Annotated in this window: 120 protein-coding genes, 3 pseudogenes and 4 riboswitches (2 of these 127 running past the window's edge); of the genes and pseudogenes, 87 read left to right on the top strand and 36 right to left on the bottom strand. The window is 42.2% G+C overall.

Translation table 11 applies throughout. The features are described from left to right. The 4 genes from AC0VX1_RS20035 to AC0VX1_RS20020 form a co-directional block, all read left to right on the top strand. Positions 1-94, top strand: partial view of an ABC transporter ATP-binding protein gene (locus AC0VX1_RS20035; protein WP_475468536.1) — the 3' portion only. 671 nt of this gene lie to the left of the window's left edge; only the last 94 of its 765 coding nucleotides appear in the window; its start codon lies beyond the left edge, outside the window; the stop codon is at positions 92-94. Positions 95-373: 279 nt separating this feature from the next. Then, positions 374-778: a DoxX family protein gene (locus AC0VX1_RS20030; RefSeq protein ID WP_063575390.1), complete on the top strand. Its 405-nt coding sequence runs from the start codon at positions 374-376 to the stop codon at positions 776-778. 4 nt (positions 779-782) lie between these two features. Then, positions 783-1,631: a VOC family protein gene (locus tag AC0VX1_RS20025; protein ID WP_475468534.1), complete on the top strand. Its 849-nt coding sequence runs from the start codon at positions 783-785 to the stop codon at positions 1,629-1,631. A gap of 38 nt (positions 1,632-1,669) precedes the next feature. Further along, on the top strand, positions 1,670-2,356 hold the full coding sequence (locus AC0VX1_RS20020) for an FMN-dependent NADH-azoreductase (RefSeq protein ID WP_475468532.1): 687 nt from the start codon (positions 1,670-1,672) through the stop codon (positions 2,354-2,356). Between the two features lie 544 nt (positions 2,357-2,900). Here AC0VX1_RS20020 and AC0VX1_RS20015 read toward each other — a convergent pair. Then, a complete protein-coding gene (locus AC0VX1_RS20015) occupies positions 2,901-4,313 on the bottom strand; it encodes a sigma-54 interaction domain-containing protein (protein WP_475468530.1) in 1,413 nt (470 codons plus the stop codon). 382 nt (positions 4,314-4,695) lie between these two features. Between AC0VX1_RS20015 and pruA the strand changes: the two genes are divergently transcribed. From pruA to AC0VX1_RS19930, 17 genes are all read left to right on the top strand, one after another. Beyond that, positions 4,696-6,243, top strand: a complete 1,548-nt coding sequence (pruA, locus tag AC0VX1_RS20010) for an L-glutamate gamma-semialdehyde dehydrogenase (protein ID WP_413023171.1) — start codon at positions 4,696-4,698, stop codon at positions 6,241-6,243. 18 nt (positions 6,244-6,261) lie between these two features. Beyond that, positions 6,262-7,455, top strand: coding sequence for an ornithine--oxo-acid transaminase (locus AC0VX1_RS20005; RefSeq protein WP_098866168.1), 1,194 nt, complete (start codon positions 6,262-6,264; stop codon positions 7,453-7,455). A 22-nt stretch (positions 7,456-7,477) separates the two neighbouring features. Continuing rightward, positions 7,478-8,743, top strand: coding sequence for a Glu/Leu/Phe/Val family dehydrogenase (locus AC0VX1_RS20000; RefSeq protein ID WP_413023169.1), 1,266 nt, complete (start codon positions 7,478-7,480; stop codon positions 8,741-8,743). Positions 8,744-8,780: 37 nt separating this feature from the next. After that, entirely contained in the window at positions 8,781-9,035 is a 255-nt protein-coding gene (locus tag AC0VX1_RS19995; protein WP_048686804.1) for a biotin/lipoyl attachment domain-containing protein, read from the top strand. Positions 9,036-9,677: 642 nt separating this feature from the next. After that, positions 9,678-10,358 (top strand): DUF975 family protein, encoded by a 681-nt coding sequence (locus tag AC0VX1_RS19990; RefSeq protein ID WP_048686802.1) that lies wholly within the window; start codon positions 9,678-9,680, stop codon positions 10,356-10,358. A gap of 439 nt (positions 10,359-10,797) precedes the next feature. After that, entirely contained in the window at positions 10,798-10,977 is a 180-nt protein-coding gene (locus AC0VX1_RS19985; protein ID WP_413010596.1) for a hypothetical protein, read from the top strand. A gap of 757 nt (positions 10,978-11,734) precedes the next feature. Then, positions 11,735-12,970 carry a cytochrome P450 gene (locus AC0VX1_RS19980; protein ID WP_475471835.1) on the top strand — a complete coding sequence of 412 codons (1,236 nt, stop codon included), beginning with the start codon at positions 11,735-11,737 and terminating at the stop codon, positions 12,968-12,970. Between the two features lie 304 nt (positions 12,971-13,274). Continuing rightward, on the top strand, positions 13,275-13,925 hold the full coding sequence (locus AC0VX1_RS19975) for a phosphatase PAP2 family protein (RefSeq protein ID WP_475468526.1): 651 nt from the start codon (positions 13,275-13,277) through the stop codon (positions 13,923-13,925). Positions 13,926-14,008: 83 nt separating this feature from the next. Further along, positions 14,009-14,620 carry a DedA family protein gene (locus tag AC0VX1_RS19970; RefSeq protein WP_063590355.1) on the top strand — a complete coding sequence of 204 codons (612 nt, stop codon included), beginning with the start codon at positions 14,009-14,011 and terminating at the stop codon, positions 14,618-14,620. A 177-nt stretch (positions 14,621-14,797) separates the two neighbouring features. Further along, positions 14,798-16,435, top strand: a complete 1,638-nt coding sequence (locus AC0VX1_RS19965; RefSeq protein ID WP_475468523.1) for a spore germination protein — start codon at positions 14,798-14,800, stop codon at positions 16,433-16,435. Further along, positions 16,425-17,651 carry a Ger(x)C family spore germination protein gene (locus AC0VX1_RS19960; RefSeq protein WP_475468521.1) on the top strand — a complete coding sequence of 409 codons (1,227 nt, stop codon included), beginning with the start codon at positions 16,425-16,427 and terminating at the stop codon, positions 17,649-17,651. The genes AC0VX1_RS19965 and AC0VX1_RS19960 overlap by 11 nt, the downstream gene beginning before the upstream one ends. A gap of 21 nt (positions 17,652-17,672) precedes the next feature. Beyond that, positions 17,673-18,791 (top strand): GerAB/ArcD/ProY family transporter, encoded by a 1,119-nt coding sequence (locus tag AC0VX1_RS19955; protein WP_475468519.1) that lies wholly within the window; start codon positions 17,673-17,675, stop codon positions 18,789-18,791. Between the two features lie 19 nt (positions 18,792-18,810). Continuing rightward, a complete protein-coding gene (locus AC0VX1_RS19950) occupies positions 18,811-19,044 on the top strand; it encodes a YczF family membrane protein (RefSeq protein WP_475468518.1) in 234 nt (77 codons plus the stop codon). A 169-nt stretch (positions 19,045-19,213) separates the two neighbouring features. Further along, positions 19,214-22,423, top strand: a complete 3,210-nt coding sequence (locus AC0VX1_RS19945) for a DEAD/DEAH box helicase (RefSeq protein ID WP_475468516.1) — start codon at positions 19,214-19,216, stop codon at positions 22,421-22,423. Positions 22,424-22,845: 422 nt separating this feature from the next. After that, positions 22,846-23,328 carry a DUF2975 domain-containing protein gene (locus tag AC0VX1_RS19940; protein WP_413010601.1) on the top strand — a complete coding sequence of 161 codons (483 nt, stop codon included), beginning with the start codon at positions 22,846-22,848 and terminating at the stop codon, positions 23,326-23,328. A 10-nt stretch (positions 23,329-23,338) separates the two neighbouring features. After that, positions 23,339-23,560 (top strand): helix-turn-helix domain-containing protein, encoded by a 222-nt coding sequence (locus tag AC0VX1_RS19935; RefSeq protein ID WP_034309451.1) that lies wholly within the window; start codon positions 23,339-23,341, stop codon positions 23,558-23,560. Between the two features lie 55 nt (positions 23,561-23,615). After that, a complete protein-coding gene (locus AC0VX1_RS19930; RefSeq protein WP_054400641.1) occupies positions 23,616-24,407 on the top strand; it encodes a DUF817 domain-containing protein in 792 nt (263 codons plus the stop codon). An 83-nt stretch (positions 24,408-24,490) separates the two neighbouring features. Here AC0VX1_RS19930 and AC0VX1_RS19925 read toward each other — a convergent pair whose 3' ends face one another. The 3 genes from AC0VX1_RS19925 to AC0VX1_RS19915 all read right to left on the bottom strand — a co-directional run bounded on the left by AC0VX1_RS19925 (position 24,491) and on the right by AC0VX1_RS19915 (position 27,037). Continuing rightward, positions 24,491-24,805, bottom strand: coding sequence for a DMT family transporter (locus tag AC0VX1_RS19925; RefSeq protein ID WP_034309447.1), 315 nt, complete (start codon positions 24,803-24,805; stop codon positions 24,491-24,493). Continuing rightward, on the bottom strand, positions 24,805-25,146 hold the full coding sequence (locus AC0VX1_RS19920) for a DMT family transporter (protein ID WP_063594494.1): 342 nt from the start codon (positions 25,144-25,146) through the stop codon (positions 24,805-24,807). Before AC0VX1_RS19920 ends, AC0VX1_RS19925 begins: the two co-directional genes overlap by 1 nt. 73 nt (positions 25,147-25,219) lie before the next feature. After that, positions 25,220-25,320, bottom strand: a riboswitch (guanidine-I (ykkC/yxkD leader). Positions 25,321-26,065: 745 nt separating this feature from the next. Then, positions 26,066-27,037, bottom strand: a complete 972-nt coding sequence (locus AC0VX1_RS19915) for a DMT family transporter (protein WP_057276807.1) — start codon at positions 27,035-27,037, stop codon at positions 26,066-26,068. A gap of 501 nt (positions 27,038-27,538) precedes the next feature. On the opposite strand from AC0VX1_RS19915, the gene AC0VX1_RS19910 reads away from it, so the two are divergent. Beyond that, on the top strand, positions 27,539-27,823 hold the full coding sequence (locus tag AC0VX1_RS19910; RefSeq protein ID WP_053536026.1) for an AbrB/MazE/SpoVT family DNA-binding domain-containing protein: 285 nt from the start codon (positions 27,539-27,541) through the stop codon (positions 27,821-27,823). A 59-nt stretch (positions 27,824-27,882) separates the two neighbouring features. Here the strand turns inward: AC0VX1_RS19910 and AC0VX1_RS19905 are convergent, their stop codons facing one another. Then, positions 27,883-28,320 carry a GNAT family N-acetyltransferase gene (locus AC0VX1_RS19905; protein WP_475468512.1) on the bottom strand — a complete coding sequence of 146 codons (438 nt, stop codon included), beginning with the start codon at positions 28,318-28,320 and terminating at the stop codon, positions 27,883-27,885. 256 nt (positions 28,321-28,576) lie between these two features. Beyond that, positions 28,577-29,020 (bottom strand): GerAB/ArcD/ProY family transporter, encoded by a 444-nt coding sequence (locus AC0VX1_RS19900; protein ID WP_475468510.1) that lies wholly within the window; start codon positions 29,018-29,020, stop codon positions 28,577-28,579. Between the two features lie 234 nt (positions 29,021-29,254). Between AC0VX1_RS19900 and AC0VX1_RS19895 the strand changes: the two genes are divergently transcribed. The 6 genes and pseudogenes from AC0VX1_RS19895 to AC0VX1_RS19870 all read left to right on the top strand — a co-directional run bounded on the left by AC0VX1_RS19895 (position 29,255) and on the right by AC0VX1_RS19870 (position 35,094). After that, a complete protein-coding gene (locus tag AC0VX1_RS19895; protein WP_475468508.1) occupies positions 29,255-29,773 on the top strand; it encodes a YfiT family bacillithiol transferase in 519 nt (172 codons plus the stop codon). Between the two features lie 25 nt (positions 29,774-29,798). After that, complete coding sequence (locus tag AC0VX1_RS19890) at positions 29,799-30,311, top strand: GNAT family N-acetyltransferase (protein ID WP_475471833.1); 513 nt, start codon at positions 29,799-29,801, stop codon at positions 30,309-30,311. Positions 30,312-30,334: 23 nt separating this feature from the next. Further along, positions 30,335-30,820 (top strand): SRPBCC family protein, encoded by a 486-nt coding sequence (locus AC0VX1_RS19885; RefSeq protein WP_475468506.1) that lies wholly within the window; start codon positions 30,335-30,337, stop codon positions 30,818-30,820. Positions 30,821-31,448: 628 nt separating this feature from the next. Beyond that, a pseudogene (locus AC0VX1_RS19880) lies at positions 31,449-31,706 on the top strand (MFS transporter); the annotation flags it as partial. A 673-nt stretch (positions 31,707-32,379) separates the two neighbouring features. Next, complete coding sequence (locus AC0VX1_RS19875) at positions 32,380-32,865, top strand: methyl-accepting chemotaxis protein (RefSeq protein WP_475468505.1); 486 nt, start codon at positions 32,380-32,382, stop codon at positions 32,863-32,865. A gap of 1,026 nt (positions 32,866-33,891) precedes the next feature. Then, complete coding sequence (locus AC0VX1_RS19870; protein ID WP_475468503.1) at positions 33,892-35,094, top strand: C40 family peptidase; 1,203 nt, start codon at positions 33,892-33,894, stop codon at positions 35,092-35,094. Positions 35,095-35,099: 5 nt separating this feature from the next. On the opposite strand, the gene AC0VX1_RS19865 is transcribed toward AC0VX1_RS19870, so the two are convergent. The 7 genes from AC0VX1_RS19865 to AC0VX1_RS19835 all read right to left on the bottom strand — a co-directional run bounded on the left by AC0VX1_RS19865 (position 35,100) and on the right by AC0VX1_RS19835 (position 41,640). Beyond that, positions 35,100-35,729: a poly-gamma-glutamate hydrolase family protein gene (locus AC0VX1_RS19865; RefSeq protein ID WP_475468501.1), complete on the bottom strand. Its 630-nt coding sequence runs from the start codon at positions 35,727-35,729 to the stop codon at positions 35,100-35,102. A gap of 84 nt (positions 35,730-35,813) precedes the next feature. Continuing rightward, positions 35,814-35,963, bottom strand: coding sequence for a CapE family protein (locus AC0VX1_RS19860; RefSeq protein WP_156319646.1), 150 nt, complete (start codon positions 35,961-35,963; stop codon positions 35,814-35,816). Positions 35,964-36,032: 69 nt separating this feature from the next. Next, positions 36,033-37,616 carry a gamma-glutamyltransferase family protein gene (locus tag AC0VX1_RS19855; RefSeq protein WP_475468499.1) on the bottom strand — a complete coding sequence of 528 codons (1,584 nt, stop codon included), beginning with the start codon at positions 37,614-37,616 and terminating at the stop codon, positions 36,033-36,035. A gap of 74 nt (positions 37,617-37,690) precedes the next feature. Further along, a complete protein-coding gene (locus tag AC0VX1_RS19850; RefSeq protein WP_475468497.1) occupies positions 37,691-38,974 on the bottom strand; it encodes a CapA family protein in 1,284 nt (427 codons plus the stop codon). Between the two features lie 10 nt (positions 38,975-38,984). Next, on the bottom strand, positions 38,985-39,434 hold the full coding sequence (pgsC, locus tag AC0VX1_RS19845; RefSeq protein WP_034309410.1) for a poly-gamma-glutamate biosynthesis protein PgsC: 450 nt from the start codon (positions 39,432-39,434) through the stop codon (positions 38,985-38,987). Positions 39,435-39,449: 15 nt separating this feature from the next. Continuing rightward, positions 39,450-40,631, bottom strand: a complete 1,182-nt coding sequence (gene pgsB, locus AC0VX1_RS19840; RefSeq protein ID WP_034309408.1) for a poly-gamma-glutamate synthase PgsB — start codon at positions 40,629-40,631, stop codon at positions 39,450-39,452. Positions 40,632-41,424: 793 nt separating this feature from the next. Then, complete coding sequence (locus AC0VX1_RS19835) at positions 41,425-41,640, bottom strand: hypothetical protein (protein ID WP_053536010.1); 216 nt, start codon at positions 41,638-41,640, stop codon at positions 41,425-41,427. A 629-nt stretch (positions 41,641-42,269) separates the two neighbouring features. Continuing rightward, positions 42,270-42,312: riboswitch (PreQ1 riboswitch) on the top strand. Positions 42,313-42,367: 55 nt separating this feature from the next. Between AC0VX1_RS19835 and queC the strand changes: the two genes are divergently transcribed. Genes queC through queE form a run of 3 tightly spaced genes read left to right on the top strand, consistent with a single transcriptional unit; the run spans position 42,368 to position 44,224 of the window. Next, positions 42,368-43,033 carry a 7-cyano-7-deazaguanine synthase QueC gene (gene queC, locus AC0VX1_RS19830; RefSeq protein WP_034309401.1) on the top strand — a complete coding sequence of 222 codons (666 nt, stop codon included), beginning with the start codon at positions 42,368-42,370 and terminating at the stop codon, positions 43,031-43,033. Then, positions 43,033-43,503 carry a 6-carboxytetrahydropterin synthase QueD gene (queD, locus tag AC0VX1_RS19825; protein WP_475468493.1) on the top strand — a complete coding sequence of 157 codons (471 nt, stop codon included), beginning with the start codon at positions 43,033-43,035 and terminating at the stop codon, positions 43,501-43,503. The genes queC and queD overlap by 1 nt, the downstream gene beginning before the upstream one ends. Continuing rightward, positions 43,496-44,224 (top strand): 7-carboxy-7-deazaguanine synthase QueE, encoded by a 729-nt coding sequence (gene queE / locus AC0VX1_RS19820; protein ID WP_063575422.1) that lies wholly within the window; start codon positions 43,496-43,498, stop codon positions 44,222-44,224. The genes queD and queE overlap by 8 nt, the downstream gene beginning before the upstream one ends. A 44-nt stretch (positions 44,225-44,268) precedes the next feature. On the opposite strand, the gene AC0VX1_RS19815 is transcribed toward queE, so the two are convergent. The 4 genes from AC0VX1_RS19815 to AC0VX1_RS19800 form a co-directional block, all read right to left on the bottom strand. Beyond that, positions 44,269-44,616 carry a DUF4260 domain-containing protein gene (locus AC0VX1_RS19815; RefSeq protein WP_475468491.1) on the bottom strand — a complete coding sequence of 116 codons (348 nt, stop codon included), beginning with the start codon at positions 44,614-44,616 and terminating at the stop codon, positions 44,269-44,271. Between the two features lie 51 nt (positions 44,617-44,667). Further along, positions 44,668-45,237: a TetR/AcrR family transcriptional regulator gene (locus AC0VX1_RS19810; protein ID WP_187049893.1), complete on the bottom strand. Its 570-nt coding sequence runs from the start codon at positions 45,235-45,237 to the stop codon at positions 44,668-44,670. 175 nt (positions 45,238-45,412) lie between these two features. Next, positions 45,413-45,853, bottom strand: a complete 441-nt coding sequence (locus AC0VX1_RS19805; protein WP_063575424.1) for an SRPBCC family protein — start codon at positions 45,851-45,853, stop codon at positions 45,413-45,415. A 42-nt stretch (positions 45,854-45,895) separates the two neighbouring features. Then, positions 45,896-46,372 carry an SRPBCC family protein gene (locus tag AC0VX1_RS19800; protein ID WP_475468489.1) on the bottom strand — a complete coding sequence of 159 codons (477 nt, stop codon included), beginning with the start codon at positions 46,370-46,372 and terminating at the stop codon, positions 45,896-45,898. A 237-nt stretch (positions 46,373-46,609) separates the two neighbouring features. Then, a riboswitch (PreQ1 riboswitch) is annotated at positions 46,610-46,652 on the top strand. Between the two features lie 50 nt (positions 46,653-46,702). Between AC0VX1_RS19800 and AC0VX1_RS19795 the strand changes: the two genes are divergently transcribed. Beyond that, positions 46,703-47,245, top strand: a complete 543-nt coding sequence (locus AC0VX1_RS19795; RefSeq protein WP_063575425.1) for a VUT family protein — start codon at positions 46,703-46,705, stop codon at positions 47,243-47,245. Positions 47,246-47,266: 21 nt separating this feature from the next. Next, positions 47,267-47,413, top strand: coding sequence for a hypothetical protein (locus AC0VX1_RS19790; protein ID WP_153246159.1), 147 nt, complete (start codon positions 47,267-47,269; stop codon positions 47,411-47,413). 283 nt (positions 47,414-47,696) lie between these two features. Here the strand turns inward: AC0VX1_RS19790 and AC0VX1_RS19785 are convergent, their stop codons facing one another. Further along, complete coding sequence (locus AC0VX1_RS19785; protein WP_268564450.1) at positions 47,697-48,017, bottom strand: PadR family transcriptional regulator; 321 nt, start codon at positions 48,015-48,017, stop codon at positions 47,697-47,699. Positions 48,018-48,327: 310 nt separating this feature from the next. Between AC0VX1_RS19785 and AC0VX1_RS19780 the strand changes: the two genes are divergently transcribed. Further along, on the top strand, positions 48,328-49,074 hold the full coding sequence (locus tag AC0VX1_RS19780) for an alpha/beta hydrolase (RefSeq protein WP_034309382.1): 747 nt from the start codon (positions 48,328-48,330) through the stop codon (positions 49,072-49,074). A gap of 102 nt (positions 49,075-49,176) precedes the next feature. Here AC0VX1_RS19780 and AC0VX1_RS19775 read toward each other — a convergent pair whose 3' ends face one another. Beyond that, complete coding sequence (locus AC0VX1_RS19775; RefSeq protein WP_475468487.1) at positions 49,177-49,881, bottom strand: DUF421 domain-containing protein; 705 nt, start codon at positions 49,879-49,881, stop codon at positions 49,177-49,179. Between the two features lie 213 nt (positions 49,882-50,094). After that, positions 50,095-50,195: riboswitch (purine riboswitch) on the top strand. A gap of 176 nt (positions 50,196-50,371) precedes the next feature. Between AC0VX1_RS19775 and AC0VX1_RS19770 the strand changes: the two genes are divergently transcribed. Next, on the top strand, positions 50,372-51,565 hold the full coding sequence (locus tag AC0VX1_RS19770) for a nucleoside transporter C-terminal domain-containing protein (protein ID WP_095679180.1): 1,194 nt from the start codon (positions 50,372-50,374) through the stop codon (positions 51,563-51,565). Between the two features lie 55 nt (positions 51,566-51,620). Here AC0VX1_RS19770 and AC0VX1_RS19765 read toward each other — a convergent pair whose 3' ends face one another. From AC0VX1_RS19765 to AC0VX1_RS19755, 3 genes are all read right to left on the bottom strand, one after another. Continuing rightward, entirely contained in the window at positions 51,621-52,772 is a 1,152-nt protein-coding gene (locus AC0VX1_RS19765; RefSeq protein WP_321196121.1) for a CAP domain-containing protein, read from the bottom strand. A 30-nt stretch (positions 52,773-52,802) separates the two neighbouring features. Then, positions 52,803-53,114 (bottom strand): hypothetical protein, encoded by a 312-nt coding sequence (locus AC0VX1_RS19760; RefSeq protein ID WP_475468485.1) that lies wholly within the window; start codon positions 53,112-53,114, stop codon positions 52,803-52,805. Positions 53,115-53,530: 416 nt separating this feature from the next. Beyond that, positions 53,531-53,902 (bottom strand): winged helix-turn-helix transcriptional regulator, encoded by a 372-nt coding sequence (locus tag AC0VX1_RS19755; protein WP_034309370.1) that lies wholly within the window; start codon positions 53,900-53,902, stop codon positions 53,531-53,533. A 188-nt stretch (positions 53,903-54,090) separates the two neighbouring features. Between AC0VX1_RS19755 and AC0VX1_RS19750 the strand changes: the two genes are divergently transcribed. The 4 genes from AC0VX1_RS19750 to AC0VX1_RS19735 all read left to right on the top strand — a co-directional run bounded on the left by AC0VX1_RS19750 (position 54,091) and on the right by AC0VX1_RS19735 (position 58,234). Further along, the gene (locus tag AC0VX1_RS19750) at positions 54,091-55,296 is read left to right on the top strand and encodes an MFS transporter (protein WP_475468482.1); all 1,206 of its coding nucleotides are present in this window, start codon (positions 54,091-54,093) and stop codon (positions 55,294-55,296) included. 185 nt (positions 55,297-55,481) lie between these two features. Further along, complete coding sequence (locus AC0VX1_RS19745) at positions 55,482-56,324, top strand: aldo/keto reductase (protein ID WP_048681988.1); 843 nt, start codon at positions 55,482-55,484, stop codon at positions 56,322-56,324. Between the two features lie 412 nt (positions 56,325-56,736). Next, positions 56,737-57,765: an NADH:flavin oxidoreductase/NADH oxidase gene (locus tag AC0VX1_RS19740; protein ID WP_048682014.1), complete on the top strand. Its 1,029-nt coding sequence runs from the start codon at positions 56,737-56,739 to the stop codon at positions 57,763-57,765. 157 nt (positions 57,766-57,922) lie between these two features. Then, on the top strand, positions 57,923-58,234 hold the full coding sequence (locus AC0VX1_RS19735) for a rhodanese-like domain-containing protein (protein WP_034309364.1): 312 nt from the start codon (positions 57,923-57,925) through the stop codon (positions 58,232-58,234). A gap of 200 nt (positions 58,235-58,434) precedes the next feature. Here AC0VX1_RS19735 and AC0VX1_RS19730 read toward each other — a convergent pair. After that, positions 58,435-59,768, bottom strand: a protein-coding gene (locus tag AC0VX1_RS19730; protein ID WP_475468480.1) for an IS3 family transposase whose coding sequence is annotated in 2 segments (ribosomal slippage) — positions 58,435-59,372 and positions 59,372-59,768 — 1,335 coding nt in all. Because the reading frame shifts where the segments join, the coding sequence is not laid out codon by codon here. A 212-nt stretch (positions 59,769-59,980) separates the two neighbouring features. Here AC0VX1_RS19730 and AC0VX1_RS19725 point away from each other — a divergent pair. Together AC0VX1_RS19725 and AC0VX1_RS19720 are read left to right on the top strand one after the other, a co-directional pair. Beyond that, positions 59,981-61,063 carry a tartrate dehydrogenase gene (locus AC0VX1_RS19725; RefSeq protein ID WP_057276781.1) on the top strand — a complete coding sequence of 361 codons (1,083 nt, stop codon included), beginning with the start codon at positions 59,981-59,983 and terminating at the stop codon, positions 61,061-61,063. A gap of 64 nt (positions 61,064-61,127) precedes the next feature. Continuing rightward, on the top strand, positions 61,128-61,313 hold the full coding sequence (locus AC0VX1_RS19720) for a sporulation protein Cse60 (RefSeq protein ID WP_048682016.1): 186 nt from the start codon (positions 61,128-61,130) through the stop codon (positions 61,311-61,313). A gap of 114 nt (positions 61,314-61,427) precedes the next feature. On the opposite strand, the gene AC0VX1_RS19715 is transcribed toward AC0VX1_RS19720, so the two are convergent. Then, the gene (locus tag AC0VX1_RS19715; RefSeq protein WP_063575433.1) at positions 61,428-62,357 is read right to left on the bottom strand and encodes an SDR family oxidoreductase; all 930 of its coding nucleotides are present in this window, start codon (positions 62,355-62,357) and stop codon (positions 61,428-61,430) included. 147 nt (positions 62,358-62,504) lie between these two features. Here AC0VX1_RS19715 and AC0VX1_RS19710 point away from each other — a divergent pair, with 147 nt between their 5' ends. The 3 genes from AC0VX1_RS19710 to AC0VX1_RS19700 all read left to right on the top strand — a co-directional run bounded on the left by AC0VX1_RS19710 (position 62,505) and on the right by AC0VX1_RS19700 (position 63,798). Then, complete coding sequence (locus AC0VX1_RS19710; protein ID WP_164855101.1) at positions 62,505-62,675, top strand: hypothetical protein; 171 nt, start codon at positions 62,505-62,507, stop codon at positions 62,673-62,675. Positions 62,676-62,904: 229 nt separating this feature from the next. Continuing rightward, positions 62,905-63,465 carry an MEDS domain-containing protein gene (locus AC0VX1_RS19705; protein WP_475468477.1) on the top strand — a complete coding sequence of 187 codons (561 nt, stop codon included), beginning with the start codon at positions 62,905-62,907 and terminating at the stop codon, positions 63,463-63,465. 78 nt (positions 63,466-63,543) lie between these two features. Beyond that, entirely contained in the window at positions 63,544-63,798 is a 255-nt protein-coding gene (locus AC0VX1_RS19700; RefSeq protein ID WP_475471830.1) for an MGMT family protein, read from the top strand. Positions 63,799-63,963: 165 nt separating this feature from the next. Here the strand turns inward: AC0VX1_RS19700 and AC0VX1_RS19695 are convergent, their stop codons facing one another. Then, entirely contained in the window at positions 63,964-65,229 is a 1,266-nt protein-coding gene (locus tag AC0VX1_RS19695; RefSeq protein ID WP_475468475.1) for a BaiN/RdsA family NAD(P)/FAD-dependent oxidoreductase, read from the bottom strand. A gap of 205 nt (positions 65,230-65,434) precedes the next feature. Between AC0VX1_RS19695 and AC0VX1_RS19690 the strand changes: the two genes are divergently transcribed. Both AC0VX1_RS19690 and AC0VX1_RS19685 read left to right on the top strand, forming a co-directional pair. Further along, positions 65,435-67,036, top strand: a complete 1,602-nt coding sequence (locus tag AC0VX1_RS19690; protein WP_336059134.1) for a putative polysaccharide biosynthesis protein — start codon at positions 65,435-65,437, stop codon at positions 67,034-67,036. 123 nt (positions 67,037-67,159) lie between these two features. Then, a complete protein-coding gene (locus AC0VX1_RS19685) occupies positions 67,160-67,882 on the top strand; it encodes a pseudouridine synthase (protein WP_034309348.1) in 723 nt (240 codons plus the stop codon). 85 nt (positions 67,883-67,967) lie between these two features. Here AC0VX1_RS19685 and AC0VX1_RS19680 read toward each other — a convergent pair whose 3' ends face one another. Then, positions 67,968-68,189, bottom strand: a complete 222-nt coding sequence (locus AC0VX1_RS19680; protein WP_034309346.1) for a DeoR family transcriptional regulator — start codon at positions 68,187-68,189, stop codon at positions 67,968-67,970. Between the two features lie 594 nt (positions 68,190-68,783). On the opposite strand from AC0VX1_RS19680, the gene AC0VX1_RS19675 reads away from it, so the two are divergent. From AC0VX1_RS19675 to AC0VX1_RS19645, 7 genes and pseudogenes are all read left to right on the top strand, one after another. Beyond that, positions 68,784-69,065 carry a hypothetical protein gene (locus tag AC0VX1_RS19675; protein ID WP_475468473.1) on the top strand — a complete coding sequence of 94 codons (282 nt, stop codon included), beginning with the start codon at positions 68,784-68,786 and terminating at the stop codon, positions 69,063-69,065. A 167-nt stretch (positions 69,066-69,232) separates the two neighbouring features. Then, a pseudogene (locus AC0VX1_RS19670) lies at positions 69,233-70,056 on the top strand (isocitrate lyase/PEP mutase family protein). After that, positions 70,028-70,599: pseudogene (locus AC0VX1_RS19665) on the top strand (bifunctional transcriptional activator/DNA repair enzyme AdaA). The pseudogenes AC0VX1_RS19670 and AC0VX1_RS19665 overlap by 29 nt, the downstream one beginning before the upstream one ends. A 29-nt stretch (positions 70,600-70,628) precedes the next feature. Further along, positions 70,629-71,105, top strand: coding sequence for a methylated-DNA--[protein]-cysteine S-methyltransferase (locus AC0VX1_RS19660; protein ID WP_057276772.1), 477 nt, complete (start codon positions 70,629-70,631; stop codon positions 71,103-71,105). Positions 71,106-71,545: 440 nt separating this feature from the next. Beyond that, the gene (locus AC0VX1_RS19655; protein ID WP_475468471.1) at positions 71,546-72,043 is read left to right on the top strand and encodes an HAD family hydrolase; all 498 of its coding nucleotides are present in this window, start codon (positions 71,546-71,548) and stop codon (positions 72,041-72,043) included. After that, positions 72,044-72,280, top strand: coding sequence for a hypothetical protein (locus AC0VX1_RS19650; RefSeq protein ID WP_413010375.1), 237 nt, complete (start codon positions 72,044-72,046; stop codon positions 72,278-72,280). 173 nt (positions 72,281-72,453) lie between these two features. After that, a complete protein-coding gene (locus AC0VX1_RS19645; RefSeq protein ID WP_098866446.1) occupies positions 72,454-73,518 on the top strand; it encodes an NAD(P)/FAD-dependent oxidoreductase in 1,065 nt (354 codons plus the stop codon). Between the two features lie 289 nt (positions 73,519-73,807). Here AC0VX1_RS19645 and AC0VX1_RS19640 read toward each other — a convergent pair whose 3' ends face one another. The 4 genes from AC0VX1_RS19640 to AC0VX1_RS19625 all read right to left on the bottom strand — a co-directional run bounded on the left by AC0VX1_RS19640 (position 73,808) and on the right by AC0VX1_RS19625 (position 78,296). After that, complete coding sequence (locus AC0VX1_RS19640; RefSeq protein ID WP_475468468.1) at positions 73,808-75,754, bottom strand: FtsX-like permease family protein; 1,947 nt, start codon at positions 75,752-75,754, stop codon at positions 73,808-73,810. Further along, positions 75,744-76,505: an ABC transporter ATP-binding protein gene (locus AC0VX1_RS19635; RefSeq protein ID WP_057277077.1), complete on the bottom strand. Its 762-nt coding sequence runs from the start codon at positions 76,503-76,505 to the stop codon at positions 75,744-75,746. Before AC0VX1_RS19635 ends, AC0VX1_RS19640 begins: the two co-directional genes overlap by 11 nt. A 100-nt stretch (positions 76,506-76,605) precedes the next feature. After that, complete coding sequence (locus AC0VX1_RS19630; protein WP_413024554.1) at positions 76,606-77,610, bottom strand: sensor histidine kinase; 1,005 nt, start codon at positions 77,608-77,610, stop codon at positions 76,606-76,608. After that, positions 77,607-78,296, bottom strand: coding sequence for a response regulator transcription factor (locus tag AC0VX1_RS19625; protein WP_098866443.1), 690 nt, complete (start codon positions 78,294-78,296; stop codon positions 77,607-77,609). The genes AC0VX1_RS19630 and AC0VX1_RS19625 overlap by 4 nt, the downstream gene beginning before the upstream one ends. A gap of 156 nt (positions 78,297-78,452) precedes the next feature. Between AC0VX1_RS19625 and AC0VX1_RS19620 the strand changes: the two genes are divergently transcribed. Next, positions 78,453-78,794, top strand: a complete 342-nt coding sequence (locus AC0VX1_RS19620) for a zinc ribbon domain-containing protein YjdM (protein WP_057276762.1) — start codon at positions 78,453-78,455, stop codon at positions 78,792-78,794. Positions 78,795-78,846: 52 nt separating this feature from the next. On the opposite strand, the gene guaC is transcribed toward AC0VX1_RS19620, so the two are convergent. Then, positions 78,847-79,830 (bottom strand): GMP reductase, encoded by a 984-nt coding sequence (gene guaC, locus AC0VX1_RS19615; protein WP_095679189.1) that lies wholly within the window; start codon positions 79,828-79,830, stop codon positions 78,847-78,849. A 1,037-nt stretch (positions 79,831-80,867) separates the two neighbouring features. Here guaC and AC0VX1_RS19610 point away from each other — a divergent pair. Together AC0VX1_RS19610 and AC0VX1_RS19605 are read left to right on the top strand one after the other, a co-directional pair. Beyond that, entirely contained in the window at positions 80,868-81,749 is an 882-nt protein-coding gene (locus AC0VX1_RS19610; RefSeq protein WP_475468464.1) for a PHP domain-containing protein, read from the top strand. A 221-nt stretch (positions 81,750-81,970) separates the two neighbouring features. Continuing rightward, positions 81,971-82,324 carry a UTRA domain-containing protein gene (locus AC0VX1_RS19605; RefSeq protein ID WP_413003435.1) on the top strand — a complete coding sequence of 118 codons (354 nt, stop codon included), beginning with the start codon at positions 81,971-81,973 and terminating at the stop codon, positions 82,322-82,324. A 511-nt stretch (positions 82,325-82,835) separates the two neighbouring features. Here the strand turns inward: AC0VX1_RS19605 and AC0VX1_RS19600 are convergent. Beyond that, positions 82,836-83,339 carry a DinB family protein gene (locus AC0VX1_RS19600; protein ID WP_057276759.1) on the bottom strand — a complete coding sequence of 168 codons (504 nt, stop codon included), beginning with the start codon at positions 83,337-83,339 and terminating at the stop codon, positions 82,836-82,838. A 632-nt stretch (positions 83,340-83,971) separates the two neighbouring features. Between AC0VX1_RS19600 and AC0VX1_RS19595 the strand changes: the two genes are divergently transcribed. The 14 genes from AC0VX1_RS19595 to AC0VX1_RS19530 all read left to right on the top strand — a co-directional run bounded on the left by AC0VX1_RS19595 (position 83,972) and on the right by AC0VX1_RS19530 (position 95,912). After that, positions 83,972-84,640, top strand: a complete 669-nt coding sequence (locus AC0VX1_RS19595; RefSeq protein ID WP_475468461.1) for a YdeI/OmpD-associated family protein — start codon at positions 83,972-83,974, stop codon at positions 84,638-84,640. A gap of 115 nt (positions 84,641-84,755) precedes the next feature. Next, positions 84,756-85,766 (top strand): permease, encoded by a 1,011-nt coding sequence (locus AC0VX1_RS19590; RefSeq protein ID WP_098864049.1) that lies wholly within the window; start codon positions 84,756-84,758, stop codon positions 85,764-85,766. Next, positions 85,766-86,524 (top strand): TIGR03943 family putative permease subunit, encoded by a 759-nt coding sequence (locus AC0VX1_RS19585; protein ID WP_475468459.1) that lies wholly within the window; start codon positions 85,766-85,768, stop codon positions 86,522-86,524. Before AC0VX1_RS19590 ends, AC0VX1_RS19585 begins: the two co-directional genes overlap by 1 nt. Before the next feature lie 192 nt (positions 86,525-86,716). Next, positions 86,717-87,172, top strand: a complete 456-nt coding sequence (locus tag AC0VX1_RS19580) for an RrF2 family transcriptional regulator (protein WP_095679584.1) — start codon at positions 86,717-86,719, stop codon at positions 87,170-87,172. 74 nt (positions 87,173-87,246) lie between these two features. Further along, on the top strand, positions 87,247-87,957 hold the full coding sequence (locus AC0VX1_RS19575; protein ID WP_063575454.1) for a DsbA family oxidoreductase: 711 nt from the start codon (positions 87,247-87,249) through the stop codon (positions 87,955-87,957). A gap of 130 nt (positions 87,958-88,087) precedes the next feature. Further along, positions 88,088-88,369, top strand: coding sequence for a hypothetical protein (locus tag AC0VX1_RS19570; protein WP_095679582.1), 282 nt, complete (start codon positions 88,088-88,090; stop codon positions 88,367-88,369). Between the two features lie 336 nt (positions 88,370-88,705). Further along, positions 88,706-89,521: a uroporphyrinogen-III synthase gene (locus AC0VX1_RS19565; RefSeq protein ID WP_106026035.1), complete on the top strand. Its 816-nt coding sequence runs from the start codon at positions 88,706-88,708 to the stop codon at positions 89,519-89,521. A gap of 13 nt (positions 89,522-89,534) precedes the next feature. Next, the gene (gene cobA / locus AC0VX1_RS19560) at positions 89,535-90,980 is read left to right on the top strand and encodes a uroporphyrinogen-III C-methyltransferase (RefSeq protein WP_475468455.1); all 1,446 of its coding nucleotides are present in this window, start codon (positions 89,535-89,537) and stop codon (positions 90,978-90,980) included. Between the two features lie 185 nt (positions 90,981-91,165). Next, the gene (locus AC0VX1_RS19555) at positions 91,166-91,339 is read left to right on the top strand and encodes a hypothetical protein (RefSeq protein WP_475468453.1); all 174 of its coding nucleotides are present in this window, start codon (positions 91,166-91,168) and stop codon (positions 91,337-91,339) included. Positions 91,340-91,475: 136 nt separating this feature from the next. Beyond that, a complete protein-coding gene (locus tag AC0VX1_RS19550) occupies positions 91,476-91,886 on the top strand; it encodes a DUF4064 domain-containing protein (protein ID WP_106026033.1) in 411 nt (136 codons plus the stop codon). A 179-nt stretch (positions 91,887-92,065) separates the two neighbouring features. Continuing rightward, positions 92,066-93,712 (top strand): immunoglobulin-like domain-containing protein, encoded by a 1,647-nt coding sequence (locus AC0VX1_RS19545; RefSeq protein ID WP_475468451.1) that lies wholly within the window; start codon positions 92,066-92,068, stop codon positions 93,710-93,712. 437 nt (positions 93,713-94,149) lie between these two features. Next, positions 94,150-94,533: a DnaJ family domain-containing protein gene (locus tag AC0VX1_RS19540; RefSeq protein ID WP_475468449.1), complete on the top strand. Its 384-nt coding sequence runs from the start codon at positions 94,150-94,152 to the stop codon at positions 94,531-94,533. A 94-nt stretch (positions 94,534-94,627) separates the two neighbouring features. Continuing rightward, positions 94,628-95,179 carry a signal peptidase I gene (gene lepB, locus AC0VX1_RS19535; protein ID WP_223255759.1) on the top strand — a complete coding sequence of 184 codons (552 nt, stop codon included), beginning with the start codon at positions 94,628-94,630 and terminating at the stop codon, positions 95,177-95,179. 247 nt (positions 95,180-95,426) lie between these two features. After that, positions 95,427-95,912 carry a DedA family protein gene (locus AC0VX1_RS19530; RefSeq protein WP_413021371.1) on the top strand — a complete coding sequence of 162 codons (486 nt, stop codon included), beginning with the start codon at positions 95,427-95,429 and terminating at the stop codon, positions 95,910-95,912. Between the two features lie 86 nt (positions 95,913-95,998). Here AC0VX1_RS19530 and AC0VX1_RS19525 read toward each other — a convergent pair whose 3' ends face one another. Further along, entirely contained in the window at positions 95,999-96,733 is a 735-nt protein-coding gene (locus tag AC0VX1_RS19525; RefSeq protein ID WP_057276749.1) for an SDR family NAD(P)-dependent oxidoreductase, read from the bottom strand. 444 nt (positions 96,734-97,177) lie between these two features. Between AC0VX1_RS19525 and AC0VX1_RS19520 the strand changes: the two genes are divergently transcribed. The 8 genes from AC0VX1_RS19520 to AC0VX1_RS19485 all read left to right on the top strand — a co-directional run bounded on the left by AC0VX1_RS19520 (position 97,178) and on the right by AC0VX1_RS19485 (position 106,252). Next, on the top strand, positions 97,178-98,515 hold the full coding sequence (locus tag AC0VX1_RS19520; RefSeq protein ID WP_063575464.1) for an MATE family efflux transporter: 1,338 nt from the start codon (positions 97,178-97,180) through the stop codon (positions 98,513-98,515). 153 nt (positions 98,516-98,668) lie between these two features. Further along, positions 98,669-100,081, top strand: a complete 1,413-nt coding sequence (pepV, locus tag AC0VX1_RS19515; protein ID WP_063575465.1) for a dipeptidase PepV — start codon at positions 98,669-98,671, stop codon at positions 100,079-100,081. Positions 100,082-100,102: 21 nt separating this feature from the next. Then, positions 100,103-100,957: a D-amino-acid transaminase gene (gene dat / locus AC0VX1_RS19510; RefSeq protein WP_098185867.1), complete on the top strand. Its 855-nt coding sequence runs from the start codon at positions 100,103-100,105 to the stop codon at positions 100,955-100,957. 214 nt (positions 100,958-101,171) lie between these two features. Further along, positions 101,172-102,410 carry an Nramp family divalent metal transporter gene (locus AC0VX1_RS19505; protein WP_413010392.1) on the top strand — a complete coding sequence of 413 codons (1,239 nt, stop codon included), beginning with the start codon at positions 101,172-101,174 and terminating at the stop codon, positions 102,408-102,410. 233 nt (positions 102,411-102,643) lie between these two features. Beyond that, positions 102,644-103,207, top strand: coding sequence for an RNA 2',3'-cyclic phosphodiesterase (gene thpR / locus AC0VX1_RS19500; protein ID WP_095679590.1), 564 nt, complete (start codon positions 102,644-102,646; stop codon positions 103,205-103,207). Between the two features lie 19 nt (positions 103,208-103,226). Continuing rightward, a complete protein-coding gene (locus AC0VX1_RS19495; RefSeq protein ID WP_475468444.1) occupies positions 103,227-104,234 on the top strand; it encodes an NERD domain-containing protein in 1,008 nt (335 codons plus the stop codon). Further along, on the top strand, positions 104,146-105,177 hold the full coding sequence (locus tag AC0VX1_RS19490; RefSeq protein WP_475468442.1) for a diacylglycerol/lipid kinase family protein: 1,032 nt from the start codon (positions 104,146-104,148) through the stop codon (positions 105,175-105,177). The genes AC0VX1_RS19495 and AC0VX1_RS19490 overlap by 89 nt, the downstream gene beginning before the upstream one ends. 292 nt (positions 105,178-105,469) lie before the next feature. Beyond that, positions 105,470-106,252, top strand: coding sequence for a phosphotransferase family protein (locus AC0VX1_RS19485; protein WP_034311469.1), 783 nt, complete (start codon positions 105,470-105,472; stop codon positions 106,250-106,252). Here the strand turns inward: AC0VX1_RS19485 and AC0VX1_RS19480 are convergent, their stop codons facing one another. Further along, the gene (locus AC0VX1_RS19480) at positions 106,253-106,528 is read right to left on the bottom strand and encodes a YtzH-like family protein (RefSeq protein ID WP_475468440.1); all 276 of its coding nucleotides are present in this window, start codon (positions 106,526-106,528) and stop codon (positions 106,253-106,255) included. Positions 106,529-106,770: 242 nt separating this feature from the next. Here AC0VX1_RS19480 and trmB point away from each other — a divergent pair, with 242 nt between their 5' ends. The 3 genes from trmB (at position 106,771) to AC0VX1_RS19465 (ending at position 110,150) form a co-directional block, all read left to right on the top strand. Continuing rightward, on the top strand, positions 106,771-107,409 hold the full coding sequence (gene trmB, locus AC0VX1_RS19475; protein ID WP_034309290.1) for a tRNA (guanosine(46)-N7)-methyltransferase TrmB: 639 nt from the start codon (positions 106,771-106,773) through the stop codon (positions 107,407-107,409). A gap of 309 nt (positions 107,410-107,718) precedes the next feature. Beyond that, positions 107,719-109,077, top strand: a complete 1,359-nt coding sequence (locus tag AC0VX1_RS19470) for an IS1182 family transposase (protein WP_475468438.1) — start codon at positions 107,719-107,721, stop codon at positions 109,075-109,077. 227 nt (positions 109,078-109,304) lie between these two features. Next, complete coding sequence (locus tag AC0VX1_RS19465; protein WP_475468437.1) at positions 109,305-110,150, top strand: YtnP family quorum-quenching lactonase; 846 nt, start codon at positions 109,305-109,307, stop codon at positions 110,148-110,150. Positions 110,151-110,198: 48 nt separating this feature from the next. On the opposite strand, the gene AC0VX1_RS19460 is transcribed toward AC0VX1_RS19465, so the two are convergent. After that, on the bottom strand, positions 110,199-110,516 hold the full coding sequence (locus tag AC0VX1_RS19460) for a PepSY domain-containing protein (RefSeq protein ID WP_034309283.1): 318 nt from the start codon (positions 110,514-110,516) through the stop codon (positions 110,199-110,201). 176 nt (positions 110,517-110,692) lie between these two features. Here AC0VX1_RS19460 and AC0VX1_RS19455 point away from each other — a divergent pair, with 176 nt between their 5' ends. The 3 genes from AC0VX1_RS19455 to AC0VX1_RS19445 all read left to right on the top strand — a co-directional run bounded on the left by AC0VX1_RS19455 (position 110,693) and on the right by AC0VX1_RS19445 (position 113,353). Next, the gene (locus tag AC0VX1_RS19455; protein ID WP_475468434.1) at positions 110,693-111,766 is read left to right on the top strand and encodes a M42 family metallopeptidase; all 1,074 of its coding nucleotides are present in this window, start codon (positions 110,693-110,695) and stop codon (positions 111,764-111,766) included. A gap of 80 nt (positions 111,767-111,846) precedes the next feature. Beyond that, positions 111,847-112,368 (top strand): DUF84 family protein, encoded by a 522-nt coding sequence (locus AC0VX1_RS19450; protein WP_413021359.1) that lies wholly within the window; start codon positions 111,847-111,849, stop codon positions 112,366-112,368. Positions 112,369-112,483: 115 nt separating this feature from the next. Beyond that, positions 112,484-113,353, top strand: coding sequence for an AraC family transcriptional regulator (locus AC0VX1_RS19445; RefSeq protein ID WP_057276740.1), 870 nt, complete (start codon positions 112,484-112,486; stop codon positions 113,351-113,353). Positions 113,354-113,485: 132 nt separating this feature from the next. On the opposite strand, the gene AC0VX1_RS19440 is transcribed toward AC0VX1_RS19445, so the two are convergent. Then, complete coding sequence (locus tag AC0VX1_RS19440) at positions 113,486-113,935, bottom strand: YtoQ family protein (RefSeq protein WP_057276739.1); 450 nt, start codon at positions 113,933-113,935, stop codon at positions 113,486-113,488. A gap of 123 nt (positions 113,936-114,058) precedes the next feature. Between AC0VX1_RS19440 and AC0VX1_RS19435 the strand changes: the two genes are divergently transcribed. From AC0VX1_RS19435 to AC0VX1_RS19425, 3 genes are all read left to right on the top strand, one after another. Further along, a complete protein-coding gene (locus AC0VX1_RS19435) occupies positions 114,059-114,565 on the top strand; it encodes a hypothetical protein (protein WP_475468432.1) in 507 nt (168 codons plus the stop codon). A 109-nt stretch (positions 114,566-114,674) separates the two neighbouring features. Then, on the top strand, positions 114,675-114,986 hold the full coding sequence (locus AC0VX1_RS19430; RefSeq protein ID WP_034309264.1) for a thioredoxin family protein: 312 nt from the start codon (positions 114,675-114,677) through the stop codon (positions 114,984-114,986). Between the two features lie 50 nt (positions 114,987-115,036). Continuing rightward, a protein-coding gene (locus AC0VX1_RS19425) for a DUF1444 domain-containing protein (protein ID WP_057276737.1) crosses the window boundary here: on the top strand, positions 115,037-115,343 show its beginning. It continues 500 nt past the right edge of the window; the window shows 307 of its 807 coding nt (coding positions 1-307); its start codon is at positions 115,037-115,039; its stop codon lies off the right edge, out of view.

The following is a 115,343-nucleotide window of genomic DNA, read 5'->3' as shown; positions in this document are numbered from 1 at the left end:
AGGGGGGGTTATTGTGGATTCTTTCGAGAAAGAACGGCTTTTTTGCAGCGATCGCCATTCATACACAAAAGAACTGATTTCGATGTTTGAATAATGAAGTTTGAGTTTTAAATCGCAATGATTTCGACTAAGTTTAATGCTTAAGGAGGAAGTAAGGTGGCATGTTAGGAAGTCGGGAGAACGATTGCGGATTCTTTCATCATCAATTCAACCATTTATTACACATTTAAATAGTGGCACCATATAACGAGTTGCTTTCGGCAATTCGTTTTTTTAGGTAAAAAAATGAATTCCAATAAACTTACTTGACATTATAAGCTTATGAAAATATAATTACTTACATAAAGTAACTGACAAAAAGGAGAATTCATACATGAATAAAAATGATGCAGGTCAAGTTTTTTTAAGGGTGATTTTAGGTCTTACTTTTTTCATTCACGGCGTTTCAAAGTTTCAAGGGGGCATAGGAAATACGGCGGGATTTTTCGATAGCCTTGGCATTCCTGGCTTCATGGCATACATCGTTGCAGGAATCGAATTGATTGGAGGACTTGCGGTTATACTGGGTTTGGGAACACGAATCGTATCCGTCCTATTTGCGGTCATTATGGCGGGGGCGATTTTCACGGCTAAATTACCTGCCGGTTTTCTTGGAAACGGGCAAGCGGCGGGTTACGAACTGGACTTGGCACTGCTTGCCATGTCTGTCTATCTAGCGTGTGCAAACCGCACGGTTCTTTCTTTGGATTATGTGATTTTCAATAAAAAAGGGAAGTGACAATATGGATAAAAATTTTCATCAAAAACCAATTACATTTGTTGGAGAAGTGAGTATTAATGTTTTGGATTTGAATAAGGCCATTCTGTTTTATCAAGAAATCATCGGTCTTCAAGTATTGAAGAAAACCGACCGGAAAGCTGTTTTGACGACAGACGGAAAAACCCCGTTGCTGACACTTGAGCAGCCTGCGGATGTGATTCCGAAAGAAGGGCGGACGACGGGCTTATATCACTTTGCCCTGTTGCTGCCTACCCGTGCCGACTTATCGATTTTTTTACGCCATTTACTTCAAACGAAATATCCATTTGGAGCGGCGGATCATGAAGTGAGTGAAGCGCTGTACATTACCGATCCGGATGGAAATGGCATCGAAGTATACTCTGACCGGCCATCAGCTGATTGGAGATGGGCAGGCGGGGAGGTCGAAATGGGCACGGATCCGCTGGATGGGAATGACCTTCTGAAAGAAAGCGATGGTGAGTGGAGAAAACTGCCTGCTGGTACCTTAATGGGGCATATACATCTGCATGTAGCGGATTTACGTAAAACGGAGGAGTTTTACATGCAAGGTCTTGGGTTTACCGTCGTGAATCGATATGGAGGAGCGCTCTTTACTTCAACCGGCGGATATCATCATCACATCGGATTGAACACATGGAATGGCGTTGGTGCGCCTGCCCCTAAGGAAAATAGTGTGGGGCTAAACTGGTATACACTCGTTTATGCAGATGAAGAAGCGAGAAACAAAGTAACGGAGCAACTGGAAGGAATCGGGGCTGTCGTCACGAAAAAAGAAGGGTTTTTCACTGTAACAGATCCATCAGGCAATGAGATTCATTTAGTGGTCTAAATTATAAGAATAATATAGAAAGCAATGGTGAGAGGATAATGGGATTCTTAAACAGATTATTTGGAAATAAAGAAGCCGCGGCAGAAGAGAATGGGAAAATGACAAAAGTATTATTCGTGAAAGTGAACGACCGTCCAGCAGATCAGGCAATCAGCTCGAAAATGTATGACACATTCTTACAAACATATAAAGAGACACACCGTACAGATGAAGTGACAGAGCTGGATTTATTTAAAGAAGAGCTTCCTTACTATGGAAATACGGCGATTACCGGACTATATAAACGCAACCAAGGTCTTGAACTGACAGCTGAAGAGGAAAATGCCGCAAAACTGGTTGACCAATATTTAAATCAATTCATGGCCATGGATAAAGTGGTATTCGCTTTCCCTCTATGGAACTCAACGGTTCCTGCACCGTTAATCACCTATCTTTCTTATTTGGCACAAGCAGGAATAATGTTCAATTATACGGCGGAAGGTCCTGTCGGGTATGCTGGAGATAAAAAAGTCATGCTATTGAATGCCCGCGGTTCTGATTATGCATTAGAAGGAATGTCTTCCGCTGAAATGGCCGTGAGTTTAGTGAAAAATATCATTAGTCTATGGGGTATTAAGAGCCCGGAGACCGTGGTCATTGAAGGCCATAATCAGTATCCGGATCGGTCACAAAAAATCATCGCGGATGGTTTGGAAAGCGTTGCAAAAGCGGCTGAAGCATTCTGATTGCAAAGTGAAAAGAATAGCAGGCAAAGAAAGGCCTCCATATCAATGGGGGCCTTTAGACTTTGCCTGCAGTTTTTTATTCGAAAAACATTTCAGCTGATTTCAGAAATCCGCTCCCTTTCCGCAGACTGTCTGCCAAGCCGCATCAAAGCAAGCGTCTGCGGGGTCTCGGCTAGCCAGTTATTCGGCAGGAGTGTCGCAAATTTCTTCAATGAGGGTTAATCCCATATAAATGAATACAAAATCATGGAGTATAACCAACTCTTGTTTTTAATTCTTGTTAGGGATTCGGAATGTGACCAACCTACAGTTTTTATAAAAAACATTCCATTTGATTGGAGCGGGTGTTCGAGACTCCTGCGGGGAAAGCAGGTCCAAGGGAGACCCCACAGGCGCAAGGAGCGCCGAGGAGGCTCCCGGACCGCCCGCGGAAAGCGAGTGCCTGGAGTGGAAATCAACTTCCTAAACCCGCTCCCTTTCCGCCGATAAACAAAAGGCCTCCATATCAATGGGGGCCTCCTTTGTGCAGGGATGGTGTTATTTGTTATTTGACCTGATACTTTTTCAAACGGTATTGAAGGCTTTGGCGGCTAATATTCAGGGCCTTGGCTGCTTGGGAGATATTCATGCCATGTTCCTTCAATATCTTCTCCAAGTATTGCTTTTCAGTATTGGCGATATAATCATCAAGAGATAAGGTCGAATCCTGTAAATCTCCATTTGCATGAGTCTCTTTTCTTCCGGGATGAATGTCTTCCAAATGGGCTTTCTTCCTAAATAGAGCCGGAAGGTGGGTGATGGCAATCTTTGTATCGCCAGGCTCCATTAAATTCATGGCCCCCTCAATGATATGTTCGAGTTCCCTTACGTTCCCGGGCCAGTCGTAATCATAAAAAAGCGAGTAGACTTCTTCGCTGATCCCTTCTATATTCAATTCGAACAGCGCATTGAATTTCTCGATGAAGGATTGCGCCAGCAAAGGAATATCCTCTTTCCGTTCACGAAGAGGCGGGATGAATAACGAAACGACACTTAATCGGTAGTATAAATCCTTTCGTAAATGGTCATTTGAAATGGCATCTATCGGATCTTCATTTATCGTTGCAATGACCCTAACGTCAATTTGTTTATCCTTAGTATCCCCAACACGGCGAATCGTCCTTTCTTGAAGGGCCCGTAATAATTTCGCTTGCATGTTCGGATTTAATGAGTTGATTTCATCTAGCAGGATGGTACCGCCCTGTGCCTGTTCGAATAATCCAGGCCGTTCGATCGATCCGGTGAAGGCGCCTTTCTTTGTGCCGAAGAGTATCCCTTCAATTAGACTGTCTGGCAGGGCTGCACAGTTTTGGCTGATGAAAGGGTGTGTCGAACGGCTGCTGCCATTATGGATACTTTGGGCGAAGAGCTCTTTTCCGGTGCCCGTTTCCCCAACGATGAGGATGGAGGATGCCGTCCTGGTCGAGCGCTTGCACTTTTCTATCACTTCCAGGAAATTTTCACTCGTTCCGATGATGCTGTCAAAGGTGTATTTGGTATCGCCCTTATTCAATATATTATCTTTAATGATTCTTTCCAGATTCGTTATATCCTTTGCCACTTCAATGGCCCCGATGATATTTTGCTTTTGATCTAAAATCGGAAACGTATTATTGATTGTTGTAATTTCCTGACCAAGATTATTGAAGTAAGTCTGCTTCGAGTTCTCGGTTGTCTTCCCCGAATGAAGTGCCCTTATTAATGTACTCTCCGTTTCTTCCTTGAATTTAAAGATTTCGTGAATCTTCTTCCCTAACACTTCTTCTGAATCCATTCCTTCGATTTCTGCCATTTTCTTGTTATATACAATCGTCCGCCCCTTTATATCGATTATATGTATCCCTGTATCGATTACATCCACAAGCGAATAGAGGATGGATTGGAAACCATCTATTTTAATGATTTGATCTAAATTCATGAATGCCTCCTGTTTTTCTTCTTTTCTTAGAGCTATTGTAGAGGAATTGAAGCAAAGGCGCAAATAAAATTTGCACAGCAAGATTATTTTGCATTGAAGTGCAAAAATATTTTGCGGAAAAAGTGCGAAAATGCTGTTTTTTATGGTTTTTCTAGTTGGCATGAAATTTGCATTAATAAAAAGTGTAAGGTTTAAGCGACAAAAATAGGGATTAGAGCAAAAAATAATGGCATACTATGTCAATTTTGCCCTTAAAGTGCTGAATTTCATTGCATTTTTCAAGAAAAAACATTATTTTTTCGAAAAAATGAAAAGTTGGCACGGAACTTGCTTGTTTAATTAAGGGAGAAGTAAAAACATAAACTTAGGGAGATGAGACATAATGGTCCAAACATATAAACACGAACCATTTACTAATTTTAAAATCGAAGAAAACAATAAAGCTTTTCAAGCGGCATTGAATGATGTAGCTAATGATCTAGGGAAGAAATATCCGCTGATCATTAATGGTGAAAGAGTGTTTACTGAAGAAGTCATTACCTCTGTAAACCCAGCAAATAAAGAAGAAGTTATCGGAACCGTATCCAAAGCGAATAAAGATCTTGCAGAGCAAGCGATGCAAGCGGCAGATAAGACATTCCAAACTTGGAGAAAAACGAAAGCGGAAGTGCGCGCAAACATTTTATTCAGGGCTGCAGCGATCGTTCGCAGAAGAAAACACTATTTCTCGGCTCTATTGGTTAAAGAAGCAGGGAAGCCTTGGAATGAGGCGGATGCAGATACAGCGGAAGCGATCGACTTCATGGAATACTATGCACGTCAAATGCTGAAGCTTAAAGACGGCATGCCAGTGGAAAGCCGTCCGATTGAACACAATGCTTTCAATTATATTCCGCTTGGTGTCGGTGTCATCATCTCACCTTGGAACTTCCCGTTTGCGATCATGGCAGGCATGACGACGGCTGCTCTTGTTTCAGGTAATACGGTCCTATTGAAACCGGCCAGTACAACACCGGTCATTGCAGCTAAATTCATCGAAGTGCTGGAAGAAGCGGGCATGCCTGCAGGAGTTGTGAACTTCATTCCAGGAAGCGGTGCCGAAGTGGGAGATTATTTGGTAGATCATCCTCGTACACGTTTCATCAGCTTTACCGGATCTCGTGATGTCGGTATCCGTATTTATGAGCGTGCGGCAAAAGTACATGAAGGCCAGATCTGGTTAAAACGTGTCATCGCTGAAATGGGCGGTAAAGATACGATCGTTGTTGATAAAGAGGCTGATCTGGAATTGGCGGCACAATCAATCGTCGCTTCTGCATTCGGATTCTCCGGTCAAAAATGTTCTGCTTGTTCACGTGCTGTCATAGTGGAAGATGTATATGACCAAGTCTTGAATCGTGCCATTGAATTAACGAAAGAAAAAACGATCGGGGAACCAACAGATCTAAACAACTTCATGGGTCCGGTCATCGATCAGGCAGCTTTCGATAAAGTCATGAGCTACGTTGAAATCGGTAAAGAAGAAGGGAAAATTGTTACAGGGGGAGAAGGAGACAATTCAAAAGGTTTCTTCATCCAGCCAACTATCATTGCCGATGTGGATGAGAACGCACGTGTCATGAAAGAAGAGATCTTCGGACCGGTTGTTGCATTCTGTAAGGCAAAAGATTTCAATCATGCAATCGAGATTGCCAATAACACGGATTATGGATTAACGGGTGCAGTCATCTCTAACAACATTGAACATATCGAACAAGCGCGTGAGGATTTCCACGTAGGTAACTTGTACTTCAATCGCGGCTGTACTGGTGCCATTGTAGGATACCAGCCATTTGGCGGATTCAATATGTCAGGTACAGATTCAAAGGCGGGCGGTCCTGATTATTTAGTTCTTCATCTTCAAGGTAAAACAACATCTGAAACGCTATAAATTTTAGGGGGAATCAACATGACAACTTTAACGGAAAAATTAATCGAGCAAACTGAACAATATGGTGCAAACAATTATAATCCACTTCCAATCGTCATTTCGAAGGCAGAAGGAGTTTGGGTGGAAGATCCTGAAGGCAACAAATATATGGATATGCTTAGTGCCTATTCAGCAGTCAACCAAGGCCACAGGCATCCGAAAATCATCGACGAATTAAAAAAACAAGCTGATCGCGTAACATTGACATCCCGTGCATTCCATAGTGATAAATTAGGACCATGGTATGAAATGGTTTCACGCATTACGCAAAAAGACATGGCACTGCCTATGAATACAGGTGCCGAAGCCGTTGAAACAGCCATCAAAGCTGTTAGACGCTGGGGCTATGATGTTAAGGGAATTGCAGAAAACCAAGCTGAAATCATTGCTTGTATCGGGAACTTCCATGGCCGTACGATGGCAGCCGTGTCCTTGTCATCCGATGATGAATATAGAAGGGGCTTTGGACCGATGCTGCCAGGGATCAAGCTTATCCCTTACGGCGATCTTGATGCATTGAAAGAAGCGATTACACCGCAAACGGCTGGATTTTTAATCGAACCGATTCAAGGTGAAGCGGGAATCATCATTCCGCCACAAGGATTCTTAAAAGAAGCTTACGACTTATGTAAAGAAAATAATGTCCTATTCGTTTCAGATGAAATTCAGTCAGGACTTGGACGTTCAGGAAAAATGTTCGCCTCTGACTGGGATGGAGTAGTTCCTGATATGTACATTTTAGGTAAAGCGCTTGGCGGCGGGGTTTTCCCAATCTCTTGCGTAGCTGCGAACCGTGAAATCCTTGGCGTATTCAATCCTGGTTCCCATGGTTCTACATTCGGCGGCAATCCATTGGCATGTGCGGTTTCCATCGCTTCATTGGAAGTCCTTGAAGAAGAGAAGCTTGCGGAACGTTCATTGGAGCTTGGGCAATACTTTATGGATCGTTTAAAAGAAATCAAGAATCCAATGATTAAAGACATCCGCGGCCGAGGCTTATTCATCGGAGTCGAACTAACAGAAGCAGCAAGACCATATTGTGAGCAGCTTAAAGAAGAAAAACTGCTATGTAAAGAAACACATGATACAGTTATCCGTTTTGCTCCGCCATTAGTGATTACTAAAGAGGACTTGGATTGGGCAATCGAACGCATCAAAAAAGTTTTATCCTAATATACCTATGAGGTGAATTCCATTGAGTACAACAATCAAAGAAGAAAAAGAAACTGCCAGCTTGCTTGATTCAACACAGATCGTAATCAAGGAGGCGCTGGATAAGCTTGGCTATTCTGAAGAAGTGTTCGAGCTTTTGAAGGAACCTCTACGGATGCTTACCGTCCGGATTCCAATTAAGATGGATGACAATTCGACGAAGATTTTCACTGGATACCGTGCCCAGCACAACGATGCTGTCGGTCCGACGAAAGGCGGAATCCGTTTTCATCCAGAAGTCGATGAGGAAGAAGTCAAGGCACTTTCAATGTGGATGAGTTTGAAATGCGGAATCGTGAATCTGCCATATGGCGGAGGAAAAGGCGGCATCATCTGTGATCCGCGCCAAATGTCAATCGGTGAATTGGAAAGGCTTAGCCGTGGATACGTTCGGGCAATCAGCCAAATAGTGGGGCCGACTAAAGATATCCCGGCCCCGGATGTTTATACGAATTCACAAATCATGGCATGGATGATGGACGAGTACAGTAGAATAAGAGAACACGATTCTCCTGGTTTCATTACAGGTAAGCCACTGGTACTGGGCGGTTCACACGGCAGGGAAAAGGCGACTGCACAAGGTGTCACCATCTGTATCGAGGAAGCGGCAAAGCGTAAGGGCATAGAATTGAAAGGTGCACGCATCATCGTCCAAGGGTTTGGGAATGCAGGGAGCTTTTTGGCCAAATTCATGCATGATGCAGGTGCGAAAGTGATTGGCATATCGGACGCATATGGTGCCATCTATAAACCTGAGGGTCTGGATATCGATTACTTACTTGATAAAAGGGATAGCTTTGGAACGGTAACGACACTATTCGATCATACAATCACCAACCAGGAGCTTCTGGAACAAGATTGTGATATTTTAGTGCCTGCTGCCATTTCCAATCAAATCACCAAAGAAAATGCACATCTTATCAAAGCCCAAATTGTCGTCGAGGCCGCGAATGGACCTACCACATTGGAGGCAACCAAGATCTTGACGGAACGCAATGTGCTTCTCGTACCTGATGTATTGGCAAGTTCAGGCGGTGTGACAGTTTCTTACTTCGAATGGGTTCAAAATAATCAAGGTTATTATTGGGAAGATGAAGAGGTCCAAACCAAATTAAAAGCGTTATTGGTCAACTCATTTAATCAAATATATGAAATGTCCGAGACGAGAAAAGTGGATATGAGGCTGGCAGCGTATATGGTGGGTGTCAGAAAAATGGCAGAAGCCTCGATATTCCGCGGCTGGGTATAAGCTATAGTCTAATAATGGGGAGTGGAGGAGTGATTCCGTGTTAAAACCGATTCATACCATCGAGTGTGCTCAAGATGGGACCGTCGAACAAGTTTACGTTCAAAAGGATTCCTATGTTTATGAATGGGAAAGGCTCTTTTTAGTGAAGACGGAAGATGGGAAATTGATTGATGTTTCAATAGGTGCCAGTGGTCACATTACTGAAATTAATGTTTCGGCAGGGGATCCTATTAATAGAAAGCTTCCTTTAGCTTTGCTCCAAGACGATTTTGTTATAACTGGCTCTGATTGATTATAGGAAAGAGGGTGTCCCAAATGCGGAAGTGATTTCTGCTTTGGGATGCTCTTTTTTTATTGTGATCATTTATAAGGCGGTGACAAAGCCAGGAAAAAGTTTGTAAAGGAAACACGATGAGGGCTCGAACGTGGTGAGAAGAACATGAAGGACAATCCCACTTACGAAGATTCATCCCACACTTCAATCAGATCGTAAGGTCGATAAGTGGTGGGTAGTTCAACCATGCTGTTCGAAAGATTTTGGAATAATTCTACCTGGGAAAAGGAAAGAAGAACTAGATTAACATAAGGACTTTTAACCAAGATAAATACATGTTCCTTCGCTGACCATACGTCATAACAGGGTATGGTTCCGCGAAGGTATTTTTGATTTGGAAGGGCATATTGTCTTATTCCCGTTCATAAACTTTTACAAGCCAGTACCAAAGCAAGAGAGGAGTGGATCATGGTTGCTCGAAACCGGTTGACTCTAACCGTGTGCGCTTTCTAGGAATTTAAGCCCACGGCTAGAAGCTAGTATGTTAAACTACAAATTGAGATTTTGACATCAAATAAATGGCGTTTTTTCTGAATCTATCCATATTTACAATAAAAAATTCAGAATTCCGCCGTTTAAAAGAGGGGAGTTAATCAGAGTATGAGAATCTCAGAATTAAAGAGGAAAGCCCTTCAGTCGTTGGGAGGTAAATGGGGAGTAACTGTTTCGCTTATGTTGCTGTTGTTCTTGATCAACCTCATTTTTCCTTTAATTGTCGAAGTGATCGGAAGTGGTGGGTTTTCAGAATGGCTCATGCAGGAAGACACACCGTTATGGTCCGATATCTTCAGCATGGTCTTTTCCATTGCCTTAATCCCGCTTACCATTTCAACCACTTGGTTCTACCTGAATTTAGTTAGGGAAGGGAATCCTGGCATTCCAGAAGTGTTCGCTATCTATAAAGATGGAAAAACCTCTTTCAAGCTTATTGGGGCATCCATCTTACAAGCAATTTTCATTTTTTTATGGTCATTATTATTAATCATTCCGGGTATCATCAAGGCCATCGCTTATTCGCAGCAGTTTTTCCTATTGAAGGATCATCCTGAATACACGGTGCTTGAAGCCATTACAGAGAGTAAAAAAAGAATGAAGGGGTTGAAGTGGAAGTATTTCCTTATGCACCTAAGCTTCATCGGGTGGGGCATCCTTTGCATGTTCACGCTGGGAATTGGTTTACTATGGTTGATTCCTTATGCAGGAACAACAACGGCTGCATTCTATGAAGAACTGATTGTGCCTCAAGAGGATATTGACGATGATCAACAAATAGAGGGATAAAAGATTAACCGATAGCATAAGGCTATCGTTTCAGACCGTAGACAAACTCGATTTTAATCGAGTTTGTCTACGGTCTTTTTATGGCATGTGCAATTTTGACGTTGATTTCCGCTCAAGAAACTCGCTTTCCGCGGGCGGTCCGCGAGCCTCCTGCGAGGTCTCTGTAGACGCGCTTTTCCCGTAGGAGTCTCGCACCTTCCCCTCCAAACAGCTTTGTTATAAAAATTAGTTAGAAACCATACCTGATGAGTTGAAGGTGTTGGTTTGGGATCATCATTTGATCAAAGTCACTTTTACCGAACCCCTTTTGTCTACAAACAGCAATCGGTAGCAAAAGGCTATCGGTTTTTTATTCCCGATTCTCCTTAAAAAGGTTAAATTGTTCATTTTGCCTGGTGTATAATAGAATATTGAGAATGCCATTTAGGGGGATTACATAGTGAGTGGGTATAATATTGCGGATCTGGTATACCAATTGCTTTGCCTTTTATTTCTAATCCTGATCATCGTCGGGACCGTATCCCTTTTCCGTTCCATCAAGCACCGTAAAACCAGACTGGATATCATGGAAAAGAAAATGGATGATTTGCATGAACTGATTAAAAAGGGAAAAAATTGACGGCGGCATCGTGCAGGCGTTCAAGCTGCAGGTAAACTCGAAGAAAAGCGAGTTTGCCTGCAGTTTTTTTATTTAAAGAACTTGATTCCAGAAATAATATTTAATCCTATATAAAAGTGTGAAAAAAACTAGCCTTATTTTAAATCATGGTTATCACCTGTAATAGCTTGATGGGCATTCGGCAGGAAACCATTTCGACCCCTATGTTGTCGCAGTTTTTATTAATTGAAAAACTTTCCAGTTGATTTGAACGGAAGGTACGAGACTCCTGCGGGAAAAGCGTGTCCAAGGGAGACCCCACAGGCGCCAAGAGCGCCGAGGAGGCTCCCGGACCGCCCGCGGAAAGCGAGTGCCTGGAGTGGAAAGCAACGTGATCTACAAACTCCGGCAATTATAAAATATTCTATACTGAAATAACTTAGTGGAAAGCACTGTCTCCAAATTTGAAAAAGGAGGATTGGATTTCAGCATCAATTGAGAGACATAGAAAAATAGAAAAAGAAAGGGAATTGTCAAAAATAAGCAGTTTTACATAGGGGTGTCGGGATTGTGGGGCAAATTTCACGTAAGGCCGCTGGTATGGAAGATGCATGGTTTGTTGCGGTCTTTTACCCTATAATGGAATAGATGTATATTTAAGGATTTGGTGAAAAAGTCTATCAGGAATGCTCGACCCTATAACAAATCGACGGAGTTGGAGAATGCTTAACATTCGGTCCTTTTGTTAGGTAACTTTTGAGAAGTGGGAGGAGTCGGTATCATGAAAGAAGTTATTGCAGTAAAAGAAATTACTAGGTTTAAAACAAGGACGGAGGAATTTAGCCCGTACGCTTGGTGTAAAAGGATGTTAGAAAATGACCCTGTGAGTTATCACGAAGAAACGGATACGTGGAATGTCTTTAAATATGAAGATGTAAAGCGGGTTCTCAGTGATTATAAACATTTTTCAAGTGTTCGGAAACGGACCACGATTTCGGTTGGAACGGATAGTGAGGAAGGTTCTGTGCCTGAAAAAATCCAAATCACTGAAGCGGATCCACCTGATCATAGAAAACGCCGTTCACTGCTGGCAGCAGCATTCACACCTAGAAGTCTTCAAAACTGGGAACCTCGCATTCAGGAAATTGCAGATGAATTGATTGGACAAATGGATAAGGAAACGGAAATCGATATTGTGGCATCATTGGCGAGTCCGCTTCCAATCATTGTCATGGCCGATTTAATGGGCGTTCCCTCGAAAGATCGTTTATTGTTTAAGAAATGGGTGGATACCTTATTTCTTCCTTTTGATAGAGAAAAACAAGAAGAAGTAGATAAATTGAAGCAAGTGGCAGCAAAAGAATACTATCAGTATTTGTATCCGATTGTTGTGCAAAAACGATTGAACCCGGCGGATGACATCATCTCAGATTTATTGAAGTCAGAAGTGGATGGGGAAATGTTTACGGATGATGAGGTTGTCCGGACGACCATGCTGATTTTAGGTGCAGGAGTCGAGACAACCAGTCATTTATTGGCCAATAGCTTTTATTCGCTGCTATATGATGACAAAGAAGTTTATCAAGAGTTACATGAACACCTGGATTTAGTTCCGCAGGCGGTCGAAGAAATGCTCCGTTTCCGATTCAATCTTATTAAATTGGATCGCACTGTAAAGGAAGATAACGATCTATTGGGAGTGGAATTGAAAGAAGGGGATAATGTGGTTGTTTGGATGAGTGCAGCTAATATGGACGAAGAGATGTTTGAAGACCCCTTCACACTTAATATCCACCGCCCTAATAATAAGAAACATCTCACATTCGGTAATGGCCCTCATTTCTGCCTCGGAGCGCCGCTTGCCAGGCTGGAAGCGAAGATTGCGCTTACTGCATTCCTGAAGAAATTCAAGCATATTGAAGCGGTGCCATCGTTCCAGTTAGAAGAGAATCTTACCGATTCAGCGACAGGGCAAACTTTGACCTCACTGCCGCTTAAGGCAAGCCGCATGTAAAAAACGAAAAACCTTGTGCCTAACCTGCATAAGGTTTTTTTTCTTTTTGCATGTTGAATGGTATGCGTTAAATATGTTCCTGCCGCTCCTTGAAACGTTCGGCAGGAAATCTTATAGTAACCTGAAGTTGAGGTGACAATGACGAATAGAGTAGTATGATAAAGTAGAAAATTTTGTGCTCAGTCATGTTCCCCGAATTAGGTTGGCGGGCGATGAAGCGATTACACCCACCATGCAATGAAGAAGATATGATAAAATAGAAATTTCCAGATGAAACAGTTTTAATAAGTGAAAGGATGTTATCATGAAATTAAAGCAGCAATTAACCATTGCCTTTATAATAAGTGTACTTTCTTTAATCGGGTTCAGTTTCATGGCATTTACAATAAGTGCAAATGAATACCTGAAATTTGATGAAGATGTGATTTCCTTGGTGCAGGGAATTGAGTCCCCTCTGCTGACGGACATCATGAAGTTCTTTACTTACATAGGTTCAACTGATTCACTGATCATCCTTTCCTTGGTCATTTTGTTTTTCTTATATAGGGTTTTGAAGCATCGTTTGGAACTAGTCTTACTCACTGCAGTCATCGTGGGTTCACCTCTTCTCAATTTGATGGTTAAGCTATTCTTTCAACGCGCCCGACCCGATTTACATCGACTCATCGATATAGGGGGATACAGTTTCCCGAGTGGACATGCCATGAATGCATTTTCTTTATACGGTATTCTTACATTTCTGCTATGGCGTCACATTACGGCTAGGTGGGCAAGGATTCTCTTGATTCTTTTCAGCATGATGATGATCCTCTCGATAGGTATTAGCCGAATATACTTGGGGGTCCATTATCCTAGTGATATCATTGCCGGGTATTTGGCGGGCGGTTGTTGGATTGCGATTTCCATCTGGTTTTTCCAAAGGTATCAAGACTGGCGGAAGAACAAAGATCGTTAATAAAGGGAGCAAGGTTATTGCAAGATAAGCAGCCGGAAGGTAACAAGCCAGCTGTTGATTCAAGAAAGTTAGGAGCGTATTAAATGGAAAACTGGATTACGGAATTCATGAATGATTTTGGGTATATGGGAATCTTTCTATTAATAGCATTGGAGAATATTTTCCCGCCGATCCCGTCTGAGGTCATTCTAACTTTTGGCGGTTACATGACGACTAAAGCGGATATGACGATTATCGGTGTCGTGATCGCTTCGACTCTAGGGTCTGTGGCAGGGGCAGTCGTCCTTTATGGAATTGGTTTACTTCTTGATGTGAAGGTCATTGAAAGGTTTGTGGAAAGATGGGGCCATATTCTTCGGTTAACGGTATCGGACGTCCATAAGGCGAATTCATGGTTTGACAAATACGGGTCATGGACGGTGTTTTTCTGCAGGCTGGTTCCGCTGATCAGAAGTTTGATCTCGATTCCAGCAGGGATGTCCCATATGAGCTTTTGGCTCTTCCTGATTTACACAACATCCGGAACATTAATTTGGAACATCATCTTGGTGAATATCGGGGCAGCTGTTGGCTCTTCGTGGGAAGATATTGTAGGGTACATGGACATTTATTCAAACATCGTATATGCGATACTGGCCTTGCTATTAATCGCTTTCGTTGTTTTGATTTTTAGAAGGAATAAAGGCAAAGTATAATCTCAGTTTAGTTGATTGGGCCGTTATTATCGGCGTTCATTCCCTAACCGAATATGACCATTAAAGGCTGTCATTGCGACAGCCTTTTCTTATTGGAGGAAGAAAACTGAACCCAGAATAAAGGGGGAGTGCTTTGGACAAAATGAGTGAAACGAAAAAGGAATGAGGTTCGGTGCTATGGCTTCTTTTTTCAAACAAAAGAGACAAGTGAAGCAACGTGAAAAGAAAAAGGAAGATGAAAGTCAATCCAAAAGCAAAACGCCTGATTATATTGAAAGTTCCCTTTCTGCCAATCTGGAAATTGTGAAGAAAAAGACGGGAAAAAGTCCCGACATCATTATCCGAACGTTGAAAATCGGACTAAACCCGGAGATAAAAACAACTATTTTGTATGTGCAGGGTCTAATTGATAATCCTAGCGTTACGGATTTTATAATTGAATCAATCATGAAAAATCCCCACCTGTCAAAAAACATACTTCCACTGGAAGCAATGGAAATTATCTCTGAGGACGTGGTTTCCCTCGGTGGCGTAGAAAGAGTCACGGACTGGGAAAAGCTATTTTTGACATTATTATCAGGGGACACCATCATTTTTATTGATGAAGTAAACGTCGCCCTGGTTGCCAGTACAAGAGGAGGAGAGAAGCGCTCGATTCAGGAGCCAAGCACGCATTTGACTGTCCGGGGATCTAGGGAAGGGTTTACGGAATCGAATGGAACGAACATCGCCATGTTACGCCGCATCATCAATACCCCGGATTTATGGATAGAGTCGATGAAAATAGGCACTGTGACAAAAACAGACGTTTCCATCATGTATATAAATGGAATTGTCAAGGAAGGAATTGTCGAGGAGGTCAAGAAGCGCTTAAATCGAATTAACATCGATAGCATTCTTGAATCAGGGTATATTGAACAATTGATAGAAGACCAGGTCATGACCCCATTCCCAACCCTTAACCATACAGAAAGACCGGATATGGTCGCAGGAAACCTGCTCGAAGGAAGAGTGGCGATATTCGTAAATGGAACGCCTTTTGTCTTGATCGCCCCGGCAGTGTTCGTACAATTTTTCCAATCTGTCGAAGACTACTATAATCGCTTCGACATTGCTTCAGCGACACGTTTTTTACGGATCATCGTTTTTATCATCTCGATAGTCGGGCCGGCTGTCTATGTTGCGGCCACGACTTTTCATCAGGAAATGATTCCAACGAAGCTGCTGGTCATTGTAGCGGCCCAAAGGGAAACGGTTCCTTTGCCTGCCGTCGTTGAAGCGCTTCTTATGGAAATGACCTTTGAAATATTACGGGAAGCAAGTCTTCGGATGCCAAAGGCCGTTGGTTCGACGATGTCCATTGTCGGGGCATTGGTCATCGGGCAGGCGGCCGTCCAGGCTGGTATCGTATCGCCGGCAATGGTCATCATCGTCTCGATCACGGCGATTGCCAGTTTTGCAACCCCTTCTTATGCCATAGCGATTTCTGCCCGCATTGTGCGGTTCGGATTCATCATTTGTGCCGGCATGTTAGGTTTTTATGGGATGATTTTAGCTTTTATCATCCTTATTGTCCATTTATGCAGCCTGCGTTCACTTGGAGTTCCTTATATGACACCGCTCGCCCCTCTGAATCCAAAAGGGCTGGGCGACACATTCTTCAGAAGACCTATATGGGCATTCAAGGAAAGGCCGCAATATTTGACCAATGAAAATAATCTGATCAGGGAAGGCAATAACCAAAGACCGCTGCCTCCTGAATCGCGTGGAATGAAAACTTCTGACGGGAAAAAAGGTGAAGGCAATGAATCGTAAAAGATTAGTTCTGCTCTTGATGACGTTGATCGCCGCAACATTCACCACAGGCTGTTGGGATAAAACAGAGTTAAATGAAATGGCCATCGTTTCGGCGGTCGGACTCGATAGAAATAAAGAAGGGAAGTTAGTGGGAACTTTCCAAATCATTAATCCAGGAAATGTTGCCGGAGCTCTTCAGGGCGGCGGCGGATCGAATCCACCCATATCCATTTATAGGGCCACGGGAAATAATGTGCTTGAATTGGATAGCATCGCTTCAACGAAAATCTCCCGAGATATGTATTTTGCCCATGCCAACCTGGTTGTCATCGGTGAGGAACTAGCAAAAGAAGAGGGCCTTACCGATATTTTCGATGCATTTGAGCGCTCACCGGAATTCAGGGCAACTACGAGGATCGTGATTGCCCGGGGTGTGAAAGCAAGGGATATTGTCGAAACGTTAACCGCAATCGATAAGGTATCAGCCGAGAAAGTCATTAGGACGATTGAAACCACTGAAAAAACCCAGGGGAATAGTATTAGCATCAATCTCCAAGAGGTGATCAAGAATCTGCTTAGTACCGGAAAAGAACCGGTAATAAGCGGTTTTACCGTGAGAGGAAACACGGGTAAGGAAGATAAAATGGAGAATACCATGTCCTCGGATATTGAGGCGAACCCTAATGCAGCAGGGATAGGTGTTTTTAAAGATGGCAAATTGATTGACTGGCTGGATGGTGATAAGGCAAAAGGAACAATGTGGGTATTGGATAGAATCGAAAATGTCCATTTATACCTTGATTGGGAGGGTGAAAAAAACGCAGTCACCTATTCAGTCATTCGCCAAAAAACCAATATCGGGGCAAAATTGGTAAACGGCAAACCGAAAATATCGATAAAGGTCCGTGCAGAGGGAGATATCCGGGAAGCGAATGTTCCTTTGAATCTAACCGATACCCATGTTCTGATAGATATTGAAAGGAAGTTAGCGAAAGACTTGAAGAAGGAGATGGAAGACGCAATCGTTCGGGCACAAAAAAATAAATCCGATATTTTTGGCTTTGGGGAGCTCATGCACGAATCCCATCCGAAAGAATGGAAGAAACTAGAGAAAAACTGGGACGACGATACTTTTCCTAAACTGGAAGTTGATGTGCAGGTAGAAACTTTCATTCGCCGTACCGGATTACGTAATAAGCCATTTCTTTCAAATTTACAAAAGAAAGATCAATAATGGAAAGGAAGTGGCATTCTCATGGAAAAGGCAAATATCAGCGGGTACCAGCTGTTCGTCCTTATTTTCCTGTTTGAAATGGGCAGTGCACTTTTGGTTCCGCTTGCAGGTGAAGCCAAGCAAGCTGCCTGGCTGGTCATCCTTATTGCGATGATCGGCGGATTTATATTATTTTTCATTTATTATGGCCTTTTTCAATACTACCCTGATCAGCTGTTAACGGAATTTGTACGGAATATATTGGGGAATTTCCTAGGCAGGATCGTAGCTTTTCTATATATCCTTTATTTCATCTATCTTTCTGCAAGGGTGCTGAGGGATTTCGGAGATACGCTGCTTACTTTTGCCTATCCTCATATTCCGTTATTTGTCGCGAACGCTGCATTCATTTTAGTCGTGGTGTATACGGTCCGTAAGGGGATAGAAGTAGTGTCGAGGACGGGGGAATTATTCTTTGTCTTGGAGAATTTACTTTTAATGACCTTCTTTCTTCTGATTATTGCTTCAGGCATGATCCATTTAAACAACTTAAAACCCATTTTTGAAATAAGCGGGACAGAGATGGTGAAAATGGCTTTCACTAAAACCGTATTCTTTCCATTTGGAGAGATCATAGTGTTTTTAATGATTTTTCCTTATTTAAATGAACATAAGCGATTGAAAAAAATTGGAATATGGAGCTTGGCGACAAGCGGTATTTTTCTCGCGGTAATAATGGCTGTGAATGTTTCTGTACTTGGTGTGGACCTTACGACGCGTTCGCAATACCCTCTTCTTACCCTCATTCAGTCCATAGAGGTCGCTGGCTTTCTTGAACGTCTCGATGTGTACTTCTTGTTTTTGTTAATGATTGGCGGGTTCATCAAGATATGTGTATTTACTTATGTAGCGGTAACGGGTACGGCGAATGTTTTCAATGTTAAACAGCCCTCCAGACTTGCATACCCTGTTGGCATTGTCATTTTATTGATTTCGATTATTATTTCAAGCAGCTATACGGAACATATCCATGAAGGGCTGGAGGCGGTACCAAATTACATCCATCTGCCATTTCAGGTGATCATTCCATTGCTTCTCTTGATCATTGCCTTTTTTAAGAATCGAAAAAAAGGGAAGACAAGCACCAAAAAAAGTTCCTGAAAGGCGGAGTTGATCAAAAATGAAATTCTTCGGTATTACGCTTTTGCTTCTGTTCCCTATAGTGATCATATCTTTAGGTATGGATATTCTAATGGGATTTGATCTGGATAATTCGATCAAGCATGCCTTTAACCCATTTTTGGTGAAGGACCCCGCTGAACTTATCCTTTTTTTCATTCTTCTTGCATTCCTTGTATTCAGCTTCTTTTATCGAAAAAAAAAGAAAAAGAACAAGGGCAAAGGACAACAATGATGTTGCAATTCCCGTTGCTGAAATAGAGATGAACTCCGAATGGGGGAGTTTGTCTTTTTGCTTTTTTATAACCTTGTAAACCCATTTCATAGTATGATGATAAAACGAGCTTATTTAACAGCGGAATGTAAAATCATTCAACCAAAACCCCCGGGAGGAGGACGGCAATTTGGATATCAAATTGAATCGAAAAATCATAAAAGACATGTGCGGGGCCGTCTCCTTCAAAAGAGGGGAAGCTTTTCATCGTGCCAATAAAGTGACATTTGAAAGCTATCATCATGATGGTTATGAAGCATCGGTTAGAGGCAAGGAAGACTTCCATGTCACGATTGAAGTGGATGCAGTCGGCGGATTTCAGACAAAATGCAGCTGTCCTGCGCTAGCTTCCTTCCATAGGGATTGCCAGCATATTGCAGCCGTCCTGCTGTCGGTTTACGACCATATGCGAGATGGAACGATTCCTGAAGGGATACGTGCAACCGGTCCTGATGCTACAGCCCATAAGGAGTTGTCAGAGGGCTTGCTTACCCTTTTCAATAATCAGCCTGTACGCAAAAGCGGTCATCAGCGCCATTTTGAAAATAGAACGATGCTTGAAGCGGAGTTTACTTGTAAACCAGTATGGATGGGAATGGAACAATATATGTTAGGACTGGAAATGAAAATCGGTTCTCTCAATGTGTCGAATGTCCGGGATTTCCTGAAGCGAGTTAAAGCAGGAAAGCCTGCCCAAGTGTCCCCTTCATTTATATATGACCCGGTGCTGCATTGTTTTCAGAATGAAAATGATTTAGTGCTTCAGGAGCTCATTACAGTGATATCGGATGAAAAAGTCTATGTGGACGCCCTGACGGATAAATCCGAATATACATTGGACCATCACTTATTACTTCTGCCTCCATCTTCTTTTCGAAGGCTTGTCCCCATCCTTGAAGCGGCACCAATGGTGAAGCTTGCCTATGGCGGCCATACATTCAATGGCTTTCGAGTAACAAACGGACCGCTTCCTTTACAGTTTGACTTTACTGAAAGCGAGGACAAAAGTTATCAGCTGAATATTAAAAGGCTGCACGAGATGATCGTCATGAATGCATACACATTGATCTTATTTGAGGCGAAATTGGTTCAGCTCGAAAATGAGGATTTCAAACGCCTTTCAGAGTTAAAGCAAATGATGGAGGATTCGGGGATGAATCAAATTCCAATCCATCATGACCAGCTGGAATTATTCCTGGACAAAGTGGTACCAGGCTTGAAAAGACTCGGTGAAGTCCATATTGCAAGATCCATCACCGAATTGTTTTTGAAGACACCGCTGGTTGCAAAGCTATACTTGGACCGAGTGAAAAACAGGCTGCTTGCCGGGCTGGAATTCCATTATGAAAATATCGTGATCAACCCTTTGGAAAAACAGGAATCCAAGGTTATGAGGGATGTTGAGAAAGAGGCGGAGATAATAAAGCTGATGGAGGATAGCCAGTTTGCCAAGACGGACGGAGGCTATTTCTTGCATAACGAAGAATTGGAGTATGAGTTCTTGTACCATATCTTTCCTAAACTCCAGAAGCTGGTGCAAATCTATGCCACTACCGCTGTAAGGAACCGAATTTCCCGTGGAAATGCTGCACCGCGCATTAGGTTGAAAATTAAAAAAGAGCGTACTAATTGGCTCGAATTCAAATTTGAAATGGATGATATCCCAGATAAACAAATACGTGAGGTCTTAGCCGCGCTTGAAGAAAAAAGGAAATACTATCGTTTAAGGAATGGATCGCTGCTTTCCCTTGAAACAAGGGAATACGAGGAAATCAATCGTTTTCTGAATGCACTGCCCGTACAGGATGAAGACCTGGAAAGCACACTGAACATGCCCCTCATAAAAGGGCTCCAGCTCCTTGACTCCGTTAATGACAGCCAGACATTCACGATGGAAGAATCATTCCGGGAGTTTTTGGATAACATCAGGAATCCGGGCGCCTTGGAGTTCACTGTGCCAAAGAGTCTGGACCCGATTTTGCGCGAGTATCAAAAAAACGGCTACAAATGGATGAAAATCCTTGCACAATACGGTTTTGGCGGGATTCTTGCTGATGATATGGGTCTGGGAAAAACACTGCAAAGCATCACGTTCATTTTATCCGAGCTACCTGACATCCGTAAGAAAAGGGTTCCGGTGCTTATTGTCTGCCCATCATCATTGACTTACAATTGGCTGAGTGAATTCACTAAATTCGCTCCTGATATACAAGCCGTCGTCGTGGATGGAGACAAGACGGAAAGGTCGAAGCTGCTTAAAGAAATGAAGGACGTGGATGTAGTGATCACTTCTTATCCATTGCTCCGGAAAGACATCAATTCGTTTGAAAAAGAAGACTTCCATACGGTGTTTTTCGATGAGGCACAGGCTTTCAAGAACCCGGTGACACAAACGGCACGAGCGGCCAAGAAGATAAAAGCGGCACATCGCTTCGCGTTGACTGGTACGCCCATCGAGAATTCACTGGAAGAGCTCTGGTCCCTTTTCCACGTCGTATTCCCTGAACTATTCATGGGGTTAAAGGAGTATAGCAACCTCTCTAGGAAGCAGATTTCCCGCAGGATTCGTCCATTTTTGCTGCGGAGAATGAAAGAGGACGTACTAGGGGAATTACCGGAAAAAATCGAGTCGCTGGAATCGATGGAACTGCTTCCCGATCAGAAGAAACTGTACGGGGCTTATCTGGCCAAGCTGCGGCATGATACGCTGAAACACCTGGACAAGGACACCCTTCGCAAAAATCGGATCAGGATCCTTGCTGGCTTGACCCGGCTTCGGCAAATATGCTGTCACCCCGCCTTGTTTGTGGACGGATATAAAGGCAGTTCAGCAAAATATGAGCAGCTGATGCGAATTGTCGAAGATTCGAAGCATTCTGGAAGACGGGTGCTGATTTTCTCGCAATTTACAAAAATGCTTACAATCATCGGCAGGGATTTGGCCATGGAAGGACAACCCTTTTTCTACCTGGATGGACAAACCCCATCAAAGGAACGTGTGGAAATCTGCAATCGGTTTAATGCAGGAGAACGGGATATATTCCTCATTTCGTTGAAAGCTGGCGGTACGGGTCTCAATCTGACGGGTGCCGATACAGTCATACTATATGACCTTTGGTGGAATCCGGCAGTTGAAGAACAAGCCGCGGACCGTGCCCATCGAATGGGGCAGAAAAATGAGGTTCAAGTCATCAAGCTTATTGCCCGTGGGACAATCGAAGAAAAAATGAATGAACTCCAAGAGAAAAAGAGACATCTTATTGAAGAAATCATCGACCCTGGAGACAAGTCGTCTTCTGCACTTACAGAAGAGGATATCAGGGAAATCCTGATGATATAAGGGTTTAGCCGAAGGTAATAAATAAATAGTTCAGTTATGGAGCATTCCTTTGTAAAGAGGAATGCTTTTTTATTTTTAAGGCACTTTTCGTAAAGAGTGTAGTTTTTAAAACGAAACTATTTAAGGTTGATTGGAGCGGAAGTGCGAGACTCCTGCGGGAGCAGCGGGACAGGAGAGACCCCACAGGCGTTTACGCCGAGGAGGCTCACCTCCCGCACCAAGGAAAGCGAGCATCTGGAGGGGAAATCAACCACAACTCACTACCTGGTAAATAGCAATAAAGTATGTGAAAACAGCCATTTTTAAAAAGAATAGGATATTTCATTAACAATAATAATATAATAAAAAACAACAATGTTTTATTGTAAAACGATAAAACGTATGTTAAATTAAATGGACAATAAATAAGTGAGGTGCTTTTTATGAAACGAGGAACAACACTCTTTTTAAAGATGGCTGTTATTCTTATTGGAATTCCAGTTCTTGCTTTGTGCATCTTCTTGGTGCCTGGGATAGCGAATTTTGCAGCAGAATTATATCCGGATATGGCTTATTTGAAATATCTCGTTTTAATCGATTTGTATGCATCGGCGATACCTTTTTACTTTGCCCTATATCAAGCCTTTAAACTTTTAAGCTATATTGACAAGAACAAAGCTTTCTCGGAATTATCTGTAAGAGCTTTAAAGATTATAAAAAATTGTGCAATCACAATAAGTGGCTTGTATGCGGCAGGCATGCCGCTCTTTTATCTCATCGCGGAAATGGACGACGCCCCAGGTATCATAGTAATCGGAATGGTCGTCATTTTTGCTTCAATGGTGATTGCAGTCTTTGCTGCTGTTCTTCAAAGGCTTTTACAAGAAGCCATCGATATAAAATCAGAAAATGACTTAATAGTCTGAGGTGATTAACTTGGCAATTATAATCAATATTGATGTGATGTTGGCTAAAAGGAAAATGAGTGTTACAGAACTTTCCGAGAGGGTTGGAATAACGATGGCTAATCTTTCCATATTGAAAAATGGCAAGGCAAAAGCGATTCGATTAACAACCTTAGATGCGATTTGTAAGGCTTTAGAATGTCAACCCGGGGATATTTTAGAATACCGAAATGATGAAGGCACTCAAGATTAGGATTTATAAAGGGGAGTTACTCATGAATGTAGATAAAAAAATGGAGGCACCAATCATGAGGGCACTAAAACAACTCGTTCGTTTTGGTTGGGAGCAGGCCCTATCATGCTTGTTTCCTGCCGTTATTTTTGCCTCTTTGGCTATTACAAAATTCATCCCGCTTCCCTTTCTGCCGCGGTATGACTGGCTGCTCATCATCTGCCTTATCATGCAGTGGTGGATGCTGCGTTCCGGGCTTGAAACACGTGATGAACTAAAGGTCATCACCTTGTTCCACCTTATTGGTCTTGCCCTTGAACTTTTCAAGGTACATATGGGCTCCTGGACTTATCCAGAGGAAGGATATTTCAAGATTTTTGGAGTGCCTCTGTATAGCGGATTCATGTACGCTAGTGTAGCGAGTTATCTTTGCCAGGCGTGGAGGAGGTTAAAGGTTGAACTGATCAAGTGGCCGCCGTTTTTTGTCGTTGTATCCCTTGCGCTTGCGATTTATTTGAATTTTTTCACCCACCATTATTGGATGGATGTTCGTTGGTGGCTATCTGGACTTGTCATCATCGTCTTTTGGCGAGCATGGGTCACATACGAAGTTGGTGGAACCCGTTATCGCATGCCAATCGCATTTTCTTTTGTGCTCATCGGATTTTTCATATGGATAGCCGAAAATATCGCAACGTTCTTTGGAGCTTGGGAATATCCTAACCAAACCGATGCATGGAGTCTCGTACATCTAGGAAAGGTAAGCTCATGGCTCTTATTGGTGATTGTCAGCTTTCTTATAGTAGCGACGCTAAAACAGGTTAAGGGGAAAGATTCCGCTGTGATGGATGAGGGTCAATTTTTATAAGATGAATTATTCAAGTTAGATAAAAATAAATATAGACGACACATTGTGTCGTCTTTGATTTTTTCTATGCTTTTATGTCATTCCTATGAAACAAGTTTTAATCCCACTGCTGCGCCAAGGACCATGGCTATAAAAACGACCCTGCGCCAATCTTTGGATTCCCCGTATAAGAGCATCCCGATTATCGCTCCGCCTGATGCGCCGATTCCTGTCCAGATAGCGTATGCCGTTCCCATCGGCAAGGTTTTCATGGCATAAGCAAGAAACAGGAAACTTGCTCCAAATCCGATGAATAACAGCAGTAAGGATTGCCAATTTCTGTCCTTGTGCAATTTATTGATCATCGCAACCCCAAACATCTCAAAAAGCCCCGCTAAGATTAAAGAGACCCAAGCCATTATGATTCATCCCCTTTCTCAGCCTTATCATCCGTCACTAGCTTCAAGCCGATCACCCCTGATAATAAGAGGAGGATCAATAGTGTTTTGCTCAGCTTGAAGGATTCTCCAAAGAAAAGGATTTCGGAAAAAACGGTCCCGGCAGTCCCCATACCGACAAAAACGGCATATACCGTTCCGACAGGAAGCTTCCTGCCAGCCATTATCATCAAGTAAAAACTGATGATGATCGAAATGACCGTTCCAGTCCAAGTCCAAAAGTCATCTGCATGTTTTAAGCCAATCACCCAAAATACTTCAAAAAAAGCTGCAATGAATACTTTAATCCAGTTTGTGCTCATGTAATAACGCACCTCCGATTTTATTCTTTACCAAAAAAACAAAAAAAGCCCAAGAGATAACTGTTAAAACAGTTTCTCCCAGGCTTTTATCCTTCCGTGACACAGCATGCTGTGAGTTTTCTCTCGGACCAGACCAGCAATGAGACGCACTGCGGAACCCTAGAAAACCTTTGACATATACAATTACCTTTCATTATACATACTTTTTGAACTTACTCAAGGTAAAAGTTTTGCCAAATTCCAGGCCGATTTTTCCCTAATATCCGCATATGTCCCGTAACGTTTGCAGCTTTCATCTGAATACAGCGAGGCCATTTCGAACTTTCCAGACTATATTCAAATTTGAAAAAAGCCAGTTTTCCTATAGTTTTTTTATTTGGGTGAGCTGTGGTTGATTTCCACTCCAGATGCTCGCTTTCCGCGGGGCGGGCGGTGAGCCTCCTCGGCGTAAACGCCTGTGGGGTCTCACCTGTCCCGCTGCTCCCGCAGGAGTCTCGCACTTCCGCTCCAATCAACCATAAATAGTTTCGTTTTAAAAACAACAACCTTTACGAAAAGATAGCTACAAAGTATGTGAAAATAGCCTTTTATTTAAATAACGCAAGGTAAGGTACGAGACACCTGGGGTCGAGCGCCTGGAGTGGAAATCAACAAATAATGAAGGGATAGATATGGTAGTGTAAACGGCTGAGGAATTTGCGGCGGTGCAGGTCAATTTTTCGGATCTTAACAAAGAATGCTAATATAAGAATTAGATTACAGAGTGAATGAAGGTGGCTCTTATGGAGAAGCAGGTTCATATTTTAATTGTTGAAGATGATAATGATATTAGCGGATTGGAATAAAAGAACGTAGTCTGCTTCAGTTTTCAGCTCAAAAAAGCCCCGAAATCTTATCCGGGGCTTTTTTGGCTTGCTATTTAGGCATTCACTGTCCGTTTAGGGGATGGACCTTCTTTTTTATGTGATACATAGCTATGCAGGATCATTCCCATGATGACGATAAAGATGCCGAACCACGATAACGGAGAAGGAATCGGTAAAGATAGGAATAGTAATTCGCCAGCCAGGGCAAAAAGGACCTCCATCGATTGTGTTGCTTCAACTGAAGCTAATTTCTGCATATTTCCGCGTACCAAATCGGTTGCCATGAAAAAAAGGACCGTGGCGATGACTCCAGAAAATAGTGCCACCAAAAGGGATTGGAAACTCTGCATCTTCGTCGGCGCACCTACTGTAAAGAAACCGTACAAGGAAAGCAAAAGCCAGAATGGAAGACTCGCCAAAGTCATTCCCAAAACCCGCTGATAAGCATCCAGACGTCCTTCGGATACTTCCATCATTTTGCGATTTCCCAAAGGGTAGGCAAACGAGGCGATGACGATCGGGATCACTCCCAGCCAAAGATCGGCCATTGAAATGTGTTTGGTATGTTCCAGCTGCATCAGGATGATCCCAAGCAGAATGATCATGGACATGAGGAGGCCTTTCACAGAAACCCTTCCTCTTTGCCTTTCGATTCCATCTTTCGTTTGGACATTTTCAAAAAACAGCGGCGCAAGCAGCGCACCCGAAATGATCGTGATTTGCCAGGTGCCGGCGATCAGCCAGCCAGGTGAGTAGGCGGACGCAAAGCATAAAGGAGCATAAAATAACCCAAATCCGACAAAACTCCAAAGCAGCCAAGGACCCGGCTTTTCTCTCATCACTTGTAAAAGGGGACGCAGGTTTTTTCTGCTCCATACGATACACAACAGAAAGGGCACCATGAAGAAATAACGCAGCGAAGCACTCCAAATCCAACTTCCGCCAGACAGCTCCATGGCCTGATTCAAAACAAACGTAAATGCAAAAAAGAAAGCAGAACAAATACCTAATATAATCGGACGCAATTGACTCACCTCAATCTGTTTTATGAGTCAGTAAGACTCTGGAAGGATGGCAATCGTTTCGGCTTTCTGAAAAAAATTCGGATATATCCACTGTTTCAAAAGCGGAATGAATTTTCGGAATATTATAAGCGATCAATTTAAATTTTCCTTCAAAAGCAAAAGAAAATCAACAGGATTCTTTTAAGCTAGTGAAATTCATTCTTCGTGATTCGACATGAAATGAAAAGAAAGCTTTTTGGAATTAAATGAAGGCGTTTCCACTTGTGAATTTAAATTAGAAATATATACCAAAGGGAGGAGCGGTAAACGTTGTCCTGACGCGTGTTATGAAGGAATTGATAATATTTCATATAAAAATCATATAGAGGCAGATAGTATAAGAAGATACGAGAATTGACGAATATGGTAGGTAGTGGTATCTTAATAGAAGTGCAAATAATGTCGAATGGTGACGAAATATATAAATGCAACATTCGCAAGAAAGTTAGTGGGGTAAATTAAATGAAATCTACAGGTATTGTACGTAAAGTTGACGAATTAGGGCGGGTAGTCATTCCAATTGAACTGCGCCGAACATTAGGAATTAATGAGAAAGACGCTCTGGAGATTTATGTAGAACAAGAGCGCATCATCCTTCAAAAATATAAACCAAACATGACTTGTCAGGTAACAGGTGAAGTTTCCGATGACAATATGAAACTTGCTGACGGTAAATTAATACTTAGCCCAGAAGGTGCCGAACTTCTAATTAAAGAAATTCAAGCCAGCATGGAAACTGCTAAATAATTAATATACTAGATAAATAGCATCCAAGTGTAGGGAGGTTTTCCCTACACTTTTTTTAATTAAATGGTGAAATAATAAAAATGGTTCGATTCACGGGCGAAACCAATCTTTTCATAAAGTCTCTGTGCTTTCACATTATCCTGGCCAGTCTCCAGTGAAACCCCTTTAGCACCTGTTTCACGTGCAAAACCGATGGCCGCGTTCAATAACTCCTCGCCAAATCCCTTTTTACGGGCGGACTCCTTCACGAATAAATCATTCAATATCCATGACCGCATCATACTCACAGACGAAAAAGAAGGATACAATTGTACAAAACCAATTGGATTTCCTTCATCAAACGCCATAAAAACCACAGACTCCCCTTTTGTCAGCCTTTCCTTTAAAAACTCTCTTGCACAACCAGGATCAGAGGTTTGCTCATAAAACACCCTGTATAAATCAAAAAGTTCCGTCAGTGATTCCAGCTCATGTAATGTAGCCTTCTGTATGCTCATAAATGGCCCCCTAAATGTTAGAATACTCTAAATTTACCATTTAACCATGCTATCCGCCAAATTCCGGACCGCATTTTCCAGCCCCCTAAATCAGGATGGAGCTCAAAAAGGCACCATCCTGATTTTTTTCGGCTATAAACCCAAGGTGAGCAGCAAACTTATGAGATATCAGCGTTTACTCGTGAGTTTAGTCGATTTACTCGTGAAAATGGAACAAATACTCGTGAATTAAGCCGATTTACTCGTGAATTCAACATTATCCAATAATATTGGGTACTATAAATTCCAAACCGAATCCTCGAATTTCATTATTCCAGTGGTTTAGCAGCGTAAACGGAATGATAATCGCTAAACTTGGGGTTTCAAAAAGAAAGCTTGTAGTGATCCAATCTATCGTTTCCTTTGTAGTCGCCAAAACAAGGCTGATCAGGTAGATCACGATAAAGAATAAAGCGATATTTTTAATATGTTTTCCAAATCTATTTTCAAGCCAATCCGTCAGGGATTGATTATTCATATTCTTGATTATCCTCGATAATATGTAGACCCAAATCGGGATCAACCCAATCGTAATGATAGAAAAAAACCAAGCATCCCTTCCGCCGGTGGATAGGAGGAAAGGGATCAAGATAACGTGATTAAGAAGGCCGATTGATAAAAAGAAGATGCTGAGGGTTTGTATCGAACTAATTTTCTTCAAGATGATCCTATCCCCATTTCCATTGTTTAAAGATTGGATTGATGCATATGCCATTCATTTGTTTATGGTTGCTAAATATGGAAATAGTATACGTGCTAATGATATGGATTAAATTTCCTTATGGGTAATCATGAGCCGGGAGAGCAAAGCATAGTATGCCGGAAAAAGGATTTGTCTTAATCGATAAAGAATATATATAGATGCTATTTTTATTGAACATAAGGGGGATTGAAGATGGATTTAAGATACCCGATTGGAAAGTTTAAGTTTGACCGGGAAATTACTAGTGGTATAGCCGAGGGGTGGCTCAAAGAGATTGAAGCTTTGCCTCGGATGCTTCGTGAAGCGGTAGGTAACATGGATGATGAACAGCTTGATACGGCTTATCGGCCTGGAGGATGGACGGTCCGCCAGGTGGTGCATCATGTTGCCGATAGTCATATGAACGCGTATATTCGCTTCAAATTGGCCCTTACGGAAGAAAGTCCTGTCATTAAACCGTATGAGGAGGGGCAATGGGCAGAGCTGCCTGATTATGATTTGCCGGTTGAAGGTTCTCTATCACTAATCGAAGGTATACATATCCGAATGGGCAAACTTTTATCGGACCTTCATGCGGACGACCTGAGCAGAACATTCATCCATCCTGATTCAGGAGTGGTTACTGTCGGTGAAAATATAGGAATTTATGCATGGCATGGACGCCATCATCTGGCTCACATTACTTCTTTATCAAAGCGCCAGGGATGGTGAATATGACTCTGAAAGGCGTGATTACGTGAATGCCGATGTGAAAATCGAACAATTAACTTCAATCGGATACCATCTTAATGAACTTTCCGAACTATTGGTGCAAGTGGTGGATGATGGTGCGTCCATCGGTTTTTTACCACCCATGAAACAGTCTGAGGCCGTTGATTACTGGGGTAGTGCCATGAATCGTGATGTGATTCTGTTGGTTGCTAAGTTACAGGGTAAGATTGTCGGGAGTGTGCAGTTACATTTATGTTCAAAGCAAAATGGCGGCCATCGAGCGGAAATCGCAAAATTAATGACACATACTGGTTATAGAAGAAATGGCATAGGACGATCACTCATGCTAGAGGCTGAGAAGAAGGCCAAGCAGGAAGGGCGGACATTATTGGTCCTTGATACGAGGGAAGCAGATCCTTCAAATCTCCTGTATACCTCATTGGGATATATTCAGGCAGGCAGGATTCCTGATTATGCGAAATCTGCAAATGGTGAATTCCAACCGACCATTTTTTATTATAAAAATAATCTCGGGTAACGAATTGAGTGGGGGGAATCCAAGTGCAAGCTGTAATCGAAAAAAAAGGTAATGGGATTATCGCAAGATTCGATCGCCTGCTCAATCATCCGGTTGAAAAGGTATGGGGTGCTTTAACGGAGAATGATAAGGTGGAAAGGTGGATGTCCAACCTGGAAATGAAGGACCTCCGAAAAGATGGGACGATAAAATTCAATTTCAATGATGGGTCAGGGAAATCTTTTGATATGAAGATCAGGGACTTCCGGGAATCTGCCGTTTTAGATATTGAATGGGGGGACGGCTGGGTTCGTTTCGAGATATCCCCTGAAAAGGATGGATGCTCATTGGTATTGAAAGAATCCATCACGCCAGTTAATGATCATACATCAAAAGATTTGGCAGGCTGGCATATTTGCCTTGATATGTTTAGTGATTTACTTGATGGACACCATCAGGACTTCCCAATGGATGAATGGGAAAAATGGCATAAGGAATATATGGCCGCCGTCAAACGAATGGATGGATAATGGATGTGTGACATGCAGCAGGATATATAAGGAAACGGAACGATGAATTTCGGCCAAAGCCGAAGTGATGCTTCTGCCAGAAGGAAGTTTTTTATTGATATTCCAGTTGGCTCCATGTTAAGATGACTTTAACTTTTGAGAAATGGAGGTTTTCCTTGTGACATTTATCAGACTGCGTTTCCAATCTTTGAACCGTTAATTGAATACGTTCAAGAGCTCTGCCGTCCGCAGGGTAAATGGGAATGGTCTGTCTATTTTTAAGGAAACCCTCATTTTACGCATTTAAGAAAAAAGAGACGATTTCAACTCTTTTTTGTGTCCAGCTGAAGCCGGGGCAACCTTTGTGATCAAAGGTTTTCACGATTTCAGTTGACTATAAAATGGAAGAATTATAAGGGGAGAATTACTTTACCTATCCAAAGGTCATTTTGGATAAGTGTAAGATCCTCCATTGTATTGACCAAACCGAAGGCCAGTGGGAGATTGATTTTTTATCGTTAAAATACTCATCCTCTCAGGTTTCTTTAGATAGGTTCTGATCCATTTACTCTAAACACAGGCAAATAGCCTGTGTTTTTTTTAGGGCATCAAGAAAAAAATATTGAAAATAGAATGAGGTGTTTAAGAGATGAAATCATTAAATGATCAAGAAAAGGACAATTGGAAAAAGAATATCACCCTTTTTCTAGGCAGTCAGACGATATCCCTCTTTGGTTCGTCCTTGGTCCAGTATGCCATCATGTGGTATATCACGTTGAATACACAGTCGGGTGTCATGATGACGATATCCATCGTTTGTGGTTTCGTGCCCACCTTCATACTCTCCCCAATCGCGGGGGTATGGGCAGATCGCTATAATCGGAAGATACTGATCATTCTTTCCGATCACCATTTTAATAATAGGTGCAATTGGTCAGCAATTCACCAAGACGGGTAAAAAGTAAAATGAGTTATCACCTTTCCTTCATGAAAAGAATCAGCTTCGAATTCACTAGACCGAGATATTCTAATGTCGGTCTAGTTTTTTATTAAAAAAATGTTCCAGTTGATTTCAGAAATCCCGCTGCCTTTCCGCCGACAGTCTGCCAAGCCTCCTCGACGCAAGCGTCTGCAGTGTCTCGTCTAGCCAGTTATTCGGCAGGAGTGTCGCAAATTACTTCAATCGATTAAGGGTTTCAGTAAAAAACATGAAGGATAATCTAGTCTTAAGAATATTGGGGATGAGACTAGCCTAGAGTTTTCTTGAAAAATGTTCCAGTTGATTTCAGAAATCCGCTGCCTTTCCGCCGACAGTCTGCCAAGCCTCCTCGACGCAAGCGTCTGCAGTGTCTCGTCTAGCCAGTTATTCGGCAGGAGTGTCGCAAATTACTTCAATCGATTAAGGATTATAGTAAAGAAACATGAAGAATAAACTAGTTTACTTTTAAAATCTTGGTTCGGGCGAGAGTAATTCGAAACTTCCTTTTGCCGAAAAATTGATGGAACCGCCGGACTGTAGACGAATTGGAGAAGAAGAGCCAGTTTCCCTACAATATTTCTTAAAAAAGAAGTTCCAGTGATTGGAACGTAAGGTACGAGACTCCTGCGGGGAAAGCGTGGCCAAGGGAGACCCCGCAGGCGAGCGCCGAGGAGGCTCACGGACCGCCCGCGGAAAGCGAGTCCCTGGAGTGGAAATCATTACACATACCCCCTTTTCGGAAATCGCTCCCTTACCGCCGACTGCCTGCCAAGCCTTCACAGCATGCACTAGTGGGGTCCCGGCCCTTGTAAAGCGAGTGTCTGGAGGCAACGTTTCACATTTTACAATGGGCATTGTTTTTCGGGTCACGAATGCCATATCGAAAATATCGGAACAAACCAATTTATTATCTTTGAATGCATCTTTAGAAGCTGCAAGGGCAGGTGAGTCCGGCAAAGGTTTTGCTGTCGTGGCGAATGAAGTAAGGAGCTTGGCTGATGGTTCAAAAGAAGCTACAAAAAACATTCAAGCAATCATCCAAAGCATTCTGTCAGATACAGATGAATTGCTAAAAAACGACCAATGAAACGAACTAAATCAGCAAGGATCAGAAAAATGCCGTGAGCACGGTAAGTGAAGCCATGAAAGAGCTGGAAGATTCCGTAGGGAAAATATCCAATTCGATTAGGAACAAGCTGCTTCTTCCAATGAACTTGTTCAATATACACAGCAGCTTACCCAGTTAATAAATGATTTGGAGCAGACGTTAGGGGAATTCCAGATAGAGAAGTAGGGAATAACAAGTGTTGCAAAAAGGGAGGCCATTACAGTGGTTTCCTTTTTTGTTAGATTGCCATTACATCATTCTAAAGAGGTGAATCGCTGGGACATCTCTTTATGGTGGACATATTCAATGGAAGTACAAAAGTACAATTTAGAGGATCGGGTCAAGTATCCATGCTTTTTTTACAAAGGGGAATAATATATAGGAATCGGACAAGTCGGCACGGATATTAAAAGCTTGCACAAATTTATATGCGATAGATTCATAGTAAAGAGAGGGAAATGCCATTTAGCTTTCCCTTTATTTACTTCTGCTAGATGATGGGTGATACCAATGGATTTTGGGTTCCTGATCAAAAACCCATCGCCTTCGTTATCAATTTCCGTTTGTTATCATGCAAAACCTCAAATACGTTTCCCCTCCAAAACTATATCTTCCCTTTTTATCAAAGTGTTCACTCCTATATCGTCATCCTCATCATAAATAGGGCAAGCCGTATATATACGACTTTATCATGACCGGGATTTCTCTAATCTACCTTTACCCATACTGCCAAGATAAACAAAATCCTTTAGGAATTCTTCGATTTCCAACTTTTATCGATGAGGTATAGGAATAAAGGTTTGCTTTTATGGTGTTTAATTGAATCCGACTGTTTGTTTTTAGGGAAAGCAGACTGAAAGTTTCATTTATTTTACCGATAATATAATTGCCGTAGACATTAAGGTTCATCTGATTAAGTGGATGATAGGATAGAAGGTTCATATGATGGTATTTACTTGAACATCATAAATATAAAAATATTTAAGCGTATAAAGGAAGGTTAAAATGTTTAATGGAAAAATAAGCTGTATGATACTGACATTGGTATTCATGGTTAGTTTCATTTTCTTACCTGGTTTAAAGGCCGAGGCTGCAGATCCTGTGCATACTGTAAGCTCTGGCGAAACGGTGGAATCGATTGCCAAGACATATGATATATCGGCAGAGCAATTGATGAAGACGAATGGTTTACCGGATGATAAGTTATTTGCGGGCCAAAAGTTGACGATCACTCAAACGGCGTATACCCCTTCCATCTATCAATGGTCGGAGAGAGGAAAAAAAATTGCGAAATATGCGAGATCTTTCATAGGGTTTAAAAAGACAGCTGGAGAGGAGACGCCTGAAAAAGGGTTCGATTCGAGCGGATTGATCCATTGGGTGCTGTCCCGGCAAAATGTGCCGGTCGACCGTTTGACAGTAGATGGTTTTTATAAGCAAGGGATGGATACAGTCACTCCGAAAACTGGGGATATAATATTCTTTCTGGAAAAAGACAGCTTAAAAGTCGTGACTGCGGGTATTTATGTCGGCGAAAACCAATTTGTCAATTCTGGATATGGTGCAGAAACGGTTCAGGTGAGATCCACCACAGAAGATTACTTTGCAAAATACCAAGTGGCGTACAAAACATACACTCCTAAAGGAGAGCATATCGTCCAAATGGGAGAAACGCTTAATAGTATATCGGAGCATTACAGCATTTCCATGAGTGCAATCAAAAGCCGCAACGCTTTAAATACCGATGAGTTGATGCAGGGGCAGTACCTTCAACTATACAGCAACCCGCTATTTCCGTTTTATGTAAACCAGGAGGCTGCATATGATAAAGCATATGATGTCATCAAGTATGCATACACTTTACGCGGATTCACCTATGTTTTCGGGGGAGAAGATCCAATGACCGGAATGGATTGCAGCGGCTTCATTTATTGGGTCATGAAGGAGCAGGGCCTTTCTGTAAAACGAGATTCCGCAGAGGATTACTTCTCATTGGTGCCCAAAATCGATAATCCGAAGGCCGGGGATTTAGTATTTTTTAGGGACACGGGAACAAGGGTGGGTGTGACCCATGTAGGAATTTATCTGGGTGATGGCCGTTTTCTCAATTCAACGGAAAACACCGGCGTTCATATCTCCAACCTTTCGTCAGGTTATTTTGCCGAGAAATTCGAAAGCTTCGGTCAAGCCGAAAACCTCATCGACTAAGAAGGTCATTCAACCTGTTTATATTCAAGAGTGGCTTTTTCAATGGCAGTAACGAACCGTTTAAGAAGATTACAGTGATTGACCCTGTTCTTACTGGTAAAGTCATCACCTTTGAAAAAGCTTTTTCTCAGCTTTGTGGAAAGTTCCAATTGTACGCCTGCGCCCGTTTTGGATGTGTTGGTGATGTTGTTTCCATTCATGCCTGAAAGGTGCTGCGGTGCATGATCAGTTTGAAATCCAGCTTTGTTGAGGCATTGCTGAATAAGGTTCTTATATGGTTCGTTCCTTCCGCCAATGTAAACCAGCCCATTATGTACGTCGTAGTGGCCATGGATTGAAAGGGTGGTCTGAGCGTTCGCTGCCATTGAAACGCCGCTCGGTTCATTGAATAAGCGGGATGGTATATGGAGGACCTGGTTGCCCCTTGGCTTTATGCCTTCAAATAGGTAGGTGCTTGCACAAAGTCTCTCTCCAAGTGCGGCTGCAACTTCACTCGTACCTGGTTCGATATTCCCGCCATGGATGGCTAGAACTGCAATATCAGGATTCCTGTGATGAACGATGATGCGGTAATCAAGGTATTCTAGTTCATTTTCCTGCAATTCAAAAAAATCGGTATAGCTATTTTCAATCATGGTAATCCTCCGTATCTGTGGTGTATCTAATCTTCCATACCCATTGACTGCAAAAATAAAAAAAGCGGGGATGCCCCAGCTTTTTCATTTTTCGACTGTCGTATATAGTTCTATTTTCTTTTGTTCGTCGGGTGTTAACGTTTCTGTCCGTTTAAACGTATTCATTGTCACAAGCAGGGCTGCTACAAGAAGGACAGGTATTACCCAGCTTGTTATTTTTTTTACGATATTCATATTCAAAATCCCCTTATACAACGCTAAAATTTATATGATATTTAGAAAAGGAGGGGCTGGATTGCCTGTTTATTGCTGAGCTTTCCAGCTTCCGTTTCTTCTTTTATCTCCAGCTCCGGATATTTGTCCATTTTTCTCGTTTTTAACGAGTCCTTGAACCCCGCCATAATACATGGGGGAAATCTTCTGAATGACTTCGTATCCGGAATCTTCCAAGTCGGATACAGTTTCATCCGAAAGCCTGGATTCTGTATAAATCTTCTTTCCATCAAAGACGAACCGATTACGATCGACGATATCCTGCAATGAGCCTTCATTTTCTGTATAAGAATAAAGAACCTGCATCAATACTTGCGGAATCCTATCACCGCCTGGTGAGCCGATCCCGATCGATTCCCGCCCAGGTTTCTTGAGAATGGTCGGAGCGGTGAAAGTTCTTGACCGTTTATATGCCTTTTGTGAGTTCAAGCCGGACCTGAAATTTTTCAGTTGATCGTTAAGGAAAAATCCATTTGTATAATCCCCAGATCCGAAAAAGTTACTGAGCGTATTCGTTGTGGAAACGACAGTGCCGTTTTTGTCCATTACCACAAAGTGTGTCGTACTTTCATGTTCTTCGGAACCATTCGATTCTTTATCTTCCCATTTTTCACTTTTGATCTTATTTTTAAGACCATCCAAGTGAATGGGGGAGAGCAATTTTTCCGCCTTGGAGTGACTTATTCCATCTCCAACATTGACGGCCCGATCTTGATAAGCAGTATCCGTAATGCCCCCCAAGACTTTCATATAAGCTGATTTGCTTGAAGAATCACCTAGGTTCATTTCCTCGGCTAGCTTTAACATTTCAAGAACGGTAATCCCTGAAAAGGGCGGAGGGGCGGTAAAAACATCATAACCGGCAAATGTTCCTTGGACCGGTTTCCGTTCTTTCACCTCATAGCGCTTTAAATCCATCAAGTCGATATCTGATTCCCTTTTAATATCCCGCGCAATTTCGCCTTTATAAAAACCATCAGGACCTTCATGCTGGATCTCCTTCAGTGTTTTAGCAAGTTTTTCCTGGACGAGGGTTTTGCCTGGTTCAATGGCATCACCATCAGGATAAAAAAGTGAAGTCGCATCGGAAGATATCCTTGGCTGAGCCGCTTCTAAGCGTGATGATAACGATTCGTTGACTTCAAATCCTTCTTCAGCCAAATCTATAGCCGGCTGAAGAAGGTCTGCCATTGGTACGCTCCCATACTTATCACTGATGACCTGCATGCCGGCCACTAAGCCAGGAATCCCTGTATCGTGTCTTGAACTTGGGTCTTCTGGAGAGGATTCACGATAATCGATAAATTCGGGTTCGCCGGATTCCGGGGCAATCAGCATACCGCCGCCGCCGCCCAAGCCAGATCCATAAGGTTCGACAACACCTAATACATACGATACCGCAATGGCGGCATCAGCCGCCGTTCCGCCGTTTTCCAATATATCCATCCCGACATCTATTGCGATTGGATTTGAAGAACTGACCCCATATGATTGTTCCGTTTTACTCTTTATCGGATCATTCGTGTCAGAAATAGGGGGTGTCTTCGAACATCCAGCAATATATATGAGCAAGCTTAGGGATATGAGCATTTTTCCCGTCATACGGTTCATCATCGGTTGTTCCCCCTTTTCGTTGAGATTCTAAGTTGTGTGTCTTCATTCTTCAAATAGTAGTGATAAAGCGTTCCTTACTGAATGGGTTGTATTCCAGGTTGTTTAGCTTGTACGGCCTTTTTCTCTTGTGCTGCTTTTTTCTCCAGTGCAGCTTTCTTTTCCATTGCTGCCTTTTCCTCTTGTTCACGCTGTGCCTTATGATCGATTACCTTCTTGTGATCCAAGGTAATCTCGATGCGATCCTCTTTTTTAGACCACTGGACTTTTTCACTCGTTTCCTTCGTCAACTGTCGGTAAACACGTGATTTGTCAATGGAAGAGGTAGCTGGCCTTGGTGTTGCTTCTTCAATTTGCAGCGGTACGACATCGATTGAAGCTTTTCCGTCATTCGCTAAATGGTATTGAACCATGGCTGAATCCTTTGTGCGTGTCCAGCCTTGATCGAATATGAAATTTCCTAGACTATAGAAAATGATTCCATCTTTATAAACATCGAACGATTGAAGCACGTGGGGGTGATGGCCGATGATGATGTCAGCGCCCGCATCGATGATAGCTTTAGCCAAGTCTTTTTGTCGATCGGTTGTTGATGTTGAATACTCTTGTCCCCAGTGCATATTCACCACAACCAAGTCTGCGTTGCCTTGCTTGGCATCCCTTGCTTTGCCGATCATTTCAAATAATAAATCGGGATTGGAGTTCAATAGTCCGGCTTTATCACTTTTTGATACGGCATCCTTACCGTAAACATCTGTGAAGCCAAGTGTTGCGACACGAACGCCATTAACATCCGCATAGTCGATGCTGTTTTTTGCTTCCGCAGTGTTCGATCCAACACCGACATAGTGCATATCCGCACTTTTGAATTCATCAATCGTGTCAAGGAGTCCTTGTTCTTCATAGTCCATCATATGGTTATTTGCCAATGACACCACAGAGAAGCCGGCATCTTTAACGGCTTCCACACCGCTAGTATTGGAGTTTAACCGGATGGGCGTATCGGCTCCCTTGTAGTTAGATACTTCTTCTTTTAAAGCGGTATGTTCATAATTCCCACTGACATAATCCGAATTGGCAAAATAGGGCTTCATATACCGGAAGAGGTATTCATACCCGTGCTTTTCCGTCACTTCTTCAACATAACGTCCCATCATCACATCACCGACCATTGTCATCGTCAATGGTTGATCGGATTTTGTTGCGACTGTTTTCACTTCCTCAGCCCGTCCCATCCAAGTGGTAATGACTAAAGCGATTAGTAATATAGGTAGTATGATTCCAGTGTATTTAAGATTCTTTTTCTTCGTGCGTTTAATAAAGATAAGTGTTTTTTCTTTTGCATTTAAAGTCCGTTTCATTTTTTGCACCTCAGAATAGGTAATACACGTTCATTAAACCGAATGTTATGCCGGATAATAAAAGCGTGCTGCCAAGTGTCAATGGCATTCCTTGTCTTTGTATGGTATTCGCTATCAATCCAGGTACGATTATACCGATTCCCCGAAACTCGAATATTTCAAAGGGCATGACGGGGTAGACTAAGTCCAATAGGAGTTTCAAGCAAATCCCGGTCACCATCATGGCGGCGAATTTTCTTCTTCCATATAAAATCACCCATCTTGAAAGGCCGTGGGTGACGATTAAATAAGTTACGACACTAATGATCAAAATGGTCAGCATGATTTCCCATTGATCAAATACTAATGCCAAATAACCTGGCACGATAAGTCCTGCGGGTACGACACCCGTCTTTTCTGAAAATATAAGGCTAAGCGTTACTCCCAGTACTAGGGCTACATATAAATCCGATCCAAACATTAAGGTTCCTCCTACTTAACTTGCTTTTTGCTTTGTTTTAGATTTCATGAATGCTTCAATTAATGGTTCCGCTGCACCGTGAATATTCCCGACACCGTAGACGATGCGATTTTTCATCAATGGGCGGAGACGGGCCACGATTTCTTCAGTTGACCAGTTTTCTAAATCCCAATATTCTTTAGTATCCAATTTACCTTGCTCGAATACCTTCGTGATTGGTGATGTAGTTTCACCAATGGCAATGACGATTTCGGATTTTATGTACGGCAATACATCTCTAGCAAACTGCTCGGTACGGTCCACACGGTCTGCACGGCAGTTCATGATGACGATAGGAGGTTCTGTGCTGTATCCGAACGTATTGACACGTTCCCATATGTTCAGCGTCGATGCCGCGTCGTTTGCAGCAAAGCCATTGACAAAGAAAGTTGGCTGGATGCGATCTCCGAATTTGGTGATCCGCATGGCCCCTGGATCTGGATGTGCATTCAGCATGCCGCGGAAAGCCGTTTTTTCATCAATTCCCAAAGCTTCCGCAACGGCCAAGGCCAGTGATGCGTTATCCGGAAATACCATATAGTCGAATTCGCGTAAGAAATCCTCGGAAATCCTTGAATTATCTGCAACGATCACTTTTGTGTTGCGTTCTTTGGCGATTTGTTTGAAAAAGTCCAAATATTCACTTTCAATGGTTATTAAGTGACCATTATGGGGAATGGTAGCAGTGAAGGCTTCAGCAACCTCATCCATAGTCGGTCCCATGACATCCATATGGTCTTCCAATACATTCACGATGACCCCGATGTTTGCCTGGATCATTTTGTTTTGGAAGATTAGTTGATAGTCAGGCTGTACGGCCATGCACTCACAAACCAGTGCTTCCGTGCCTAAGTCGGCAACTTCTTTAACTACACGCCGTTGTTCTCCTATGTTGGGTCCTTCCGGGCGGCGTACAATCGGTTTTTCCTTGTCGGTAAACCAATAGATCATTCTTGCTGAAGTTCCGGTTGTTTTACCTACTGTTTTGTATTTTGCTTCCTGGATCACACCTGTAATTAGACGCGTTACAGTCGATTTCCCTCGAATCCCATTCACATTAACACGTACCGGGATGGAGTCGAGACGCTTCTGATGGCGTTTTTGTTCAAAAATGCCATAGCCAAGCAAAAAGATCGCACAAATAAATATTGGTGCCATTTTTTTTTAACCTCTCTTTTTTTCAAATATTTGAATTACTGAATACACACTACATGATTTTAAACTTAATAGGCAAGAGCCAATTATTCTATCGTAATATAGTTATCAACAGCTTTTTCAAATATATGTATATTAGTGTGTAATAGTATCTAATGAGATGAATTATTTTATGAGTACAAAGATATGGCTGGAAATCGAGGGAATCGAGGTTTCATTTACACTAAATTATGGAAAGTTTAATAAAGCCCCATTTCAGTCAGAATCAACATGGTTTTATGAGCATTTGAACCTAATTCATAATGGCTATATTTGAATAATATTTTTTAAAATAAGTGAGGTTTATTACAGTTTGTTAATTGTTTATACCCATTGTTTGACATAAAGGTTACAATTTTTATGGATTTGTCATTCAATGTGAAATTTTGCATCTAACGACTCAATTAGTTGAACTCTTTTGAATATGGACAAAGATGAGTAAAAGAACACATCTCTTTTTTGTGATCTTTTCCGGTTTTTCCTTGGTAAATACCCATGGGTCTATAATTGACCTTTTACCTAAAAAATGAAATGAACTAAAGTTAACCCATTTCTTTTAAAAAATACCTAGTTTCTTCTATAGATATAGTGTTTATATAAGAATGAAAAATAAAAAAAGCCCAGAAGCATATCTGGGCTTTTGGCTTATATATTGTAAATGAATGGAATGGTCACGGATCTCCGTTATCATGGATAGATTTACCTTTTATGGGTCTTGAGTTACAGCATGGGTAGCTGATAATGGAAGGAATCCAGGTTAACTTGATTTCTTTCTCTCAGAAATCTCAAGGGTGGAGTCCTTTTTACCGCCATCAATCACATAAAATCTAGGAGCTAATCTCCTTTTTTTACGTTGATTGTCAGGATTCATCTTCATATAATTTTCGTATTCTTTGCGAAAGAATTCTTTGGTTTCCCGTTGCAATGCTTTTCTTTCGTTAAAATCTGCGATGAATTTGAAAAAACGTTTCATATGAATTCCTCCTTATGGGGTGAAAAGGTCTTAGTTTAATAGTAACATATCGTTGGTGAAGTTTAACCTTTTTTTGCAATTTTGGAGTGGAAATTATGTTTTTGTGTGAATAAAGTTGTGAATGGTTTGATTCGAGAAAAAGCATGTAATGGGTCCTTGCTGAGTAAGTGACCGTGCATGGTATTGAAAGGGAATGTCGGGATTTGCAGAAAGCGGGTATTGGAAGCAATGATTATTTGAGTTAAAATATTCCTTATATTCATTATACACTAAATATTCTGAAAACAAAGGAAAATATTCACTTCCAGCCGCTTTTGATAGATTTGCTTTTTTATGGTTCATTATTGTGTATAGTTATATATTCCCCGAATTTATGAAAATGAAACTTCCCTTATGTGGGAGGGAAAAAAGCAATTTCCCGTATACGGGCTTTAATGCTTTTCAAATTATTGGACCCCTTATCGATATTTTATTCACTTTTTTTTATCGGATTTTTAATGTGATTTTTAAGTAATGAAAAGTTAACCAAATTTGCCATCAGGTCTAATGTTCACTTTATATAAACATCTTGATTTCTTATCATTTTCAAGTTACTATTGACTTGGAAAAATATAATATTCCGCGTTAAGGCGGAAGAGGTTCTAGCTACCCTCTCAAAAAAACTAAGGAGAAACAGTGCTCTATTCTTAGGGTGCTGTTTTTTTCCGTAAAAAGGAGTTTTATAGAAATGAAGAAGAAAGAAAAGGCAGTGGTTGTGTTTAGCGGAGGACAGGACAGTACGACGTGCCTGTTTTGGGCATTGGAGAGATTTGAGGAAGTGGAAGCGGTGACGTTCGATTATAATCAGCGGCATAGCTTGGAAATCGAATGCGCTCAAAACATTGCCAAGGAATTGGGCGTGAACCATCATATCCTTGACATGTCGCTGCTGAACCAATTGGCACCGAATGCATTGACGAGAAGTGATATCGCAGTGGCGGACGGAGAAGAAGGGGAGCTGCCGTCGACGTTCGTGCCAGGGAGGAATTTGCTGTTCCTTTCGTTTGCCGGAGTGCTGGCGAGTCAGATTGGCGCTAAACATATTGTCACAGGAGTCTGTGAAACGGATTTCAGCGGATATCCTGACTGCCGCGATGTATTCATTAAATCGTTGAATGTGACCTTGAACTTATCGATGGACCAGTCATTCGTGATTGATACGCCGCTAATGTGGCTTAATAAAGAGGAAACATGGGAGCTTGCTGACCAGCTTGGCGCGTTCGACTTTGTCCGCGAAAAGACCCTGACTTGCTATAACGGAATCATCTCCGATGGCTGTGGAGATTGTCCGGCATGCAATCTGCGGAAAAAAGGACTGGATGACTATGTAAGCAGACGGAAGGTGCTTTCATGATGTACGGTTTTAAGATAGTGGATAAACTCCAAAAAATAGATGAAGATATTCAGCGCAGCCAATTGAAGTATACAAACAAGAGGGTTCTCGTGAGTAAGGAATTCACCTTTGACGCGGCGCACCACCTGCATGACTATGAAGGGAAATGCAAGAACCTGCATGGCCACACGTATAAAGTCATTTTCGGATTGAGCGGGTATACGGATTCACGCGGGTTGATGATAGATTTTGGGGACATCAAGAATATCTGGAAAAATGAAATCGAAATCCACCTGGATCATCGTTATTTGAATGAAACCCTGCCGCTCATGAATACAACAGCTGAAAATATGGTAGTCTGGATTTATGAAAAAATGGCCGAAGCCCTCTCATTAAAAGAATATGAGGGTGCAAGAGTCGAATTTGTTCGACTTTACGAAACGCCGACAAGCTATGCCGAAGCCAGACGGGAGTGGATGGAAAGTGAGTAAACTTCCGGTTATGGAAATCTTCGGGCCGACCATCCAAGGAGAGGGAATGGTCATTGGTCAAAAAACCATGTTCGTTCGGACGGCTGGCTGCGATTATTCATGTTCCTGGTGTGATTCCGCTTTTACTTGGGATGGCACAGGTAAGGAAGATACCGTTCAGATGACTGCCGATGAAATATGGGATGAGCTGAAGCGAATTGGGGGTTCCGGTTTTTCCTTCGTGACGATATCTGGGGGAAACCCGGCCCTGCTGAAAAACCTAAACGGCTTGATAGCGATCTTACATGAAAATAAAATGAAAATAGGGGTCGAAACACAAGGGAGCCGATGGCAGGATTGGTTTCTCGATATTGATGAACTGACTATCTCACCTAAGCCGCCGAGCTCTGGAATGGACACGGACTTTACCGTGCTTGACCAAATCATCTCGAATCTTGCCAATCGAAACCCAGAAAACCATGTTTCATTGAAGATCGTCGTCTTTAACGAGGAAGATTATCAATATGCCAAACATGTACATGGGCGTTACCCGGATATTCCTTTTTATCTGCAGGTCGGCAATGACGACAGCAGGACGGCGGATGATCGTCAATTGATCAGCGGCCTATTGAAGAAGTACGAAGAGTTAATTGATAAAGTGATAGCGGATGATGAATTGAATGATGTGAAAGTCCTGCCCCAGCTGCATACCTATATATGGGGTAACAAGCGGGGTGTGTAAAGTAAAGGCAGTGTGATGTTTAATCACACTGCCTTTTATGCTTATTACAGCCTTTGCATGTGTGTAGCTTTGAAGAGTGATGTGTATTTAAGGCCATATCCAAATAAGCGATCCATTCCTATATGTGCGGTCCAAATTAAACCAATCATCACCCATGCATCCGACTTTAGGAATATGGCTAACAAAATCATGAGGATGGACACGATATAAGTATGGAATGCGTTATAAACATTTGCTCCAATCTGTTCATTGATCAGATAGGCCAGCATGGAAACATCAGGGGACAAAATCAACAAAAGGAAAATCCACCAGCTGAATTCATATAACGAATAGATGTAAATCACCGCTAAAAGGACCATAAGTCCTTCAATATGAAGGAATTTCTTCACCATTTCATAACCTCCAAAGTTTAATTGACCATAGGTCAATAATTCCCGAAAAAATTATATGATGTTCTTGGTGATATTTTTTACATGAAAATAGGCTAAACCTTTTACATCTTGATAAGATAGTTCAGAATTAATGTAAAAAGTTATGAATCCGTGAAGAGAAAGAAAAATCGACCAAATGGAAGCAGGATTCAGTTTGTTGTCCGTTAGATCCGTCAAGGACTGGATTAGCTTTTCGTATGTTTTATTAGAATCGAATTGGAGTAACTGCTGAATTTCTTTTTCCTTCGATAAAAACATGATGGAATAATGATTCTGTTGGTTTAAACCGAACTCCAAGAAGCACAATAAAATCTTTTCCATTTTTACGGAAGGGTCATTTTCCGACAGGATGATATCATCGATTGAAGAATTTAAAACGGAAAAATCCGTTTTAACCAAACTATAAAATATTTCCGCCTTGTTTTTAAAATGATAATAAATGGCTCCATGGCTGCAATCCAATGATTTAGCCAATTGCCTCATCGAGACATTCGAATACCCTAACGCTGCAAAAAGGATTCTAGCTTCATTCAACACCATGTCCCTGGATAATTCTTGACCTGCCGATTTCCTTGGCGACATCTTATCACCTCCTTATTAATTGACCACTGGTTAATTAGGATGATAGCTCACGGATTTTTAAATGTCAATTATTAGGTTGGACTATATAGTACTGTTTTTAAGTGGGACTTTGCCATTTGTTTCACCAGTGTTGCAAAGGATAAACCCCCAGTTTATTGAGGGTTTATGCAATTTATTAAAAAACTAATGATGCTCTCAAAGTAGTGACGCCATTTTCTAAATAACCCTTTAAACAGGTTAATGTATATACCCAACCTTCTTTTTGTCCGATCATTTTGTTTATTATTTCAGGATCGTCTTCACTCAATCCTGATTCGTTCACTTCAATGATCGTACTCGTTTTATCCAACTCTTTTAGTGTAATGGCAACAATCGTTTCTTGATCATTTCCGCCCCATGCAAACACGATTTTCCTATTTTCCTCTACTTCCAATACATGAATGACCACTTCAGCATCGTATTCGTTGTATCTCAATGTAGGCGTCCGGCCTTTTTCCCATCTTTCCGAACTCGATGAGAACCAGAAATTCCCGATTTTTTCAGGATTCACTATGGCTTCAAACACTTCATTCGTTGGCTTGACGATCTTGAATTTCGTGATTATTTGAGTATCCATAACTAACTCAACTCTCTTTCAATGTGTTTTTATAGTTTCCGTTTAATTATCCCAGTCTACTGATATGGGCGGCAGGATCCGTCCAGTTTCAAGCAAGCTCTTCAGGTTACTTAAAAGGGCTGGCCATCCATTATTCAAGCCTTCAAAGGTATTGTCATCATAGACGAAATCTGTCTCCAATAGCTCCTCATGCCTAAGAGTTAACTTCACAGTCGAATCGTCCATTTTCTGTAATTCAAAAGTGACCCGTGTAGGCTGCTCGCGAGGGGTTTCGTCTCCTGCCATGATCCATGTAAACGAGAGCAGGTGCAACGGCTCGCATTTAAGTACTTGCCCATGATCAGTAATCCGCCCATCATCCAGCAAATATTGAACGGCTGACCCTTCTTGCCAGTCAGACTTTACTTGTAATCCGAAGTGGTATTTCTTCGTGACTTCACCACTCGTCAAGGCTTCCCAAAGCTTCTCTGGTGTAGTTGCGATATAAATAGGATAGACAAACGTAGTTTTTTTCATCATTCTTTTTCTCCTCGCCAAATAAAGTACATGACTCTATCTTTGATTTTCGGCTTTTGTATACAGCCGGTCAAGCAGTTTTAAGCGACAGAAATCGGCAAAGGGGGAAACAGGACATTGAAATAAATGGCTAAATCAATCGGTAACCGCGAAAACATACTAAAATCGACGGTATGGAAACTTCTTGATTTCCAAACGCTTTCAAGCTACGATGAATAAGGAAAATGATAATCCGCCCGGGCGGAAGAGGTTCTAGCTACCCTCTCAAAAAAACTAAGGAGAACAGGGCTCTTTCTTAGGGTGCTGTTTTTTCTGTATAAGGAGAATCAAGAAATGTTAAGAATTTTATTGTATTTAGTATCCATCATCACGGCGAATGTGGTTACAGCAGCTTTTGCGCCATTACATTTTGGCATGTTCATCATCCCGATGGGGACATTGCTCATCGGGGGAACCTTCATCTTCCGAGATCTGGTCCAGAATAAATTCGGCCGCACAAAGACCTATATATGCATCGTCACTGCACTTATTTTATCTGCATGTGTATCATTTTTATTAGGAGATACGTTACTGATTGTGTTTGCTTCCGCATTATCCTTCGTGGTCGCAGAAACAGCGGATACGGAGATTTATACCCGTTTAAAGCTCCCGATGAGTTGGAGGGTGTTTTACAGCGGGATCGTTGGAGGATTTTTCGATTCGGTGATATTTGTCGTGATTGGCCTAAGTCCTCTGGGTGCCAATATATTGCCATGGGAAGCGGTACCCGCTGCGGTCATCGGCCAAATCATCGTTAAAACGATCATTCAGTCCATTGGTGCCATATTGTTGGGACGAATCAACGTAGAACTGGAGAAACGTGTGGTCTCCAGTTAAATACTAGGAGGGATGCACTCGATGGATGGAACCAAAAAAGAAGAAGAAAAATGCTATTGCCTCGAGGCCTTTCGTGAAAAATATGGCCCGCATGTACAAGGGGAATGCATGAAGCTCTCCTGCGCCAATTATCGCAAGCATAAAGGAATAGACAAAAAAAGGACCTGATTTGGTCCTTTTTTTGCGTGATTGAAGTGACTCACGAGTAAACAGTCCAAATTCACGAGTAAACGTGCGAAACTCACGAGTAAACGTGCGAACTAAGTGTGCAGTACGAATTCACGAGTAAAAGTACGAAATTCACGAGTAAAAGAGCAAAACTCACGAGTAAACGTGCGAAATTCACGAGTAAACAGTCCAAATTCACGAGTAAAAGTCCAAACTCACGAGTAAAACAGCAAAAAAATCTTCCTGGGCCGTTCCATTAAGTGCAGGAAGCTTTTTATTTGGTTTAGAATTGCTGTGAGCTTTTTCGAACTAATTTTTCCAGGAAGAAAAAGCATTCGCGTTTCCGCTCAAGTTCGGTTTGTCCATTTTCGGTGACATGATAATATTTCCTGCGGCCTGATTCGGACTCTTTCCAATGTCCTTTTATGAATTCTTTTTTTTCTAATCGTTTAAGGGCAGGGTAGAGGGTGCCTTCACTTATTTCATAGTTGCCCTTGCTCATTTGCTTCAGGATTTTCGTTATTTCATAGCCGTAAAGCTTTTTTTGCGATAGAAGTGAAAGCAAAAGGAGGTCAATGCTTCCCTTCATTAATTCTTTATCCATATAAAATCTCCTCCTTTTCATTTTTAAAGTGTAATACGTTGTACATCGTATCACAAGGTGCATTTTACTTTTCTTAAAAAAAATGGTTAAATGACGATTGCTAAATAAATTTAATCATAGTAAAATGTGCTTCGGAACGGATGAGTTGTAAAGAGTGTGGTAAGGATACTATATATATGATTTAATTGTTTGAATGAAAATACGGAATAGGATAGAAGAATCACTACTCAAGGGGTATTAATTGATTTTTTTTCGAAAATCATTTAGATTCTATTTATCAACAAGAGCAAAGAAAGAAGGTCCTAGATAGATGAAAGTGAAAGCACCTGAGTCATTCACATATATAGGTGGAAAGAGAGCAGTTCTTCTGCTTCACGGGTTTACCGGAAGTACAGGAGATATGAAGAAATTAGGGAAGTACTTAAATGATCTCGACTATACTTGCCACGGACCTCTTTATAGTGGGCACGGAGTATCAGCCGAGGAACTTGCTAAAACTGGTCCAAAGGAATGGTGGGGAGATGTAGTTAATGGCTATAATTTCCTAAAAGAAGAAGGCTATGAGGAAATTGCAGTTGTAGGAATTTCTTTAGGGGGAGTGTTCTCATTAAAAGTGGGAATTGAATTGCCTGTAAAAGGGGTAGTTTCAATGTGCGCTCCGACGCAAGGAAAAAGTATCGATCGACAAAAGAACCGCTTGCTCAATTATGCACAGGCGTATAAGAAGTTTGAGGGCAAAGATGCAGACCAAATTGCTGCAGAAGTGAAGCTGCTTGAAGAAGAGCCAATGCCTCAACTAAAAGATGTGTTGAACATTATAAATGAGACAGGTGAAAATTTAGATTTAATCACATCTCCAACTCTTGTTCTGCAAGGGCGTTTGGATGATCCCGACTATACGGAGAGTGCTACAGCGATTTTCAATGAAGTCGATACACAGCATAAACACTTGATTTGGTATGAAAAGTCTGGCCATATTATCACATTGGGCAAGGAACGTGAACAGGTGTATGAAGATGTGTATAAGTTCTTGAATACACTGAATTGGTCGGAGTAATAAGCGATATATTTGATCCCCTTTAAGTTGAACGTGTAAAAAGCTTACAGTCGTAAGTAGGCTTTACACTATACTTGAGGGGATTTTATTTTGGCTGCAAATCTATTTGTAGAAAAAGACCTTTAAGGTATCGTTATTATCAAGAGTTGCCAATAAAATATCGTTCACGTCGGCATTATATGTTATTTTGATTCTGTTTTTCAGCCATGCTTCTTCTTTACCGCCCCGGTTCAATTCTTTAGAATCAATCTTTCCCTCTTTAATAATCGTTTTAGGAAAAGTGAAGGCGTTTGTTTCCAGGAGCATATCTGCTGGGGTTACTGCTTCATATTGGGGATCTAAAAACAATGAAATGGTACCGTCCGGTTCCCATAGCGCGAGGGATACTTTTTGAATATCTTCTACTTTTTCCTTTCTTAATTCCGATAATAAAACATCGATGGAGATTCTGGCCCTTGCTAAGCTATTGTAAATGATTTGTCCATTTTCGATAAGAGGAAAGGGGTCTGAGTCAAAAAACCTTCGGAGTTTTCCCCACTTAAGGCCTGCAAACACACTAATTATATATAAAATGACAAATACACTGGTTGTTATCATTGAGCCCTTCAAACCTAACTGTTGATCAGATAAAGGGTGGGCAAGAATGTTTCCAATAATTAAAGCCATTATGAAATCAAGTAATCTTAACTGCGAAATGGACCGTTGCCCCATCAATTTAACCGAAAGAAGCAAGAAGAAGAAGGAAATAATGGCTCTTAAAATCCACTGGATTGCAGTAAGAGTTTCCTGGCTACTAAAAAAATCCACAAAAATTCACGTCCTTATTTCCAATAAAGGAAAAGTAATGGGCCTCTTTAGAGTGGGCCGTTTATAGTTTTAGTCGGCTCCTTCATAAGTATTACCCACATTGGCCCTTCGGAGACTTTATAGACTGTTTTCGAAAAATTTATATTAGTATAACAACTTTAAAACGTATTGTAATTAAAAATAAACTGATTTAAAATGATATCTTTCCTGAGAAATTTATTTAAAAAATATCCTTGTATAATATCAGTGACAATGGTCTGATAGTTTCTACCTGGCAGCCGTAATGCCGGACTACAAGGAAGTATGAAAATAGAAGAGATGAACAGGTTAATGTTGGTTCGCTTGAAAAAAGCTTGATCCTAAAAAACATGCTTCGATGAAAGCTCTTACTTTTTCACACTTTCTTGCTGCGGCTGAAGGTGTAAAAAGGTGAGGGCTTTTTATATAAAAAAAACGAATGGGAAATGATATAGCTAAAGGGGATGAAAGCATGTATTTCTTATTGAATATACTAGGTGTTTTAGTTGTTATGGGCATCGTTTACCTTTGTTCACCTAATAAAAGGAACGTTAAGTGGAAAGCCATTCTTACCTTGCTGGTTCTTGAATTGCTTATCACTTGGTTCATGTTATCGACAAAAATAGGGGCGTGGGTCATCAATCTGATCGCTTCATTCTTCACCTGGTTGATTGAATGTGCGAATGAAGGGATTTCTTTTGTCTTTCCTTCGCTTATGGCAAATGAACAAGTGGATTTCTTTTTCAGCGCATTGATGCCGATTATCTTCATTATCACGTTTTTTGATGTTTTATCGTATTTCGGTATACTTACGTGGATCATTGATAAAGTGGGATGGCTTATTTCAAAAGTATCCGGTTTGCCGAAACTTGAGAGTTTCTTTTCGATTCAAATGATGTTCCTCGGAAATACCGAGGCACTTGCCGTAATCCGCCTTCAACTTAGTGCGATTAAGGATCAGCGTCTTTTGACATTTGGAATCATGAGCATGAGCAGCATCAGCGGTTCAATCATTGGAGCCTACCTGTCCATGGTACCGGCAACCTATGTTTTTGTAGCGATACCTTTGAACTGCTTAAATGCCTTGCTGATAGCTAATATGCTGAATCCCGTCGATGTCAGTAAAGAAGAAGACGTCGTTTATGTACCTTCTAAAGAGGAACGTAAAGATTTCTTTTCCACCATTTCCAACAGTATGTTGGTTGGGGCCAAAATGGTCTTCGTCATCATGGCAATGGTTATCGGCTATGTGGCGTTGACGGCTAGCGTAAACGGCATTTTCGGCTTCTTCGTGGATGGTTTGACCATTCAAAAGATTTTCTCTGTCATTTTTAGTCCATTTGCATTCCTGCTAGGATTAACTGGACATGATGCCATGTATGTCGCTCAATTGATGGGAATCAAGCTTGCCACGAATGAGTTCGTTGCCTTGCTCGATTTAAAGGATAAAGTCAGTACACTGCCTCCGCATACAGTAGCCGTGGCTGTCACTTATTTGACGTCTTTTGCCAACTTCAGTACAGTGGGCATGATCTACGGAACATTCAATTCCATCCTCAATGATGAGAAATCGAACATTATCGGAAGGAATGTTTGGAAGCTGTTGGTTAGCGGGATGGCTGTTTCCCTGTTAAGTGCCATGGTCGTTGGATTATTCGTTTGGTGATTTAAAACGGGCATCTGAAAAAAGCTGTGCAGGATTTTCCATGCACAGCTTTTTCTTATTTCGTCAAATAGTTCTCTGTATAATATGGTTTATTTTCCTCATCGAAGGCAACTCCGACACCGAGGGATTCAAAATCTTTCTGTAATTTGTTTTCCCTGTGTCCAATGGAATTCATTAGGCCTTCATGGGCAAAGATACTGCTATTTTGACCGGCAGCCAGGTTTTCCCCCGCCATTCGGAAATTGATTTTGTCATCTTCCATCCGGTCAAAAGGGGATTCCCCTTCAAGGTTTGTATGGTTGAAGTATTGATTCACGGCCATATCTGCACTATGATCCTGGGCGGTGACCTTCACTCGTTTATCCCATGTTAGTACGGAGAGATCATGATTGACCCGTGATGCATTGGTCAAATCGAATAATTGATATTCAAAGCCCTTCTTTAATTCGGGGCCGGCTTCTGCAAAATAGCCGCTCTTTTGCTTTTCGAGTTTTGCGTCGATGATTTGGATTGCCGTGACTGTATTTTTCTCATGTTTGTCATAAAAAATGGTCACATAGCTATTATCCATTTCGAACATATCGTATTCGCCGCCGTCACTTCGAATCTGGTAATAGACGTTTCCTTTAAGCAGTTTTGTTACTGGCTCCGCCATTTTCCCCGTCACGGTTTCTTTGGGTGTACCGCGTTTAATGCCTTCCTTTGAGGAAATCAAATCTTGGTTCGTATATAAACCAACAACTTTATTGTTGTTATCGTAGGCAACCATGAAGAAGTTTTGATAATTTTCGTGATAGGCAAACCAGTCCACGCCATATTCATTCCGCGTATTCCGCTTAGCTTTACCAGCCATTTTTTCTACATCATCCTTCGTGTCGCCAATTTCGATATTACGGACTGAAAAGGATGCATCAGCAGGTGCTTCCAGTGCCGGTTTTTTCACTTTTTCCGTTTCCTGAGATTCTTTTTCAGAAGCGGTATCCAATGTTTCCGTCAGGGAGCCAATCAGGCTGCTGACTCCAGTACTTAGTTTTTCCAAGGCTGTCGTAACCTCGGGCCCGTTTATAAATGAACGAACATCTGATGCAAAGGCACTAACCCCTGCTTTGAATCCAGATTCTTGAATATCTTTACCATATCCATACCATAATCCAGAGAGTAGGAGTATGAGGACCACAATATTAAACAATTTACGCAAATCGTTCACTCCTGCTCTATCCAGGATATAGAATCCCGATTAATGAAAGACCGTCTGCAGCATACTTAAAACAGGTGGGACACCTAACAAAAATAGTGAACACATAATGAGTGTTTGCGAGACCATTTTTGGAAGCTTTTCCTTCCCTTTTCCCGAATACCAGCCACTGAACTGAAGTTTATTTCTATACCAGACGAATAATAAAAGCAGTATCGCAATCGAGCTTAGCCAGCCATACTGAGTCACTCCCAAGTTTATATATATGCCGTTTACAATGCTCGAAATGATTGTTCCGGCTATCCCGAATATTAATATGATGCGTAACAATTCAATAAGACTTTCATATGTCACTCCTTGGTTTCCCTATTATACTTCGTCGATTACAAAATAAAAAATTTAAATGTTTGGCTTTACATATTATACCAAAAATGAAGAGGGGAATAAAACAGGTACCTCTTTCGAAGGTGAAATTTTCATTATTAGTTAGGCTGTTTTCACATACTTTGTTGCGATTTACCAGGTAGTGAGTTGTGGTTGATTTCCCCTCCAGATGCTCGCTTTCCTTGGTGCGGGCGGTGAGCCTCCTCGGCGTAAACGCCTGTGGGGTCTCACCTGTCCCGCTGCTCCCGCAGGAGTCTCGCACTTCCGCTCCAATCAACCTTAAATAGTTTCGTTTTAAAAACAACAATCTTTACGAAAAGAGCCATTAGTTAAGTCTTTATAAACAAAAAAAGATTAGCCATTGCGCTAATCTTTTTCGTTTGGGATTACTTTAATTGATCATTCAAGACACTTTCCTCGAGAACGGAAAACTTATCACCATACACCCTTGTTATGTGGTTTTCCCCCCATGTACATAGTGCGGATAGGATACTTTCCAGGCTTTGTCCATACTCACTAAGTTCATATTCCACTTTTGGGGGGACTTGATTGTAAACGATCCGGTTGATGACTTCGTCCTTTTCCAACTCCCTCAACTGTTGGGTCAACATTTTTTGGGTGATGTTCGGCATAAGGCGCTTCAATTCACTAGTCCGCTTTTTCCCGTGGGTCAGATGGCAGAGGATCACGCATTTCCATTTTCCGCCCATTACTTCAAGTGTCGCTTCAACGGATATATTGTATTTCTTTTTTTGCATGATTTGCATACTCTCCTTATTTTATAGGTACTAAAAGGTGCCTATATCACTTTAAAGTACGTACTGTTTTTTATTTGTACTATATCTCATAATAACACTTGCACACCGAATTCCACTGTACCATTTATAAAAAAAGTTGCTCAGGCAATTTCAATGATAGTACAAAATGACAAGAAGGAGAAGAGGATATGATTTCAAATAAAAATAGAAGTACATGGGCATTGCTGGCTTTAGCGATCAGTGCCTTTGCGATTGGAACAACTGAGTTCATCAGCGTGGGATTATTACCACTCATTTCTAAGGATTTACACATTACAGTGACGACGGCGGGACTGACGGTGTCCTTATACGCTTTGGGGGTCATGTTCGGGGCACCTATCCTGACATCACTGACATCGAATATGTCGCGTAAGACTTTATTGCTTTGGATAATAGTCGTGTTCATTATCGGAAATGCATTAGCGGCTTCTGCGACCACGGTCGGTGTATTATTGATCGCGCGTGTCATTTCAGCGCTTGCACATGGTATCTTCATGTCAATCGGCGCTACGATTGCCGCTGATTTGGTCCCTGAAAACCGCAGGGCGAGTGCCATCGCCATCATGTTTACAGGTCTGACGGTGGCAACGGTGACCGGAGTTCCTTTTGGAACCTTCATCGGTCAGCAATTCGGCTGGAGATTCGCTTTCATCATCATTGTGGCAATCGGCTTGATCGCTTTCATCGGAAACGGCATCCTAGTCCCATCGGATTTAAGAAAAGCGGCACGGACCACTTTCCGTGACCAAATCAAATTGGTGACGAATGGGCGTTTGCTGCTAGTATTCATCATTACAGCGTTAGGGTATGGCGGTACATTCGTTGTCTTCACGTACCTGTCGCCATTACTTCAGGAAGTGACAGGGTTTAAAGAAGGAACTGTGGCCTTGATTTTGTTAATATATGGAGTAGCCATAGCGATAGGAAATACCCTTGGCGGGAAATTCGCCAATCGCAATCCTATTAATGCCCTATTCTATATGTTTCTTATTCAGGCCATTGTACTTGTGGTGTTGACTTTCACGGCACCGTTCAAGGTAGCTGGTTTAATTACGATCATTTTAATGGGATTGTTTGCATTCATGAATGTTCCGGGGCTTCAAGTGTATGTCGTCATGTTAGCGGAGCGTTTCGTGCCGAGTGCAGTGGACGTGGCGTCAGCCATCAATATTGCCGCCTTCAATGCGGGTATCGCCATTGGTGCCTACTTAGGAGGGGTGATAACGGATTCGATCGGATTGATCCATACAGCGTGGATAGGTGGAGTCATGGTGTTTGCAGCAGTGATTTTAACAGGATGGAGCCGGGCCCTGGAAAGTAAAGACCGTACCAAGGGAACGGACAAAATAGCATAGGATTAAAAAAGTGATGCATCTTAGAAAAAGTATGCTATGCGTATAGGGTATCAATGAAAAGTATCATTGCATCCCTTCAGCGAATGATGGAAGGTTCCCTGAAGGGATGTAATGATACTGATACTGATACTGATACTTAAAGCGCATTACAATCTATAAAAACAATCATTTGGAGGTAGAGTATTATGGTGAAAAACTTACAAGATACAACTACATTGCATAACGGCGTCAAAATGCCTTGGTTCGGATTGGGCGTATTTAAGGTGGAAGAAGGACCGGAGCTGGTAAATGCAGTTAAAGTGGCCATTAAACATGGTTATCGCAGCATCGATACGGCTGCCATTTATGAAAATGAAGAAGGGGTCGGACAAGGGATTCGTGAGGGATTGAAAGAAGCTGGAATCTCAAGGGAAGACTTATTCGTAACATCCAAAGTCTGGAATGCCGATTTAGGCTATGAATCGACAATTGCAGCTTACGAAAAAAGCTTACAGAAACTTGGCTTGGAGTACCTGGATTTATATCTTATCCATTGGCCAGTGGAAGGAAAATATAAAGAAGCTTGGAGAGCGTTGGAAACTCTATATAAAGAAGGAAAAGTGAAAGCGATCGGTGTGAGCAATTTCCAGATTCACCACCTAAAAGATTTGATGGAAGATGCAGAAGTGAAGCCGATGGTCAATCAAGTGGAATGCCATCCGCGATTAACTCAAAAAGAAGTTCAGGCATTCTGTAAGGAACAAGGAATACAACTTGAAGCATGGTCTCCTTTGATGCAAGGTGAACTTCTTGATAATGAAGTTTTACAAGCTATTGCAACCAAGCATGGCAAATCTGTTGCACAAGTCATTTTACGCTGGGATTTACAAAATGGGATTGTAACGATTCCGAAATCAACTAAAGAACATCGTATTGTCGAAAACTCAACTGTATTCGATTTCGAATTGACCGAAGAGGAAATGAACCAAATTGATGGATTGAATCAGAATCACCGTGTTGGTCCAGATCCTGATAATTTCGACTTTTAATTAAGTATGACGGAGAGGGACGGGATATCCTTCTGAGTTTATAGACTGAAGAGGACATATCTTTTAACACAAAGTTGATTGGAATGTAAGGTGCGAGACTCCTGCGGGAAAAGCGAGTCAAAGGGAGACCCCGCAGGCGCTTGCGCCGAGGAGGCTCCCGGACCGCCCGCGGAAAGCGAGTGCCTGGAGTGAAAATCAACATTCATATTACACTCCCTTAAAAAAAATGTAGGCAATCTTAATTATTCCAGTTTGTCCACAGTCAGGGGACGGGATATCCGTCTTTCTCTTTTTTTATGAATTTCGCACCGGAATTTACACTGAAAGCTTCGGGAATCCGATTAGTTGACACAGTATTACTGGGATGATATAAATGCATGTGCATGCATTATATAAAAGGAGATGAAGAATGATGAATGATTTATTTTCACCTTATCGCATAAAAGAACTTGAACTTAAAAATAGGATCGTCATGCCGCCGATGTGCCAATACTCCGTCGAAGCGGAAGATGGTATACCAACGAACTGGCACCAGCAACATTATGTAAGCAGGGCAGTGGGCGGAACGGGGTTAATTATAGTGGAAATGACCGATGTGGAGCCTGATGGGCGCATTTCGAATCGCGATCTTGGATTATGGTCCGACGATCAAATTGGGGCTTTCTCCAACATCGTTAAGGAAGTTCATCAATACGGTGCAAAAATCGGGATACAAATTGCCCATGCAGGCCGTAAAGCGGAGGATGCGGAACCGCCGGTGGCACCTTCAGCCATTGCGTTTGATGAAACGTATAAAACACCAAGAGCTTTAGAAACGGAAGAAGTGAAGGAAATGGTCGATAAATTCCGGGCATCGGCCAGAAGGGCAGTTCAGGCAGGATTTGACGTAATCGAATTACATGGTGCACACGGGTATTTAATCCACCAATTCACATCACCGCTTACGAATAAACGTGATGACGAATATGGAAGAGACCTGACTAAATTCGGAGTGGAAGTCATTAAAGCAGTGAAAAGCGAAATGCCTGCCGACATGCCTTTAATCATGCGCATTTCTGCAAAAGAATACGTTGAAGGCGGATATGGTATTGAAGAAAGCATTGCATTTTCACAAGTCTTTAAAGAAGCAGGCGTCGATATGTTCCATGTAAGCTCTGGAGGAGAAGGCCCGATTGGAGCAGACGGAAGACCTGGTACCCATGCCAGCTATCAAACTCCGTTGGCCAGGGAAATCAAAAAAGCTTTGGATATTCCGGTGATTGCTGTAGGTCGTTTAGATGATCCGATTCTAGCAAATTCAATCATTGGCAATGAAGAAGCGGATTTGGTCGCCATCGGCAGAGGAATGCTGCGAAACCCTTATTGGGCACTTGAAGCATCTAAAGCTTTGAATATAAAAACGGAGATCCCTAAACAATATCAACTGGGATTCAAGCATTGATATGGATTTTTAAAACGCCGGCGAATATTATATTCGCTGGCGTTTTTTCATTCAATGCATGAGGGGATTTGCATATGCGAATCCATTACGTGATGTTTGACTGGAAATTTTGCTATAATGAAAAAGATAAATCAAACGATAATTCGAGGTGCTAATTATGGAAGAAATCAAAATCATTACAACGGAAGAAGTGGAAGCTAAGCTTGAGGCAGGAGAAGCGATGGAACTTGTCGATGTTCGTGAAGACGAAGAAGTGCAAGAGGGAATGATCGAAGGCGCGAAACATATTCGCATGAATGATATCCCGGCGAACCTTGACTATTTTGATAAAGAAAAAGAATATATCTTTATCTGCCGTTCAGGACGCCGCAGTGAAAATGTATGCCATTATCTTCAGGAACAAGGATATAAAGTGGCAAACATGGTTGGCGGAATGCTTGAATGGGACGGCGAAGTCATCGTTAAGTGAAGCTCTTCAAAAAGGCCTGTTACTTTTGCAAGCGTAAATCCAGGAATGTGACGGCTTATTTGAATGAAGAAAGAAAAAAGATCATGGTTTGTTCACAATACCGTGAATATGCGGAAAGACGTGCATATTTAAAGGCGTGAAAAAAAAGAGTCCTTTCATCATGAACTGTGCCCCATTTTACGGACAGTATAAAAAAGTGCCTAAGCGGCTAATAAATGGTCCCGGTATTGTACCGGGGCCATTTTCTTTAGCCCCCATTGATAACGATGATCATTATATTCTTCAATAACTCGATCAACTTCTCCCTTCACATCCGTTAAATGAGTACATGTTTTATATTCTGCCAAATCCTTAAAGTGGCCAAAGAAACTTTCCATTGGCGCATTATCCCAACAGTTTCCCTTGCGGGACATGGATTGGGTTATCCCAAGTTCCTTCACTTTGCGCTGAAATAGCGGATGGGTGTAATGGAACCCCTGGTCAGAATGAAGGATTGCATTCGGATGGAACTTGTGACACACAGCCTGCTTTAGCTTACTTAAAGTCTCGTAAACGATATCCATTTCTAATGAAGTGGATAAATGGTACGTAACGATTTCTTTTGTCGCGGCATCTTTTACGCAGGATAAATACGCTTTTTGGCCTTTCCCATAATAAAGATAGGTAATGTCAGTAAGCAGGACCTTGCCTGGCTCCTCCTGATTGAATTCACGATCAAGGAGGTTTGGACAAGTAAGGTGCTCCTTGGTTGCTTTGGCCATCTTCCGATATGGGTTGGCCCTTCTGATTTTCGCTAGGAGATTATATTTTGTCATCAACCGCCTGATTTTTTTATGATTCATTACCGCCGAGTAGTCATTCTCCATAATCATTTTGATTTGGAGGGCGCCTACTTTTTCCTTTTTACTGATGAAAATATTTCTAATCAATTCTATGTCCAATTCATCCTGTTCTTCACGAAGCTCACGGTAAGTAGCTGCCTTTAACCAATCATAGTAGCCACTTCGACTTACACCAGCCAACTTGCATAGATAGGAAACAGCCTTCTTTAATTGGTGTATTCTGATTGTCCTTTCAATTAGATAGAACTTCTCAGCAGCAGTTAGAATCATTTCTTTTTCAGAGCCTGCCTTTCTAGCTCCTCCAGCTTTTTTAGGAAGTCATTTTCTGCTTCAAGGAATTTGATTCTCGCCTCGGCCTTCCTAAGTTGGTCCTCTACAGACTGTGGCTTAGAAGTGGGGCGTCCTGTACTTCCTTTTCCACGGCGTTCCGTAAGGAAACCTTCCTCACCAAACCTTTCAAAGGTACTACGCCAGCGCTGTAGACAACGTTTAGGTTGTTTCTTTCCAATTATCTCGAGATTAAATCCCTGGTCAATGAAAATTTGAGAGGGGGATTTCCCCTTTTTATAATCCTTAACAGCTTTTGTCTTAAATTCCGGACTATAGGAAATAGATCGCTCGGAAGCACTAATGATATTTGGATTCTTTTCAAGTTCTTTAATCTGAAATTCAGTATATATATTCTTACTCATAGAAACCCTCCGTCCATACTCATTACATCTATTGAAACATAAAAAAACCCGGATAAGGGACACTTTTTTATGTGTGTCCGTTATCCGGGGTATAGTTCATCATCATGAAAGGACTCTTTTTTCTATATGAACCTCACTTACGGGGATGCAAACGTTTTATGTTAAAATTAGGGTGCTGAAGTCAGAAAATATAGAAAAAGGAGAGTTGGAGAATGAATGTTCATAAAATTGCGGTCATTGCGGGTGACGGAATTGGCCCTGAGGTGATTAATGAGGGTGTAAAGGTCCTTAAAGAAGTGGCGGCCATTGCCGGTGATTTTTCTTTCCAGTTCACTTATTTTCCATGGGGCTGTGAATATTACCTTGAGCACGGCAAAATGCTGCCTGACGATGGACTGGAACAACTGATGAAGTTTGACGCCGTGTATCTGGGGGCTGTCGGTTATCCTGGTGTCCCGGACCATATTTCCTTACGTGAACTTCTGCTGAAGATCAGAAAGGGATTTGACCAATATGTGAATGTTCGACCCGTTAAATTGCTTCAAGGTGCACCCTGTCCATTAAAAGACGTGACCCGTGACCAAATCGATATGATTGTCATCCGTGAAAACAGTGAAGGGGAATATTCCGGTGCAGGTGATTGGCTTTTTAAAGGCAAGCCGGAAGAAGTCGTCCTGCAGACGGGGGTCTTTTCACGAAAGGGAACCGAGAGGATCATCCGTTATGCTTATGAACTGGCGCGCAAGACGGGAAGGACGCTAACGAGCATAAGCAAGGCGAACGCATTGAATTATTCAATGGTTTTTTGGGATCAGGTTTTTGAAGAAATTGGACAGGAGTATCCGGAAGTAGAAACGAATTCCTATCTGGTCGATGCGGCAAGCATGTATTTTGTCAAACAGCCTGAACGGTTCCAAATCGTTGTCACCTCCAATTTGTTCGGTGACATCATAACGGATTTAGGTGCTGCCATTGCAGGCGGGATGGGACTGGCGGCCGGTGCCAATTTAAACCCGGAACGGATTTATCCTTCGATGTTCGAACCGATTCATGGTTCAGCCCCGGATATAGCACATCAAGGCATCGCCAATCCACTTGCGGCCATATGGTCCGCCAGTCAGATTCTCGATTTCTTTGGACATGAGGTTTGGGGTGCGAAAGTGTTGGACGTGATTGAACAGGCGATGGTCGATAAAAAGGTGCTGACTCCTGATATGGGCGGGGCAGCTTCTACAGAGGAAGTCGGGGATGAAGTGGTTAAAATATTATCCGCTTCACTAAAAAATCAAGTATAAAAATCAAGTGAAAAGGGTATCCTGCACAATAACTATCATTATAGTAAAAGGGCGGGGAGAGCCGATGATACAAGTGAAATTATTTGATTATGAGCATGAAAAGGACCTAGAGGATGAAATGAACTTTTTCCTGGAAGACATTCGTGATAATCAAATCGTCGATATCAAATACAATGTCGCCACTACAGGTGAAGAGGAAGAGGAACAGATCTACTGTTTCAGTGCGATGATCATCTATAAAAAAAAATAAAGGCCGGCTGGCCCTATAATCAATAATGGACTACCTATTGCTTGCTGACGGGCAATCAAAGGTAGTCTTTTTCCGTCTGGACTTCCTCGGAAGGGGGCATGTTCGTTGTGGAAATTAGGACGATGTCGCTTCCCCGCCATTGACATGAAGTGTTTGTCCTGTCACAAAACGGGAATCATCAGAGGCGAGATAGACAAAGGTGGGAGCCAGTTCAAATGGCTGGCCTTGACGCTCCATCGGATTATCGACTTGTGTCACTTCGTCTGCCGAGAAACTTGCAGGGATGAGTGGTGTCCAAAACCTTCCTGGCGCAATGGCGTTCACACGGATGCCTTGATCGACAAGACTGTTTGCCAAGGCACGGGTAAAACCAATGTTGGCCCCTTTAGTCGCCGTATAATCAATTAATTGCTTATTCCCATTAAACGTCACGACAGAAGATGTATTAATGATGGAGGACCCAGCTTTTAAATGGGGAAGGGCAGCACGCGTCGTGTAGAAGTGGGAATAGATATTCACTTTAAAGGTATCATCGAATTGCTCATCCGTAATATCAAGCAAGCTTAATTGCTGAAATTGAATGCCCACGTGGTTACAAAGAATATCGAGCTTTCCAAATGTTTCGATGGTGTCTTCCACGATATCGATGCATTGCTGCTTATCCCTTAAGTCCCCAGGCAGCAGTAAGCAACGTTGCCCAAGCTCTTCAATTCTCGTTTTAGTCCGATTGGCATCCTCATGTTCATCCAAATAAGCGATGGAAACATCTGCCCCTTCTTTAGCAAAAGCGATGGCAGCCGCAGCGCCAATCCCACTGTCTCCGCCAGTTATCAATGCGACTTTACCTGTTAATTTCCCGCTGCCCCTATAATTGGGATTTTCGATGATGGGCCTGGGCACCATTAATTTTTCTACACCGGGTTGGCGAAATTGGCGTTGCTCCGGAACCGTGATGGGTACGTCTTGATAACGGGTGATCTTCCCATAATTCGGATGCATGGGATAGCTTTTACCGGATGATTTCTTTTTATTATCTTCTGCCATGAGGGGTCCTCCTAATAAAGAATTTAGTCGGATTACTTTATGATGATCAGGCATATGCCGTGCATGAAGAACATGTATCGGGACGGGCTCGTTGCCGTGCGGCTCGAATATGCTGAAGGAGAGAAAAAAGTTTTTGGAGGCCTCTATATGCCATATTATTATAGCGAAGAAGTGAAGTGGTTATTGGTCGAACAATCGGATGAGAAGGTGGAGTTGTTATATGACTCCAACCCAAATACCTTTGAATTGCCGCTTATTGGACCTAGACCGCCATATTATTATAACCCGCGCTATGTGCCGTATTATCCCGTGATTTAAGAGTGAAGGGAAAATGCATGAAGTACGGAGTCTGCCGGATTGGGCTGCCTAGGTCTTTTTAAGAGTGGACTGAAAGCAGCCATAATTCGACTTAACTAAATTCCAGATCTTAACATGTCATTAGGGAAAACTGATTATATTCTTCTATGAATTTTACAAACACGGAGATAATGGGTAAAGTTATACATAATACATAGTACGGACTGGTGTATTAAAGGAGAGATTCATTTTGGATAATAAAATGAAACAATTAATAGAAAATATACAGCAGTCGGATGGTGGCCATATTTTATACTGTTTTAATGAATTGGAGTCATACATTGAAAATGAGGCAACTTTCATCATTACCGGTGTTCAACAGGGAGACCATATCCTGGTCGTCGAAAACGACCGCATCTTTCCTTTCGTGTACAAGAAATTGCAGCTTCATTTAAATGAGGAGCAATTGGAGCAAGTGCATCTTATGAATAATTTTGATTTTTATTGTTTTCATGGAGACTTCCATCCTTCGACGATGGTTGATTATTTCTTGGAAAATATCGATGTATACACTAAACGCAATCAGCACATCCGGACTTGGGGCCATGTTGAATGGGGCCATGACGATCAAGTCAGCTTTGCGATAGGCGAATATGAAAAAGGGATCGACAAATTGATCAAGGAAAGAGGATTGATTTCTGTATGTGCATACGATGACTGCAGAGTGCCTGCCGGGCTTAAAACAAACTTGATCAAACATCATGGAATTCTGATTACCGATGAAAAAATCACGATTTTAGCAAACGGATAGAATAAAGGGGCGAGGTATTTGGAAAGTTTTACTGAACGGGTCATTCATATCATACAACGAATCCCCTCCGGTAAAGTGATGACATATGGTCAAATAGGACAGCTCGCCGGAAGTCCGAGCGGTGCAAGGCAGGTCGTAAGGATCCTTCATTCTAGCAGTAAAAAACATGACCTTCCATGGCACCGGGTGATCAATGCCAAAGGTGAAATCGGCATAAAAGCGGAGGGCGCTGCAGAACACCAGAAGGCGATGCTCGAGAGTGAAGGCATCACATTCACGGGCCGGAATACCATTGACCTCGAAGCATATCGCTATCATCCAGAAATATTTTAAACGCATAGCCGGACTAGTAGTGGCGGGCGCGGGTTTGGTCGAAAAAGTACAGTGAAGGCCAAAACAAGAGCACCTACACCAATCAAAGCCTAACGAACACGATGTATAGGCTTGCGAAATCGCAGTAAAAGAGGCTGATCCAAGCGGATCAGCCTCTTTTACGGATTATGAACGGGCAAACATGGCAGCATTCATGCCGGCGAGCCTGCCGGTTACTAATGCCGATGTGATATTGTAACCGCCTGTGTATCCGTGTATATCCAGAATTTCACCGCAGAAATACAGTCCATCCATTAGTTTGGATGCCATTTCTTTTGGATGTATTTCTTTGACGGATACGCCGCCGCCCGTTACGAAGGCCTTTTCTAGCGGCTGGGTGCCGTGCACCCCGAATTGGAAGTCCTTGCATAATTCTGCAAAGCGGCGGATTTTTTCATTTGATATCGTCGCCCCTTGCTCTTGAAGGTCGATGCCGCTTCGCTCAAGCAGGAAGTGAAGGTATCGTTCAGGAACTAAACCTTTTAAGGTGTTTTTAATGGCTTTTTTCGGTTCGGCTTTTATTTCCTTCATGATGTCTTGAAAAACCTCTTCCTTGTTTCGGTCCGGAAGGGCATCAAGTTTCATGGTCACTTCCGACAGGTTCCATTTCTTCATCGCTTTCACGACGAATTGGCTGCATCTTAGAACAGCTGGACCGGAGACGCCAAAATGGGTGAAGAGCATATCCATTCTATGTGTAATCAGGGCCTTGCCCTTTGGGTTAAGGACACTCAATGAAACATCGCGAAGTGCGAGCCCTTGAAGTGATCGATCTTTAATGAATGTTTCATGGCTAAGTACGGGAACTTCAGTCGGGAACAATTCGGTAATCGTGTGCCCTGCCTTTTTAGCCCATGCGTAGCCGTCTCCGGTTGAACCGGTGTGGGGAACTGATTTCCCGCCGACTGCAATCACGACTGCATCCGTGTCAATGGTCTGGCCATCTTTTAACCGGACACCGCTGGTTTTTCCATGTTCATAGAGAACTTCCGCAACTGGAGAGTTCTTGTAGATCGTTACTTTTAAATTCGACAGGCGCGTCAGAAGGGCATCCACGACGCTTTGCGCTTTATCATTGACAGGAAACATCCGGCCATGGTCCTCTTCTTTTAGAGCGACGCCCAAATTTTCAAAGAATTGAATAATGTCCTCATTATTGAACTCTGAGAAAGCACTGTATAGAAATCGCCCGTTTCCAGGGATATGCTGAATGATTTCATCGATTGAGAGCCTGTTCGTCACGTTGCAGCGTCCCCCGCCCGAGATTGCAAGTTTCCTACCAAGCTTCTCGCCTTTATCCACTAACAATACATGGGCACCTTTTTCCCCGGCTGCTATTGCTGCCATCAATCCGGAAGGACCGCCGCCAATTACCACTACATCATATTTCAAATTGATCACCACTTTATCATTTTCAGTCCCTTCATTATATAGCAAGAGCCCGTCAGATTGCGAATGTAGAAAAAAAGGAATTATTTGTTTGTGTATTATCTTCGAAAACGATAAACTTGAATGTAGTTTTCTATAGAAAAAATACTTTAATATGATAAGATAAAGAGCGTGTGAAACGTAACTGACAGAGGCAGGAAGGGATTAGATGTCATCTAAGTTTTTAAAAGGGGCTTTTATATTAACGTTGGGAGCGATCATTTCCAAGATTCTTGGTTTATTTTATGTCATCCCGTTTGAACATATGGTTGGGAATAAAGGGGCTACCCTCTATCAATATGGGTACGTTCCATATACCATTTTCATTAGCTTTGCAACGGCAGGCATGCCGCTTGCAGTATCTAAATTCATCTCGAAGTATAATGCGCTCGAGGAATACGCAGTCGGTGAGAAGTTATTTAAATCGAGCCTGAAATTAATGGTAATCACCGGTTTTCTCGCTTTTTTGATTCTCTATACGATGGCCCCGCTGTTTACTGGAGTCTTTGGGGTCAACCCGGAAGATGCCGCGGATGTCACGGAGATCATTAGGGCAGTCAGCTTCGCCTTGATTTTTGTACCGTTCATGAGCATCATCCGCGGCTTCTTTCAAGGGCATGAAGCGATGGAACCAACGGCCATTTCCCAGGTTGTCGAACAAATTGTCCGCATCGTGTTCCTTCTGGCCGGTGTGTATGTTGTTTTGAATGTCCTTGACGGAGAGCTAGTGAGAGCCATCCAAATAGCTACCTTCGCAGCGACGGTCGGGGCTGTCGGCGGTTTAGTGGTGTTATTTTGGTATTGGAAAAAACAAAAACCATATTTGGACAGCTTGATGAAGAAAGACAGGGGAACGATGGAAATTTCCCTGAAGGAGATTTATAAAGAAATATTCCTTTCGTCGATTCCTTTCATATTCGTCGGAATCGCGATGCCAATGTTTCAGTTGGCTGACTTATTGTCTTTCAATAAGGCGATGTCGTCGATCGGGCTGCAGCATGTTGCTGAGGATGCACTAGGGGTGTTGAATGTGTATGCCCAGAAGCTTGTCTTGATTCCGATGACGCTTGCAACCGGGTTTTCGATGGCGCTTCTTCCTTCGGTGACGAAGGCATATGTAAGCGAGGATTCAAACGAGTTCAACCGCCAGCTGAACCAAGCCTTTCAAATTTTGCTGTTCATTACGATTCCAGCAGTCGTTGGCATGTCTGTGCTGGCCGATCCAATCTATAGTGCCTTTTACAGCCATGATCCACTTGGAATCAGTGTCCTGAAGGCATATGCGCCCGTTTCCATCTTGTTTGCGCTTTTTTCCGTTTCGGCAGCTGTATTACAAGGGATCAATCAGCAAAAATATACAGTGCTCAGCCTGCTTGTGGGCTTTTTAATCAAATTGAGCTTGAATATCCCATTGATCAAGTTGTTTGAAACGGAAGGATCCGTTTACGCTACGGCATTCGGCTACTTGGCTGCCGTGCTGCTGAATTTGTATGTCATTACCTACTTTACTGGATATCGTTACAGCCTTACCATCAGGAGATCTGTTTTAATATCAGTTTTTTCAATAATAATGGGACTGGCTGCCTGGGGCATGAACATTTTACTATCGCTATGGCTTACAACGGAAGGGCGCTTCCAGGCGATTTTGATCGTGGCCGTTTGTGCAATTTTTGGAGCGCTCGTTTATGCGGCTCTTTCCTTGAAAAGCAAACTTGCCCATCGTTTGTTCGGTGCCCGGATCGATCGGTTAAAAGCTAAATTAGGATTGTAAGCTGGAAGTTTGATGTGTAAAAAAAAGGGTATTGAATGGTGAATCCCCGATTAAAATATATTGGCCTTGCCTGTCATTAAAGTGGGCAAGGCTTTTTACTGAAAAAGGCTTTAGGAGGAAACGATGAGAATAGATAAGATTTTATCCAATATTGGTTATGGCAGCAGGAAAGAAGTGAAAAAGCTCCTGAAATCCGGCGCCGTCAAGGTTAATGAAAGGCTGATTAAGGATCCGAAGGAACAAGTGGACCCTGATACGGAAAACGTGACGGTTCATGGTGAACGGGTTGAATACAGGGAATTCATTTATTTAATGATGAATAAACCGCCGGGCGTATTGTCGGCAACGGAAGATAACTACCAAGAAACGGTCATCGACATCTTGGAGCCGGAAGATTCGGTATTCGAGCCATTTCCTGTAGGCCGTCTGGATAAGGACACAGAAGGTTTATTGCTGATCACGAATGACGGAAAGCTTGCCCACCAACTGCTTTCCCCAAAGAAACATGTCCCTAAAACATATTTTGCGGTCATTGATGGCGAAGTAACGGAACGGGATATCGAGGCATTCCGCAACGGAGTGACCTTGGATGATGGATACGAAACAAAACCAGGAGAATTGAACATTTTAAAATCAGGCCTGACATCGGATATCGAGCTAACGATCATGGAAGGGAAGTTTCATCAGGTGAAGCGGATGTTTGAGGCCGTTGGCAAACGTGTCGTCTACCTAAAGCGTCTTTCCATGGGGAGTTTACAGCTTGATGAGGAACTCGAGCTTGGTGAATACCGTGAATTGACGGCGGAGGAGCTTGAACAGTTAAAGGCGGGCCAACCGGCTGAATGATAGCTGGACACAAAAAATGAGGCGGACAATATTGTCCGCCTCAAAGTATTTTACATATCGATCTTGTTCGGGTGGTCGTTCTTTTTTACGATGACATCTTCACCTTTTTACTTGTTGTCGTCCAAAGGCCTCGGCTTGGGCTTTGAACAAGGTCATTGTATGCTAAGACATTTAAATCGCGCTGCACAGTTCGAGGAGTGATGCCAAATTCTTCTACAAGCTCTTGAGTAGAAACCGTACCGTTATTGCTAATGAACATATAAACGGATTTAATACGGGTTAACATGCGATTTGTTGAAGGTTTCAAAAAATCACTCCTTATTCTTTTCATTGTTATTTTGAACAAATGAAAACAACCGATATGTCGGACAGCATTCCAGCTGTCACTATGTACTTGCTATACCCACCCTATAACTCCTCGGAAACATTAGAAAAAATAAGATGTCATTAGCTTCATTCTACCCCTTTGCAAAAGCAAATTCTAGGAAAAGATACTAATTGACTAAATATTACATTTATTATATCAAATTTTAACAAAATTATTCTCATTGCCTATACAAAATTAATAAAGAGCTGTTCCATTTGTTCATGCTCATATTTTGCCAATAAAGAATGCTTACTATGCACACAATACAAACGTTGACTTTTAAAGCATATGCATGTTATTTTACTTAAAACAGTATTTAAATCGTAATTATTACGCTTTATGTATTGATGGAGGAATTGCTTGATGGCTTGCCGTTACGATGTCATAATGAGGTATCGGGCAGTATAGAATTTTCATACATATCCAAGAGGATTTAAATATAAACCAATTCGAGGTAGAGCCATATGAACGATAGATTAATGGAGTTTTTATTGCGCGACGAAGTAACCAGAACTTTCTGGCGTCAAAAAACAAGTGTATGAATTCATCGTGAACGAAGAAGATTATCTTGCATCGAAGGCGGACACGGTCGATCAATTCATGAGATTGCTGGTAAAACATTCCCCGCCCAGGCTTGCAGCCCGTCATTTCAATATGCCCTATGGGGAAATCATCCGTTTCATGAATGAAATAGAAGATGAACTGAATGAGAGATTAGAGGAAAGATGCAAGAAAGTGAAGTGGATGGACTACACGGAAAAGGACCAGCAGGCATTTGAGGAATATCATAGGAAGTTATATCTTTTCGTAAATTAATCAATTGGATCATGAAAATGCCCCGGAATGAAAGGGCATTTTTTTTATTTATCACGGGAATCCAGGACAATCATTATTTGAAATGGACCATAAGAGCAAGAATGAGGACGATTTGGAGCTGGGGTGATTGTTAGAATAGGGACAAATGAATTTTAGGAGCATCTATAATGACTAATATTAAGGAATTTAATGAATTACACTTTTCGAAGGACCTGTTGATAATGGGGAATGCCTGGGATCTATTATCGGCCTTGATTCTCGAGAAATCAGGATTCAAGGCGATTGGAACGACAAGCTGGGGAATTGCCAACTCCCTGGGGTATTCTGATGGCGAATTGATTGATTTTGAAAGACATTTAGGTATCATTAAACTAATTGCGGATAATGTGAAAATTCCCGTCATCGCGGACATTGAAGCAGGCTATGGTGAAACCGCAGACAAGATTGTCGATAATGTGTTAAGGACGGCGGACGCCGGTGTAGCCGGGATCAATATTGAGGATTCATTCAAAAAGCAAAAAGGGCTAAGAGATATATCCCAACACTGCAGCCTGCTAGTGAAAATAAGGGAAGCGTTGGATTATAATGGGTATGAAGGTTTTTACATCAATGCCAGAACAGATACTTATTTTCAAAAAGAACATCCTTTCCCGGAAACGGCAGAGCGGGCAAAAGCGTATGTGGAGAGTGTGCCAGCGGAATATTCATCCCTGGATTAACGAACCATGATGAAATAAAGGAAATCACTTTGAATGTAGGCGCTCCCCTTAATGTATCATCTTTACCTGGATTGACGAATGGTAAGGAGCTTGCAGGATTAGGAGTGAAACGATTCAGTTTCGGGAATGCCCTGTTCGATAAAGCCATTGAATTGTTGGAACGAGATACAGCACGAATAGTAGAGCTAAGTGACACCTCACATTTATATGGGAAGAAAAACCTGAAAGGATGCGCGGAGTATAATGGCTGTTGCTATAAATCTTTCTTTTGAAGAAATGTGGGAGAAAATCATTGCTTGCGACCCTAAATATGACGGATTATTCTTTACCGCAGTAAAGACAACTAAAATATACTGCCGCCCTTCATGCAGGTCAAGGAAGCCGAAAAAAATAAATGTGAAATTCTATCATGAATCGATGAAGTCGAAAAGGCTGGTTTCCGTGCTTGCAAAAGATGCCAACCGGAAGTTGATGATTCCCTGAAGATGGGACTTGTAAGAGATATCATCACTTTCTTGGTCAATCAGTATAATCAAAAAGTGGAATTAAAGGATATTGCCAATCATGTCGGTGTAAGTTCCTATTATCTGGAGCGGCTGTTCAAAAAGGAAACATTAGAAACTCCCCGTTCCTATTTGGAAAAAATCAGAGTGGATAAAGCTTCATACCTTCTAACAAGCACAAGTCGAACGAATCTTGAAATTTGCCTTGAAGTCGGTTTCCAAAGCCCTTCAAACTTTTATAAAGTATTTCGCCGTTTGAAAAATTGTACTCCAAGTGAATATCGCAAAATGAATCTTAAGAATCGAGTGTAAGCCACATATACAGAAATGGAGGTCCTTATATGAGTGAATTATATAAACTAGATTATGAATCACCGATTGGAGTTATCGAAATATCAGGAACGAATGATGCCATCAGTTCCATAATGTTCGCTGAAAGGGATATAAAGATAAATATTATGCAAGAGCACACGCCTCAGGTTTTGGCGGAGTGCTTTAGTCAGCTTGATGAGTATTTCAAAGGTGAACGCAGGGAATTTACATTTCCTTATACACTTGAAGGGACCATCTTCCAAAAAAACGTGTGGAACGCATTAACGGGAATCCTGTACGCTAACACGGGTTCCTATAAAGACATTGCCGTTTCAATCGGTAATGAAAAAGCCATTAGGGCAGTAGGGAGCGCTAACGGCAGAAATAAGTTAAGCATCGTGATTCCTTGTCATCGAATAATAGGTTCAAATGGGAAATTAACTGGTTATGCGGGTGGCTTGTGGAGAAAGGAATGGCTCCTTCAGCATGAAAGGAATTTTAATTGAGGTACTAGGCTCAACTTTATGGGAATCACCGGGCCACTCTCCATTGACGGAGGACACAGTTTTTTTATTTAAAGTTCCAATTGTTTCAGAAATCCGCTCCCTTTCCGCAGACTGTCTGCCAAGCCGCATCAAAGCAAGTGTCTGTAGGGTCTCGGCTAGCCCGTTATTCGGCAGGAGTGTCGCAATTTTCTTCCATCCATTAAGGAGTACAGGAAAAAAACATGAAGGATAAACTAGTCTTAAACATGGTTCGGCATGGGCCTGATTTCCTTTAAAATCATCGTCGGTGTTAGAGTATTCCGATTCCCTTTATTATTAGATTGTAGACAAAAGGTGTTATATCTTTTAAAACAAAGTTGATTGGAACGGAAAGCGAGTGCCTGGAGTGGAAATCTAATTTTTACACTGACTCAAAAAAACTGTAACCAGTGAATGTTTTTGTGGATATTTTTAAGAGTGCTGGACTGGACGTGACGATGGAGGAAGCCAGAGCTCCGATGGGCATGCTGAAAATCGACCATATTCGTGCGATGCTGACCATGCCAAGGATATCTTCGTTATGGGAGGAGCAATACGGAAGGCCATTCAATAAGGAAGACGTTGAAAAACTATATGCTGAATTCGAACCGGCGCTGATGATGTCATTGGCGGATTATACAGGTCCCATTCCAGGGGTTATCGAGACAGTGGAAGCATTAAGGAATCGCGGCCTGAAGATTGGGTCGACAACGGGATATACCGATACAATGATGGAGGTCGTCACAGCAAATGCTTTGAAAAAAGGGTATGGGCCGGATTTTCATGTAACCCCCGATGCAACCCATTCGATCGGAAGGACATATCCTTATATGATCTATCGGAATATGGAAAAATTGAAATTAGCGGCATCATGGAAGGTAGTGAAGGTAGGCGATACCACTTCCAATATGCAAGAGTGAGTGAATGCTGGGGTATGGACGGTCGGAGTAATTGTCGGAAGCTCTGAGATGGGATTGAGTTTGGATGAGTATACAAGTTTGCCAGAAAGAGATAAACAAGATCTCATCTCTAAAACGGCAGATATCTTTTTGAAAAACGGGGCAGACTTCACCATCAAAACGATGGAGGAACTACCAGAACTCATAGATACCATCAACACTCTTATAGAAGAAGGGAAAAGACCTCGTTCAAACTAGCATTCAGTGCGAAGAAAGTGCAGCACTTTTTCCCCTAATTTCATACATACGTGCAGAATGAATCGGTTTTTTTGAAATTTAACTCGCCTGCTTATTGTAAAAAGTGAGAAAAGAGTGTACGATTAAATGAGAATGATAATCAATCACACTTGGTTACCGGGGAGTGGGCGTAGATGGAACAGCAGGATTTATTTGATGTAACGGTTATTGGGGGAGGGCCAGCAGGCCTTTACTCCACTTTTTATAGCGGACTTAGAGAAATGAAAGTTAAACTGATTGAATACCAGCCACGGCTGGGCGGGAAAATTCATGTCTATCCAGAGAAGATGATTTGGGATGTTGGAGGGCTGACACCGACTACTGGGGAAAAATTAATTGAGCAGCTAGTGGAGCAAGGTTTAACATTCAATCCAACAGTCGTCTTGAATGAGAAAGTGGAATCAATCACACGTAATGAAGAAGGCATCTTCGTTTTACATACGGCTTCAGGTCAAGTGCACTTTTCTAAGACGATCATTGTCGCGGTTGGCGGCGGAATCCTGAATCCGCAAAAGTTGGAAATAGACGGGGCAGAAAGGTTTGAAGTCTCCAATTTAAACTATACTGTCAAGTCTTTCAATCGTTTCAAGGATAAGACGGTGATCATTTCAGGCGGCGGGAATTCTGCCATAGACTGGGCAAATGAATTAGAGCCCATCGCCAAAAAGGTCTATCTGACATACAGGAAAGATAGTTTAGCAGGACATGAATCACAAGCAAGACAATTGATGGAAAGCTCTGCTGTTTGTTTCTTGAATACGACGATTACAAAATTGATCGCCTGTGATGATCATCAATCAATTGAACATGTTGAACTGACGAATCACGCAACGGGAGAAGTTTCTTACTTGCCGATCGATGAAGTCATCATCAATCATGGTTATGAGCGTGATACATCGCTGCTTCAAAATAGTAAAGTCGATATTGCCATTGCCGACAACTATTATATTGAAGGTACTCCTGCAAGTGAATCCTCGATGGATGGAATATACGCAGCCGGTGATATCCTTAAGCATGAAGGTAAATTGAACCTGATAGCAGGCACTTTTCAAGATGCTGCAAATGCCGTAAACAAGGCAAAGCAATTTATCCAGCCTGATGCTCACGGTGTGGGGATGGTTTCTTCCCATAATGAAATCTTTAAAAAGCGCAACAGGGAATTGATCAAGGAAATGATGAAACCGGCTGGGGTACTTTAAAGGGAGCGGATTTCCAAAGCAGCTGGAACTTCATTGAGGGTTTGTACAATTTGAACGTTGATTTCCACTCCAGGCACTCGCTTTCCGCGGGGGTCCGCCCTCGGCGCTCTTTGCGCCTGCGGGATCTCCCTTGGACACGCTTTTCCCGCAGGAGTCTCGTACCCACCGTTCCAATCAACTGGAATGTTTTTTTAGAAAAATTTTAGGCGAACCGACTTTTCTCCGGATTTTTCTACAGTTTAAAAGCTCCAAGGCATCATTAGCCCTGGAGCTTTTAGTATCTTCGAAATTATAGAGATTCTTTAATGACCTTCTTGTAATGAAATACGGATAGGATTCCGAAGATCGAATACAATGCCGTGTATAATGCCATGACGATGATCATCGGTGTCCAAACTTCGGTCCCGAACAAGAACCAACCTGATTGGACTGCGAAATAACTGTGAAGCAGTCCGACGACTAAAGGAATACCGAAATTGAAAACTTGTTTTGCTTGGATTCCTCTTAGTAAGTCACCACGCGTGAATCCTAGTTTTCTTAAAATCGTATAATTGGATTTTTCCCCTTCACTTTCATCCATTTGCTTGAAATACAGGATGCAGCCGGAGGTAATGAGGAAGGTTAATCCCAAGAAGCCGACGATGAACATGATAAGGCCCATATTCTTCTTCTGGGTGTTGAACATTTCCAATTGGGAATCATTCACATGTTCTTCTTTGAAACTCATCCTTTTGAATAGATCATTCGCTTTTTCAAGTTCAGCTTCATCCTTCACATCAATGCCGATATTAACGGATGATACTTTTTGGATTTTCGGGTCGATATCCTTTTTCAAACGGTCGAATATCGTTTGGTCTACAATCGCAACGGGCAATCCGCCACTCGTGAAGTAATAGGACAGGAAGGTATCATCATTCAAACCTATATATGTTTGCGGAATTACTTCATTCTTGCCCTTCAGTTCAATCTTTCCGGAATCCTTCAAGGATATGACCTTCTCCATCATACTACTGTATCCGCTGAAAAGGGTCTCATCTTCAGCTAGGTTGATTCCTTTAACCGATTCATCACTGATGACGGGAACGGTCATGATGTCCGAATCGAAGTTCACTCCTTCGAGGCTTGTTTCCATTATTTCCTTTACATTGACATCCACCTGAATGACGTCAATCACCTTTGCGTCATAATCAATTTTACTGTCTGATAAAGCCTCTTTGAATTTATCCGCATCTCCCATATCCGTCATCGAAAAATCGGTAGGGATACTGCTTTGTGCCATTTTCTCCGCTGAGTAGTAGGAGATATAGCTTAATGATAATAAACCGATTGCCAAAGCGGAAACGGTCGTGATGATCGTCAATAATATCGCATTTGATTTCATCCGGAACATGATGGATGAAAGGGACAATACTTCATTGATGTTCAAATAGCCATTTTTCTTTTTACGGACGATATTAAAGATGAAGCTTACGGATCCTTTATAGAATAGGTAGGTACCGATGATGACGGTTGCCAGAATGACGATCATGGCCATGAAAAGCTCGGTCATCTGTGTAAATGCTCCATCGAATAATTTGGATGAAATGACATAGCCAGCAGTGATCAGGGCGATCCCGAATATCCCGATGATCATTTCGACCATCGAAACTTTTTTCACTTTTCCTTCCGTCATGGAAGTCACTCTGAATAATGATAGAATGGTTTGCTTTTTAATGAAGGCATAATTCATCAACATGATTAAAAGATAGATGGCGCTAAAAACGAGCAAGGTTTGCACTAGCGGCAGAAAAGAAAAGTTAAGAGTCGCGATTGTCTGGACACCCATTATTTTAAATAGGATCATGATGATCAATTTTGAAGCGGCAAACCCTACAAAGATTCCCAGGAATACGGAACAGAAATACAGGATCAGGTTTTCCACACTCAGGATACGGAATATCCTGTTCTTCGTCATGCCTATCAATTGGAATAAGCCAATTTCTTTACTGCGTCTTTTAATGAAAATGCTATTGGCATAAAAAAGGAATATGGAAACTATCGCAACAAGCAGGATCGATGCTGCCTTGATGGAGGCGGCCCCTTTCACCGTACCCTCCGCTTCATCCAGCGCTGGGTCATATTGCAAGGTGACGAAAGCAAAGTACAGGGAAGCGCTGAAGACCAGGGCAAACACATACAGATAATAGTTCTTCAGATTCTTCTTCAGATTTCGCAAGATGAGTTGATTAATGCTCATTTTGAACCCCTCCCAATACACCTTGTGTTTTCATGATGTCTTTGAAGAAGGTTTGTCTGGATTGTTCACCTTTATTCAATTGGGTATAGATTTGTCCGTCTTTAATGAAAATGACTCGGCTGCAATAACTGGCGGCCACGGGATCATGGGTTACCATGATGATGGTCGCTTTGTGCTTTTTATTCATTTCGCTCAGTTTGTTCAGTAAATCGGAAGCTGATTTGGAGTCAAGCGCCCCAGTCGGTTCATCCGCAAAAATGATGCTTGGATCATGGATGAAAGCCCGCGCTGCAGACGTACGCTGTTTTTGACCACCGGAAATTTCATTTGGGTATTTATCCTTCACTTCATATATGCCCAGTTCCTTCGCCACGCTATCAAACTTTTGTGCCGCTTCATTATTGGGAGTTTTTGTAATGGATAAGGGCAAGAGGATATTTTCTTTGACAGTCAATGTGTCCAATAGGTTATATTCCTGGAAAATGAAGCCCAAGTGGTTCTTACGGAATTCGGCCAAATTCTTTTCTTTCATCCCTGAAATCTCTTTACCATCAATCGTAATGGTGCCGTTGCTGATTTTATCGATCGAGGAAAGGACATTCAGCAAAGTCGTTTTTCCTGAACCGGAAGCACCCATGATACTTACGAATTCACCTTCTTGTATGCTTATATCAAGACCCTTTAATACTTCTTGTTTATTGAATTTATTACCATAGCTTTTATGGATTTTTTTCGCTTCTAATATATTCATTTGGATACACTCCTTTTTTTCTATATCCTCATTATAAAAGGCCATGTATTTCTTTTCCTTCGTTTGGACGAACAAAGAATAAAAGCATGTGACACTTTTGTCACATGCTTGTGATATTCACGAAATCATTTCTTTTTGGGAAGGTCAAGGTAACGGTCGTCCCGGTTCCAAGCTCTGATTTCACATCAATGGAGATGAATAGGGACTCGGCCGCATTCTTGGTTAAATATAGACCCATGCCGGTTGCCGCACTGTCACGATGATTTGTCGTGGATGTAAATCCTTTATCAAATATGCGGGATAAATCCTTTGGGTCAATGCCCCGTCCAAAATCCTGCACTTTAAGAACCGTTTGTCCGGCTCGCTCATGGCTATAAATCGTGATATCTGCGTTCTCACTGTATTTAATGGAGTTGGTCAAGAGCTGCCTCATGATGAAGGCCAGCCACTTGGCATCACTAAGCACTTCGGTTACGTCCAATTGTATCTCGAAGCCGATTCCTTTTTGAATGCACCATGACCGCAGCGTTTTAATCTCATCAAAGATTATTGTTTCCAAATCGGTTTTCTCTATATACAAATCATTTTCGATGAAAGGCATGCGCCTTTGATGGAGCTGCTGATCAAGAAGAAGATGAATGCGCAGCCACTCATAAGTCAAGTGTGATTTCAGCAATTCATCATCCAAGCGGTCAATCATTAAATGCATCGCCGTCAATGGTGTCTTCACTTCATGAATCCAAGATAATAATTCATCTTTCTCCTGCTCTAAAGTCATTTGACCGGTTGCTGCGGATCGCTTCAATAATTCGGTTTGGTTAATGATGCAGTTTTCTATGATTTTTTCGAAAGGGCTCTCTGGTTCGGCTATATTCGTTATATCCAGGTTGTCTTCCCGTGCTTCTAAACTTTTATAAAAGTAGGTTTCCTTTTTATAGCGGAAAATCAAAAACATACTGAACATGAGCAATGATAAAAAAACAATATACAGTATGGGCCTTAACGGAATGGCCGAATCAAGATAGGCGACAAAGATAATGAATAGATGAAGAAGTATGTAGAATGTGATCCAGCTGAACCTTTCCACGAGATATTTTCCGATCATGCATTTGCCACTTCCACGGCGATATAGCCCTGTCCGACCTTCGTTTCGATAAAATGCCCTAAATCCAGTTCATCCAGCCTCTTTCGTAAACGGTTCACATTCACTGTAAGGGTGTTATCGCTTATGAAACGTTTGTCATCCCATAAGCTGTTGATCAATTCCTCGCGGCTTACGATCTTGTTTTTCTGTTCAATGAGCTTTTTCAAGATGAAAATTTCATTTTTCGTCAATTCGATTGTGCCCGTCTCGGCCGAAACCGTGTTCTTCTCGTAATCCACGGTGGCGCCGCACCACGTTTTCAATTCGATCTTTTCCGTATTGTAATTATAGACACGGCGAAGGGTGGCCTGTATCTTCGCGATGAGTACATCGAAATGAAAAGGCTTCTGGATAAAATCATCAGCTCCAAGCTGCATGGACATCACCATGTCCGTAGGATGATCACGTGATGATAAAAAGATGATGGGAACATTGGAATGGGCCCGGATCATTCTGCACCAATGAAATCCGTCAAACTTCGGCAACTGGATATCAATGATGACCAAATCAGGTTTTATGTCCGTGAATTCCTGAACCACTTTACTAAAATCGCCGATTCCGTAAATATCATAAGACCATTGCGCCAATCTATCTTTAATTTCATTGAATAACGTTGTATCATCTTCTATCAATAGAAGTTTAAACAAGGGGTTCACCGCACTTTCCAGCTTTTTCTTAAAAGTATATAGTAAAACCTTTATAGGTTCTAGAGGAAGGGAGGGACAAGGGAGGTAATAAACTACTGGTTGTGTGTAAACCATTATTATATTAAAATTGGCATAATGAATGGAGGAAGTGAATTTATGCCTGATTTTCCTAATTGCCCTGCATGTGATTCAGAATATACATACGAAGACGGCAGTCTTTTAGTTTGCCCGGAATGCGCCCATGAATGGACAGTGGAAGCGGAAACGGAAAATGGTGATCAAAAGAAGGTTATCAAAGATGCTAATGGAAATGCCTTGAACGACGGTGATACCGTTACGGTAATCAAGGACCTTAAAGTGAAAGGGAGCTCATCCGTCTTAAAAATGGGCACTAAAGTCAAAAGCATCCGTCTAGTTGATGGAGATCATGATATTGATTGTAAGATAGATGGTTTTGGTGCAATGAAATTAAAATCCCAATTTGTTAAAAAGGTGTAATGATAAAAAAACGGCCTAATCCATTGATTAGGCCGTTTTTTATCATTACTTCTTAATAAACTTTGTCGCCGTTAAAGATTGAATTCTTAACGACCACATAATCCACATTCCGGATAGCTTCCAATTTGGTACCGCCTGCATATGAAATGGATGACTGAAGATCTTGTTCCATTTCCTTCAACGTATCTTCCAAAGATCCTTTGTGCTCGACAAACATCTTTTTGCCTTCAACGTTTTTCTTTTCACCTTTTTGGAATTCCGAAGCTGAACCAAAGTATTCTTTAAAGGCCTTTCCATCTTTCTCGATCGTTTGACCTGGAGATTCTTCATGTCCGGCAAATAGTGAACCGATCATGACCATTGAAGCTCCAAATCTAACTGATTTGGCAATATCACCGTTCGTGCGAATGCCGCCGTCAGCGATGATTGGCTTGCTTGCCGCTTTTGCACACCAGCGAAGTGCAGCTAATTGCCAGCCGCCCGTTCCAAATCCAGTCTTGATTTTAGTGATGCATACTTTCCCTGGTCCAATGCCCACCTTTGTAGCATCCGCACCGGCATGTTCCAATTCACGTACCGCTTCAGGAGTTCCCACATTTCCTGCAATGACAAAACTTTCAGGTAAATGTTTTTTAATATGCTGTATCATTTTTATCACGGCATTGGAATGTCCGTGCGCTATATCTATCGTAATGTATTCAGGCACAATGTTGTCATTTGATAATTGTTCGATGAATCCGTATTCTTCTTCTTTAACGCCGACACTGATGGAAGCGATCAATTCTTTTGAATGCATGTCTTTAATGAAAGTCAGTCGTTTTTCTGGCTCAAAACGATGCATTACATAAAAGTAACCGTTTTCAGCCAAGTAAATGGCAATCTTTTCATCAATGATCGTTTGCATATTGGCAGGTACTACAGGTAACTTGAATGTATGTTTACCTAAAGTAACGGATGTATCACACTCAGAACGGCTATTTACTACACATTTTGCAGGAATTAATTGAATATCTTCATAATCAAACACGTTTTCCATGTTATGCACCTCTATATACGAATATTTTTGTCTTTTTTAATAAAAATTGTTCGCCCATTAGGTAATGTACATCATTTTTGACAGTAAGTCAAAAATTTTATTGGTTTTGTTCTGATTTTATTTCAACTTAATGGGAAATCCGTAACAGGGTAGGGAGCTGAAAAGGACGAATGAACATGTTACTTTGGAACGTTGATTTCCACTTCAGGCACTCGCTTTCCGCGGGCGGTCAGGGAGCCTCCTCGGCGCGCCTGCGGTGTCTCCCATGCCACGCTTTTCCCGCAGGAGTCTCGTACCTTCCGTTCCAATCAACTTTGTTTTTATTTAGATAGAACCCTTTTGTCTACAAAGTGCGTTTGTAAAATGGGAACGTTGATTTCACTCCAGGTTCTCGCTTTCCGCGGGCGGGCGGGAGCCTCCTCGGCGCGCCTGCGGGGTCTCCCATGCCACGCTTTTCCCGCAGGAGTCTCGTACCTTCCGTTCCAATCAACTTTGTTTTTATTTAGATAGAACCCTTTTGTCTACAAAGTGCGTTTGTAAAATGGGAACGTTGATTTCACTCCAGGTTCTCGCTTTCCGCGGGCGGTCCGGGAGCCTCCTCGGCACGCCTGCGGGGTCTCCCATGCCACGCTTTTCCCGCAGGAGTCTCGTGCCTTACGTTCCAATCAACTTTGTGTTATTGAAAAAACTGCAGGTTCGTCTTCCTCCGAACCCAATTTAAGACTAGTTTATCCTTTAAGTTTTTCACCTGTACTCCTTAATGGATGGAAGAAAATTGCGACACTCCTGCCGAATAACTGGCTAGCCGAGACCCCATAGGCGTTTGCTTTGATGCGGCTTGGCAGACAGTCGGCGGAAAGGGAGCGGGTTTCTGAAATCAACTGGAAATTTTTTTGTCTGCAGCTTGAAATACTTAAGTATTTTCACCAATCAGGACGACTTTTACACCTTTACATTTTTTTACATCATCTTAACGTTGACCGACATGGCACTAAGTTAAAATGAAAATGGGAAACGAATAAGAATGGGGGATTGGCATGAAGGTTGAATTACATTGTCATACGAACGTTTCAGATGGTTCCAGTTCTTTTGAAGAACTATTGGAGGTTGCAAAAAGGGAGAGCATTGGCCATTTAGCGATTACGAATCACGATACAATGAGATTGCAAGAGATGGTGGAACGGGGTAAGGAACTAGGTATTGAAATCATCCCTGGTATCGAAGTTTCCGGTTATGACTTTGCAAGAGGAAGACGTGTACATATTTTGGGCTATTTTGTCGAGCCTGGTCATAAGGCCCTTGAGGATTTATGTAATCCACTTATTGAAAAGAGGAATGCAGCTTCTGAAAAAATGGTGGAACGGCTGATTCATGCAGGATATCGAATAACTTGGGATCAGGTATCTAAATTCAGGGGAGGAACCGGTGTTTATAAACAGCATATTATGCTGGCGCTTCGGGAATCGGGGTATACGGATTCTATCTATGGAGATTTGTATAGGAAAATCTTCAGCCGCGGCCAAAATGGGGAAGAGCCGGGCATTGCCTTTATTCCTATGGAGTATGTGGATGCCATACTGGCTGTGAAGGCGATTCGTGCTGCCGGAGGCGTCCCGGTCCTGGCTCACCCTGGACAATACGGGAGCTTCGAAATTATCCCTGATCTTGTAAAAGCAGGGCTTGAAGGGATTGAAGTTCTTCACCCGCATCATGGTCATGCAGAAGAGGAAAGAGCGATTTCATATGCAGATCAATATAATCTCATTAAAACAGGAGGTTCCGATTTTCATGGGGATTATGGGGAAAAGCCGATTCGGCTTGGCAGTATGAGCCCTGGAACGGAATGTGTGAATGCTTTGAAATTAAGGAAAAAAAGCATGGCCATTAATGATGTGGTATTGAAAAATATCGATCTATGAAACCAGGAATTTGCTGTGAAAGCGGCATGCTTACATGCTGGATTGGGAATTTGAAAGACTGAACATACAGGGTCTTGTATGGAAAAAGATCGATAAAATAAGTGCTTCCTTTTGTTTTGGTAATTGACCAGGACTTTTTTTTACAAGAAAATCATGATAGCTTCATATTTTCTCATTACACTGACAGTAACAAGGAAATTATATGTAAAGGGGGATTTTTGTTGGCGGAAAATAAGGTCTTTAAAATTGGCAGGCTTAGGTTAATAGACGATTTCCCGATTGCTCTTCATACATCTTTTGTAACAAAATCAACTTTTCCTGAAATAGAAAAGGACGGTCCGGATATGACCTCCATGTTTCAATATTATCGGCAGCGCGGCTTTGTAGAGTTCGGATCCAGCAGGAGCACGCTGAATGCGATTTTTCCCACTCTTTTCGAACGGGATATTTTGCAGTGTTCAAGTTCGATTCCACTTTTGCAAGTGGGATCATTATGCCGGGATAAGCGGAGTAATCAAGTCCTTGAGCTCACGATCATAATCTATCGGAGCGATTGTTTCACATATGTTATATAAAAACTTCCATTCCAGATATCGATCGAATTCACTAGTAAATGCTCTGAATTCACGAGTAAAAGTACGAAATTCACGAGTAAATGCCCAGAACTCACGAGTAAAGTTACAGAACTCACGAGTAAATGCTCCGAATTCACGAGTAAAGCACGAAATTTGAATAGTGAGGCCCGGCTTTAACAAATTTTATACAAAGATTTACTCTTTCTTAACGTACGTTCACTTGGCAACAACAAGATACATTGAAGATGTTAGCTTGAAACTAAAACATATTTTATCCTAATCGTCGCAATCTGTCTTGAAATCTTCGCAACACAAATCAAAAGGAAACTAAAAGTATCATCTTGATACTAGAATGCTGGCTAGGGAAATATGGGCTCTGCCAATCTATACACTTGGTGCAGCTCCCGACAGTCACGATCGTTTCATAGCATGCATGAAAAAAGACCACAAAATGACGTGGTCTCTTTGTTTGAAAAGTCTCCGGCTGATTATTTAATTTGTCATGAAAGGCTTATATAAGGGCGGTCTTTATTTCTTGAATCTGTTTGATATGCCTTTGTTCATGTAAGGATAATAACTCAATCCATTGATCCAATGAGAGGTCCCCGAACAGGGGATGTTTGGCTTTCTTTCTATTTAACAGGATATCTGAATCCATATCATAAAGAACCTGTAATAATCGATCCCTTGATTCTGCCAGCAAATCCATGAGGCTCGATAATTGAAATGGGGCTGAAGAGGGTGAAATGGCCTCAGGGGATGAGAATTTCCTTGTTCTATCAGTAACGAAGTAAATGTTTTTTTGAATGATATTATTAAAATCCCTTTCCCGAATGCCATTTGCTATAACTTCTGTAAAAACCTGTTCCGTAAGATATAAATGATGGCAAATTTGGGCGATGTTCCATACTTCAGGCACAGGCTTATGGTGGAGCGTTTTTTCATCCAACTCCGTAATTTCCTCAATTAACTGTTTTCTTGATTCAAATAGCAAATCATACTCGATATAATTCATGAGAACTCCCCTTTTGTGACACCCACATATGAAAGCATCACTGAATTTTTTGAAATAGGAAAAAAAGGGATATCTGATTGCATAAAGAATGCATAAAAACTACGGGAAAAACACCTGATTTAAAGTGGATTCATGATGATTGAAGGAGTGCGACACTATGTTTTGAAGCATGGTTTCTATTTAATGAAGAGTGTTAAAAGATATCTCTTATAGTACAACGAAAAGACATTTTTCACTGGTATTCATAATTTTGGGAAGAAATGCAAATCTGGAGTCAAGTCTATATTTCCAGGGACTGCATTTTTTCTGGAGCTTTGATACCCTATCATGCCTATGCAAAAAAGTTGAGTTTATGCCTACTTAGAATATTGCGCCTAGGGCCTCCGCTAATGAACCGAAAAATGAAGCTGGCATTCAAAGGGAAAAGAATCTATAGATGCTGGATATTGGAAATTATTATATCTGAATTATAGCACAGTTAATATTTTCCTAGAAATGATTATATGAAAAGATACGGAAGGTTTCCACATCGAATTTTGGATTTTTATACTATCTAGAGAAAAGTTGCTAACGCAATGGGAAGCTTATAAACTGAAGGTAGAAAAAATCAACCAGGATTGGATGGTGAATGCATGGCTAAAACAATAGTTGAAAAACTGAATTTACATAAATATGAACGGGTGGCAGTCCTGAATCAGCCAGCCGGGGCGGATTATTTAGCAGAGCTGCCGGATTACGATACAAAGCTTAATGAAAGTGCCTATGACCTTATATTTGCCTTTGTATTGGATATGGATTCTTTAAAGAGAATCGTGGATAAGGTGATCGATAAAAATCATTTAAGTAAAAACGGCTATATTTTTTTGGCGTACCCCAAGAAGGGGAATAAAGAATATGCTACATATATTCATCGTGATGATCTGATGCAGGGCCTTGGTGCGGATGATGAAGGGTATGTTGGCTCGAGTGACCTGAAGTTTGCGCGTATGGTTGGGTTGGATGATGTCTTTACGGTAGTCGGACTTAAAGAAGACTCAAAAAATAGAAACCGTCCCTCAGCCAAAGCAAGCCAATCGGTAGATGATTATATCGGCATGATTTCTGAAATTGAGAAAGATTTGCAGGATGCCCCTGATTTGCTTGCGTTCTATCAATCACTTACGCCAGGGTATCGCAAGGATTGGGCCCGTTATGTGTATAGTGCAAAACAAGAGGCGACACAAGTGAAACGGCGCCAGGAAATGAAAACGATTTTAGGAGAAGGTTATAAGAGCAGGGATCTATATCGAAGGAATAAATGAGGGTGGTGAAGTCTTCCATTCTCTTTTTTCTTGTTCTTTTCACCCTATCAAAAGCATATACTAGACCGAATCCAAACTTAAATCGTAATAATTATGATTTGCGAGGTGGTTAAATATGCTTTTGAAACGCTACGCGGGAAATTTGCTGTTATTGATTCTGCTGTTTTTGCTGCTGGCATTCTTTTTTCTAGGCGATGTCTTCGTTCCCAAAGCAATTGATTTCTCGGACTACCCGATGCTTCACTCAGTGCTCGTCGTGTTTTTGGGATTGTTTTTAGAATCGATTCCTTTCCTGTTCTTAGGGGCCATTGCTTCATCATTCATCCAGTTGTTCATCAGTGAAGAAATCATTCAGCGGATGATACCCAAAAGACCCCTGACGGCCATTTTTGCCGCGATAGCCGCGGCGCTGATCATTCCGGTTTGCGAATGTGCAATCATCCCGGTCGTCCGGAGATTGATTCAAAAGGGTGTCCCGGTCCATGCAGGTGTGGTCTTGCTTGTAACAGCCCCGATATTGAATGTCATCGTGTTCGGCTCAACTTATTATGCGTTCCAAAATAATCCGTCCATTCTATATGGAAGAATCATTCTTTGTGTCCTGACGGCCATAATCGCAGGTTTATTCATTCATATATTCAGCACTAAAGATGTGGTGAAAGAGGACAAGCTGGAACTGGTGCAAGGGCATGTACATGATAGTCAGTCCAGTAAATGGACAAGCTTCATTGATCATACTTCGCAGGAGTTTTTTATGGTCGGCCGATACTTTATCATCGGAGCCTTGTTTGCCAGTGTATTTCAGGTGTTCATGGATCGGTCCGTAATGGCCGATATTGGTCAGGCGCCAATAAAAGGCACGGCGTTGATGATGGGAATTGCGTTTGTGCTTTCACTCTGTTCATCAGCTGATGCCTTCGTTGCGGCCTCCTTTTCCCATAGTTTTCTGCCAGGCTCCATACTGGGATTCCTTGTATTTGGCCCCATGCTGGATCTGAAAAATGTTTTGATCATGATGTCTTGTTTTAAACGGAGCTTCGTCGTCACGTATGTCCTGCTTATTTTCGCAGTCGTCTTCAGCCTCTGCCTGATTGCAGGAGGATTGATCAGTAAGGGGGGCTTCTGATGAAACGTTTTTTTATCCAAAGACTTGAAGGATTGCTGCTGCTGGGATTGGGTCTCATGATCTTTAAATTGTATGTTTCAGGATATTTAACGAAATTGATCGCACCCAAAATGGTTCCATATGCATTGGCGGCACTTTTCGCTTTTTTAGTGATCAGCCTTCTCCGCATGAAAAAACAAAAACAAAAACAAAGTGAACAACATTGTGATTGCGGATTGAATGGGGAGTCTTCGGTCCTGAAATATGGTTTGTTCTTCCTTCCGATTCTTCTGGGCTTCATCCTGACCGATTTTACTTTAAGCGGGGAAGCGCTGGCGAAAAGGGGGATGGCAAAGCAGCAGGCACAGATGGTAAGTTCATATGATTCTGGGAAACATGCGAATGGTGAGAAAATCTCCGTAACCGATGATAATTATTTTGAAGTGCTGGATGATTTACTGAACAACCTCGATACGATCAAGGGGAAGGAGATAGAGATTTCAGGGTTCATATACCGTGAGGATACATTCACGAAAAAACAAATGGCCATCTCCCGCCTCTCCATGTCCTGCTGTGTGGTCGATGCGACGTTATATGGATATATGGTCAACGGGAACGTGGAAGGAATGAAGAAGAATGATTGGTATACGATTACAGGGACATTAAAAAAAGGAAGCTATAAAGGGGAACCCGTACCGGTGATCGATTTAAAAGAATCGAAGAAAATAAAGGCACCGGAAGAAGCTTATTTATATGAAAATGTACAAATCATTCAGTAGTATTGAAAAACCCGGCAAAAGGATGTTTTGCCGGGTTTTGGTGCCGAAAGGATATATTATTTTGCCGAACCCGGAAACGGCTGGAAAATCGTGCGCTGCGGGTGGAAAATCGAGAAATGGCGCCATTTGTTCGGGAGCACGTAACATAGTATAATGGCCTTACCATGGATAAGAGTGTAAGGGGGGATAATCTTGTCTTCAAGTAATCGAAACAATCAAATTGGTCCGCCGCGCTTTGCCATTGCCATTCACTCTTTGGTTTGGCTCGCACAAAGCGAAAAGCTCCTGACAAGTTCGGCAATCGCCTTAAAGGTGAAGTCCCACGCCACTTTTTTAAGAAAGGTGATGGCACAGCTTGCAGCTGAGGGGATCGTCGAAACAAAGGAAGGAAGGGAAGGCGGTTATAGTCTGAAGGTGCCTGCCTCTCAGCTTACTTTGGCGGATGTGTATCAAGCGGTACGGCCGGAATGTCTTGTTTGTATGGAAACGAGCGAATGCGGTGAAGTCGGGAAGCAGCTGGATACGGCTTTGGAGGAAATCATGAACGAAGCCGAAAAGGAAACATTGCGCCTGCTAAAGGGCTATACATTGGAAGAATTCATGAAAAAAGTCGACTTCACCAATTTTGAAAATGAGTGTCTGGGCTAATATCCTTGCAAGAGGATACCCAGGATTATATAATGTGCTTAATGCGATTGCATTTAAAACGAGGAGGTATTTACATGAAGGTGGAAATTTGGTCGGATTATCAATGTCCGTTCTGTTATATAGGTAAGCGTCGGTTCGAAGAGGCGTTAAAGCAGTTTGAAAATAAAGATCAGGTAGAGGTCTCATTTCGCAGTTTTGAGTTGAACCCAGAGGCTGAGCGGGATATCAATATGACTCAAAATGAAATGCTGGCCAAGAAATACGGCATGTCTCAAGCGCAGGTGGAAGCGAACAGCCAAAACCTGACTCAACAGGCTAAAGAATTGGGACTCGATTATCACTTGGACAAAGTGGTCTTAACGAATTCGTTCGATGCCCACCGCTTGATGCACTTTGCTGAATCAAAAGGTAAAGAGAAAGAAATGAATGAACGCCTATTTAAAGCTTACTTTACGGAAGGCAAACATATTGGCGATCACGCTACATTGGCAAGTTTGGCAGAAGAGGTTGGCATTGAAAAGTCCGAGACGGAGTCCATGCTGGCAGGAACGGCATTCACGGCAGAGGTTAGAGGAAATGAGCAAGAAGGAAGCCTGCTTGGCATTACAGGCGTCCCATTCTTCGTCATTAATCGCAAATATGGAATCTCCGGCGCCCAGCCAACGGAAGCATTCCTCGATACGCTAAAAAAAGTATGGGCTGAGGAAAATCCGCTTACGATCGTGAATGATCCAGCAACAGGCGACGCTTGTACGGACGGTTCTTGTAACGTAAAGGAAAAATAGAAGATGAAGAAGGAGACCCCAAACTGGGGTCTCCTTTTTTTACTTGAAAAGGAAATGTCATGTATGGCAAAGAATATAGTGTACAGGATGGCTTTTCCAAAAAAAGTCCGAAATGAAAGGGAGTTAAAAGATGTATATAATGATTGGAATACTAGTCCTCGTGATTGCGTGTATAGTAATTGTCAAACTGATTTCCTATAAATATTGGACATGTATTTATACAGCATTCGGGAATGAAAATTATTATAAGGCGGTTGCGAAATTGGAAAGGGAAGGGATACCCTTCAAAACGAAAACGCCTATGAACTTAGGCACTGAAAACTTTCAGAATCGCCATGAAACCACTCAATATGATGTTTTTGTAAAAAAAGAACTGGAGCATATTGCCCAAAGGGCGATAAATAAGAATTAACAAAAGGTTAAATCGTGAAAATCGCTGTCCTGAAGGCAGCTTTTTTATATTGACTGAAAAGATAAGATGAGGGAATTGAACCTGGCCATGTTTTGCTTTTCTGGAAACTTACGAGTAAAAGCCCAAAACTCACGAGTATTTGCTCCAAACACATGAGGGCGGGACTTATGAAAAGCAAAATGCTGCTAATCCATCTATCCACTGAATTTATATAAGATGAAAGAAAGAAAAAGCGTTGTTTTTGATATGGAATCCGTTTTTTATAGTTTCATAGACTGAAAATTTGTATAATGGGTGAGATGGATTAAATTGAATGTACATATAGGAGGGGCATGGATGAGTAAGCTTAATGGCAGGACCGTTGCTTTATTAGGGGCGCGGAAGACGGAAGAACTTAGTAAAATCGTTCAAAATCTTGGGGGAGTCCCGCTTGTTCGCCCGGCACAGGGGACGGTTTTCCTTGATGATTCCCATTTGGAAGAGGATGTCACCCGGTTGATGGCAGGGGAGTTCGAGTGGATCATTCTCACGACGGGAGTGGGGACGGAATTATTATATAAAACGGCAGTGAAGATGGAAGCGGGAGATCGTTTCATAGAGGCTTTGCAGTCTATGAAAATTGCAGCTAGGGGCTATAAAACGGTTAATATGCTGAAAAAGCTTGGCCTGCAGCCATTAATCCGTGATGATGATGGCAGTACGGCAGGGCTTGTTCGCAATCTGGAAGGCCATCTGCCTGGAGGTGTAAAGGTCGCTTTGCAGCTTCACGGCGATCCGGCGCCTCTTTTGATGAATTGGCTGGATGAACAAAAAGTGGAACATAAAGAAATCCTGCCATATGAACATATAGCGCCTGAAAAAGAAACGATGCAGCAGCTGATCCAAGAAATCCTTGAAGGCAAAATCGATTCGGTTGTGTTCACGAGTGCACCCCAGCCGCGAAATTTAATGAGATTTGTCCGTGAACAAGGCGTGGAGGATAAGATAGTCGGCCTGTTTGCATCAGATGTAATTGCTCTTGCGGTCGGAAAGGTAACGGCGCAGGTGGTGATCGATGAAGGGATTGAGCGGGTCATATATCCTGAAGATCAACGGATGGGCAGTGCAATGGTGGAGCTGGTGAAATATTATCAGGGAATGGCAAGCAGATAGGGGTGAGTGCGGCATGACCAAGGGCAAGGTTTATTTTGTTGGTGCAGGTCCGGGTGATGAAGGCCTGATTACCGTAAAAGGCCAAAAAGAGATTGAAAAAGCGGATGTCATTTTATATGATAGGTTGCTGAATCCCAAGCTGTTGGAGGCTGCCGCCTTCGATTGTGAATTGATATATTGTGGCAAGACACCTTATACTACTGGCATCAGCCAAGGGGAAATCAATGAGCTGCTTGTTTCCAAAGCACTGGAAGGGCATCGGGTCATCCGCTTGAAAGGCGGTGATCCTGCCGTTTTTGGAAGAGTCGGGGAGGAAGCGGAATCGTTGAAAGATAAGGGAATCCCATTCGAAGTCATTCCGGGGGTTACGTCCAGCATTGCTGCATCCATGTACGCAGGAGTTCCCGTCACACATCGGGATTACGGACGTTCCTTTGCGATGGTGACGGGCCATGACCAAACGAAGAAGGATATAGATTGGAATGGGCTTGTGAGTATAGATACGGTTGCCTTTTATATGGGTGTGGCCAACCTTCCGTCTATCCGCAAAAATTTGATCAATCATGGAAAGCCGGGGAATACACCGGCACTCGTCATTCAATGGGGCACTTATGGAAGACAGGAAAGTGTCGAGGGGACCTTGGATGATATCGTCGAACGGGTAAGTGAAAGGTCGCTTGGCAATCCTGCAATCACCTTGGTCGGGGATATCATTTCACTAAGGGGAAAACTGCAATGGTTCGAAAGGAAGCCGCTTTATGGACAACGGTTTTTAGTGGCCCGGACTGGGACGGCAAAGAGTGCCTTGGCGGAAGCCCTGTATGAACTTGGCGGCGAAGTCATCGAGTTTCCTAAATGGAATGCGGAAAAAGTGAAAATAGAAGAAAGTCAGTTGCTCGCTTTTCTTTCATATGATCGAATTCTCTTCACTTCGCCTGAAAGTGTCCATGGATTCTTGGATTCACTCACTGAACAAGCTATTGATTTCCGCCGGATTTCTTCTAAACTATATGTGTTATCAAGGAAATCGAAAAAGGCTTTGCAGCAACGGGGTCTGACGGCCGAGCTCAAATCCGGGATGCCGGAAGCCGGAACACTGTTAGTTGTTGGAGATCGAAACAGGGATCTTAGAGATCCGGCACATGGGGACGGAGACTATATTCAATCAATCGCTAAATTTGTCGATGAAAGATTCCTTGAAATCTTTTCGAGAATGCTTGATGGGAAAGCTGTAGGAACGGTACTATTTTCAAACCGGCATTCAGTCGATATGCTGATGCAATATGGGAACAAGGCAAACGTGGATGTTGAAGCGCTGCTAAAACAAGCCTCCATCGGGGTGATCGGGGAAAGTACCGGAAATAGACTTCAAGACTATGGATTTACACCTGATATGATGCCGAAAGAACCGTCTGTCGAACAATTGGTGGATTTGATCGTGAATAGGAATGTTTTTTAGGCTCTGATAAAAACAGAGTCTATTTCCTTTGGGGGGCTTCGTTATTCACCTTCTATTAATATCGTTGGCGTTCAGTGTTAGGGCCACTCGTGTTATCATTTAATTACGGAACATCACGGAGTACGAAAAGCCCTCACTTACTGCTTTTATTGGCCGGAATTCATTCAAAGACAGAAGGTGACTTCATGTTTAATATTGGCGATGTTTTATGGCAATTATTCTACCTTGCCCTACTTGTTCTGTTATTCGTTATGGTTGTGAAGGCGGTCCGTTTCTTTATAAAGAATATGACAAAAATGAATAACCTGGATAATAAAAGAGATGAATTACATGAACGATTGAAAAAGAAGGATGAATGAAGGCAGGGGGGCGTTAAAGGATTTGGACGAATTCACCACATTTACACTCAATTTTGAGGAGTAAGGAATAAAAGTCTTTTATTCCTTCACAGATTGGGTATTATATATACGTGACTTTTCCAGGGAGGCGAAGTAAATGAAACGGACATGGGAATACGCATTAAGTATCATAGGCGTAAGTATCGCCGCGATTTTTTTAATCGTGACGATCATAGCGGCCGTCTATCTCAACAGTATCGATTTGAAAGAAATGATGGACTACTCATTAATGACAGATTCCGAGTTTTCCTCATCTGAGGTAGAAATGTCAATCAAGTTATTCATGGGAATGCTTTGGGTGGGGATCATATCGCTGTTCATTGCCTTGGCAGGCGGTTTGATCGCTATCTTTCTATTAAAGGGCGGCAAGGCGAAGGGAGCCGGAATCTTATTGATCATTACGGGCATTCTGACGATTTTTCATGTTTGGCCGCTTATCTTCTTCATCATACCGGGTATCATGTGCCTTGTAAGGAAGCCGAGGGAAACGGTGGAAGTGATCGAATGATCCGGCATCATACATAGTTTTGAGATTTGAAAACAAAGGAGCTTTCCCGATAATGCGGGTAAGCTCCTTTTATGCTGTAAGGATATTTAAGGGGGAAATACCTTATTATACCTGCGATCACCAGTCTATCATGTTACTATTATTATAGATTTAAATATAAATAGACTGGAGTTCGATCGATGAAGATATCTTTAATGAAGATTGGGGCACTGACCTGTTTAACACTTGGTTTGTTCAATGGACAGGCTTTTGCGGAGTCTGGAATAACCAATGCGTGTTCATCATTCGGTGAGGTTCAACCCAATGAAAATCCTTCCCATAAGCAGATCAACTGCTTACTGACGAATGCGGCAATAGAAGCTGAAATCCCCCCTGAAGTGGTAAAAGCGGTGGCTACGCAGGAAAACGGGGATTGGAGGCAATTTAATGAGGATGGTAAACCGATTATATCCGACGATGGCGGCATCGGTCTAATGCAGCTTACCAATAAAAGTGGGTATGACCAGAAAAAGCTGGAAAATGATATAGTCTACAATATCGGGGCAGGCGTCGAGGTCCTGAGTGGCATGTATTCAAGAAGGGATTTACCCAAGATCAAAGGTGCAGGGCGCAGGGTCATCGAAAATTGGTATTTCCCTGTCATGGCTTACAATGGGACAAAACCGGTGAACAGTCCTCTTTACCAGGAAAACGGGAAAATAAATGTGAATGCGTACCAAGAGGAAGTTTTTGCTGAGATAGAAAACCAAAGTTATTTGAATGATACGAAACTGGCAATATATCCATTCAAAACTTCTGACTTTCAATATGATCGTTACAGCACGGAAAATATCGTCTTTAAAAATCTTGAATACACCCTGACAGATCAAACGCATGACTCTGTTTATTGGTTCAAGGCAGGAGACAAAGTGGTGACGACATCGAGCGCGAATATCAGGAAAGATATAACCACTACGGCAGGTGCAGTAACTGTTCCGCCAAATACAAGCTTGATCATCACAGGGAATTTTGACTATCACGAATCAAAGGGAAATAAATTTGTCTTTTACCCCGTACAAACGGCAGACAAGAGTATTAAGGGGTATGTTTCATCAGCTTACATCTCCAATCGGCCATCGATTGTCAAGGATACGAATAAGCCTGTGATTTCCGGTGCCGGGAATAAAACCATCAAACTTAATTCTTCATTCAATCCAAAAACAAACGTGAGTGCCAAGGATAATGCCGATGGAAATTTGACTAGTAAAATCAAAGTGACGGGTACAGTGAATACGAAGAAAAAGGGGACCTATACATTGAGGTATACGGTCACCGATTCATCGAAAAATGCAGCGACAGTCACAAGAAAGATCACGATAGATGGCACCAAGCCAGTCATCTCGGGAGCCAATAGTAAAACCGTTGGCTATTATTCGACATTCAGCCCTAAATCGGGTGTAACTGCCAAAGATAACCTGGATGGCAACTTGACGAGTAAAATAAAGGTGACAGGTACGGTGAATACAAAGAAAAAAGGTACGTATACATTAAAGTATACAATCACTGATTCATCGAAAAATACTGCAACAGTCACAAGAAAGATCACGGTAGACAGCACAAAGCCGGTCATTTCCGGTGCCAAGAGCAAAACCATTGCCTATAACTCGACATTCAATCCTAAATCAGGTGTATCCGCAAAAGATAATCTTGATGGAAGCTTAACAAGTAAGATCAAAATAACAGGGACTGTGAATACGAAGAAAAAAGGCACCTATACATTGACTTACACAGTTACGGATAAATCGAAGAACAAGGCGGAAGTAAAAAGGGAAATCACCGTTAAATAGAAGGCCAACAAGGGTTCCCTGAAAAGGGGAATCCTTGAGTTTGTAGACAAGGGATTATCTAAATTTTAAAACAAAATTGATTGGAGCGGCTGTGCGAGACTCCTGCGGGAAAAGCGAGTCCAGGGTAGACCCCACAGGCGCAAAAGCGCCGAGGAGGCTACCAGACCGCCCGCGGAAAGCGAGTGCCCTACGTTCCAATCAACGGCCAAATTGTACAACCATAAAAAAATGTAGACAAAATCGATATTCATCGAGTTTGTCTACAGTCTGCAAGGATTCCCATCATAGGGAATCCTTTTTTTGAAGCCTGAATGTGTTTGGCTGAAAGATAGGCATATATAATAGTAGAAAGTGTCCCCAAGGGTGGAGTGGGTATTGATAAAAATGTTATAATTGTAAAAACATGTAATGATTAGTGATCTGAAGGGGGATTGTTTATGGGCAAAGAACACGGGCATGTGAACTGGATGGATCAGATTTTCAAGGAATATGAAAGGGAAGGCGGGCTGAAGAATAATCCTGGCTTTGGTAAACCGCTTCCGGAGTCGGCGCTGTCGGGAAATATATATGACAACTTCTTGACGAAGGCCAAGGATGCCGGCTTCCTTCCGCTTTGGATAAAATGGCAAAAAGAAATTCGCGAAGAGCTAGCCGAATTGGTTCGATTGAAAAAAATGAATGGAATTGAATCCGAATTAATGAAACGAATGGGTGAAATAAATGAGAAAGTCCGTACATATAATGCGATTTGTCCAACTAAAATGCAGCGTCGGGAAATAGAGTTGGAAAGCATGGAAATCCAGTATGAAAAATGGAAGTAAATGACAATGTGTAAAATGTGGGTATTTGTATGACGTGATCATGAAAGGATTATGTTATAATGGCATGAATAAAAAACAGAGAGAGGGACTTCGATTGGAAAAAAGAAAAGAAGTTTTTTCATGGATAAAAGCGATATTGATTGCAGTCATTCTAGCTTTTTTAATTCGAACGTATATTTTTGCACCGATTGTCGTGGACGGTGAGTCAATGATGCCGACTCTGCAAGACCACGAAAGAATTGTTCTTACCAAGTTTGGAACGAATATCGATAATATAGACCGGTTTGATATTGTCGTTTTTCATGCAACGGTAGATAAAGATTATATAAAAAGGGTTATCGGTCTGCCAGGTGACCATATTGAATATAAAGACGATACGCTTTATATTAATGGGAAAGCTTATGAAGAACCATACTTGGACAAATATAAGAATCAGATGCCATCAGGAGTGCCGCTGACTGAATCCTTCAAGCTCGAAGATATTACAGGCAGCATGACAGTGCCGGAAGGCCAGTTGTTCCTTATGGGGGACAATCGCCAAAATAGTTTGGATAGCCGTGAAATTGGCACGATTTCCGTCGATGAAATCGTGGGCAAGGCGAATCTAGTGTATTGGCCGATCAATGAAATAAAGATTGTGAAATAAGAAGAAGCGGACTCGGGTATCGAGTCCGCTTTTATTATTGCCGATTTTCATCCTTAATGAGGAAACTGCCATACAGGTATTTCAACAAAAAACGTGTCCATTCTTCTTTTTTTTCTATTTTTTTTTTGAAAATCAACTCATTTGGGTTAAATTAGGTTATCCTATTAAAAAGAAGTAATCACGTTACCCAGGCCCGCATAAGAAAATGGATTACTTTAATAAAGGGTGCTGAGATGGAGTACTTTAGATGGATATAGTAAAAGATTTAATATCAAACTATGGTTATTTTGCGATATATGGATTGTTGGCGATTGGGATTATTGGCTTGCCGGTACCTGATGAGTTCATGATGACTTTTGTCGGCTATTTGTCATCCATTTCCGTTTTGAATGTCCAGGGAGCTTTCCTTGTCAGTTTCCTTGGCTCGATATCCGGGATGCTTGTCAGTTATTTCATCGGAAAAAAGGTGGGGAAGCCTTTTTTGAGGAAGCATGGTAAGTGGGTCAAAATGACCCCCGCGAGGTTGGAAAAATTGGAGAAATGGTTCAATAAATACGGTCCATGGACGATTATCATCGCCTATTTCATTCCAGGAGTCCGTCACTTCGCCAGTTACATTTCCGGTATGAATGGAATGGGGAAACGAAAGTATTTTATCTTTGCAGGAGCAGGGGCATTCAGCTGGTGTTTGGTATTTACGACTTTTGGCTATTTCATCGGTGTGTTAACTTAACTCATTACAACTTACAAAATTTCTTTATTGAATCAGAAAATCCCGTTTCTGAGTATTAGAAACGGGATTTTCCATTTCTGCTTTAATTATTGAGCGGAGTATCCGCCGTCGATGACAAGCTCGGCACCAGTTACGTATGAAGCTTCATCGGATGCTAGATAAAGCACGGCATTTGCAATATCCGCCGGCTGACCCAAACGTTGTAATGGAGTGGCCTTGATCATTTGGTTCACTAACTCTTTTGATTCTTCTAATTTTTGAGTCATCGGTGTTTCGATGATACCAGGGAATACGGCATTGACACGGACGCCCATGCGGCCATATTGCGTTGCGGCAGCCTTGGAAATAGCACGGACGGCACCTTTTGAAGCTGAATAAGAGTTTAAGCCCATTCCGATTTGAGCTGTAAAGGAAGAAATGTTTACAACTGCGCCTTTACCTTCTTTAGCCATGTGAGGAACAACGTGTTTCATTCCAAGGAATGGTCCAAATCCATTGATGCCTAACATTAGCTGCCAATCGGCCAATGTCGTATCGTTAATGCCTTTTTCCGTTGAGATACCGGCATTGTTTACCAAAATGTCGATTTGGCCAAATTTAGCGATAACTTCATCCGTCACCTTTTTCCAGCTTTCGTCTGAAGATACATCAAGTACAGTACCATGGACGTTATCGAGTTCATTCACGGCAGCTACAGCTTTTTCATTGATATCGGCAGCAATGACTTGTGCTCCTTCTTTTGTGAATAGGTCTACCATTTCCCTGCCCATACCAGATGCTCCGCCAGTGATAATGGCTACTTTATCAGTCAATCTTCCCATCATGATCACTCCTAATTAGTTGTTATAACGATGAATATATATTCAAGCATAGTTCAAAAGGTATATTATCAACGAGCAATACTAAAAACTCCTTCAAGAATCCGTCAAGCATTTTATTTTCCGGCTTGGGAAATGCCTTTTTCTTGCTGGATAAAAATGTACTTCCCATAACTCCTGCGGGTTGAAAGCGATATCAATCTTTCAATCTTCAAATTTTGATACGTAAATGATCCAGATTTAAAATGGGTTTTACCCGTTCTATTTGAAACGTTCCACAAGTAATCTTGTAGTGGCATCTCTTGCATGTTGGGGAGCACCATATGTACAATTCTAGTGATTAAAATTAAATACTGCAATATTTTTGTACTTTGAATACATTTTTTTATAACGACATTCCAATTCTAACTTTTCAGAACTTTTATGTACATAGGAGGTCATCATTTTATGAATAACAGAGTATACCTTTCCTTGGCCATCCCGCTTACGATTTCGACAATGAGTACGCCCTTGCTCGGTGCAGTCGATACGGCTGTGGTTGGAAAGTTGAGTGATCCCGCTTATATTGGCGGGGTGGCTGTCGGAACCATAATTTTTAATACGATGTATTGGCTTTTTGGTTTTCTTCGGGTCAGTACATCTGCTTTCGCCGCACAAGCGGAAGGGGCAAGGGATGAAAAGCAAACCCTGATGGCCTTGATTCGGCCTTTTTTCATTGCAGCGATCATCGGTCTGCTTTTTATCGTGATCCAAAAGCCCATTTTGAATGTATCGTTAGGCGCAATCGGTCCGGAATCGGATGTTTCCGCCTTTGCCGCAGATTATTTCGGCATCAGGATATGGGGCGCGCCATTTGCTCTATTGAATTATGTCATCTTAGGCTGGTTAATGGGGAAATCGAGGATAAAAACGTCTTTGTTCATTCAAGTTTTCATGAACGTGATGAATATAATCTTATGCCTCGTTTTCGTTAATGTTTTTTCATGGTCTGTATCAGGGGTTGCTGCCGCTACACTGATATCAGAGATTTCCGCTTTTTTACTGGGCTTGTGGGTCATCCGGAAAGCGGTTAACGTACCGGATTCTTTTTCAATCCGGGAGGGGTTCGATCGGGCTTCCCTGAAAAAAATGATGGTGGTCAACAGGGATTTATTCATCAGGACCATTTGCCTGATCACGGTTTTCAATCTTTTTACGGCCAAGGGAGCGACTTTCGGGACAGAGACCCTGGCGGCCAATGCCGTACTCATTCAAATCCATTATCTGATGGCCTATTGCTTTGATGGCTTCGCGAACGCGTCAAGTCTTCTGGTCGGGAAGGCGATTGGTTCGAGAGATATAAACCTTTATAAAAAAACACTCTCACTCTCGGCGCGGTGGGGCTTGTATGCCTCGTTCATACTTGCCGCATCTTACTATCTTTTCAGCGATGAGGTCATTCTCTTATTCACGGACATTCCCGGCGTCATCGAATTGGCCCATGAATATGGACTTTGGATAGTCCTATTCCCATTCAGTGCCTTTATCGGACTCATTTTTTATGGAGTGTTTACCGGTGCGACTGAAGCCGTTCCAGTAAGGAACTCGATGCTTCTGGCACTGATGGCTTTTTTAATAGTCCAATTCGCAGCAGTAAGCAATCATGGCAATCATGGTTTATGGCTTGCATTCCTGGCTTTCAGTTTAGGACGTTCTTTATTTTTAGCATTATATATCCCAAGACTGAACAGAAAAGTAACAGAGTTAATGAATGACGATAGTCTAATGAAATCATCCTCTTTTTAATAAAAGAGGGTTTTTTTATTTTTGTAAGGATTTTATCGGTAGTTTGATGTTAGCAATAATGCGGGAATACGAAGAATAGGTAGCAAGGCTTGGCGAATGTGGTAGTAAAAGTGATAAAATGAAAAATATATATAAAAGAGGAGTTGTCATATTTTGAGTGAATTGAATTGGCGAGAAGAAGTTGAAAAACGGAAAATGGACTTATTGCTGGACACACAAAACTTATTGAAAATAAAAAGTGTACTTGATGAAGAACATCCGACAGAGGAGGCCCCACTCGGTAAAGGGGTGAAGGAAGCGCTTGATTTCATGCTTCAATTAGGCGAAAAAGACGGTTTTACTGTGAAAAATGTCGATAATGTCGCTGGGCATATCGAAATGGGGGAAGGCGAGGAGTTAATCGGGATATTATGCCATGTCGACGTGGTACCTGAGGGAGATGGCTGGAGTTCGGATCCGTTTGGCGCTGAAATCCGCAATGGCCGCATATATGCCCGTGGGGCAATCGATGATAAAGGGCCGACGATGGCTGCCTATCATGCGATGAAGCTGGTCCGGGAGCTAGGAGAACCTTTGAACAAACGTGTGAGGATGATCATTGGAACCGATGAAGAATCGAACTGGCGCTGCGTTGACCGGTACTTTGAAGTGGAGGAAATGCCTTCGATCGGCTTCGCACCAGATGCTGACTTCCCGATCATCAGTGCGGAAAAAGGAATCTGGGATTTCTCGGTTATCCATCCTGCCGATGCAGGAAATGGCACGAACTCAGACGTGAATGTCATCGAGTTTTCTTCAGGCCGAAGGACGAATATGGTACCGGATTTTGCGACGGCTATCGTGGAAACGGACAAACCTGCTGAAGTGGCGGCAAACTATCAGGATTATTTGCAAAAGTACTCATTGGGGGGCCAAGCCGTTCCGCAAAAAAATCAAGTGCTGCTTGAAATGAATGGTGTCTCGGCACACGCGATGGAACCGAACAACGGAAAAAATGCAGGTCTGCATTTAGCCGTATTTTTAGCTGATCTCACTCTTGATCCGCATGCGAAAGCCTACTTCACTTTCATCAAGGATCGTTTGTTCGAAGATTCCCGCGGAAATAATTTAGGTGTGGCTTATTCGGATGAGCAAACAGGAGAATTGACGATCAATGCCGGCGTTTTCAATTATTCTAAACAAGGCGACAGCTCGATCGGTTTCAGCATGCGTTATCCGGTCACGTTTGAGTGGGAACAGCAAAAGGCGGCGCTGGAAGAAAGGCTTGCGGCATATAATTTGAAAGTGAAGACCAATTCGCATTCAACTCCCCATTATGTGGACAGTGAAAGCTTCTTGATTAAGACGTTGCAGGAAGTGTATGAAGCGGAGACAGGTGATAAAGCCGAGCTTCTTTCGATTGGCGGCGGCACATATGCCCGTTCATTGAAAGAAGGCGTTGCATTTGGCCCGCTTTTCCCTGGCAGCGAAGACATTGCGCACCAGAAAGATGAATATATTGATATTGAGGATATGCTTAAGGCTACGTCCATTTATGCACGTGCCATTCATGAATTGGCTAAATAAGAGGCAAAGAGGGAGAAAGACATGGGAAAAATCATTTTTAACGGCGACCTTAAAAGCAGGTCCGAAGTAAAGGTAGATATAGAAGACAGGGGATATCAATTCGGTGATGGTGTCTATGAAGTCATCCGGGTTTATAATGGCGAATTATTTACGGAGGATATGCATCTGAACCGGCTGATGGACAGTGCGAAGTTGATTCAGATGAAAGTTCCCTTTGCCATAGCGGAAATCAAAACCCGCATGAAAGAGCTGATCGCTGAAAATCAACTGAAGGACGGTATCGTCTATATGCAGCTGACAAGGGGAGTATCTGCGCGTACACACTCTTTTCCAACTGCAGAGGTGGAACCGGTCTTTGTCGCCTATACAAAGGAAATGCCTTATACAGGCAAAATGAAGCCAGGGGTCAATGCTGTTACCACCGAAGATATACGCTGGCTGCGCTGTAATATCAAGAGTTTAAATCTACTGGGAAATATAATGGCTAAACAGCAAGCGGTGGAAGCCGGCTGTGGTGAAGCGATCCAGCATCGTGATGGTACGGTGACGGAGGGTAGTTCGTCAAATGTATCAATCGTGGTGGATGGGCAACTTAAAACGCATCCGGCCACAAACTTGATCCTGAATGGAATTACCCGTCAGGTGATGCTGAAGCTTTGCGCTGATCATGGGATTCCCTATGTCGAAGAAGCCTTTACGGTCGAGGACATGATGGCAGCCGATGAAGTTCTTTATACAAGCACTAGCGTCGAAGTGACACCAATTATAAATATCGATGGCCAATCGATTGCAGCCGGGGAACCCGGTCCGATAACTCAAAGACTGCAGAAACTGTTTTCCGAGGAAATCGAGAAGCAATGCGGTTCCATTAAATAGAGTAAGGCCCCTTTGCCACTAATGGCAAGGGGGTTTTTTATCTGTTAACCGGAAGCGAGATGGCCTTCCCCGAATCCCCGATCACGTTAATTACATCGATATGCAATCCTCCCTTTTTGACATTTTCAAGAACCAGGAATATACTTGCTAATAACCTAAAAAGTTTACCTGTCGCAACAATTTAAGTTGCGTATAAAAAGGAGTTGACATAGATATGTCCGATGTGTTGCATCAATCTTCTTCGAGAGGAATAAAAAAACTGCTTCCCTATCTAGGGCCTGCCTTCATAGCAGCTGTTGCCTATATTGATCCGGGGAATTATGCAACCAATATTACAGCCGGATCTAAATATGGCTATACGTTATTATGGGTTATCTTCGCCTCCAATTTAATGGCTGTGCTAATCCAATCTCTATCAGCTAAATTGGGGATAGCCACTGGAAAGAACCTTCCGGAGCTATGCAGGGAAAAATTTTCGAAAAAAACATCTTTCTTATTATGGATTCAGGCTGAAGCCGTTATAATGGCCACCGACCTGGCTGAATTCATAGGAGCCGCACTAGGGATTTATTTACTATTTGACTTACCGTTAATTACATCGGCAATCATTGCAGCGATTGGTTCCTTTGCCATTCTGGAAATCCAGCGCAGGGGTTATCGAACATTCGAAGCCCTGATCACGGTCATGATATTTGTCGTTGTGATAGCTTTTGGCGCTCAAGTTTTTTATGCAAAACCTGACACTTCGGCCGTTGTTTTAGGACTATTCACTCCAAAATTCGAGGGAGTGGACAGCATTTTACTATCGGCCGGTATGCTTGGAGCCACCGTTATGCCACATGCGATATACCTTCATTCCTCTTTGACTCAAAGAAGGATAGTCGGAGTGAACGATATGGAAAGAAAAAGGATTTATCGTTTTGAGCTAATTGACATTGTCATCGCCATGTTGATTGCAGGTGCGATCAATGCCGCCATGGTCATCGTTTCAGCTGCCCTATTTCATAAGAATGGAGCACTAGTGGAGGACTTGGATGTTGCCTATCAACAATTCGGGGCCATGCTTGGACCATCAGTCGCGATGTTCTTCGGAATAGGATTATTATTTGCCGGTTTATCGAGCTCATCCGTTGGTGTAATGACAGGTGATGTTGTCATGCAAGGGTTCATTAAAAGACATATTCCGATTTATTTAAGAAGGGTCATTACTACCGTCCCGCCACTGCTCATAATATTATGGGGAGTGAATCCATCCAAAGCGCTTGTGATGAGCCAAGTTGTCCTCTCGTTTGGCATCGCGTTTGCCTTAGTGCCATTGATCATGTTTACTAGCAATAAAAAAATCATGGGCAGCCTGGTCAACCATAAAATCACCTCGAGCATCGCTTGGCTTATAGCTGTACTTATCATTGGCCTGAACTTGTTCCTGCTTTACGAAACACTGTTCAGCTAATATGGGAATGGCAGGGAAGGACCGATTTTTGGTCCTTTTTTGCTGTTTTTTTCGTTAATCTACCCAGCCTGAAAAATACATTCCGGACCTGCGTATGATCCGCCAGGGGCTTTGTTCATAGGATGGTGGATTAGGGATATTCCTGTGGAGGGAGTATGTATTAGGAAGCCCAGGAAAAGGTATAGGCAATGGGAATTATGGTAAAATTAAAGGGAAAACAGGAAGGAATGGAAATGAACATGAATACTCATTTTTTCTTTGCTTTAGTACTGCCTGATGATATTAAGGCCTATTTAAATGCTGTTACGGAACAACTAAAGCCAGACTTTCCATTTAAGAAATGGCTGCATCCAGCCGATTATCATATTACGATGGCATTTTTGGGCAATGCTCCCGATACATTGAAAGAAGATGCTTTGGGGCGTGTGGGAAGCGAGCTTGCCAATGAGGCCTCATTCGGCTTGGAACTGGGCGATATCGGCGGTTTCGGCAAGAGTGATAGTCCAAGGATTCTATGGGCAGGCGTCAAGCAGCAAGAAAGGCTTTTTGCCATTCAAAGGAAAGTCTATAATTCCTGTATCGAGGCGGGTTTTGAACTTGATAAAAAGCCGTTTAAGCCTCATATTACACTGGCAAGAAAATTCGAGGGGGATAATCCCTTTTCGCTGGAGGGCGTTCGCCAGATGGCGAATGTGCAGGATAAGCATTTTGAAGCAGACCAGGTTGCGTTATATCAAACACATCTTGGAGCTTCCCCTTCATACGAGAAGATTTTTACGATAAACCTCCAAAAATAGAGAGATGGGTGGTGGTCGCATGGCACAGCTCATAAAGATGCAAGATTATATTTCCCAGTATGAGCAGGATATTTATCGTTATCCTACACAATTTGCGCGGTTGAAAAAACAGCAATGGGATAAATTGAAGGCTGCTTATAATGCGGGCGAGCTAGATCGGTTGTATAGTGAACATACTGAAAGTGAAACACAGGTCAAATTTGATCCTCCTCAGAAAGATTCGAAGCGCCTGTTTAAAAAGGTGAAAGGCATATTCCTCCGGACAGGTAAACAGGAGTCAGGGGCGGAAGAACTGCCGATGCCGAACCGGATTGAAGATCCTAATGTTTTTTCATTAAGGTTTCCGTTCCGGCCGGCCAGTCTCGATGAATTAAAGCAAAATTTTTTAAATCAATTGCTTCGTTTTCAAATGAAATGGGGGAGTTCGACGCTTCGTGAAAAGTCATTTGTGGACCAATCATTCTTTTTGGATGAGAGGCTCCGCTTTTTTCTGCAGCGTTTTCCGGATACGTTTCTCGTATTATATAAACCTATCTTTCTTTTGAAAAATGCGCCTGTTGAGGTCGAAGTCATTTTATTGACCCCAGTTGATGCTTGGTGCATCACGTTTCTGGAAGCGGAAGAAGACGCTGCTTTCATCGGATCAAGTGAACGATTCTGGGTCCGCAGGCATCATAAGCATCCTGATAAAAAGGTGCTCCATCCTTTGCTTGGTGCAAATCGGATGACGAACATCGTCTCCCAGTTATTTGAGCTATATGGAGTGAACATGCCGATTAAAAAGGTGATTTTATCCCGGAGCGGATATGTCGATTATCCCGAAGCCCCTTATGATATTACGATATTGGATAAACGGACCTTCCCGGAATGGTTCGAAAGGATGCGGGCCATATCGTCTCCGCTCAAGGCACAGCAGTTAAAAGGGGCACAGGCTTTGCTTGAACATTGCCAAACTACATCCAGCCTGCGACCTGAATGGGAAGCGGAGTATAACCAAACGGATGGAAATCAGCATGCCGCACCTTAAAGAAACGGTGTATTTCATTGTCAATCCAATGGCAGGAAATGGAGAGAGTTTGAAGGTTTGGAAAAAAGCCGAGAAAATACTGCAATCAAAAGCTGTTCCCCATGAGGTGTTTTTTACACGGGAAAAAGGGCATGCGCTAAGAATGACGAAGGAGATCCTATCAGGGACGAAGCAGGATACCCGGATGATCGCTGTCGGGGGTGATGGCACGATCAATGAAATGATAAATGGCGCCATTGGTTTCCCTCACGCTATCATCGGCTCCCTTGCGGCTGGATCCGGCAATGATTATGTAAGGGGCATTCAAAAAACCGAGAGTGTGGAAGAAGCACTTTCTTTATTTCAGGAGAATGCCTTTAGTGCCATTGATATTGGACAGTTCGAGACGAATGGCAAGATGGGGTATTTCGTGAACAGCCTGGGAATGGGCATTGATGCTGAAATTTCCGATGAAGCGGACCGTTCCCCTCTGAAAAAATGGTTTAATTTTATCAGAGCGGGTAAATTAATTTATCTGTTCATTTTTATAAAAAAGATAGTGACTTACAAGCCCGGCTGCATGGAATTGATCATTGATGGTGACCGGCATTTTTTGAAAAAGGTTTGGTTCATCGTTATTGCGAACCAGTCCTATTTTGGCGGCGGGATGAAAATTTCACCGAGGTCGAAGGTGGATGATGGCAGTTTGAACGTGATTGCGGTCCATGATATTCCTTTGTTGAAATTATTGACCGTCTTCATCACCGTTTTATGGGGCGGTCACCTGAACATTAAAAATGTTGATTCTTTTTCCGGTAAAAAGATAAAAATGAAGAATGAAGGGTCAGTGAAAATCCAGTCTGATGGGGAAATTGTTGGTAGGAACGAAGTAGCTGCAGTGGTTCTGAAAGAGAAATTGCGCGTCATGTTACAGGCTGATAACCGATACAAAAATATGAAATGATTTATTTGTTTTTGTTTTATGCGTATAATCGTTTTATAGTACTTGACGAAGAAACCGTTTTTCAACTAAAATTTAATTTATGGCTATTGTTTAATTGCTCAATAGCTATTTTTTTATTTCTCTAATATGAGGATGTTTTTAATTGCGGGTATCATCCCGATGCAAGTATATATGCAGCTTCGCCAGCAGGCGGATTTTTTATAAAACATGGACTCAAAGTAGTGGTAATACATACACTAGGTGAACGTACCCACATTTGTATGATTAAGCGAGGAAATCGAAGGTGAACCAGTTGGAACATTTATTAGGTCAGGAGTGGGATATATCCCCTGCTGGAGGAGCTACGGGAGAAGCCTTTATTGCCGAGAAAGAGGGGCAGAAGCTCTTCCTTAAACGAAATTCATCGCCATTTTTAGCTGTTCTTTCAGCTGAGGGCATTGTTCCAAAGTTAATGTGGACAAAACGCCTGGAAAATGGGGATGTAATTACGGCCCAGCATTGGATGGAAGGCAGGGAGCTATCTCAGCAGGAAATGAACAATATAAGAGTCGCAAAGCTGCTTCAAAAAATTCATCAATCCGATCCTTTGTTAAGCATGCTCAAAAGGCTTGGGAAATCCCCTTTACGACCTGAAAGTATACTTACAGACATAGAAACCGGGTTATCTTCGGATGTTACGGACATTCCGATTATCAAACAGGCCATCCATTTTTTACAGAACAATCTCCTGTTGATTGAATGCGACGAAAAAGTCGTCTGTCATTGTGATGTGAACCACAATAATTGGCTCATGACAGAAACGGACGGATTATTCCTGATTGATTGGGACGGAGCGGTCATAGGCGATCCGGCCATTGACCTCGGCATACTCCTTTATTCATATGTCCCGAGGGAAGAATGGAATCAATGGCTTGCCCGTTACGGCAAGAAGCTTGACGCAGGCCTGGAGATGAGGATGAAATGGCACACGGTTTCACAACTTGTGCTTTCCATCCAATGGCATCATCGCAGGAAGCGGTACGAGGAAAGAAATGAATTACTGCAAAAACTGGAAGCTTTATTGATGGTCAGCTGATCAGAATTGATCTATATCATCCACCCACTGGGACAGGTCGTTCTGGTGGGTTGAAATATGTGCATCTAAATCGGCTGTACCGATGCCCGTCTGACTGTATTCGTAAATCTCCGTCAGTATCGTTTTTACATTGCTGTCAATATCCATATTGATCATTAAGGATTTGACGAGCCTTTCAACCTGTTCACATTCAGAAACGGATCCGCAGCAGTCTGTTTGATGGTTGGTCAATATATCTTTCAATAGTGACATTTGGTGTTCATGGGAAAGCGGCATATAATGCCTCTCCTTTCTTAAACATGGATTCAAGGGATTCCCAGGTGGTGCCCGCCTGCCCTTCACTTATTTATGGTGTGTTTTGCTGAAAGTTTTATACATGAAAACTACAGTGACTGTCGCCTGGATGGCCGGCAGTTTTTTTATTTGACCAGTGGGTGTTTCCTGAAAAAATCAACTTGCAGGAATCCATACACTCGTGTTATGGTTTGAACGATTATATTATAAATAGGGGTGTCATCATGCGTTTAAGAAATAAACCTTGGGCTGAAGACCGTTTGAATGATTTTCCACAATATGTAATTCAGCAGCCAGTGAGCCATAAAGGTAAATGGCATGAAGTTTTCGGAAACGATAATCCGTTATATATTGAAGTGGGTACGGGAAAAGGCCGTTTCATCACAGAAATGGCAAAGGCCCATCCTGATGTGAATTTCATTGGAATTGAAGTATATGGAAGCGTCATTGTCGCTGCATTGGACTTGCTGATTGAAGCGGATGTTCCAAATTTAAAGCTGTTGAATGTTGACGCAGCGAACTTAGGGGACTATTTTGCAAAAGGTGACGTGGATCGCGTCTACTTGAATTTCTCTGATCCATGGCCGAAATCACGTCATGCAAAACGCCGGTTAACATATAAGACCTTCCTCGAAGTATATGAAGGCATCCTGCCAGACAAAGGCGAGATTCACTTCAAGACGGATAATCAAGGGTTGTTCGAATCTTCTTTGAAAAGTATTTCCGAATACGGCATGCTCTTGAAATTTGTAAGCCTTGATTTGCATAACAGCAGTTTTGAAGGCAACATCATGACTGAATATGAAGAAAAGTTCTCGAGTAAAGGCAATCGGATTTACCGATTGGAAGCAATGTTCCAATAATCAACGATCAGAAACCAGGTGCACAGCATCTGGTTTCAGACTGTAGACAAACTCGATGAAAATCGAGTTTGTCTATTTTTATGGCTTGTACAATTTGGACGTTGATTTCCACTCCAGGCACTCGCTTTCCGCGGGCGGTCGGGGAGCCTCCTCGGCTTTCGCCTGCGGGGTCTCCCCTAGACGCGCTTTCCCCGCAGGAGTCTCGTACCTTCCGTTCCAATCAACTTTGTCTTACCTTTTAGATAGAACACTTTTGCCTGGAGTCATTTTTGTTTTAAAATAGAAGTATTAAAACTTGAGGTGATGAGGATGCTTTCTAAACATGATTCTATTCAGCGAGATCAACTTGAAATGATTACGTTAGATCAACTGGTGCCACCGAACCATTTGGTTCGTAAAATGGAGGCTGCCATTGACTTCACTTTCATTTATGACTTGGTGAAAGAGATGTATTCAGAGTTTGGACGCCCAAGTATTGATCCAGTTATTTTAGTTAAACTGACTTTCATTCAATATACCTTCGGTATTCGTTCCATGCGTAAAACGATTGAAGAAGTTGAAACCAATATGGCTTACCGTTGGTTCTTAGGCTATGGTTTCCATGATAAAGTACCTCATTTTTCTACGTTCGGGAAGAATTATGAGCGACGCTTTAAAGATACAGACCTGTTTGAACAGATTTTCTATCGCATTTTAATGACAGCTGCTAATAAAAAGTTAATAAGTGCTGAACACGTTTTCGTGGATTCCACACATGTGAAAGCCAGTGCGAATAAACGGAAATTTGAAAAGAAAATCGTTCGTAAAGAAACACGAGCGTATCAAGGACGTCTTCAAGAAGAAATCAATCAAGATCGTGAAAACCATGGAAAAAAGCCTTTTCCACCAGATAAATTTGATAAAGAAGAGACCAAAGAGATTAAAGAAAGTATAACGGATTCTGAGAGTGGCTACTATGTGAAAGATGAACGAACAAAACAGTTTGCCTATTCATTCCACGCGGCCACAGACCGTAACGGTTTTGTATTGGGAACGATTGTAACACCTGGAAATACACATGACAGTCAGATCTTAGAGCCACTAGTTGAACAAGTGATTGAGAAAGTTGGAAAACCGGAAGCCGTTGCCGCAGATGCAGCTTATAAAACACCAGCGATTACAAGCTACCTATTTAACAAAGAAGTCATACCGGCTTTACCTTATACACGTCCTCGCACCAAAGAAGGTTTTTTCCGCAAACAGGACTATGTATACGATGAACATTTTGATTGTTACCTTTGCCCTGCGGGCGAAACTTTAAAGTACTCAACAACAAATAAAGAGGGCTATCGCGAGTACAAATCGCCAAAACAAATTTGTACAACATGCTCATTTTTATCTCGGTGTACAGAAAGCAAAGACTGTCAAAAAGTGGTGACACGGCATATCTGGCAAACACATGTGGAAGAAGCAGATCATCTGCGTCATCATCAAGATGTAAAACCTATATATGCAAAACGTAAAGAAACAATTGAGCGTGTATTCGCAGATGCAAAAGAAAAGCATGGTATGCGTTGGACTACTTTAAGGGGACTTAAAAAATTGTCAATGCAGGCGATGCTTACTTTCGCTGCCATTCATTTAAAGAAGATGGCCAATTGGACATGGCGAGGTCCAAAAATGGCCTAACATGTGGGCTCGTAGAGCCGCAACCTCTTAACTTTAGGCGAAAATTCAAAGGGAATTTCAAAAGGGGTGCAGAATTTTTTAATTCCGAACCCCTTTTGTCTACAAACTGAAACCAGGTGCACAGCATCTGGTTTTTTTGTTTGTTTATGATTCACGGGGATGACTTGATTGTTATCAATTTCAATATATGGAAGCGGGTGTTAAACTAAAGGCAGAGGAGGGGTAAAATGGAAACGATGCAATTAGGGGAAATAAAATTAACATGGTTGAATGGCGGTGTGACACACTTGGATGGCGGTGCGATGTTCGGTGTTGTACCGAAGCCGCTTTGGTCCAAGAAGTATCCCGTTAACGAAAATAACCAAATCGAGTTACGTACGGATCCGATTTTGGTCCAGGCTAATGGATTGAATATGCTTATAGATTCCGGCATTGGCAATGGAAAGATGAATGACAAGCAGAAACGGAATTTTGGGGTGACGGAGGAATCCAATCTTGTCGAAGATCTTGGCAGACTTGGGATTCAGCCAAATGATATCGATTACATTTTAATGACCCATCTGCATTTCGATCATGCCTGCGGGTTGACGAAACGTGAAGGTGAAACTTGGGTGCCTGTTTTCGAGCGTGCAGAAATCATTACGACCAAAACGGAATGGGCGGAAATGAAAAACCCGAATATTCGTTCAAAAAGTACATATTGGTCAGAAAACTGGGAGGCTGTCGCTTCTCTTGTACGTCCTTTTGAAGGGGAACAGGAAATTACGGCCGGCATTAAAATGATCCATACCGGGGGGCATAGTGATGGACATGCGATCATCATCATAGAAGATGGCGGGGATAGATTGATCCACATGGCAGATATCATGCCGACGCACGCTCATGCGAATGTCCTCTGGGTCCTCGCTTATGATGATTATCCCATGACTTCCATCGAGGCGAAGGAAAAGTGGATGAAATCCGGACTGGAAAATGGGTCCTGGTATAGCTTCTACCATGATGCTCAATACTGTGCCATCAAATGGGATGCAACGGGTAAGGAGATACTAGCCGAATTGAAACGGAAGCGTTAAAAGGAAAGCACAAGGAGGACGTCATCTGACGGCCCTCCTTTTTTTGTTTCAATCATTTTGAGCATTAAGCTCCAATATCGTTCCTGTCGAAGCATCTGCAACAAATTCGAATTGCTCGCGTTTACCTTCTGTATTTCTGGTGATCCCGCCTTTGTACACTTCATAGTCCAAATCGTTTTTTGTATAGTTCTCCGGCTTCATCAAGATCCATGAGCCATATATATTTCCGTCCTTTTTGACTGTTTCCTTCACTTGGGCCAAGACTTTATCGGGAGAAGGTTTACTTGACTGATCCAATAATTGTTTTGCTGCATAGCCAGCAGCAAACCCGGCTGCAGTACCTAGTAAAAACGTTTTCCAATTCATTGATTTCTCCTCCATTGCATTTTATAAAATCACTTCTTCTAGTATACAGAAGAACGCTTTATTTGACTAATAATTTGAAATTTTACCCATAAACTGATAAATTAGAACTTTCTAGTGTAACATGATGCTAAGTTTTGTAAAATAGAAAGAAACAATACATAGTTAGGGGTAGAAAAATGAATCATGAGACTTTGGAGCTTTTTAAAACATTGACGGAATTACCGGGAGCCTCGGGAAATGAACATGCAGTTCGGAGTTTCATGAGGAGTGAGCTGGAAAAGTATTCGGATGAAGTCGTCCAAGACCGCCTTGGCGGAATATTTGGCTTAAAAAGAGGGAATGAAGAAGGGCCGACTGTCCTGGTTGCCGGGCATATGGATGAGGTGGGCTTCATGGTCACTTCCGTAACGGAAAATGGAATGATTCGTTTTCAGACCCTTGGAGGCTGGTGGAGTCAAGTGCTTTTGGCCCAAAGAGTCGAAATCATTACCGATAACGGCCCGGTCATTGGTGTAATCGGTTCGATTCCTCCTCATTTGCTTGATGATTCGCAACGCTCAAAACCGATGGATATCAAAAATATGCTGATTGATATCGGGGCGGATGATAAGGAAGACGTGAAGCGAATCGGTATTAAGCCCGGTCAGCAGATTGTACCGATTTGTCCATTCACGCCGATGGCCAATGAAAAGAAAATCCTTGCAAAAGCGTGGGATAATCGTTACGGGTGCGGACTTGCAATCGAATTATTAAAAGATTTAAAAGATGAAACGCTGCCGAATATCTTATATTCCGGAGCAACCGTGCAGGAGGAAGTGGGATTACGGGGTGCGCAGACTGCAGCTCATATGATCAAACCGGATCTTTTCTTCGCTTTGGATGCAAGTCCGGCGAATGATATGTCCGGCAGTAAAAGTGAATTTGGCCAGCTAGGGAAAGGGGCACTGCTCCGCATTTTTGATCGTTCGATGGTTACGCATCGCGGCATGAGGGAATTCATCCTTGATACGGCAGAATCGAATGAGATTCCGTATCAATATTTCGTTTCCCAGGGCGGCACGGATGCAGGGCAAGTCCATATTGCAAACGAAGGAATTCCAAGCGGGGTGATCGGTATTTGCTCCCGCTATATTCATACACATGCATCCATGATTCATATTGATGATTATGCCGCTGCACGTGAACTGATTGGGAAATTGGTTCGTTCCTGCGATAAATCGACATTTGAGACTTTGATAAATAACGGTTGATGGAGGAAGCTGAAATGGAAAGGGTGCAGTCATGTATCCTTTTCCATCAGCTTTTTTTACATAGAAGGAAGGTAATTATATTGAAAATAGCAGTAGGCAGTAAGAATCCGGCGAAAGTAAGTGCCGTGCTTGGTGTATATGAAGATGCTGAAATCATTTCGCTTCAAGTGGAGAGCGGGGTTCCGGAACAGCCTTTTTCAGATGAGGAAACGATGGAGGGGGCCATGACACGTGCCCGGAATTGCTTGATTCACAGTGATGCCGATATGGGCATCGGACTTGAAGGCGGTGTCGTGAAAATGGGACAAGCCCTGTTTCTGTGTAATTGGGGTGCAATGGCCACGAGGGGCGGTGAGGTTTTTGTAGCTGCCGGAGCGAGAATCCCGGTTCCGGAAATCGTTGCCGGGAAGGTGCTGGACGGTGAAGAGTTGGGCCCGGTGATGGACGCCTTCACAAAGCAAGAGAATATTAGCAAAAAGGAAGGGGCGATCGGCGTATTTACAAATGAGCGAATCACGAGGGGAGAAATGTTCCTTCATATCATGAGGATGCTAGCCGGTCAACACGAATATAAGCTGAAAATGAGAAAGCACGATTTATGAATCACTGTCATGGAAAGGCGTCTTCGAATGGAAACGAACACTGCCAAAACTGAGCAGAATAAGACAGGGTTTTATTGAGCGGTCTTGGTACTATAGTGACAAGGGGTGAGCGAATATGGGGTGGGTAGAGTCAATCCAAAAGGCCATCGACTATATCGAAGAGCACTTATTGGAGGACCTTACGATCGAGAGCATTTCCAGGCAGGCGAATGCTTCGGCTTTTCATTTTCAACGGACCTTCACCATTTTAACGGATATTTCCATTGGTGAATATATCCGGCGCCGAAGACTGACTTTAGCTGCCCAGGAGATATCATCCACAAATGGCAAGGTCATTGATTTAGCCTACAAGTACGGCTATGACACCCCCGAGGCATTCTCAAAAGCTTTTCGAAGGCAGCATGGGGTATCTCCAAGCGAAGCGCGAAAGTATATGGGGAAGCTGAAATTCTATGAACGCCTGATGATACAGGTCATTCTGAAAGGGGCAAAACCGATGAAATACAATATCCTTGAAAGGGATTCCTTTCAATTGATAGGAATCAAGCAAGAGTTTTCCTTGGTTAATGAAGAGAATTTGATTGGGATTCCAAAGTTGTGGGAGAAAGTCAATTCGAATGGAACAGGAGATAGGTTAGCGAAGTTGAACAATGGCCAAATAAATGGTTTGCTTGGTGTATGTGTCGATAAGCGTAATGTGGAAAAAAGTGAAACGATGGATTATTGGATAGGTGCAGAGTATGCCGGGAAAGTGCCTGAAGAGTTTTCGACCCTTACGATACCGGCTTCCAAGTGGGTTGTATTTGAAGTTCACGGACCTATGCCTGATAGCATGCAACAAGCTTGGAAGCGGATTTTTTCCGAATGGTTCCCTACGAGCGGTCATGAACATGCCGGAACTCCTGAATTGGAAGTATACGACAATGCGGATGCTTCAAACCCTGACTATTACTCCGAAATTTGGATTCCGATTAAAAAGGGATAGTATTCAACCATCAAAATCATTCTTTATTCGCTTGCAGGGGGTTAGGCATCTAATTTGCCCCTGCAAGCTTTTTTATTTGTAAATATGAAATGATCAGCCCTTCATTTTTGTACTGGTTAAGGGCAGGGAGATTTACAGCCCGTCTTCAAAAATATAGGAAAGCACCTTCATGGCTTGGTTCACGGATTCGACCGTGACACTCGCCTTTTCCGATAATTCCTTTAAGGCATGGTGATGGGTTTCCGGGCGAATCAAAATAAGCGGTTTTCCCAGGGAAATGGCAGTGCTTGCGTCCATGGCAGTATTCCACTGCTTATATTTCTCGCCAAACAGAGCGACGACAAGATCGGCTTTTTTCATCAAAAGACCTGTCCGCAAATTATTGATTTGGGAAGCGGCTGCATCCTTCAGGATAGGATTCGGCTGTTCCCCGAGGACATCTTCACCGATATTATCGGAGCGTTCATGATTTTCCATCGGGCCGACGAATTCTAATGGAAGCTTCAGTGCAGCGGCCTTATCTCTCAACTCATTTCTCCAATTTGAATGGATTTCCCCAGCAAGATAAACGGTTAACTTCATTGTTTTCCTCCTCGATATTAAAATTGCTTTCATTGTACCATGTTTATTAGAAAATGGATGAATTCCATAAATAAGGATAATATTATCCATAAGATAGTAAAAGAGACGGCTGGAGGAATGGCGATGGATTTATCGAATAAGAATTTCCTTGTTATCCTGTTGATAAGCAGTTTGATCGTAGGCTGCTCAGGGATCGAGAGACAAACCGAAAAGGCAATGAAGGCTGCTGAAGTGGCTTTTCGTGACGATGAAAAACAGCCCAATCAAGAGGCAGGGCTAATTCAGGTCCATCTGCCCAAGGATTTTAAAGTAGTGGAAGAACATGATAATAACTTGATTTTACAAAAAGGTGATCAGATTTATATATTATTTGTCAATCCAAATGAAAAAGAAGACAGTTCCGTGTTATATTTGGCGATTAAGGAACAAGAGGATCAATTTGAAGTGCTGCATTCTTTTCAAACTGATGATAAATTCGGCTTTATTTCAATTAAAGAAATACCGAAAGAAAAGTATGAGCTTGCAGTGGGGATCGGCGGGGTGAAACTGACAACGGAAACGGATAAAGACCAATTAAAAACCGATGCAAAACAAATGATGGAAATCGTTTCATCCGTGCCCCAGAGATAAGCTGACCCCTGCCTTTCAACCGATCCGTATTAATGGTTGATTCGGGGAGAGTCTGGTATGATGGGATTATAAAAATTAAGGTGTCATTTAGAGCAGGAGGAATATTCAAATGGAAAAATTACAAACCGTCGAGCAATATGATGCATTGAAAAATGAAGGCAAACATATCTTTCTTTTTTCCGCTACATGGTGTGGAGATTGCCGTGTAATCGAACCGATAATGCCGGAGATAGAAACGAAATTTCCTGATTTTACATTCATTTATGTGGACCGTGATGAATTCATCGATGTGTGTGCGGCTAATGATGTATTCGGTATACCAAGTTTCATCGCCTATGATAATGGTAAAGAGCTAGGCAGATTCGTGAGCAAGGATCGCAAAACGCAAGAACAAATTGAGGAATTCATTCAATCACTATAATCAAAATCCCCTTCTCGCTGGGGATTTTTCAATGAAGAGGAGGGTCAGTCATGAAAATGGACAGCACGAAGCTGAAAAATATTTTGAAGGAACGTTTAAAAGATGAGGGTCGGACATTCAAATTCGATAGCAAGCAAGATACGTTACGGGTGGAAAATGTGAAGACCGGGAAAGGGATCACCATCGAGTTGCCTCCTGTACTTGCTAACTATGAAAACGTACAGGAAAAGGCCATCGATGAAATTATTTATTACGTGGAAGAGGCCCTGAATGTGATGGGGGGAGAACACAGCATGGAAGGCAAGGAGAAATTCATTTTCCCAGTCATCCGCTCGACATCCTTTCCAATGGAATCGG

This window comes from Peribacillus sp. QJM3NY_7, assembly GCF_056173225.1.
Note: the sequence above shows the minus strand (reverse complement) of the source record. Positions and strands in the feature narration are given on the sequence as shown.

Coding starts and splice junctions, on each gene's coding strand:
- AC0VX1_RS20030 (WP_063575390.1), top strand. CDS start 374: ATGAATAAAAATGATGCAGGTCAAGTTTTTTTAAGGGTGATTTTAGGT.
- AC0VX1_RS20025 (WP_475468534.1), top strand. CDS start 783: ATGGATAAAAATTTTCATCAAAAACCAATTACATTTGTTGGAGAAGTG.
- AC0VX1_RS20020 (WP_475468532.1), top strand. CDS start 1,670: ATGGGATTCTTAAACAGATTATTTGGAAATAAAGAAGCCGCGGCAGAA.
- AC0VX1_RS20015 (WP_475468530.1), bottom strand. CDS start 4,313: ATGAATTTAGATCAAATCATTAAAATAGATGGTTTCCAATCCATCCTC.
- pruA (WP_413023171.1), top strand. CDS start 4,696: ATGGTCCAAACATATAAACACGAACCATTTACTAATTTTAAAATCGAA.
- AC0VX1_RS20005 (WP_098866168.1), top strand. CDS start 6,262: ATGACAACTTTAACGGAAAAATTAATCGAGCAAACTGAACAATATGGT.
- AC0VX1_RS19990 (WP_048686802.1), top strand. CDS start 9,678: ATGAGAATCTCAGAATTAAAGAGGAAAGCCCTTCAGTCGTTGGGAGGT.
- AC0VX1_RS19975 (WP_475468526.1), top strand. CDS start 13,275: ATGAAATTAAAGCAGCAATTAACCATTGCCTTTATAATAAGTGTACTT.
- AC0VX1_RS19970 (WP_063590355.1), top strand. CDS start 14,009: ATGGAAAACTGGATTACGGAATTCATGAATGATTTTGGGTATATGGGA.
- AC0VX1_RS19965 (WP_475468523.1), top strand. CDS start 14,798: ATGGCTTCTTTTTTCAAACAAAAGAGACAAGTGAAGCAACGTGAAAAG.
- AC0VX1_RS19960 (WP_475468521.1), top strand. CDS start 16,425: ATGAATCGTAAAAGATTAGTTCTGCTCTTGATGACGTTGATCGCCGCA.
- AC0VX1_RS19955 (WP_475468519.1), top strand. CDS start 17,673: ATGGAAAAGGCAAATATCAGCGGGTACCAGCTGTTCGTCCTTATTTTC.
- AC0VX1_RS19950 (WP_475468518.1), top strand. CDS start 18,811: ATGAAATTCTTCGGTATTACGCTTTTGCTTCTGTTCCCTATAGTGATC.
- AC0VX1_RS19940 (WP_413010601.1), top strand. CDS start 22,846: ATGAAACGAGGAACAACACTCTTTTTAAAGATGGCTGTTATTCTTATT.
- AC0VX1_RS19930 (WP_054400641.1), top strand. CDS start 23,616: ATGAGGGCACTAAAACAACTCGTTCGTTTTGGTTGGGAGCAGGCCCTA.
- AC0VX1_RS19925 (WP_034309447.1), bottom strand. CDS start 24,805: ATGGCTTGGGTCTCTTTAATCTTAGCGGGGCTTTTTGAGATGTTTGGG.
- AC0VX1_RS19920 (WP_063594494.1), bottom strand. CDS start 25,146: ATGAGCACAAACTGGATTAAAGTATTCATTGCAGCTTTTTTTGAAGTA.
- AC0VX1_RS19910 (WP_053536026.1), top strand. CDS start 27,539: ATGAAATCTACAGGTATTGTACGTAAAGTTGACGAATTAGGGCGGGTA.
- AC0VX1_RS19905 (WP_475468512.1), bottom strand. CDS start 28,320: ATGAGCATACAGAAGGCTACATTACATGAGCTGGAATCACTGACGGAA.
- AC0VX1_RS19895 (WP_475468508.1), top strand. CDS start 29,255: ATGGATTTAAGATACCCGATTGGAAAGTTTAAGTTTGACCGGGAAATT.
- AC0VX1_RS19870 (WP_475468503.1), top strand. CDS start 33,892: ATGTTTAATGGAAAAATAAGCTGTATGATACTGACATTGGTATTCATG.
- AC0VX1_RS19865 (WP_475468501.1), bottom strand. CDS start 35,729: ATGATTGAAAATAGCTATACCGATTTTTTTGAATTGCAGGAAAATGAA.
- AC0VX1_RS19860 (WP_156319646.1), bottom strand. CDS start 35,963: ATGAATATCGTAAAAAAAATAACAAGCTGGGTAATACCTGTCCTTCTT.
- AC0VX1_RS19855 (WP_475468499.1), bottom strand. CDS start 37,616: ATGATGAACCGTATGACGGGAAAAATGCTCATATCCCTAAGCTTGCTC.
- AC0VX1_RS19850 (WP_475468497.1), bottom strand. CDS start 38,974: ATGAAACGGACTTTAAATGCAAAAGAAAAAACACTTATCTTTATTAAA.
- pgsC (WP_034309410.1), bottom strand. CDS start 39,434: ATGTTTGGATCGGATTTATATGTAGCCCTAGTACTGGGAGTAACGCTT.
- pgsB (WP_034309408.1), bottom strand. CDS start 40,631: ATGGCACCAATATTTATTTGTGCGATCTTTTTGCTTGGCTATGGCATT.
- AC0VX1_RS19835 (WP_053536010.1), bottom strand. CDS start 41,640: ATGAAACGTTTTTTCAAATTCATCGCAGATTTTAACGAAAGAAAAGCA.
- queC (WP_034309401.1), top strand. CDS start 42,368: ATGAAGAAGAAAGAAAAGGCAGTGGTTGTGTTTAGCGGAGGACAGGAC.
- queD (WP_475468493.1), top strand. CDS start 43,033: ATGTACGGTTTTAAGATAGTGGATAAACTCCAAAAAATAGATGAAGAT.
- AC0VX1_RS19815 (WP_475468491.1), bottom strand. CDS start 44,616: ATGGTGAAGAAATTCCTTCATATTGAAGGACTTATGGTCCTTTTAGCG.
- AC0VX1_RS19810 (WP_187049893.1), bottom strand. CDS start 45,237: ATGTCGCCAAGGAAATCGGCAGGTCAAGAATTATCCAGGGACATGGTG.
- AC0VX1_RS19805 (WP_063575424.1), bottom strand. CDS start 45,853: ATGGATACTCAAATAATCACGAAATTCAAGATCGTCAAGCCAACGAAT.
- AC0VX1_RS19800 (WP_475468489.1), bottom strand. CDS start 46,372: ATGATGAAAAAAACTACGTTTGTCTATCCTATTTATATCGCAACTACA.
- AC0VX1_RS19795 (WP_063575425.1), top strand. CDS start 46,703: ATGTTAAGAATTTTATTGTATTTAGTATCCATCATCACGGCGAATGTG.
- AC0VX1_RS19790 (WP_153246159.1), top strand. CDS start 47,267: ATGGATGGAACCAAAAAAGAAGAAGAAAAATGCTATTGCCTCGAGGCC.
- AC0VX1_RS19785 (WP_268564450.1), bottom strand. CDS start 48,017: ATGGATAAAGAATTAATGAAGGGAAGCATTGACCTCCTTTTGCTTTCA.
- AC0VX1_RS19780 (WP_034309382.1), top strand. CDS start 48,328: ATGAAAGTGAAAGCACCTGAGTCATTCACATATATAGGTGGAAAGAGA.
- AC0VX1_RS19770 (WP_095679180.1), top strand. CDS start 50,372: ATGTATTTCTTATTGAATATACTAGGTGTTTTAGTTGTTATGGGCATC.
- AC0VX1_RS19755 (WP_034309370.1), bottom strand. CDS start 53,902: ATGCAAAAAAAGAAATACAATATATCCGTTGAAGCGACACTTGAAGTA.
- AC0VX1_RS19750 (WP_475468482.1), top strand. CDS start 54,091: ATGATTTCAAATAAAAATAGAAGTACATGGGCATTGCTGGCTTTAGCG.
- AC0VX1_RS19745 (WP_048681988.1), top strand. CDS start 55,482: ATGGTGAAAAACTTACAAGATACAACTACATTGCATAACGGCGTCAAA.
- AC0VX1_RS19740 (WP_048682014.1), top strand. CDS start 56,737: ATGAATGATTTATTTTCACCTTATCGCATAAAAGAACTTGAACTTAAA.
- AC0VX1_RS19735 (WP_034309364.1), top strand. CDS start 57,923: ATGGAAGAAATCAAAATCATTACAACGGAAGAAGTGGAAGCTAAGCTT.
- AC0VX1_RS19725 (WP_057276781.1), top strand. CDS start 59,981: ATGAATGTTCATAAAATTGCGGTCATTGCGGGTGACGGAATTGGCCCT.
- AC0VX1_RS19720 (WP_048682016.1), top strand. CDS start 61,128: ATGATACAAGTGAAATTATTTGATTATGAGCATGAAAAGGACCTAGAG.
- AC0VX1_RS19715 (WP_063575433.1), bottom strand. CDS start 62,357: ATGGCAGAAGATAATAAAAAGAAATCATCCGGTAAAAGCTATCCCATG.
- AC0VX1_RS19710 (WP_164855101.1), top strand. CDS start 62,505: ATGCCATATTATTATAGCGAAGAAGTGAAGTGGTTATTGGTCGAACAA.
- AC0VX1_RS19700 (WP_475471830.1), top strand. CDS start 63,544: ATGACATATGGTCAAATAGGACAGCTCGCCGGAAGTCCGAGCGGTGCA.
- AC0VX1_RS19690 (WP_336059134.1), top strand. CDS start 65,435: ATGTCATCTAAGTTTTTAAAAGGGGCTTTTATATTAACGTTGGGAGCG.
- AC0VX1_RS19685 (WP_034309348.1), top strand. CDS start 67,160: ATGAGAATAGATAAGATTTTATCCAATATTGGTTATGGCAGCAGGAAA.
- AC0VX1_RS19660 (WP_057276772.1), top strand. CDS start 70,629: ATGAGTGAATTATATAAACTAGATTATGAATCACCGATTGGAGTTATC.
- AC0VX1_RS19645 (WP_098866446.1), top strand. CDS start 72,454: ATGGAACAGCAGGATTTATTTGATGTAACGGTTATTGGGGGAGGGCCA.
- AC0VX1_RS19640 (WP_475468468.1), bottom strand. CDS start 75,754: ATGAGCATTAATCAACTCATCTTGCGAAATCTGAAGAAGAATCTGAAG.
- AC0VX1_RS19635 (WP_057277077.1), bottom strand. CDS start 76,505: ATGAATATATTAGAAGCGAAAAAAATCCATAAAAGCTATGGTAATAAA.
- AC0VX1_RS19630 (WP_413024554.1), bottom strand. CDS start 77,610: ATGATCGGAAAATATCTCGTGGAAAGGTTCAGCTGGATCACATTCTAC.
- AC0VX1_RS19620 (WP_057276762.1), top strand. CDS start 78,453: ATGCCTGATTTTCCTAATTGCCCTGCATGTGATTCAGAATATACATAC.
- guaC (WP_095679189.1), bottom strand. CDS start 79,830: ATGGAAAACGTGTTTGATTATGAAGATATTCAATTAATTCCTGCAAAA.
- AC0VX1_RS19610 (WP_475468464.1), top strand. CDS start 80,868: ATGAAGGTTGAATTACATTGTCATACGAACGTTTCAGATGGTTCCAGT.
- AC0VX1_RS19600 (WP_057276759.1), bottom strand. CDS start 83,339: ATGAATTATATCGAGTATGATTTGCTATTTGAATCAAGAAAACAGTTA.
- AC0VX1_RS19595 (WP_475468461.1), top strand. CDS start 83,972: ATGGCTAAAACAATAGTTGAAAAACTGAATTTACATAAATATGAACGG.
- AC0VX1_RS19590 (WP_098864049.1), top strand. CDS start 84,756: ATGCTTTTGAAACGCTACGCGGGAAATTTGCTGTTATTGATTCTGCTG.
- AC0VX1_RS19585 (WP_475468459.1), top strand. CDS start 85,766: ATGAAACGTTTTTTTATCCAAAGACTTGAAGGATTGCTGCTGCTGGGA.
- AC0VX1_RS19575 (WP_063575454.1), top strand. CDS start 87,247: ATGAAGGTGGAAATTTGGTCGGATTATCAATGTCCGTTCTGTTATATA.
- AC0VX1_RS19570 (WP_095679582.1), top strand. CDS start 88,088: ATGTATATAATGATTGGAATACTAGTCCTCGTGATTGCGTGTATAGTA.
- AC0VX1_RS19565 (WP_106026035.1), top strand. CDS start 88,706: ATGAGTAAGCTTAATGGCAGGACCGTTGCTTTATTAGGGGCGCGGAAG.
- cobA (WP_475468455.1), top strand. CDS start 89,535: ATGACCAAGGGCAAGGTTTATTTTGTTGGTGCAGGTCCGGGTGATGAA.
- AC0VX1_RS19555 (WP_475468453.1), top strand. CDS start 91,166: ATGTTTAATATTGGCGATGTTTTATGGCAATTATTCTACCTTGCCCTA.
- AC0VX1_RS19550 (WP_106026033.1), top strand. CDS start 91,476: ATGAAACGGACATGGGAATACGCATTAAGTATCATAGGCGTAAGTATC.
- AC0VX1_RS19545 (WP_475468451.1), top strand. CDS start 92,066: ATGAAGATATCTTTAATGAAGATTGGGGCACTGACCTGTTTAACACTT.
- AC0VX1_RS19540 (WP_475468449.1), top strand. CDS start 94,150: ATGGGCAAAGAACACGGGCATGTGAACTGGATGGATCAGATTTTCAAG.
- AC0VX1_RS19530 (WP_413021371.1), top strand. CDS start 95,427: ATGGATATAGTAAAAGATTTAATATCAAACTATGGTTATTTTGCGATA.
- AC0VX1_RS19525 (WP_057276749.1), bottom strand. CDS start 96,733: ATGGGAAGATTGACTGATAAAGTAGCCATTATCACTGGCGGAGCATCT.
- AC0VX1_RS19520 (WP_063575464.1), top strand. CDS start 97,178: ATGAATAACAGAGTATACCTTTCCTTGGCCATCCCGCTTACGATTTCG.
- dat (WP_098185867.1), top strand. CDS start 100,103: ATGGGAAAAATCATTTTTAACGGCGACCTTAAAAGCAGGTCCGAAGTA.
- AC0VX1_RS19505 (WP_413010392.1), top strand. CDS start 101,172: ATGTCCGATGTGTTGCATCAATCTTCTTCGAGAGGAATAAAAAAACTG.
- thpR (WP_095679590.1), top strand. CDS start 102,644: ATGAACATGAATACTCATTTTTTCTTTGCTTTAGTACTGCCTGATGAT.
- AC0VX1_RS19495 (WP_475468444.1), top strand. CDS start 103,227: ATGGCACAGCTCATAAAGATGCAAGATTATATTTCCCAGTATGAGCAG.
- AC0VX1_RS19480 (WP_475468440.1), bottom strand. CDS start 106,528: ATGCCGCTTTCCCATGAACACCAAATGTCACTATTGAAAGATATATTG.
- trmB (WP_034309290.1), top strand. CDS start 106,771: ATGCGTTTAAGAAATAAACCTTGGGCTGAAGACCGTTTGAATGATTTT.
- AC0VX1_RS19470 (WP_475468438.1), top strand. CDS start 107,719: ATGCTTTCTAAACATGATTCTATTCAGCGAGATCAACTTGAAATGATT.
- AC0VX1_RS19465 (WP_475468437.1), top strand. CDS start 109,305: ATGGAAACGATGCAATTAGGGGAAATAAAATTAACATGGTTGAATGGC.
- AC0VX1_RS19460 (WP_034309283.1), bottom strand. CDS start 110,516: ATGAATTGGAAAACGTTTTTACTAGGTACTGCAGCCGGGTTTGCTGCT.
- AC0VX1_RS19455 (WP_475468434.1), top strand. CDS start 110,693: ATGAATCATGAGACTTTGGAGCTTTTTAAAACATTGACGGAATTACCG.
- AC0VX1_RS19445 (WP_057276740.1), top strand. CDS start 112,484: ATGGGGTGGGTAGAGTCAATCCAAAAGGCCATCGACTATATCGAAGAG.
- AC0VX1_RS19440 (WP_057276739.1), bottom strand. CDS start 113,935: ATGAAGTTAACCGTTTATCTTGCTGGGGAAATCCATTCAAATTGGAGA.
- AC0VX1_RS19435 (WP_475468432.1), top strand. CDS start 114,059: ATGGATTTATCGAATAAGAATTTCCTTGTTATCCTGTTGATAAGCAGT.
- AC0VX1_RS19430 (WP_034309264.1), top strand. CDS start 114,675: ATGGAAAAATTACAAACCGTCGAGCAATATGATGCATTGAAAAATGAA.